At 66.9% G+C, this 115343-nt stretch carries 104 protein-coding genes, 1 tRNA gene and 2 pseudogenes (2 of these 107 only partly in view); 66 read left to right on the plus strand and 41 right to left on the minus strand.

Annotation, left to right across the window (positions count from 1 at the left end; translation table 11 throughout):
• From ACVT6V_RS12145 to ACVT6V_RS12230, 18 genes are all read left to right on the plus strand, one after another.
• A protein-coding gene (locus tag ACVT6V_RS12145) for an acetyl/propionyl/methylcrotonyl-CoA carboxylase subunit alpha (protein WP_489900003.1) crosses the window boundary here: on the plus strand, positions 1-994 show its end. The gene continues 1061 nt to the left of window position 1, outside the view; the window shows 994 of its 2055 coding nt (coding positions 1062-2055); the start codon falls outside the window, past its left edge; its stop codon occupies positions 992-994.
• Complete coding sequence (locus ACVT6V_RS12150; RefSeq protein WP_489900004.1) at positions 994-2139, plus strand: acyl-CoA dehydrogenase family protein; 1146 nt, start codon at positions 994-996, stop codon at positions 2137-2139. The genes ACVT6V_RS12145 and ACVT6V_RS12150 overlap by 1 nt, the downstream gene beginning before the upstream one ends.
• Positions 2136-2636, plus strand: coding sequence for a MaoC family dehydratase (locus tag ACVT6V_RS12155; RefSeq protein ID WP_489900005.1), 501 nt, complete (start codon positions 2136-2138; stop codon positions 2634-2636). The genes ACVT6V_RS12150 and ACVT6V_RS12155 overlap by 4 nt, the downstream gene beginning before the upstream one ends.
• 4 nt (positions 2637-2640) lie before the next feature.
• Positions 2641-3531: an HpcH/HpaI aldolase/citrate lyase family protein gene (locus ACVT6V_RS12160; protein WP_489900006.1), complete on the plus strand. Its 891-nt coding sequence runs from the start codon at positions 2641-2643 to the stop codon at positions 3529-3531.
• A 39-nt stretch (positions 3532-3570) separates the two neighbouring features.
• Positions 3571-5211, plus strand: a complete 1641-nt coding sequence (locus tag ACVT6V_RS12165) for an AMP-binding protein (RefSeq protein WP_489900007.1) — start codon at positions 3571-3573, stop codon at positions 5209-5211.
• 61 nt (positions 5212-5272) lie between these two features.
• A complete protein-coding gene (locus tag ACVT6V_RS12170; protein ID WP_489900789.1) occupies positions 5273-7264 on the plus strand; it encodes an acetoacetate--CoA ligase in 1992 nt (663 codons plus the stop codon).
• Between the two features lie 105 nt (positions 7265-7369).
• Entirely contained in the window at positions 7370-8509 is a 1140-nt protein-coding gene (locus ACVT6V_RS12175) for a hypothetical protein (protein ID WP_489900008.1), read from the plus strand.
• 156 nt (positions 8510-8665) lie between these two features.
• Entirely contained in the window at positions 8666-10180 is a 1515-nt protein-coding gene (locus tag ACVT6V_RS12180; RefSeq protein WP_489900009.1) for a cell division protein PerM, read from the plus strand.
• Between the two features lie 136 nt (positions 10181-10316).
• Positions 10317-10895 (plus strand): phosphoribosylglycinamide formyltransferase, encoded by a 579-nt coding sequence (gene purN, locus ACVT6V_RS12185; protein ID WP_489900790.1) that lies wholly within the window; start codon positions 10317-10319, stop codon positions 10893-10895.
• A complete protein-coding gene (gene purH / locus ACVT6V_RS12190; RefSeq protein WP_489900010.1) occupies positions 10892-12466 on the plus strand; it encodes a bifunctional phosphoribosylaminoimidazolecarboxamide formyltransferase/IMP cyclohydrolase in 1575 nt (524 codons plus the stop codon). Before purN ends, purH begins: the two co-directional genes overlap by 4 nt.
• A 12-nt stretch (positions 12467-12478) precedes the next feature.
• On the plus strand, positions 12479-13222 hold the full coding sequence (locus ACVT6V_RS12195; RefSeq protein WP_489900011.1) for a sulfite exporter TauE/SafE family protein: 744 nt from the start codon (positions 12479-12481) through the stop codon (positions 13220-13222).
• A 392-nt stretch (positions 13223-13614) separates the two neighbouring features.
• Positions 13615-14511, plus strand: coding sequence for a TauD/TfdA dioxygenase family protein (locus ACVT6V_RS12200; protein WP_489900012.1), 897 nt, complete (start codon positions 13615-13617; stop codon positions 14509-14511).
• A gap of 184 nt (positions 14512-14695) precedes the next feature.
• Positions 14696-15097 (plus strand): ArsR/SmtB family transcription factor, encoded by a 402-nt coding sequence (locus ACVT6V_RS12205; protein ID WP_489900013.1) that lies wholly within the window; start codon positions 14696-14698, stop codon positions 15095-15097.
• A complete protein-coding gene (locus tag ACVT6V_RS12210) occupies positions 15094-15588 on the plus strand; it encodes an SRPBCC domain-containing protein (RefSeq protein WP_489900014.1) in 495 nt (164 codons plus the stop codon). The genes ACVT6V_RS12205 and ACVT6V_RS12210 overlap by 4 nt, the downstream gene beginning before the upstream one ends.
• Positions 15589-15593: 5 nt before the next feature.
• Positions 15594-16178 carry a maleylpyruvate isomerase family mycothiol-dependent enzyme gene (locus tag ACVT6V_RS12215; RefSeq protein ID WP_489900015.1) on the plus strand — a complete coding sequence of 195 codons (585 nt, stop codon included), beginning with the start codon at positions 15594-15596 and terminating at the stop codon, positions 16176-16178.
• A gap of 22 nt (positions 16179-16200) precedes the next feature.
• Entirely contained in the window at positions 16201-17646 is a 1446-nt protein-coding gene (locus ACVT6V_RS12220; RefSeq protein WP_489900016.1) for a sigma 54-interacting transcriptional regulator, read from the plus strand.
• Positions 17647-18187: 541 nt separating this feature from the next.
• Positions 18188-20185 (plus strand): VWA domain-containing protein, encoded by a 1998-nt coding sequence (locus ACVT6V_RS12225; protein WP_489900017.1) that lies wholly within the window; start codon positions 18188-18190, stop codon positions 20183-20185.
• Positions 20186-20300: 115 nt separating this feature from the next.
• On the plus strand, positions 20301-20936 hold the full coding sequence (locus ACVT6V_RS12230) for a DUF1707 SHOCT-like domain-containing protein (RefSeq protein WP_489900791.1): 636 nt from the start codon (positions 20301-20303) through the stop codon (positions 20934-20936).
• A gap of 89 nt (positions 20937-21025) precedes the next feature.
• Here ACVT6V_RS12230 and ACVT6V_RS12235 read toward each other — a convergent pair whose 3' ends face one another.
• The 3 genes and pseudogenes from ACVT6V_RS12235 to ACVT6V_RS12245 form a co-directional block, all read right to left on the minus strand.
• Positions 21026-21631 (minus strand): IS5 family transposase, encoded by a 606-nt coding sequence (locus ACVT6V_RS12235; RefSeq protein WP_489900792.1) that lies wholly within the window; start codon positions 21629-21631, stop codon positions 21026-21028.
• Positions 21632-21893, minus strand: a pseudogene (locus ACVT6V_RS12240) (transposase); the annotation flags it as partial.
• Between the two features lie 335 nt (positions 21894-22228).
• Positions 22229-23176, minus strand: coding sequence for an AEC family transporter (locus tag ACVT6V_RS12245; protein ID WP_489900018.1), 948 nt, complete (start codon positions 23174-23176; stop codon positions 22229-22231).
• A 262-nt stretch (positions 23177-23438) separates the two neighbouring features.
• Between ACVT6V_RS12245 and ACVT6V_RS12250 the strand changes: the two genes are divergently transcribed.
• Positions 23439-23807 carry a DUF4190 domain-containing protein gene (locus ACVT6V_RS12250; protein WP_489900019.1) on the plus strand — a complete coding sequence of 123 codons (369 nt, stop codon included), beginning with the start codon at positions 23439-23441 and terminating at the stop codon, positions 23805-23807.
• A gap of 21 nt (positions 23808-23828) precedes the next feature.
• On the opposite strand, the gene ACVT6V_RS12255 is transcribed toward ACVT6V_RS12250, so the two are convergent.
• Positions 23829-24254, minus strand: a complete 426-nt coding sequence (locus tag ACVT6V_RS12255) for a pentapeptide repeat-containing protein (RefSeq protein WP_489900793.1) — start codon at positions 24252-24254, stop codon at positions 23829-23831.
• A gap of 72 nt (positions 24255-24326) precedes the next feature.
• Between ACVT6V_RS12255 and ACVT6V_RS12260 the strand changes: the two genes are divergently transcribed.
• From ACVT6V_RS12260 to ACVT6V_RS12270, 3 genes are all read left to right on the plus strand, one after another.
• Positions 24327-24557, plus strand: a complete 231-nt coding sequence (locus tag ACVT6V_RS12260) for a DUF4190 domain-containing protein (RefSeq protein WP_489900794.1) — start codon at positions 24327-24329, stop codon at positions 24555-24557.
• Positions 24558-24733: 176 nt separating this feature from the next.
• Positions 24734-24907 (plus strand): 50S ribosomal protein L32, encoded by a 174-nt coding sequence (rpmF, locus tag ACVT6V_RS12265; RefSeq protein WP_489900020.1) that lies wholly within the window; start codon positions 24734-24736, stop codon positions 24905-24907.
• A gap of 139 nt (positions 24908-25046) precedes the next feature.
• The gene (locus ACVT6V_RS12270; protein ID WP_489900021.1) at positions 25047-25685 is read left to right on the plus strand and encodes a trimeric intracellular cation channel family protein; all 639 of its coding nucleotides are present in this window, start codon (positions 25047-25049) and stop codon (positions 25683-25685) included.
• Positions 25686-25689: 4 nt separating this feature from the next.
• Here ACVT6V_RS12270 and ACVT6V_RS12275 read toward each other — a convergent pair whose 3' ends face one another.
• Positions 25690-26001, minus strand: a complete 312-nt coding sequence (locus ACVT6V_RS12275; protein WP_489900022.1) for a CDGSH iron-sulfur domain-containing protein — start codon at positions 25999-26001, stop codon at positions 25690-25692.
• A 66-nt stretch (positions 26002-26067) separates the two neighbouring features.
• Between ACVT6V_RS12275 and ACVT6V_RS12280 the strand changes: the two genes are divergently transcribed.
• Both ACVT6V_RS12280 and ACVT6V_RS12285 read left to right on the plus strand, forming a co-directional pair.
• A complete protein-coding gene (locus tag ACVT6V_RS12280; protein ID WP_489900024.1) occupies positions 26068-27084 on the plus strand; it encodes an iron-containing redox enzyme family protein in 1017 nt (338 codons plus the stop codon).
• 41 nt (positions 27085-27125) lie between these two features.
• Positions 27126-27857: a HemK2/MTQ2 family protein methyltransferase gene (locus ACVT6V_RS12285; RefSeq protein ID WP_489900025.1), complete on the plus strand. Its 732-nt coding sequence runs from the start codon at positions 27126-27128 to the stop codon at positions 27855-27857.
• A 99-nt stretch (positions 27858-27956) separates the two neighbouring features.
• Here the strand turns inward: ACVT6V_RS12285 and ACVT6V_RS12290 are convergent, their stop codons facing one another.
• Positions 27957-28727, minus strand: a complete 771-nt coding sequence (locus tag ACVT6V_RS12290; RefSeq protein ID WP_489900026.1) for an SDR family oxidoreductase — start codon at positions 28725-28727, stop codon at positions 27957-27959.
• A gap of 180 nt (positions 28728-28907) precedes the next feature.
• Here ACVT6V_RS12290 and ACVT6V_RS12295 point away from each other — a divergent pair, with 180 nt between their 5' ends.
• The 5 genes from ACVT6V_RS12295 to ACVT6V_RS12315 all read left to right on the plus strand — a co-directional run bounded on the left by ACVT6V_RS12295 (position 28908) and on the right by ACVT6V_RS12315 (position 35105).
• Positions 28908-29867, plus strand: coding sequence for an AurF N-oxygenase family protein (locus tag ACVT6V_RS12295; protein ID WP_489900027.1), 960 nt, complete (start codon positions 28908-28910; stop codon positions 29865-29867).
• Complete coding sequence (locus ACVT6V_RS12300) at positions 29867-31489, plus strand: FAD-dependent oxidoreductase (RefSeq protein WP_489900029.1); 1623 nt, start codon at positions 29867-29869, stop codon at positions 31487-31489. Before ACVT6V_RS12295 ends, ACVT6V_RS12300 begins: the two co-directional genes overlap by 1 nt.
• 441 nt (positions 31490-31930) lie before the next feature.
• Positions 31931-32278, plus strand: coding sequence for a molybdopterin oxidoreductase (locus ACVT6V_RS12305; RefSeq protein ID WP_489900030.1), 348 nt, complete (start codon positions 31931-31933; stop codon positions 32276-32278).
• Positions 32278-34791, plus strand: a complete 2514-nt coding sequence (gene nirB / locus ACVT6V_RS12310) for a nitrite reductase large subunit NirB (protein WP_489900031.1) — start codon at positions 32278-32280, stop codon at positions 34789-34791. The genes ACVT6V_RS12305 and nirB overlap by 1 nt, the downstream gene beginning before the upstream one ends.
• Entirely contained in the window at positions 34788-35105 is a 318-nt protein-coding gene (locus tag ACVT6V_RS12315; protein WP_489900032.1) for a Rieske (2Fe-2S) protein, read from the plus strand. The genes nirB and ACVT6V_RS12315 overlap by 4 nt, the downstream gene beginning before the upstream one ends.
• 86 nt (positions 35106-35191) lie before the next feature.
• Here ACVT6V_RS12315 and ACVT6V_RS12320 read toward each other — a convergent pair whose 3' ends face one another.
• Together ACVT6V_RS12320 and ACVT6V_RS12325 are read right to left on the minus strand one after the other, a co-directional pair.
• Positions 35192-35914, minus strand: a complete 723-nt coding sequence (locus ACVT6V_RS12320) for a hypothetical protein (protein WP_489900033.1) — start codon at positions 35912-35914, stop codon at positions 35192-35194.
• Positions 35915-36213: 299 nt separating this feature from the next.
• Positions 36214-40332, minus strand: coding sequence for a bifunctional nitrate reductase/sulfite reductase flavoprotein subunit alpha (locus ACVT6V_RS12325; protein WP_489900795.1), 4119 nt, complete (start codon positions 40330-40332; stop codon positions 36214-36216).
• Positions 40333-40584: 252 nt separating this feature from the next.
• Here ACVT6V_RS12325 and ACVT6V_RS12330 point away from each other — a divergent pair, with 252 nt between their 5' ends.
• The 8 genes from ACVT6V_RS12330 to ACVT6V_RS12365 all read left to right on the plus strand — a co-directional run bounded on the left by ACVT6V_RS12330 (position 40585) and on the right by ACVT6V_RS12365 (position 49048).
• Positions 40585-41271, plus strand: a complete 687-nt coding sequence (locus ACVT6V_RS12330) for a response regulator transcription factor (RefSeq protein ID WP_489900034.1) — start codon at positions 40585-40587, stop codon at positions 41269-41271.
• A 23-nt stretch (positions 41272-41294) separates the two neighbouring features.
• On the plus strand, positions 41295-42770 hold the full coding sequence (locus ACVT6V_RS12335) for a sensor histidine kinase (RefSeq protein ID WP_489900796.1): 1476 nt from the start codon (positions 41295-41297) through the stop codon (positions 42768-42770).
• Positions 42771-42908: 138 nt separating this feature from the next.
• Positions 42909-44345 (plus strand): S1C family serine protease, encoded by a 1437-nt coding sequence (locus tag ACVT6V_RS12340; RefSeq protein WP_489900035.1) that lies wholly within the window; start codon positions 42909-42911, stop codon positions 44343-44345.
• A gap of 44 nt (positions 44346-44389) precedes the next feature.
• On the plus strand, positions 44390-44983 hold the full coding sequence (locus tag ACVT6V_RS12345) for a MogA/MoaB family molybdenum cofactor biosynthesis protein (protein WP_489900036.1): 594 nt from the start codon (positions 44390-44392) through the stop codon (positions 44981-44983).
• A gap of 38 nt (positions 44984-45021) precedes the next feature.
• A complete protein-coding gene (locus tag ACVT6V_RS12350) occupies positions 45022-45246 on the plus strand; it encodes a hypothetical protein (RefSeq protein WP_489900037.1) in 225 nt (74 codons plus the stop codon).
• A 390-nt stretch (positions 45247-45636) separates the two neighbouring features.
• On the plus strand, positions 45637-46281 hold the full coding sequence (locus tag ACVT6V_RS12355; protein ID WP_489900038.1) for an MspA family porin: 645 nt from the start codon (positions 45637-45639) through the stop codon (positions 46279-46281).
• A 75-nt stretch (positions 46282-46356) separates the two neighbouring features.
• Positions 46357-47025 carry an MspA family porin gene (locus ACVT6V_RS12360; protein WP_489900039.1) on the plus strand — a complete coding sequence of 223 codons (669 nt, stop codon included), beginning with the start codon at positions 46357-46359 and terminating at the stop codon, positions 47023-47025.
• Between the two features lie 160 nt (positions 47026-47185).
• A complete protein-coding gene (locus ACVT6V_RS12365) occupies positions 47186-49048 on the plus strand; it encodes an ABC transporter ATP-binding protein (RefSeq protein WP_489900040.1) in 1863 nt (620 codons plus the stop codon).
• Positions 49049-49767: 719 nt separating this feature from the next.
• Here the strand turns inward: ACVT6V_RS12365 and mscL are convergent.
• Both mscL and ACVT6V_RS12375 read right to left on the minus strand, forming a co-directional pair.
• Positions 49768-50484: a large conductance mechanosensitive channel protein MscL gene (gene mscL / locus ACVT6V_RS12370; RefSeq protein WP_489900041.1), complete on the minus strand. Its 717-nt coding sequence runs from the start codon at positions 50482-50484 to the stop codon at positions 49768-49770.
• A gap of 253 nt (positions 50485-50737) precedes the next feature.
• Entirely contained in the window at positions 50738-51412 is a 675-nt protein-coding gene (locus ACVT6V_RS12375; RefSeq protein ID WP_489900042.1) for an SAF domain-containing protein, read from the minus strand.
• A gap of 242 nt (positions 51413-51654) precedes the next feature.
• On the opposite strand from ACVT6V_RS12375, the gene nhaA reads away from it, so the two are divergent.
• Positions 51655-52917 carry a Na+/H+ antiporter NhaA gene (gene nhaA, locus ACVT6V_RS12380; protein ID WP_489900043.1) on the plus strand — a complete coding sequence of 421 codons (1263 nt, stop codon included), beginning with the start codon at positions 51655-51657 and terminating at the stop codon, positions 52915-52917.
• 151 nt (positions 52918-53068) lie between these two features.
• On the opposite strand, the gene ACVT6V_RS12385 is transcribed toward nhaA, so the two are convergent.
• Positions 53069-54613, minus strand: coding sequence for an alanine/glycine:cation symporter family protein (locus ACVT6V_RS12385; protein ID WP_489900044.1), 1545 nt, complete (start codon positions 54611-54613; stop codon positions 53069-53071).
• Between the two features lie 186 nt (positions 54614-54799).
• Between ACVT6V_RS12385 and ACVT6V_RS12390 the strand changes: the two genes are divergently transcribed.
• On the plus strand, positions 54800-55114 hold the full coding sequence (locus ACVT6V_RS12390; protein ID WP_489900045.1) for an FmdB family zinc ribbon protein: 315 nt from the start codon (positions 54800-54802) through the stop codon (positions 55112-55114).
• A gap of 405 nt (positions 55115-55519) precedes the next feature.
• Here ACVT6V_RS12390 and ACVT6V_RS12395 read toward each other — a convergent pair whose 3' ends face one another.
• Positions 55520-56089: a 5-formyltetrahydrofolate cyclo-ligase gene (locus ACVT6V_RS12395; RefSeq protein WP_489900046.1), complete on the minus strand. Its 570-nt coding sequence runs from the start codon at positions 56087-56089 to the stop codon at positions 55520-55522.
• A 112-nt stretch (positions 56090-56201) separates the two neighbouring features.
• Here ACVT6V_RS12395 and ACVT6V_RS12400 point away from each other — a divergent pair, with 112 nt between their 5' ends.
• From ACVT6V_RS12400 to ACVT6V_RS12415, 4 genes are all read left to right on the plus strand, one after another.
• On the plus strand, positions 56202-57158 hold the full coding sequence (locus ACVT6V_RS12400; protein WP_489900047.1) for a UTP--glucose-1-phosphate uridylyltransferase: 957 nt from the start codon (positions 56202-56204) through the stop codon (positions 57156-57158).
• 364 nt (positions 57159-57522) lie between these two features.
• Entirely contained in the window at positions 57523-58827 is a 1305-nt protein-coding gene (gene glp / locus ACVT6V_RS12405; RefSeq protein WP_489900048.1) for a molybdotransferase-like divisome protein Glp, read from the plus strand.
• Between the two features lie 21 nt (positions 58828-58848).
• Positions 58849-59505: a GNAT family N-acetyltransferase gene (locus tag ACVT6V_RS12410; protein ID WP_489900050.1), complete on the plus strand. Its 657-nt coding sequence runs from the start codon at positions 58849-58851 to the stop codon at positions 59503-59505.
• Between the two features lie 198 nt (positions 59506-59703).
• Positions 59704-61068, plus strand: a complete 1365-nt coding sequence (locus ACVT6V_RS12415; protein WP_489900051.1) for a gephyrin-like molybdotransferase receptor GlpR — start codon at positions 59704-59706, stop codon at positions 61066-61068.
• 93 nt (positions 61069-61161) lie between these two features.
• Here ACVT6V_RS12415 and eutC read toward each other — a convergent pair whose 3' ends face one another.
• The 3 genes from eutC to eat are packed head-to-tail and all read right to left on the minus strand — an operon-like array spanning position 61162 to position 64762.
• Entirely contained in the window at positions 61162-61941 is a 780-nt protein-coding gene (gene eutC / locus ACVT6V_RS12420) for an ethanolamine ammonia-lyase subunit EutC (RefSeq protein ID WP_489900052.1), read from the minus strand.
• On the minus strand, positions 61938-63341 hold the full coding sequence (locus ACVT6V_RS12425) for an ethanolamine ammonia-lyase subunit EutB (RefSeq protein ID WP_489900053.1): 1404 nt from the start codon (positions 63339-63341) through the stop codon (positions 61938-61940). The genes eutC and ACVT6V_RS12425 overlap by 4 nt, the downstream gene beginning before the upstream one ends.
• On the minus strand, positions 63338-64762 hold the full coding sequence (gene eat / locus ACVT6V_RS12430) for an ethanolamine permease (protein WP_489900054.1): 1425 nt from the start codon (positions 64760-64762) through the stop codon (positions 63338-63340). The genes ACVT6V_RS12425 and eat overlap by 4 nt, the downstream gene beginning before the upstream one ends.
• A gap of 209 nt (positions 64763-64971) precedes the next feature.
• On the opposite strand from eat, the gene ACVT6V_RS12435 reads away from it, so the two are divergent.
• Positions 64972-66429 carry an APC family permease gene (locus ACVT6V_RS12435; protein WP_489900055.1) on the plus strand — a complete coding sequence of 486 codons (1458 nt, stop codon included), beginning with the start codon at positions 64972-64974 and terminating at the stop codon, positions 66427-66429.
• 4 nt (positions 66430-66433) lie between these two features.
• Positions 66434-67171 carry an IclR family transcriptional regulator gene (locus ACVT6V_RS12440; RefSeq protein ID WP_489900056.1) on the plus strand — a complete coding sequence of 246 codons (738 nt, stop codon included), beginning with the start codon at positions 66434-66436 and terminating at the stop codon, positions 67169-67171.
• A 42-nt stretch (positions 67172-67213) separates the two neighbouring features.
• Here the strand turns inward: ACVT6V_RS12440 and ACVT6V_RS12445 are convergent, their stop codons facing one another.
• Positions 67214-67981: a hypothetical protein gene (locus ACVT6V_RS12445; RefSeq protein ID WP_489900057.1), complete on the minus strand. Its 768-nt coding sequence runs from the start codon at positions 67979-67981 to the stop codon at positions 67214-67216.
• Positions 67982-68260: 279 nt separating this feature from the next.
• On the opposite strand from ACVT6V_RS12445, the gene ACVT6V_RS12450 reads away from it, so the two are divergent.
• The 3 genes from ACVT6V_RS12450 to ACVT6V_RS12460 all read left to right on the plus strand — a co-directional run bounded on the left by ACVT6V_RS12450 (position 68261) and on the right by ACVT6V_RS12460 (position 69436).
• Positions 68261-68333, plus strand: a tRNA-Ala gene (locus tag ACVT6V_RS12450).
• A gap of 448 nt (positions 68334-68781) precedes the next feature.
• Positions 68782-69087: a nucleotidyltransferase family protein gene (locus ACVT6V_RS12455; RefSeq protein ID WP_489900058.1), complete on the plus strand. Its 306-nt coding sequence runs from the start codon at positions 68782-68784 to the stop codon at positions 69085-69087.
• Positions 69071-69436, plus strand: a complete 366-nt coding sequence (locus tag ACVT6V_RS12460; RefSeq protein WP_489900059.1) for a HepT-like ribonuclease domain-containing protein — start codon at positions 69071-69073, stop codon at positions 69434-69436. The genes ACVT6V_RS12455 and ACVT6V_RS12460 overlap by 17 nt, the downstream gene beginning before the upstream one ends.
• Positions 69437-70081: 645 nt before the next feature.
• On the opposite strand, the pseudogene ACVT6V_RS12465 reads toward ACVT6V_RS12460, so the two are convergent.
• The 4 genes and pseudogenes from ACVT6V_RS12465 to ACVT6V_RS12480 all read right to left on the minus strand — a co-directional run.
• Positions 70082-70174, minus strand: a pseudogene (locus ACVT6V_RS12465) (acyl-CoA thioesterase); the annotation flags it as partial.
• 23 nt (positions 70175-70197) lie between these two features.
• Positions 70198-71022, minus strand: a complete 825-nt coding sequence (locus ACVT6V_RS12470) for a formate/nitrite transporter family protein (RefSeq protein WP_489900061.1) — start codon at positions 71020-71022, stop codon at positions 70198-70200.
• A gap of 191 nt (positions 71023-71213) precedes the next feature.
• Complete coding sequence (locus ACVT6V_RS12475) at positions 71214-72419, minus strand: arylsulfotransferase family protein (RefSeq protein WP_489900062.1); 1206 nt, start codon at positions 72417-72419, stop codon at positions 71214-71216.
• Positions 72420-72563: 144 nt separating this feature from the next.
• Positions 72564-72770, minus strand: a complete 207-nt coding sequence (locus tag ACVT6V_RS12480) for a hypothetical protein (RefSeq protein ID WP_489900063.1) — start codon at positions 72768-72770, stop codon at positions 72564-72566.
• A 99-nt stretch (positions 72771-72869) separates the two neighbouring features.
• Here ACVT6V_RS12480 and ACVT6V_RS12485 point away from each other — a divergent pair, with 99 nt between their 5' ends.
• Positions 72870-73775: a LysR family transcriptional regulator gene (locus tag ACVT6V_RS12485; RefSeq protein ID WP_489900064.1), complete on the plus strand. Its 906-nt coding sequence runs from the start codon at positions 72870-72872 to the stop codon at positions 73773-73775.
• 10 nt (positions 73776-73785) lie between these two features.
• Here the strand turns inward: ACVT6V_RS12485 and ACVT6V_RS12490 are convergent, their stop codons facing one another.
• Together ACVT6V_RS12490 and ACVT6V_RS12495 are read right to left on the minus strand one after the other, a co-directional pair.
• Positions 73786-74649 (minus strand): metallophosphoesterase, encoded by an 864-nt coding sequence (locus tag ACVT6V_RS12490; RefSeq protein WP_489900065.1) that lies wholly within the window; start codon positions 74647-74649, stop codon positions 73786-73788.
• 84 nt (positions 74650-74733) lie between these two features.
• Positions 74734-75231 carry an FBP domain-containing protein gene (locus tag ACVT6V_RS12495; RefSeq protein ID WP_489900066.1) on the minus strand — a complete coding sequence of 166 codons (498 nt, stop codon included), beginning with the start codon at positions 75229-75231 and terminating at the stop codon, positions 74734-74736.
• Between the two features lie 462 nt (positions 75232-75693).
• On the opposite strand from ACVT6V_RS12495, the gene ACVT6V_RS12500 reads away from it, so the two are divergent.
• Entirely contained in the window at positions 75694-77085 is a 1392-nt protein-coding gene (locus ACVT6V_RS12500; RefSeq protein ID WP_489900067.1) for a DEAD/DEAH box helicase, read from the plus strand.
• Positions 77086-77115: 30 nt separating this feature from the next.
• Here the strand turns inward: ACVT6V_RS12500 and ACVT6V_RS12505 are convergent, their stop codons facing one another.
• Positions 77116-77436, minus strand: coding sequence for an AzlD domain-containing protein (locus ACVT6V_RS12505; protein WP_489900068.1), 321 nt, complete (start codon positions 77434-77436; stop codon positions 77116-77118).
• A complete protein-coding gene (locus tag ACVT6V_RS12510; RefSeq protein ID WP_489900069.1) occupies positions 77433-78164 on the minus strand; it encodes an AzlC family ABC transporter permease in 732 nt (243 codons plus the stop codon). Before ACVT6V_RS12510 ends, ACVT6V_RS12505 begins: the two co-directional genes overlap by 4 nt.
• A 19-nt stretch (positions 78165-78183) precedes the next feature.
• Between ACVT6V_RS12510 and ACVT6V_RS12515 the strand changes: the two genes are divergently transcribed.
• Positions 78184-78792, plus strand: a complete 609-nt coding sequence (locus tag ACVT6V_RS12515; RefSeq protein WP_489900070.1) for a helix-turn-helix domain-containing protein — start codon at positions 78184-78186, stop codon at positions 78790-78792.
• Here the strand turns inward: ACVT6V_RS12515 and ACVT6V_RS12520 are convergent, their stop codons facing one another.
• From ACVT6V_RS12520 to ACVT6V_RS12540, 5 genes are all read right to left on the minus strand, one after another.
• The gene (locus ACVT6V_RS12520) at positions 78793-79590 is read right to left on the minus strand and encodes a maleylpyruvate isomerase family mycothiol-dependent enzyme (RefSeq protein WP_489900797.1); all 798 of its coding nucleotides are present in this window, start codon (positions 79588-79590) and stop codon (positions 78793-78795) included.
• 193 nt (positions 79591-79783) lie between these two features.
• Positions 79784-80722: an EamA family transporter gene (locus tag ACVT6V_RS12525; protein WP_489900071.1), complete on the minus strand. Its 939-nt coding sequence runs from the start codon at positions 80720-80722 to the stop codon at positions 79784-79786.
• Position 80723: 1 nt separating this feature from the next.
• Positions 80724-81218, minus strand: coding sequence for a hypothetical protein (locus ACVT6V_RS12530; RefSeq protein ID WP_489900072.1), 495 nt, complete (start codon positions 81216-81218; stop codon positions 80724-80726).
• 80 nt (positions 81219-81298) lie between these two features.
• Positions 81299-82834, minus strand: a complete 1536-nt coding sequence (locus ACVT6V_RS12535) for a 4Fe-4S binding protein (RefSeq protein ID WP_489900073.1) — start codon at positions 82832-82834, stop codon at positions 81299-81301.
• A 35-nt stretch (positions 82835-82869) separates the two neighbouring features.
• Positions 82870-83886: an AurF N-oxygenase family protein gene (locus tag ACVT6V_RS12540; RefSeq protein ID WP_489900074.1), complete on the minus strand. Its 1017-nt coding sequence runs from the start codon at positions 83884-83886 to the stop codon at positions 82870-82872.
• 184 nt (positions 83887-84070) lie between these two features.
• Here ACVT6V_RS12540 and ACVT6V_RS12545 point away from each other — a divergent pair, with 184 nt between their 5' ends.
• Positions 84071-85867 carry a cation:proton antiporter gene (locus ACVT6V_RS12545; protein WP_489900075.1) on the plus strand — a complete coding sequence of 599 codons (1797 nt, stop codon included), beginning with the start codon at positions 84071-84073 and terminating at the stop codon, positions 85865-85867.
• 79 nt (positions 85868-85946) lie between these two features.
• Here the strand turns inward: ACVT6V_RS12545 and ACVT6V_RS12550 are convergent, their stop codons facing one another.
• Entirely contained in the window at positions 85947-86279 is a 333-nt protein-coding gene (locus tag ACVT6V_RS12550) for a hypothetical protein (protein ID WP_489900076.1), read from the minus strand.
• Positions 86280-86415: 136 nt separating this feature from the next.
• On the opposite strand from ACVT6V_RS12550, the gene ACVT6V_RS12555 reads away from it, so the two are divergent.
• The 6 genes from ACVT6V_RS12555 (at position 86416) to ACVT6V_RS12580 (ending at position 91695) form a co-directional block, all read left to right on the plus strand.
• Positions 86416-87273, plus strand: coding sequence for a universal stress protein (locus ACVT6V_RS12555; RefSeq protein ID WP_489900077.1), 858 nt, complete (start codon positions 86416-86418; stop codon positions 87271-87273).
• 61 nt (positions 87274-87334) lie between these two features.
• Positions 87335-87781, plus strand: coding sequence for a redox-sensitive transcriptional activator SoxR (soxR, locus tag ACVT6V_RS12560; protein ID WP_489900078.1), 447 nt, complete (start codon positions 87335-87337; stop codon positions 87779-87781).
• A 54-nt stretch (positions 87782-87835) separates the two neighbouring features.
• Positions 87836-88795, plus strand: coding sequence for a patatin-like phospholipase family protein (locus ACVT6V_RS12565; protein ID WP_489900079.1), 960 nt, complete (start codon positions 87836-87838; stop codon positions 88793-88795).
• Between the two features lie 10 nt (positions 88796-88805).
• Positions 88806-90029, plus strand: a complete 1224-nt coding sequence (locus ACVT6V_RS12570) for an MFS transporter (protein WP_489900080.1) — start codon at positions 88806-88808, stop codon at positions 90027-90029.
• A 47-nt stretch (positions 90030-90076) separates the two neighbouring features.
• A complete protein-coding gene (locus ACVT6V_RS12575; protein ID WP_489900081.1) occupies positions 90077-91303 on the plus strand; it encodes an arginine deiminase in 1227 nt (408 codons plus the stop codon).
• A 14-nt stretch (positions 91304-91317) separates the two neighbouring features.
• Positions 91318-91695, plus strand: coding sequence for a GntR family transcriptional regulator (locus ACVT6V_RS12580; protein ID WP_489900082.1), 378 nt, complete (start codon positions 91318-91320; stop codon positions 91693-91695).
• A gap of 555 nt (positions 91696-92250) precedes the next feature.
• On the opposite strand, the gene ACVT6V_RS12585 is transcribed toward ACVT6V_RS12580, so the two are convergent.
• Entirely contained in the window at positions 92251-93807 is a 1557-nt protein-coding gene (locus ACVT6V_RS12585; protein ID WP_489900798.1) for a dolichyl-phosphate-mannose--protein mannosyltransferase, read from the minus strand.
• A gap of 86 nt (positions 93808-93893) precedes the next feature.
• Between ACVT6V_RS12585 and rsmI the strand changes: the two genes are divergently transcribed.
• Positions 93894-94790, plus strand: coding sequence for a 16S rRNA (cytidine(1402)-2'-O)-methyltransferase (gene rsmI, locus ACVT6V_RS12590; RefSeq protein ID WP_489900083.1), 897 nt, complete (start codon positions 93894-93896; stop codon positions 94788-94790).
• Here the strand turns inward: rsmI and ACVT6V_RS12595 are convergent.
• The 5 genes from ACVT6V_RS12595 to ACVT6V_RS12615 form a co-directional block, all read right to left on the minus strand.
• A complete protein-coding gene (locus ACVT6V_RS12595) occupies positions 94693-95997 on the minus strand; it encodes a helix-turn-helix domain-containing protein (protein ID WP_489900084.1) in 1305 nt (434 codons plus the stop codon). The two genes, rsmI and ACVT6V_RS12595, sit on opposite strands and share 98 nt — an antisense overlap.
• Positions 95998-96061: 64 nt before the next feature.
• Complete coding sequence (locus ACVT6V_RS12600; protein WP_489900085.1) at positions 96062-97231, minus strand: aminodeoxychorismate synthase component I; 1170 nt, start codon at positions 97229-97231, stop codon at positions 96062-96064.
• On the minus strand, positions 97228-98808 hold the full coding sequence (metG, locus tag ACVT6V_RS12605) for a methionine--tRNA ligase (protein ID WP_489900086.1): 1581 nt from the start codon (positions 98806-98808) through the stop codon (positions 97228-97230). The genes ACVT6V_RS12600 and metG overlap by 4 nt, the downstream gene beginning before the upstream one ends.
• 62 nt (positions 98809-98870) lie before the next feature.
• A complete protein-coding gene (locus ACVT6V_RS12610) occupies positions 98871-101222 on the minus strand; it encodes a glycoside hydrolase family 65 protein (RefSeq protein WP_489900087.1) in 2352 nt (783 codons plus the stop codon).
• Positions 101219-101929 (minus strand): HAD family hydrolase, encoded by a 711-nt coding sequence (locus tag ACVT6V_RS12615; RefSeq protein ID WP_489900088.1) that lies wholly within the window; start codon positions 101927-101929, stop codon positions 101219-101221. Before ACVT6V_RS12615 ends, ACVT6V_RS12610 begins: the two co-directional genes overlap by 4 nt.
• A 700-nt stretch (positions 101930-102629) precedes the next feature.
• Between ACVT6V_RS12615 and ACVT6V_RS12620 the strand changes: the two genes are divergently transcribed.
• The 5 genes from ACVT6V_RS12620 to ACVT6V_RS12640 all read left to right on the plus strand — a co-directional run bounded on the left by ACVT6V_RS12620 (position 102630) and on the right by ACVT6V_RS12640 (position 107518).
• Entirely contained in the window at positions 102630-103472 is an 843-nt protein-coding gene (locus ACVT6V_RS12620; RefSeq protein WP_489900089.1) for a PhzF family phenazine biosynthesis protein, read from the plus strand.
• The gene (locus tag ACVT6V_RS12625) at positions 103469-104347 is read left to right on the plus strand and encodes a TatD family hydrolase (protein WP_489900090.1); all 879 of its coding nucleotides are present in this window, start codon (positions 103469-103471) and stop codon (positions 104345-104347) included. Before ACVT6V_RS12620 ends, ACVT6V_RS12625 begins: the two co-directional genes overlap by 4 nt.
• A 143-nt stretch (positions 104348-104490) precedes the next feature.
• Complete coding sequence (locus ACVT6V_RS12630) at positions 104491-105612, plus strand: transglycosylase family protein (RefSeq protein ID WP_489900091.1); 1122 nt, start codon at positions 104491-104493, stop codon at positions 105610-105612.
• Positions 105576-106463, plus strand: coding sequence for a 16S rRNA (adenine(1518)-N(6)/adenine(1519)-N(6))-dimethyltransferase RsmA (gene rsmA / locus ACVT6V_RS12635; RefSeq protein ID WP_489900092.1), 888 nt, complete (start codon positions 105576-105578; stop codon positions 106461-106463). Before ACVT6V_RS12630 ends, rsmA begins: the two co-directional genes overlap by 37 nt.
• A gap of 119 nt (positions 106464-106582) precedes the next feature.
• On the plus strand, positions 106583-107518 hold the full coding sequence (locus tag ACVT6V_RS12640; RefSeq protein ID WP_489900093.1) for a 4-(cytidine 5'-diphospho)-2-C-methyl-D-erythritol kinase: 936 nt from the start codon (positions 106583-106585) through the stop codon (positions 107516-107518).
• A 1-nt stretch (position 107519) separates the two neighbouring features.
• Here the strand turns inward: ACVT6V_RS12640 and ACVT6V_RS12645 are convergent, their stop codons facing one another.
• The gene (locus ACVT6V_RS12645) at positions 107520-108236 is read right to left on the minus strand and encodes a glycoside hydrolase family 25 protein (RefSeq protein ID WP_489900094.1); all 717 of its coding nucleotides are present in this window, start codon (positions 108234-108236) and stop codon (positions 107520-107522) included.
• 218 nt (positions 108237-108454) lie between these two features.
• On the opposite strand from ACVT6V_RS12645, the gene ACVT6V_RS12650 reads away from it, so the two are divergent.
• A complete protein-coding gene (locus ACVT6V_RS12650; RefSeq protein ID WP_489900095.1) occupies positions 108455-110281 on the plus strand; it encodes an ABC-F family ATP-binding cassette domain-containing protein in 1827 nt (608 codons plus the stop codon).
• A 98-nt stretch (positions 110282-110379) separates the two neighbouring features.
• Here ACVT6V_RS12650 and ACVT6V_RS12655 read toward each other — a convergent pair whose 3' ends face one another.
• The 3 genes from ACVT6V_RS12655 to ACVT6V_RS12665 form a co-directional block, all read right to left on the minus strand.
• On the minus strand, positions 110380-111213 hold the full coding sequence (locus tag ACVT6V_RS12655; protein ID WP_489900096.1) for an SGNH/GDSL hydrolase family protein: 834 nt from the start codon (positions 111211-111213) through the stop codon (positions 110380-110382).
• Positions 111214-111379: 166 nt separating this feature from the next.
• Entirely contained in the window at positions 111380-112114 is a 735-nt protein-coding gene (locus tag ACVT6V_RS12660; protein ID WP_489900097.1) for an alpha/beta fold hydrolase, read from the minus strand.
• Between the two features lie 51 nt (positions 112115-112165).
• On the minus strand, positions 112166-113710 hold the full coding sequence (locus ACVT6V_RS12665) for an ABC-F family ATP-binding cassette domain-containing protein (RefSeq protein ID WP_489900098.1): 1545 nt from the start codon (positions 113708-113710) through the stop codon (positions 112166-112168).
• Between the two features lie 250 nt (positions 113711-113960).
• Here ACVT6V_RS12665 and ACVT6V_RS12670 point away from each other — a divergent pair, with 250 nt between their 5' ends.
• A complete protein-coding gene (locus ACVT6V_RS12670) occupies positions 113961-114965 on the plus strand; it encodes an enoyl-CoA hydratase/isomerase family protein (protein WP_489900099.1) in 1005 nt (334 codons plus the stop codon).
• A 10-nt stretch (positions 114966-114975) separates the two neighbouring features.
• On the opposite strand, the gene ACVT6V_RS12675 is transcribed toward ACVT6V_RS12670, so the two are convergent.
• Positions 114976-115343, minus strand: the 3' portion of a protein-coding gene (locus tag ACVT6V_RS12675; RefSeq protein ID WP_489900100.1) for a hypothetical protein. Its footprint extends 382 nt past the window's final position; the window shows 368 of its 750 coding nt (coding positions 383-750); the start codon falls outside the window, past its right edge; the stop codon is at positions 114976-114978.

Here is a 115343-nt window from a genome sequence, read left to right on the forward strand (position 1 = left end):
GGATCCGGCGAACGGATTCCTGCCCACCGGCGGCCGGATAGCGCATCTCGAACACCCGGACACCGCACCGGGCACCGGGATTCGTGTGGATTCCGCGATGGCCGACGATCTGGTCGTCGGCAGCGACTACGACCCGATGCTGGCGAAGGTCATCGCACACGGCAGCGACCGTGAGGAGGCGCTCGAACGCCTCGACCAGGCGCTGGCGCACACCCGCGTGCTCGGGCTGGTCACCAACATCGACTTCTGCCGCTACGTCCTCGCCCAGCAATCGGTGCGCGACGCCGCACTCGACACCGAACTGCTCGATCGGCTGGTCATCGACTATGCGGCGCCCGAACCCGTACCGGAGGCCATGGTGCTGGTCGGTGTCGCCCGTATCGGGCCCCGCGACGGCGGCGACGTCTGGCAGTCGGCGGTCGGTTGGCGCATCGGCGAACCGACACCCGTGGTGACCCGCTTGGTCTCGGGGACAAGTCATTTCACCGTCTCGATCCTGGTCGAGTCCGCGACCGAGGAGAAGCTGACCGGGCGGGCGACGGTGACCTATGAGGACACCGACCGCGAGCCGTGGCAGGCCGCGGTCGAGTATCGGCTCATCGATCGCCATGACGGCAGCTCGCCCGGCTCGCAGACGCGTCGCCTGATCATCGACGGGGTCAGTCAGTCCTGGTCGAAGGCCGAGGTCGACGGCACCTGGTGGGTCGCCGGCCCGCATGGCTCCTGGCAGCTCGACCTGGCCCGACCACTGTTGGAAGAGGCTGCCGACGAGAACGCCGGCGAGATCCTCAGTCCCATGCCGGGCACCGTCGTCGCGGTCCCGGCGACGGCCGGCGACACCGTCTCCGCGGGCAGCCCGATCATCGTGGTCGAGGCGATGAAGATGGAACACACGTTGACGGCGCCGGTGGACGGCGTGGTGGCCGTCTCGGCGAAGGTCGGCGACAAGGTCGCCGCCGGACAGACAATCGCACACGTGCAGAAGGAGGACTGATGGAACTCAGTCAGGAGTACACCGACCTCATCGGAAGCGTCCGCGACTTCGCGCAGTCGGTCGTCGCCCCGGTATCGGCGAAACACGATGCGGAGCACAGCTTCCCCTATGAGGTCGTGTCGCAGATGGGCAAGATGGGGCTGTTCGGGCTGCCCTTCCCGGAGGAATACGGTGGGATGGGCGGTGACTATTTCGCACTCGCGTTGGCCCTCGAGGAACTCGGCAAGGTCGACCAGTCCGTGGCGATCACCCTGGAGGCCGGTGTCGGTCTCGGCGCCATGCCGATCTACAAGTTCGGCACCGAGGAACAGAAACAGCGATGGCTGCCGGACCTGACCACCGGTCGGGCACTCGCCGGTTTCGGTCTCACCGAACCGGGTGCCGGCTCGGATGCCGGCGCGACCGCCACCACCGCCAAAGAGGATGGCGACAGCTGGATCATCAACGGCGCCAAGCAGTTCATCACCAACTCGGGCACCGACATCACGTCGCTGGTGACGGTCACCGCGGTCACCGGCACCCGCGACGGCGGCCGCAAGGAGATCTCGACGATCATCGTGCCCTCCGACACCCCCGGCTTCACCGCCGAACCCGCGTACAACAAGGTCGGGTGGAACGCGTCGGACACTCATCCGCTGTCGTTTGCCGACGCTCGGGTGCCCGCCGAGAACCTCCTCGGTGAGCGCGGGCGGGGCTACGCCAACTTCCTGTCCATCCTCGACGAGGGCCGGATCGCGATCGCCGCGCTCGCCACCGGCGTGGCGCAGGGATGTGTCGACGAGAGCGTGAAGTACGCGAAGGAGCGCCAGTCGTTCGGCAAACCGATCGGGCAGTACCAATCGGTGTCGTTCGCGATCGCCCGGATGGAGGCCCGCGCGCATGTGGCGCGGACCGCCTACTACGATGCGGCGGCGAAGATGCTGGCGGGCAAGCCGTTCAAGAAGGAGGCCTCCATCGCCAAGATGGTCTCCAGCGAGGCGGCGATGGACAACGCCCGGATGGCCACGCAGATCCATGGCGGCTACGGCTTCATGAACGAGTACCCGGTCGCCCGACACTACCGGGACTCGAAGATCCTCGAGATCGGCGAGGGCACCACCGAGGTGCAACTGATGCTCATCGCACGGGAGCTGGGTTTCGCATGACCGAGCAGAGTGCCGCCGACCGGGTACGGGTGGTCCAACGTGGTCTGTGGTTCGACGAGTTCACCGAGGGCACCATCTACGAACACCGGCCGGGCCGGACGGTCACCGAGGCCGACAACGTCCTGTTCACCACGTTGACGATGAACACCCAGGCCCTGCACCTCGACGCCGCGTGGTCGGCCGAGCAACCGGGCTTCGGCGGCCAACGGCTGATCAACTCGATGTTCACCCTGTCCACCATCGTGGGTCTGTCGGTGTCTCAGCTGACCCAGGGCACACTCGTCGCCAACCTCGGATTCAGTGAGGTGGCCTTTCCGGCGCCGCTGTTCGCAGGTGACACCCTGTATGCGGAAACGGAGTGCACCGGCAAACGCGAATCCCGGTCCCGGCCGGGTGAGGGCGTGGTGAACTTGACCCATATCGGACGTAATCAGCACGGCGAGGTCGTTGCGCGTGCGGCGCGGGCCACGCTGGTGCGCAAGAAGACGGTGGAGTAGAGAAATGCAGCCCGGCCAGCAATTGCACAACCCCTGGACACCGCCCGGACCGGCTTTGTTGTTCTGTCCGGCCGACCGGCCCGAGCGCTACCAGAAGGCACTCGATCGTGCGGATGTGGTGATCCTCGACCTCGAGGACGCCGTCGCCGCCGAGAACCGGGTGGCCGCGCGGGAGGCCCTGGTCGCCAACCCGCTGGATCCCGATCGCACCATCGTGCGGATCAATCCGTCGGGCACCGGCGATTACCGTCGCGATCTCGCCGCCATCGGTGACACCAATTACCGGGTGGTCATGCAGGCCAAGGCCGAGGATGCGGATTCGATCATCCACACCGCGCTGCAGACGATCGCGCTGATCGAGACCCCGCTCGGCGCCACCCGCGTGAGCGAGATCGCCGAAGCCGTCAACTGCATCGGACTCATGTGGGGTGCCGAGGATCTCGTCGCCGGACTCGGCGGAAAATCCAGCCGGTTCGGACCCGACGAGGATCGCGCCGGGACCTACCGAGACGTCGCCCGTTTCGTCCGTTCGTCGGTGCGCATCGCGGCCGCGGCACACGGAAAATTCGCGGTGGACTCGGTGCATCTGGACATCCGTGACGTCGACGGCCTGGTCGCCGAGGTCCGCGACGCCGTCGCACTCGGATACACCGCCACCGCGTGTATTCATCCCTCGCAGGTCGAGCACATCCGTGCCGGCTATCGGCCGTCGGATGACGAGATCGACTGGGCCCGGCGCGTGATGGACGGCAACGAAGAGCATCGGGGTGGGGTGTTCAGCATCGAGGGCCAGATGATCGACGGTCCGGTGCTGCGGCAGGCCGAGGTGGTCCTGGCCCGGGCCGCCGCGCTCCGCGATGTCGCGACCACGGGCCCGTCCACCACCGCCGAATGATCGTCGGCCCACCAGTCCTCACGAGAACCGGAGCGAGACATGACAGAAATGGCCTACGCCGAGGGTGAGAGCACACCCGAACTCCTCACCGAGACCATCGGTGCCACGTTGGCGCGGACGGTTGCGTCGTTCGCCGGCAACCTGGCGCTCATCGACGCGGCCGCCGGGCGGCAGTGGACCTATGCCGAGTTCCACCGCGATGTGCGGGCGCTTGCTGCCGGCCTCGTCCGCCTCGGTGTCGCCCCGGGCGACCGGGTGGGGCTGTGGTCGCCGAACCGGTTCGAATGGGTGCTCACCCAGTACGCGACCGCCGAGATCGGCGCCATCCTGGTGAACCTCAACCCCGCGTATCGGCAGAACGAGATCGAGTACGCACTGGCCCAGTCGGGCAGCAGCGTCGTGCTCGCGGCGGAACGGTTCAAGGACTCCGCGTATGCGTCCATGCTGGCCGAGGCGCGGCCGAACTGTCCGGATCTGCGTGAGGTGATCCTGTTCGACACACCGGAGTGGACGGCCCTGCTGGCCGAACCCACGGCCGACGAGGCGGCAGCCGTCGCGCAGATTGCCACATCGCTGTCTCCCGACGACGCGATCAACATCCAATACACCTCCGGCACAACCGGATTCCCCAAGGGCGCCACCCTTTCGCACCGTAACATCGGGAACAATGGGTATCTCGTGGGAGAGTTGCTCGATTACACCGACGCCGACCGGATCTGTCTGCCGGTGCCGTTCTACCACTGCTTCGGCATGGTGATGGGCAATCTGGCAGCGACCAGTCACGGGGCCGCCATGGTGATCCCCGCGCCGGCCTTCGACCCGGAGGCCACGCTGGCGGCGGTGTCGGAGTACCGCTGTACCAGCCTCTACGGGGTGCCGACGATGTTCATCGCGGAACTCGCACTGATGGACGAGCGCGGTGACGCACACGGCTTCGACCTGTCGAGCCTGCGGACCGGGATCATGGCCGGCTCGCCCTGCCCGGAACACGTGATGCGGCAGGTCGTCGACCGGATGCATATGGAACAGGTGTCCATCTGCTACGGCATGACCGAGACATCGCCGGTGTCGACCCAGACCCGGGTCGACGACCCGCTCGAACTCCGCGTCGGAACGGTCGGCCGGGTCGGTCCACATCTGGAGATCAAGGTGATCGACCCGGGAACCGGGGAGACATTGCGGCGTGGCGAGACCGGGGAGTTCTGCACCAAGGGTTACTCGGTGATGAAGGGCTATTGGAACGAGCCCGCCAAGACCGCCGAGGCACTCGACGCCGATGGCTGGATGCACACCGGTGACCTCGCGGTGATGGACGACAACGGGTACGTCCGCATCACCGGCCGTATCAAGGACATGGTCATCCGCGGTGGCGAGAACATCTACCCGCGGGAGATCGAGGAGTTCCTCTACACCCATCCCGACATCCTCGACGCACAGGTCATCGGTGTGCCCGACGACAAGTACGGCGAGGAGCTGATGGCGTGGGTCCGACTGCGGGACGACGCAACCGAGTTCACCGTCGAGGACCTGCGTGTCTTCGCGAACGGGAAGATCGCGCGGCACAAGATCCCCCGCTACGTGCATGTGGTCAAAGAGTTCCCGATGACCGTGACGGGCAAGGTGCGCAAGGTCCAGATGCGCGAGGAGGCCGTCGAGATCCTGGGGTTCGGACACGGCTAGACATGCCCTAGGGTGAGATGATGTGACCGAACCTGACCGGAGTGATTCCGGCGCAACGCAGATGGCCTCGTTCACGCGCCTGGTCCGAGACCGGACCGGCCGCGACCTGGACGGATACGCAGCGTTGTGGCAATGGTCGGTCGACGAACCCGGTGACTTCTGGCGTGCCATCTGGGATTTCCACGACCTCGGTGCGATGGCGGGTCCGGGATCCCCGGCCGTGGAGTCCGCCACCGATGTGCTCGCCATCGCGGACATGCCGGGCGCGCAATGGTTTCCCGGGGTCGAGCTCAACTATGCGTCCGCGGTGCTGCGGCACGCCGACCGTACCGGCGCGGCGATCGTCGGCATCGGTGAGGATGGTGCTCGCACCGAGATCGCCTGGTCGGAGCTGCCCGAACTGGTGAACGGTTTTGCTCGGACCCTGAGCTCGCTCGGCGTCGGCCGTGGTGACGTGGTCGCTGCCTACCTGCCGGACATCCCGGAGGCCGTCATCGCTTTCCTCGGCACCGCGTATGTCGGGGCGATCTGGTCGGGCTGCGGCCAGGACTATGCACCCGAGGGCGCTGCCGGCCGATTGGCGCAGCTGCAGCCGAAGGTGTTGATCAGTGCGGGTGGCTATCGCTACAACGGCAAGGTCGTCGACAAGTCGGCCGACAGTGTGGCGCTGGCCGGGTTGCTGCCCGGACTCCTCGCGCATGTCGTCGTCGACGCCCCCGATCAGGCGACGTCGGCAGGTGAGGCGATGTCGGCAGGTGAGGCGGTGTCGGCAGGTGACGGGCCGCGTCGGATTGCTTACACCGAGGCGGTGCACCCGGCCGACACCGGCGTGATCGACCCGGTCGCGGTGCCGTTCGATCATCCGTTGTGGGTGCTGTTCAGTTCCGGTACCACCGGAAAACCCAAGGGCATCGTGCACGGCCACGGGGGAGTGGTGGTCGAACACCTCAAGGCGGGCGGATTGCACGCTGACCTGGGGCCCGAGGACGTCTTCTTCTGGCAGACGGCCCTGAGTTGGATGATGTGGAACTTCCAGGTCGCCGGACTGCTGTGTGGAGCACGGATCGTCTGTTACAGCGGCTCGCCGCTGTATCCGGACGCCGATCGGCTCTGGCAGATCGTCGAATCGGAGCGCGTCACCTATTTCGGGACGAGCCCGGGCCAGCTTCAGGCCTCCCGCAAGGCAGGCCTGGTGCCGGGCCGCGACCACGATCTGTCCGCTTTGCGCACCCTGGGCAGCACCGGGTCGACGCTGGCCGCCGATCTGTTCACCTGGGTCGACGACAACGTCAGAGGCGGCGTCCCGATCTCGTCGATCAGCGGTGGAACCGACGTGGTGACCGCGTTCGCCGGCGGCTCGACGGGAGTGCCGGTCGTGGCAGGTGAACTGTCGGTCCGCTATCTGGGCGTCGCACTCGAGAGCTGGGCTGCCGACCGGACGCCGCTCATCGACGAGGTCGGCGAGATGGTGATCACCGCGCCGATGCCGTCGATGCCGGTCTCGTTCTGGAACGACCCGGACGGATCGAGATTCCGCAGCGCCTACTTCGAACACGAGTGGGAGACCCCGTCCGACGCCGCGGTGTGGCGTCACGGGGACTGGGTGACGGTCACCGCACGTGGGTCACTGATCATCCACGGTCGCAGTGACGCCACCCTGAACCGCCACGGCATCCGGATGGGATCGGCCGACATCTACGAGGTGGTGGAGGGCATCGACGAGATCGCGGAGGGTTTCGTGCTGGGTGTCGACGGTCCCGGCGGGGCGTACTGGATGCCGTTGTTCGTCACGCTCGTCGCGGGCGCGGTGCTCGACGACGACCTGCGGGCGCGGCTGGCGTCCGAGATTCGCGCGAGATTGTCCCCGCGTCACGTGCCGGACGAGGTGATCGAGGCGCCGGGTATCCCGCACACCCGGACCGGGAAGAAGCTGGAGGTGCCGGTGACCGGTATCCTCGCCGGCCGGGCCGAGGTCAGCATCGACCCGAAGTCGGTCGACGACTACGGGCTGATCGACTGGTATGCCGCGCAAGGTCGCGCCCATCGGTGGTAGTGAGGGAATGAGCGCGGCACACGATCGCGCGTGGACCATGTACTAGCGTGGGGCGCGACACCAGCGCTCACCGCGGGGGCGAATCACGACCGAGCAGGAGAAGCGATGACCTACCAGCAGGGCGGTTACGGCCAGCATGGCCAGCAGGGGCAGGGGCAGGGCCAGGAAGACTCTGGTCAGCAGGGCTACGGCCAGCAGGGTTACGGCCAGCAGGCGCCCGGACAGCAGGGCTACGGGCAGCAGGGCTATGGCCAGCCCGGTTACGGCCAGCAGGGGTACGGCCAGCAGGGGTACGGCCAGCAGGGCTATGGCCAGCCCGGGTACGGTGCCCAGCCCGGTTACGGCCAGCAGGGCTACGGGTCCGGCGGCGCCGACGCACCCTCTGGTGCGGGACAGGCGACACCCGGTTACGGGCAGCAGGGTTACGGTCAGCAGTATCCCCAGGGGTATGGACAGCAGTACCCACAAGGGTATGGACAGCAGTACCCGCAGCAGGGCTACGGGCAGCAGCAATATCCGCAGGGTTACGGGCAGTACGGCCAACCTGCACCCAAGCCCGTCGGGCAAGGGCTGCCCGCCAACATCGGTCAGCTCCTCGCGATCGCGGTGGGTTCCATCGCGGCGGTGGAAGCGGTCGTCAGCTTCTGGAACCGCGGCGCCTATCTCCCGTATCTGGCGCTGATAGCCGTACTCGCCTTGCTGACGCTGCATCCCAAGGTGCAGACCAGGGTCACGGTTCCGGTGATCAGTGCCGTCGCGGTCGCCACCGCGATCAGCCAGCTGTATGACGTCATCTACACCGCCTCGAAGGGTTCGAACCTGATCTCCAACTCGGGTGTCGACTACTCCCAGCTGGCTCTGACCCTGATCATCGCGGCGCTCGCGGTGTTCTGGCTGCTCGTCGTCCTGGAGATGGTGAAGGTTGCATCCGACGCTGCCGGCACCTCGGAGCCCCCGGCCACCGCATCTGCGGCCCACGCACCGACTCAGGCCGTCGCCTACGGCGATACACAGTCGAGTGCCCACAGCGCCTCGAGCGCAGGCGCCACCCAGCAGGCCAATTACGATCCGTCGGCCTACAGCCAGGTGCAGTCGCAGTCGCCGACCACCTCGAGTGCGGGGTACACGCCGACCGCCGGCGCCTCGGAGTCCGGCTCGTCGACGTCCGGTTACCACCCGACCGCTGAGGCGTCCGGCGATGCCACCACGAAGATCAGCAAGCCGGAGCAGCCGAACGGTCACTGATCTCGAGAATTCCCATGATGCCCCGCCGCGATCGGCGGGGCATCGTGCTGTCGGGACCCGAGCGTCCATGCGACTGCTGCGACGCATGTCGCTTTCTGAGGTCTGCGCGGCGCGTCTGCCCGGTGAGGCGAAGCAATCGTGTCAGTCTCGTAACCGATGCCCTCGCCTACCGCTGACAGTCTCGCGTCGCGTCTCCGCCAGATGCGACAACTCAACCGCGCCCAGCGGTCGGTGACCGAGGGTTCCGCGCGCGCACTGGTCATGGTCGCGTTCGCCGTCCCGGTGGTCACGATGGTCATCATCGCCGCGGTGACCGTGACGGTCCTGCTTTTCGCCGGCAGCGGACTCGACGGGCTCGGCGTCGCCATCGGTGCGATCTGGCTGGCTGTCCATCAGGTACCGGTCACGCTCAGCGGCGTGACCATCGGGATATTGCCGATGCTGCCCACCCTGGCGATCGCGGTCGCCGCGGCCAGGATGTCCGCATCGGCGAGTGGCACCGAGCGTCCCGCCTCCGAGCTCGCGGCGGTTTTCTGTTCCGCGGTGGGCGGGCCCATGTTGATCACCGCTCTGTCGCTGGCCGTCGTGATGGACGGGACATCGGTGATGCCGGTCCAGAGTCCGTCCGCGCTGATGGCGTTCGGCTACACACTCGCCATCCATGGCTCCGCGGCTCTGCTCGGAATCGGATGGCGTCGCCGAGAAGAGCTCTGCGACCGCTTCGGTGTCCCGCCATCCGTGCGGCGCGGTGTGCGTTGTGGAGTGTTGGCAATCACCGCGCTGCTCACCTGCGCCGCCGGCCTGGTCGTCGTGCGGCTGATCATCGGCTGGCACGTGACCGGGCAGCTGCTGGCCGACGGCAACGATTTCGACGGCTACCTCGGGTTGGCGGCCTTGTCGGTGCTCTACCTGCCGAACGCTGTCGTCGGTGCCGCCTCGGTCCTGGTCGGGTCCGACTTCCACATCGGGACCGCTTCGGTCGATTTGCTCGATGTCCGCGGCGGACCGCTTCCACCGGTGCCGATCCTGGGCGCTCTCCCCGAATCCGCGGCCGGGATGCTGGGTCTGATCGGTTTCCTGATACCCGCATCGATCGCGCTGGTGGTCGCACTGCGCTGCCGCGACCTAGATCCACTCGCCAACGTGCGGTCGGTGGCGGTGGCCTCGGCGGTTGCGGCGACGACCATGGTCGTGCTCTGTGTGATGGCCGGCGGGGAACTGGGTGAGTTCGGTGACGCGGGCGTCACGCTGCCCACGGCGGGAGTGTTCACACTCGGATGGATCGCGGTGGTCGGTCTGATCGTCGCGTTGATCTACGGGGCGCTTCCGTCCACCCGGGCCGCTCGCCGCAATGGTGTCGACGCGGACTTCGACGACGACTACGACCTCGATTACGAGGACGAGTACCTGACCGATGACTACGAGGATCCCGAGGACCTCGACGACGAGTACGGCGAGTTCGACGACTACGAAGGCGAGGATTGGGCGGAGGAGGACTCGGGGTACACCGAGTCCCGGTCCACCGAATCGGATGACGTCGAGTGGGCCGACGGCGATGAGTGGGAGGTCGTCGACGGTGACGAGGGCGCAGTGCCCGGCCCGTTCGACCGCACCGACCAGACCACCGACGCTCGCACCACCGAGGTCGAATACTCGAGCGAGAATCGCTGACGTCGCAGACCGCCACCGCCCCCGGCGATCCGGGCGGGTGCACCGACCACTAGGCTTCTTCAGTGTGAACGCAGCTGCCGGGCCTGGAGTATCTGCAGTTCGTGTACCCTCCTCGGGCCGTGTGCCGATCGTGGTGATGGCATCGGGTACCGGTTCGTTGCTCGAATCGTTGCTCCGACGGGTCGCCGACGACGCGCCATTCCAGATCGTCGCGATCGTGGTCGATCGGCAATGCCGCGCCGCCGAGATAGCCGCAGACCACGGCGTCCCCCTGGTCGACTGCCGAGTGGCCGATCACGCCGACCGGGCCACCTGGGACGTAGCGGTCACCGAGGAAGTCGCGGCATTCGACCCGGCCTGGGTCGTCACCGCCGGTTTCATGAAAATCCTTGGGCCGGCCTTTCTCTCACGTTTCGGCGGCCGGATCGTCAACTCGCACCCGGCGCTGCTGCCGGCTTTTCCCGGCGCTCACGGTGTCGCCGACGCCCTTGCCCACGGGGTGAAGGTGACCGGCACCACCGTGCATCTCGTGGACGACGGGGTGGACACCGGTCCGATCCTCGCCCAGGAGCCGGTGGCGGTGCGACCGGATGACACCGTGGAGAGTCTTCATGAGCGAATCAAATCGGTCGAGCGTGAACTGCTCGCCGACGTGGTGACGGCACTCGTCACCAGAGGTGTAGTGATCGACGGACGAAAGGCCGACATCCCGTGAACACACAGAGCCCCGCCGGTGGTCGCCGGCCCATCCGCCGCGCACTCGTCAGTGTGTACGACAAGACCGGACTCGCCGATCTCGCCACCGCTCTCAACGAGGCGGGCGTGGAGATCGTCTCGACCGGATCCACGGCGAAAACCATTGCCGACGCCGGAGTTCCGGTCATCGAGGTCTCGGCACTGACGGGATTCCCGGAATGCCTCGACGGCCGGGTGAAGACCCTGCACCCCAAGGTGCATGCGGGGATCCTCGCCGACACCCGCAAGCAGAGCCACGTGGACCAGCTCGACGAACTCGGTGTCGCCGCTTTCGATCTCGTCGTCGTCAACCTCTACCCCTTCACCGAGACCGTCGCGTCGGGTGCCGCCCCGGACGAATGCGTCGAGCAGATCGACATCGGCGGGCCGTCCATGGTGCGCGGTGCCGCCAAGAATCATCCGTCGGTCGCGGTCGTGGTCAACCCGGACGACTACGAGGCGGTGCGAGGTGCGGTCGCCGACGGCGGTTTCAGCCTTGATGAGCGTAAAGCGCTGGCGGCGAAGGCGTTCCGGCACACAGCCGACTACGACGTGGCGGTCGCCTCGTGGATGTCCAGTGTGGTGGCACCGCCGGCCGATTCGTCGAACTTCCCGGACTGGGTGGGCGCCACCTGGAACCGGTCGTCGGTGCTGCGCTACGGCGAGAACCCGCACCAGGCGGCCGCCCTCTATGTCAGTGAGGCCGGCGGCGGACTGGCCTCCGCCGAGCAACTGCACGGCAAGGAGATGAGCTACAACAACTACACCGACGCCGATGCGGCGTGGCGTAGCGCGCACGACTTCGACACACCGGCCGTCGCGATCATCAAGCACGCCAATCCGTGTGGCATCGCCGTCGGCGCGGACATCGCCGAGGCCCACCGCAAGGCGCACGCGTGCGACCCGGTCAGCGCCTACGGCGGCGTGATCGCTGCCAACCGCGAGATCACCGTCGAGATGGCCGAACAGGTGGCGGAGATCTTCACCGAGGTCATCATCGCTCCCGGGTTCGCCGACGGTGCGCTCTCGGTGCTCACCCGCAAGAAGAACATCCGCGTGCTCACCGCGCCCGCTCCGGCGCGGACCGGAGTGGAGACCCGACCGATCTCCGGCGGGCTGCTCATGCAGCAGCGCGATGTGCTCGACGCCGACGGCGACGACCCGGCGAACTGGACCCTCGCGGCCGGATCCCCGGCCGATCCGGACACCCTTGCAGATCTCGAATTCGCCTGGCGGGCATGCCGTTCGGTCAAGTCCAATGCGATCCTGCTGGCCGACGGCGGTGCCTCGGTGGGCGTCGGCATGGGGCAGGTGAACCGGGTCGACTCGGCACACCTCGCCGTTCAGCGTGCCGGTGACCGTGCCGCCGGCAGTGTCGCGGCGTCGGACGCCTTCTTCCCGTTCCCGGACGGCCTGCAGGTCCTGCTGTCCGGCGGTGTGCGCGCGGTGGTGCAGCCGGGCGGTTCCATCCGTGACAACGAGGTCATCGAGGCGGCGTCCGAAGCCGGTGTCACGCTGTATCTCACCGGTGCGCGGCACTTTGCGCACTGAGTCCCCGAGTTCGTGAGTCCGGCCGAGTTCGCTTTTCTCGTCGCCGCCGGATTCGGTGCCGGACTCATCGGCTACATCACGGGATTGGCGTCGGTGGTGAGCTATCCGGCGCTGCTCGCGGTCGGGCTGCCACCGATCGCCGCCAACGTCACCAACACCGTGTCCCTGGTGGCCGTCGGTATCGGTAGTACGGCGCAGTCGGGACGTGTTCTGCTCGACGGCGACCGGCGTCGATTGATCGGCGGCATCGTCGCCTCCCTGGTCGGCGGCACGATCGGCGCCGTGACCCTGTTGCTCACCCCGCCAGGCGCCTTCGAGGCGATCGTCCCGTTCCTCGTGGCGCTCGCCGCGCTGTGTCTGCTGGGCCAGCCGATGCTGCGGCGGTGGGCCACGAGCCACGCCGACCGCCCCGGACCGTGGCTCATCGGCCTCGTCCTGATCTCCGTCTACGGCGGCTACTTCGGTGCGGGTGCGGGCATCATGGTCCTTGCATTGATGCTGGTGCTCACCAGTGAGCCGTTGTGGCGCGCCGCGCTGTCGAAGTCGGTGTTCCTGGGAATCGCGAACACCGTTGCCGCTGTCGGTTTCATGATCTTCGGTCCGGTGCACTGGGCGGCCGCATTCGCGATGGCGATCGGGTGTCTCGCCGGCGGCTGGTGCGGGCCCCCGGTGGTCCGGCGACTGCCCGCAGAACCGTTGCGGATCGTCGTCGGCATCGGCGGACTCTGCCTCGCGGCCTGGCTCGCCGTCGGCTGACCTCGCACCGTCCCGGCACCGCCGAGAGAACCCCAAATCGCGCCGAGAGAACCCCAAATCGCGCCGACGGAACCCAGGATCGCGCCGACGGAACCCGGAATCGCGCCGACGGAACCCGGGATCGCGCCGACGGAACCCGAAATAGCGTCGACGGAATCCGGGATCGCGCCGAGAGAACCCGGAATCGTGCCGAGAGAACCCGGAACTGCGCCGAGAGAACCCGAAATGGCGTCGACGGAACCCGGAATCGCGTCGACGGAATCCGGGATCGCGCCGACGGAACCCGGGATCGCGTCGACGGAATCCGGGATCGCGTCGAGAGAACCCGCGGCGTTTCGCTCGCGGCGAGGAAAAGTCTGGTCGTCCGCGCACCGGACGGCTACACATGCACCGTGAGTATCGATTCAGCCCTCGGCCAGGTGAAAAGCGCAACGATCTCGTCTGGCGTCGAGTTCGACATCCACGAATTCGGTCCGCACTTCGGTGCGGAGATCCGTGGGGTCGATGTCGCGGTGCTCACGGACAGCCAGATCATCGCGCTGCGACGCGCGCTGATCGATTACAAGGTCGTGGTCCTGCGCGATCAGCACATCGACGACGCGACCCACATCGAGTTCGGCCGTCGGATCGGGGATCTGACGTTCGGGCATCCGGTGTGGAACAGCGGTGACGTTCCGGGCGAGGTCTACGCGCTCGACAGCAGCGACGACGGATTCGCCGACGTCTGGCACACCGACGTCACCTTCATGCCCAGGCCGCCGATGGGATCGATCCTGCGTCCGGTCGTGTTGCCGCGCAATGGCGGTGACACCAATTGGGCCGACGCCGAGCTGGCCTATCAGTCGTTGTCGGAGCCGATGCGCCGTCTGGTGGATTCGCTCACTGCGGTACATGACGGCAACCGTGCCTTCGGCTATTACCTCAAACAGCGGCGTGATGGCCGCGGAAACACCTGGGACGGGGAGGAAGTCACCGAACTCGTGCCGGTCGCTCATCCAGTGGTACGAATCCATCCGGAGACGGGGCGCAGATCACTCTTCGTCAACCCGGGTTTCACCTCCCACATCGAGGGCGTCTCCGACGCCGAGAGCCGAGGCATCCTCGATCTGCTGTACGCCCACATCACCAAGCCGGAGCACATCGTCCGTCATCGGTGGCGTCTCGGTGACATCGTGATGTGGGACAACCGCAACACCCTGCACTACGCGAACCGCGACTACGGCGACACCCGGCGGGTGATGCACCGGATCACGCTGCGCGGCGATGCACCGCTCGGTCCCGCCGACTGACGGTCTCTGGAGAACACCAAACCTCATCTCTCGTCAGCAATTTTCCGCGCACGAAGGGTTTCTGACGACAGATGAGGTTTCTGCATTCCATGGCCTGGCCCGCGATCGTATTCAACCAAAGGGTTGACAACGGAGCGTCAGGAGCGCAGAGTCGTATTCAACCGAACGGTTGAGGAGGCGTCAGGTGGCAGACGAGCTGTCAAAGGTTTTCGCCGCTCTCGCGGACCCGACCCGGCGCGACATGGTTGCCCGTCTGGCGGTGTCCGACGCGACGGTCAGCCAGCTCGCCGACCCGTACGACGTCAGCATTCAGGCGGTGTCCAAGCATCTGAAGGTGCTCGAGGATGCCGGCCTGGTGACCCGCACCCGGGAGGCGCAGACCCGCCCGGTCCATCTGGAAGCGGAGGTGTTCGACCTCATGACCAAATGGATCGAGCGCTATCGCAGGCAGGCCGAGGAGCGCTATCAGCGACTCGACGCCCTGTTGGCAGAAATGAATGATGGCCCCGCCATCGCCATGAACGACGGACCCGCGGCACGACGTCGCGAGGACGAGAAACCCCGAAGGAAAGGAAAGGCGTCATGAGTGCAGTGCAGACCCGCTACGCGGAGGCCGCGATCGAGGCGGACAAAGAGGTGCCCATCATCCGGATCACGCGCGACTTCCGCGGAACGCCGGCGCAACTGATGAAGGCGCACATCGACCCGGACCTGTTCGTCCGCTGGGTCGGACCCGACTCGATCAGCAGCCGCGTCATCGAATGGGATGCCCGCGATGGCGGGAGTTGGCGATACGTGTCGACACGGGGCGACGAGGAGTTCGGTTTCCGTGGATGTTTCCACACGGTGTCCGACGACACGATCGTGCAGACCTTCACCTTCGAGGGCATGCCCGATCAAGTGGCGCTGGAGACTCTCTCGTTCGAGGACCTCGGCGACGGCACCACCCGGCTACACGCCCAATCCCTGTGCGACAGCTTCGAAGCCCGCGACGGCTGGCTGGCCTCGGGCATGGAGACCGGCGTCAACGAGGGATACGCCGCGCTCGAGAAGCTGCTGGCCTCAGGTGAGGTGTGATCACAGTGTCCGATTCGATCTCCGGTCTCTCCGTGGCCCAACGTCATCGTGCCGTGGCCGCAGATTTTGCCGATCAGATTGCCGCTGTGTCCGACTGGGATGCCCCGACACCGGTCGACGGCTGGGTGGCACGCGATGTCGTCGCCCACCTCGTCGAGTGGTTCCCCGGATTTCTCGCGGGCGGGGGAGTGTATCTTCGCCAGGGCCCGAAGGTATCCGAGGATCCGCTCTCGGCGTGGCAGGCTCACGCCGCGGCCGTCCAGGAGTTGCTCGACGGGCCCTCCGCCGACGACACCTTCCGTCACCCGATGGCAGGCGAGCACCGATTGGCGGACGCAGTCGACCGGTTCTATACGGCCGACGTGTTCATGCACACGTGGGACCTCGCCGTCGCCGCGGGTAACCCGCCCGATCTCGATCCGGACTTCGCCGAGCAGCTGCTCGCCGGGATGGTCGGTATCGAGGATCTGTTGCGGTCGTCGGGCCAGTACGGCCCGGCCGTTCCCGTCGCCGACGACGCCGATCCGGTGACCCGCCTGGCCGCATTCATCGGCCGCGATCCGGAGTGGTCCGGTTCTGTCACACGGTGACGGGCCGCACAAGCGGAGTACCGTGGACAGGGTGCCAGAGGAGAATTTCACGTCCCATACCTCTCAGACCACCGAAACCCGCCATCCGTCCGCCCGCACGCTGGGTGAACTGCGCGCCAGTGGTCACATCCAACGCAGCGTGCGTGATGAGATCCGCAACAACCTGCTGTCCGCCCTTCGCGAGGGTCGCGATCCGTGGCCGGGCATCGTCGGGTTCGAGGCGACGGTCATCCCGCAGCTCGAACGGGCGTTGCTGGCCGGCCACGACGTGGTGATGCTCGGTGAGCGCGGTCAGGGCAAGACGCGCATCCTGCGCACCCTGGTCGGGCTCCTCGACGAGTGGACTCCGGTCATCGCGGGTTCCGACCTGGGCGAACACCCCTATGAACCGATCACACCGGGGTCGATCCGCAAAGCGGCGAATCTACTCGACGACCTGCCGATCGAGTGGCGCCACCGTAGCCAGCGCTACAGCGAGAAGCTGGCCACGCCGGACACCTCGGTCGCCGACCTCGTCGGTGACATCGACCCGATGAAGGTGGCCGAGGGCCGCAGCCTGGGTGACCCCGAGACGATCCACTTCGGCCTCATCCCGCGGGCCCACCGCGGCATCGTCGCCATCAACGAGTTGCCAGACCTGGCCGAACGCATCCAGGTCTCGATGCTGAACGTGATGGAGGAGCGTGACATCCAGGTCCGCGGCTACACGCTCCGCCTCCCGCTGGATGTGTTGGTGATGGCCAGCGCGAACCCCGAGGACTATACGAATCGTGGGCGGATCATCACGCCGCTCAAGGACCGATTCGGCGCCGAGATCCGTACCCACTACCCGCTCGAACTCGACGACGAGGTCGCGGTGATCGAGCAGGAGTCGGACCTCACCGCGACCGTGCCGACGTTCATCACCGAGATCTTGGCGCGGTTCACGCGGTACGCGCGTGACCATCCGTCGATCGACCAGCGTTCCGGGGTCTCGGCGCGGTTCTCGATCGCAGGCGCGGAGACCGTCGCGGCCGCCGCCCTGCACCGCGCGACCGTGACCGGCGAGGACGTTCCGGTGGCCCGCGTCGTCGATCTGGAGTCGGTGATCGAGGTGCTGCGCGGAAAGATCGAGTTCGAATCCGGCGAGGAAGGCCGCGAACTCGAGATACTCGAGCACCTCATGCGCAAGTCGGTTGCCGATACAGTGCGCGCGCACCTCGGCGGCATCGACATGGCGCCGTTGGTCGACGCCTTGGAGAACGGCGAACCGGTCGTGACCGGGGACCGCGTCACCGCCGCGGATCTCCTCGGGTCGATCCCCGCGCCGGAGGTCACCGCTGAGGTGCTCGACGCGATCGCCGAACGTCTCGACGCCGAGGTGGACGGCGAACGCGCCAGCGCGGTCGAACTCGCGCTGGAAGGATTGTTCCTCGCACGACGTATTGGCAAAGAGGCCGACGAGTCCGGGCAGACGATCTATGGCTGAGCAGCCGCAGCGCGCGGCGGTGAGGAGTGAGTGCGCGCGCCGCGACCTCCGACCCACGTGGGTTGAGGGTGTGCGGCGCAACCCCCGATCCCTGGGTGCCGAGGGTGTGCGGCTCAGCCCCCGATCCCTGGGTGCCGAGGGTGTGCGGCTCAGCCCCCGATCCCTGGGTGCCGAGGGTGTGCGGCGCAACCCCCGATCCCTGGGTGCCGAGGGTGTGCGGCTCAGCCCCCGATCCCTGAGGAGGCCCGGAGCGCTAGCGGAGGGCCGTCACGAAGGGTCGGCCCTTTGTGACGCTCGCAAGCTCGCTCCTCAGGGGCCGGGGGGTGACGCTCGCAAGCTCGCTCCTCAGGGGCCGGGGGGTGACGCTCGCAAGCTCGCTCCTCAGGGGCCGGGGGGTGACGCTCGCAAGCTCGCTCCTCAGGGGCCGGGGGGTGACGCTCGCAAGCTCGCTCCTCAGGGGCCGGGGGGTGACGCTCGCAAGCTCTGTCTTCCACGGGGCTCAACCTCGCTCTCCACACACTTGAACTGAGGGGCACAGACCATGGCGCACAAGAGTTTTCACCGGTCCCGATATCAGCGGTACACCGGTGGTCCAGACCCGCTTGCGCCTCCGGTGGATCTGCGGGAGGCGTTGCGCGACATCGGCGACGACGTGATGGCCGGTGCGTCGCCGCAGCGGGCATTGCGTGAGTTCCTGCGTCGCGGAACCCAGGACATGCGTGGGCTCGACCGGCTTCGGGAACAGGTGAACCGGCGTCGCCAGGAGCTGTTGAAGAAGCGCAATCTCGACGGGACATTCGCCGAGATCCGGGAACTGCTCGACCGGGCGGTTCTGGAGGAGCGCAAGCAGCTCGCCCGCGACCTCGACGACGATGCACGTTTCGCGGAGATGCAGATCGGCAGCCTTCCGGCGTCGACGGCGCAGGCCGTCGAGGAACTGTCCGAATACAACTGGCGCAGCCCGCAGGCCCGGGAGGACTACGAGAAGATCAAGGACCTGCTCGGACGGGAGCTGCTCGACCAGCGCTTCGCCGGGATGAAAGAGGCCCTCGAAGGTGCCGGCGAGCAGGACCGCCAGCGCATCTCGGAGATGCTCAAAGATCTCAACCAGCTTCTCGACGCGCACAACCGTGGCGAGGACACCACCGAGCAGTTCGACGAGTTCATGGACAAGCACGGCGAGTTCTTCCCCGAGAACCCGCGCAACACCGAAGAACTCATCGACTCGCTGGCCCAGCGTGCCGCGGCGGCTCAGCAGTTCTACAACTCGCTGACCCCGGAACAGCGGGCCGAACTCGATCAGCTGGCGCAGCAGGCCTTCGGCTCGCCGGAGCTGATGAGTCAACTGTCGCAGATGGATTCGGCGCTTCGTCAGGCGCGCCCGGGTCTGGACTGGGACGACGCGCAGTCGTTCTCGGGGGACCAGCCGATGGGTCTCGGCGAAGGTGCGGCTGCACTGCGCGACATCTCCGAACTCGAGGCGCTCAGCGAGCAACTCTCCCAACAGTATGCCGGCGCACAGATGGACGACATCGACATCGACGCCCTGGAACGCCAGCTCGGGGAGCAGGCGGGCGTGGATGCGCGGACGCTGCAGGAGCTGGAGAAGGCGCTGTCCGAGGAGGGATTTTTCGACAGGACCTCCGACGGTCAGCTGCGGCTGAGTCCGAAGGCGATGCGGCAGTTGGGGCAGTCGATCTTCCGCGACATCGCCGAACAGTTGTCGGGACGTGGAGATCGGCAGACGCGTCGCAGCGGGGCACTCGGCGAACCGACCGGTGCGTCACGCGAATGGGAGTTCGGCGACACCGACCCCTGGGACGTGACGCGAACCGTGTCGAATGCGGTGCTGCGGACCGTCTCCGAGAGCGACGAACCGTCGTTGGTCTCCAATGAGATGGCCAGGTCCGGAGTGCGGATCGACGTGCGAGATGTGGAGGTCGCCGAGACCGAGGCCCGAACCCAAGCGGCGGTCGTGCTGCTCGTCGACACCTCGTTCTCCATGGAGATGGAGGGTCGGTGGACGCCGATGAAGCGCACCGCCATCGCGCTCAATCACCTCATCTCCACCCGGTTCCGCAGCGATGAACTGCACCTGATCGCGTTCGGCCGATATGCACGGTCCATCGACATCGCCGAACTGACCGGCCTGCAGCCCCGGATGGAGCAGGGCACCAACCTGCATCACGCCCTGCTGCTGGCGCAGCGTCATCTGCGACGTTTCCCGAATGCACAACCAGTGGTCCTCGTGGTCACCGACGGCGAGCCGACAGCGCATCTGGATCCGAGTGGGGAGCCATTCTTCTTCTATCCGCCGCATCCGCAGACGATCGCGTTGACGGTGCGTGAACTCGACCATGTGGCCCGATTCGGTGCGCAGGTGACGTTCTTCCGGCTCGGTGAGGACCCGGGGCTGGCGCATTTCATCGATCAGATCGCGCGGCGGATCGGTGGCCGAGTGGTAGCGCCTGACATCGACGGGCTCGGTGCCGCCGTGGTGGGCGATTACCTCAGCGCGCGTCGGGGCCGCCGCAAGTGATACGGGTGGACGACTCGGGGGAAATCTCGGGGTTTTCCTGGGGTTCTCGAGTGTTCGCGGCCATCGAAATCAGGGTGGTTCTGTGCCTGGGCGGCCACTAGGCTTGCTGATTGTGATGAACCCGGACGATCTCCCGGCCCCCGACGATCGCAGGGCGCGGTTGCGTGCCGCCGACGCGGATCGCGAACTCGTGCATCGGATCCTGTCCGCGGCGATGGCCGTTGGCAGCTTGTCGCCGGCCGAGTACGAGGAGCGGGCAGGGAAAGCCGTGGTGGCGAAGACGTTCGGGGAGCTCGATGAGCTCACCGACGATCTGCCCGTGGGCGAGCTCGGAGTGCCCATGCCCTTCGTCGGGGAGACCAGGGTGAGCCGGGTCGCCGTGCCCTCGGATCGTCGGCCCATTCAGCATCGGTTCGCGCTGATGTCCGCCACCGAGGTGCGCGGCAATGTGGCGCTCGCGGACAGTCTCTCGGCGACGGCGATCATGGGTGGCGTCGACCTCGATCTTCGCGACGCCGAGTTCACTGCGCCCACCCTCACCATCCGGTGCACCGCCATCATGGGGTCGGTGGACATCACGGTTCCGCCCGACGTGACGGTTGAGGTCGGCGGGTGGGCGATCATGGGCGGATTCGGTGGCCGTGCGTCGGGTCAGGGCGTCCCGGGTGCTCCGACGATCCGGGTCGTCGGCATCGCGTTCATGGGTGGGGTCGACGTCAAGCGGAAAGACCGCAAGCCTCCGCGGGTGTGAGCACCGGTTTGGGTGCTGAGCGTCACCCGCTCCCTGAGGAGCGAGTCTGCGAGCGTGACCGCCCGCTCCCTGAGAGCGTGTTTGAAAACTCAGGCAAGTTTGGCCAGTCGTCGTGACATGGTAGCGATGAGGGCGATGTACACCATGTTTTCGTGGTGGTCGGGTCGGGTTTCGTAGTCGCGGACGCAGCGGCGGTGTTTGACGATCCAACCGAAGGTGCGTTCGACGACCCACCTGCGCGGTAGGACGTGGAATCCAGTCATGTCGTCGGTGCGTTTGACGATCGTAACGGTTAGTGCCAGAACGTTTTTCGCCCAGATAAGCAGTCTGCCGCGGTAGCCGCCGTCAGCCCAGACCATAGTGATGGTGGAGAACTGGGCGCGCAGCGCGGCCAACACTCGGGCACCACCGTCGGCGTCCTGGATGTTGGCGACGTGGACCACGATCGCCAGCAGCAGACCGGTGGTGTCGACGGCGATGTGGCGTTTGCGTCCGTTGACCTTCTTGCCGGCGTCGTAGCTGCGACTGGCACCGGGCACGGTATCGGCGCCGGGGATCGATTGAGCGTCGATGATTGCCGCGGTCGGCAGCGGGTTGCGGCCGTCGGCCACGCGCAGCATGTCGCGGAGGCAGTTGTGGATGCGGCGCCACGCTCCACTGGTGACCCAGCGGTGGAAGATCGCGTAGACGGTCATCGCGGGTGGGAACTCCGAGGGGAGTTGTCGCCAGGCGATACCGCCGCGGACAACATAAAACGGCGTCGAGAACGGTTCGGCGACACCACTTCTCGGGTCGGCCACCGCGTCCTGCGGTGTTCCCGGCCGGTGGCAGGAGCGGTTCGAGGACCGCCCACTGGGCATCGGTGACACTGGAGGACGGATAGACCTCGCACCGATGACCAGACCCGTGGGTGGGGGTCGGGCAGGACGGGCACGCACCGATGGGTGATGATGGCATGGTGAACTCCTGGTGAGTACGTGTTGTTAGCACTCACTGACCTACCAGGAGTTCACTCAAATCCCATCCGTCACACGCCGCACATCCGAGTTTTCAAACACGCTCTGAGGAGCGAGCCTGCGAGCGTGACCGCCCGCTCCCTGAGGAGCGAGCCTGCGAGCGTCACGAAGGGTGGTTCTCCGTCGCGGCAGATTCTGGGTGCTGTCGACGAGATCATGGGTGCTGTCGGCGAGATCTGGGGTTCTCTCGGCGGGATTCTGGGTTCTGTCGGCGCGTGGGTGCGAGCACGAGGTCGGTCGGTGCGCGGGCGCTCGGGTCAGACGGCCGAGTATCGGTCAGGCCAGGAGAAGCGCGATGACGGCGATCGCCGGGATGGAACTCAGCGTGGTGATCAGGGCGGTGTCGCGCGCCATGATCTGCGCCCGACGGTAGCGCGTCGCGTACACGAGGACATTCTGGGCGGTCGGCAGCGCGGCGATGACCACCTGCGCGAACAGTGCGTGACCCGTTTCGCCGAAACCGAATCGCGCCACCACGTACACCAGCACCGGCATGGCGATGATCTTGAGCACGCTGGCCAAGGCGATGTCGCGGCGTGGGCTGTGGCCCTTCTTGAACACCGTCGCGCCGGTCAGCGACAGGCCGAAGGCGAGCAGGGCGCACGGCACCGAGGCGTTGCCGAGCATCTTCATCGGCTCGAGGATCGCCGCCGGTGGGCGCAGCCCGATCGCCGAGATCACCAGCCCGGCCACGCCGCCCAAGACGATTGGGTTGGTGAGCGGTGCGATCACCGCGTCACGCAGAGTCGTCGATCGCGACGCGTGTCCCAGCGCCGGATCGGTCACGGTCGCGTCGAGCGTGATCAGCGCCATCGGCGAATAGATCAGGATCTGGAACAACAGCAAAGGTGCGATGAACGATGCGTCGTCGAGCACGAAGATGGCGATCGGTAGTCCGAGGTTCACGCTGTTGACATACGACGACGCGAGCCCGCCGATCGCCAGTTCGGGGATCTCCCGTCGCAGCCAGAGCCGGGCGACCATCACGTACACGATGCCGATCGTGAGCGCACTGCCGCCGGCGATGATCAGGGTCTTGGAGAAGATGACCGACAGGTCCGACGTCACCAGCGAGTGGAACAGGAGTGCCGGCGTACACACGAAGAAGACGAGACGCGAGAGCACCTCGTGCGCGCTGTCGCCGAGGACCCGGGTTCGTCCGAGGAGATAGCCGATCCCCACCACGATGAAGATGACGGTGAAGCCCGAGACCACGCCTGACACCGGTCGAGTGTATTGCCCTAGTCTGGATCGGACATTCGGTGGTGGCCGGCCGCCGACCGGCACGCACGAAGGGGGCGTCGTGACCAATCCTCCCGGTTCGGGACCCGAAGGGCGGTCCGACGACGAGTGGAGTGCGGTGCCGCCGGATACCGGGTGGCCGTTCGCGGACCCGTCGACTCGGAATCCCTCCGTGCCGCCGTATCAGCCGTATCAACAGGGGCCGTACCAACAGACGCCTCATCAACCGGTTCCTCATCAACCGGTGCCTCATCAACCGGTGCCGTATCAACCGGGGCCGCATCAACCGGGTCCGGTCGGGCCGAACCAGCCAGGCCCGAACTATCCCTACCCGTACCACGACGGGGTGCGGCCGCAGACCGACGGGCGCGCGATCGCCGCACTGGTTTGCGGTCTGTTGTCCTTCCCACTCGCCGTGATGTGCAGTGGGTTGCTGCTGCCGCTGCCGGTCATCGCCGTCGTCCTCGGAATTCTGTCCCGCCGGGACATCAGGTCGTCCGGTGGTCGCAGCGCGGGGATGGGTATGGCGGTTGCCGGGATCGTCTTCGGCGCGATCGGCATCGTGCTGATGCTCGTGATGCTGGCCATACTCGGCAGAGAGATCGCGCGCTGACCTCACAGAGGTGTCGGCAAACTACGCTGGAGTCCGGGCACCGTCCCGGGGAAGGACGAATCGATGACCAACCCGACCGATCCGACACCGAACTCTCCGGATGAGGACAGGCACGCACAGCCCGCTGATCCCGCGGCCTCCACACCGCAGCCGGATGAGCCGTCGCCGCCGACTCCGGGCTACGAGGGCGCACCACAGTCGAGCCCGCCGCATCAGTACGGCGCCGCACCAGAGTATGGCCAGGCGTCGCCCTATGGCGGCACCACACCACCCCAGCCCCACGCGGCATCCCCGTACGGTTCGAACCCCGAGTACGGCTCCGGTCAGTACGGCTCTGGTCAATATGGCAGCGCTCAGTACGGCCCTGGTCAGTACGGCTCCGGTCAGTACGGCAGCGCTCAGTACGGCTCGCCGTACTACGGGGGTCAGTACGGCGCTCCGCCGCACTACGGCGGTGCCGGCGCCTACGGCGTCGGCTATCCGGTCGCCCGTCAGACCAACGGCAAGGCCATCGCATCGCTGATCTGCGGTATCGGGTCCTTCGTGGCATGTCCCGGTGTGCTCGGCGTGGTCGCGGTGATCCTGGGGAACTCGGCGCGCGACGAGATCGCGGCGTCGGGGGGAACCCAGGAGGGGGAGGGGATGGCCAAGGCGGGACTGATCCTCGGCTGGATCTCGATCGCCATCATCGTCGTGGTCTTGGTGATCATGCTCATCGCGCTGATCATCGGGGCGTTCGCGGCCGCCTGACGAAGGCTGCCGGCACGTTTTGGAGCTTCGCACCCCGGCCCGGTAGTCTGGGGAGGTTGTGTGCCGCGCCTTACCGGCTGAAGAGCTGTGACGGACCGGGCGCACCGATCGGCGGGACCTGTCGACCTAGGTCGGATGGGAACCCACAGACTTACACGTAGGAGAAGGGCTCAACCATGGCTGTACCCAAGCGCCGGATGTCGCGGGCGAACTCCCGCAGCCGTCGTGCTCAGTGGAAGGCGGACAACCCCGCTTTGCAAGAGGTGAAGGTGAACGGCGTCGCCCAGCGTATGCCGCGTCGTCTCGTGAAGGCCGCCAAGGCCGGCATCATCGACCTGGATCGCCGCTGAGCGACGTGCACTGAGCTCGACCACGGTCGGCTCATTGCCCGCACGCACAAAGACATACCGATGACCGCCCCGGGATCTCCCGGGGCGGTCGTCGGCGTGCTCTGTGCAAGCGGCACCGGGGAGCTGACACGATGTTCCCGTGTTGCAGGAGATTCTCAACGACGTCGGCATCGTCGTCTTCGCCGCATCCGGCGCGTTGCTGGGCGTGCGCAAGGACTTCGACCTCTGGGGCATCATCACCGTGGGTGCCCTCACCGGCGTCGGCGGTGGCATCCTCCGCGATGTCGTCTTGGGGATCACTCCGCCGTCCTCCATCGAGAACTGGCCGCCGATCGTCATCGGTGCGGCGACCAGTCTCGCGGTCTTCTTCTTCCACCCGGCCTTCGCCGAACTCCGCCGCACCATCCTGATCTTCGATGCCGTCGGCATGGGTGTGTTCGCGACCAGCGGCGCCGCGCTCGCACTCGATCGGCACACCAGCGCGTTCGCAGCCGCTCTGGTGGGTCTGCTCACCGCGGTGGGCGGCGGCATCCTGCGTGATGTCCTGGCCAACGAGGTGCCCCTGCTGCTGCAGCCCGCTGACCTCTATGCCGTGCCTGCGGTGATCGGCGCCGGCATCGTCGGCGTGTGCGGGACCTACGCGTGGGGGCCGGTCTGGATCTGGCTCATCGTCGGGACGGCGGTCGCGACCGGCCTGCGGCTTGCCGGACTCCTGTTCGGATGGCGGCTGCCGACAGCACCCGAGGGTGTGCTGCGACGGCGATCGAGGCCGTCCTGAGGCGTCAGCGGTCGGATCGGCCGGTGCCGCCCGTGTCATCGGCGGCATCGTCGGACTCGCTTCCGGGCCGCCGCCGGCGCAGTTTGTGTGTCCCGTCGCACATGGGTGCCGTGGATGTGCGACCGCACCGGCAGAGGGCGATGGTGGAACGTCGGACGGGGATTCGGCTACCGTCGGGTTGGTAAAGATCGATCGGTCCGCGTACCAACAGTGGGCCGTCGTCACAGACGACGATCGAGGTGTGGTGTGAGGCGGGGAGCTCACTTCCCTGGTTGCCGTCCACCTGTCCGCCCTCAATGTGATCGCCGGAGTCCATGTGCCCTCACTTTCCACGTATCCGATTCGCGACCTCGACGACGCTACCAGCGACCCTCAGCCGCGGATGCCGCTTCCTGCCGCGCGCGGGCCGCGTAGTCGGGCCCTGATCGCGGCGCTCGTCGAGCCTCCTCCGGGCGGCGCGCGCGACCTGCCCGGCCTGGTCGGAGGAGATCTGCCCACCGGGCGCGACTTCCTGCTCGACGAAGACGTCGCCATCACCCTGACGATGCTCTATGAGCTACAGCTGCGAGGCATCGAGGGCGTCTCCGACGATTGGGAGACCGATATCGACCTGCTCACCGCACGCTCGCTACTCGAAGCCGAATTCCTCGAGGCGATCGATCATCTGGTGGGCCCGGTGGACGCCACTGGCGACGTGCCGGCAGCCCTGTGGCTGATCGGGGCTCGCGACGACGGACCGCCGCTGTCGAAATTCATCGCGCGCACAGCAGACGTGACACACCTCCGCGAGCTGGTCGTCCATCGGTCGCTGCACCAGCTTCGCGAAGCCGATGTGCACACGATGGCGATACCGCGCCTGCACGGTGCCGCGAAGGCTGCCCTGATCGAGGTGCAGATGGACGAATACGGCGGTGGCGTTCTCGACCGGATGCACGCGACGCTGTACGCCCAGATGATGGGTGCGATGGGGTTGTCCCCGGGCTATGCGCACTACGTCGATTTGATTCCGGCAGCGACGCTCACCGGCGTGAACGCGCTGTCGATGTTCGGGATGCAGCGCCGGCTGCGGCACGAACTGGTCGGCCACCTCTGTGCGGTCGAGATGACGTCGGCGCTACCGAGCAAGAACTACAGTCGCGGCCTTGCGCGACTCGGCTTCGATCGCTCGGCCCGGCTCTTCTACGACGAACACATCGAGGCAGATTCGGTGCACGAACAGCTGATCGTGCGGGAGGTCGCCGGGCGCCTCGCACGCGCCGAACCGACTGCCGGGCCCGCACTCCTCCGTGGTGCGCTGACCGCGATCGCCTTGGATGCACTGGCGGCCGAGCACATCTGGCAGCGCTGGGAAGCCGGGACGAGCTCGCTATTGCACCCGCTCGAGGGCGTTACATCGTGAGTTTCAGCAGCTCTTCAGGAACTCCGGTTAGTGTGCGCGGGATGTCCACCCAGAGCGCACTCGGCGCGGCATGGGATGAGGCGACGTCGGCTCTCATCGCCAGCCTTCCCGTTCCGATACCTGTCATCACCGATCATCCCGACGTGTACCGACCGGCCGTCGACTCCGCGTTGCTGTGTCTGGCTGTCGCCGAGGAGTTTCGGCTCCGCGGGAGCGGCGGATCGGCTCTGGAGCTGTGTGCTGGTAGTGCCGTGGCCAGCCTCTATGCGGCCAGGTGGGCCACGGATGTGACTGCGGTGGACCGCAATCCGGCCGCGGTGGAGGCCATGCGGGCCAACGCACGCGCCAACGGCGTCAGGCTGGACGCCCGCTGCGCCGACATCACCGAGCTCGAATGTCGGGCCGCGGACGTGGTGTTCGCGAATCCGCCCTACGTTCCCGCCCCCACCGACACACCGCCGTCGGCACACGGCTTCGCCTGTGACGGAGGTGAACACGGCCGAGATGTGATCGACGCGATCATCGACCGTGGGCCGATGCTGGTACGGCCCGGCGGGACGATGCTGTTGGTGCACTCGGCGATCTCCGGCGTCGACCACACGGTGGCGGCGCTCGGCGCAGCGGGGTTCGACGCTGCGGTGCAGCAGCGGTGGACCATCCCGTTCGGGCCCGTGATGGATTCGCGGGCAGGCTGGTTGGCCAAGCGCGGGCTGATCACGTGGGAACAGCGGCACGAGGATCTCGTCGTGGTGCGTGCGCGTCGACCGTGGTGACGGCGGGGGTCGCAACGGGCGGTTTCGCGTGCACCTCCCCGATGCCCGGCGACGCCGGCCGGAACCGGGGAGGTGCTGCGCGACAGCAGCTCTCGTCTTCTACTGTGCGATGAACTTGTTCACGGCCCGGTTGACGAAGTTCGGAATGAACTTCGCCGCGTTGCCGAGAACCAGGGTCTGCGTCCCCACCGCGTAGCTCGTGCGGTGCAGCAGTTTGTCCTGCCGGGTCGGATGCACTGACTCCCACACCTTCTCGGCCACCTGTTCGGGCGTGATGCGAACCCCGAGCGTCTTCGTCGACTTCGCGTCGTTCATGGCCAGGGCGGTCTTGGCCCACAGCGGCCAGATGGAGACGGCACGGATGTCGTCGTGTTCCCACTCCAGTTCGAGTGCCTCGGTCAGGCCGCCCACGAAGAACTTGGTGGCGCTGTACGTGGCGATGCCGGGCTGTCCGTAGATCGCTGACGCCGACGCGATGTTGACCAGATGGGCTCCCGGTGTCTTCCGCAGGTACGGGTAGGCCGCCTGCGCGCCCAGCGCCACGCCGAGTGCGTCGATGTCGATCTGGCGACGCACGGCGTCGGGCGAGATCTCGTGCAGCGGGCCCTCGACGAGGATGCCGGCGTTGTTGTCGAGTACATCAAGGGTGCCGCCGGTGTGTGCGGTGAACTCGGCGAGGGCTGTGCCCCATTGCTCGGGGTCGCGGACGTCCAGGGTTCCGGTGATGAACCGGGGGTGATTCGCCGCGACCTTGGCGAGAGCCTCTGCATCGACGTCGTACACCCCCACGGTCCACCCTTCGCGGCCGAAACGCTCGGCGGTCGCGAGTCCGATACCCGACGCCCCGCCGGTGATGAAGATCGATGACATATGGCTCTCCCGCCTTTGACCTGCTATTTCGTCGCTCTCACGGAACTTACTCGTGAGTATATATCCGAGACTGTTTACTGCCCCATGCCCTGATGCTATCGTGACAACACGCATTGTCATAACAGTGCTCATTGTCATGAAAGAACACTTGTTCACCAAACGGCCCGGAGGTCGACACCGATGACTGCAGCGATGGAACTGACGCAGAGCGATGGCGGTCGGTCAGACACCGCTCACACAGAGAACGTGATCAGCATGCGTGATCAGGGGCCCAACGAGGTCTCCGAGCGTCTGCTGGCGTCGGCGGCGCGGCTGTCGCGCAACGCGATGACCGAGATCGATTGGTCGGAGCCGATGGACCCCACCAAGTACGGATGCAGCCCCGAGTGGTCGTCGCTGTACGGAACCGCCTACTGGGACGAACTCACCGAGGACGAGCGCATCAACGTCACCCGACACGAGTTCGCGTCGATCATGAACATCGGCATCTGGTTCGAGATGATCCTGCAGGAGATGGTCATTCGCGATCAGTACCTCGGCGCCTACCACAGTCCCGAGTTCCAGTTCGCGCTCACCGAGATCGCCGACGAATGTCGCCACTCGATCATGTTCGCCAAGGCGTCGGAGAAGATGGTCGGTACGTCGTACAAGCCGACCAAGAAGGTCGGCCGCCTGGGCAAGCTGTTCAAGCGCACCGCCAAGAACGAGGTCGCCTACGCCGGCATCCTGGTCGCCGAGGAGGTGCTCGACGTCTTCCAGCGCGGATGCATGCGCGACGACCGCGTGCTGCCGTTCATCCGGACCGTCAACGAGATCCACGTGCTCGAGGAGTCGCGACACATGAAGTTCGCGCGCGAGGAGGTGCGCGAATCGCTCAACGGGGTCGGCTGGGCCCGGCGTCAGTTCAGCGCGCTCTATGTGGCGCTCGGCGCGTACTTCATCGTCACCAGTTTGGTGCAGAAGCAGGCCTTCGCCGACGCGGGACTCGACGCCGATCGTGCGGTCGCCGAGATGCGTTCGAACTCCCACTTCCAGTCGATGATCCGCAGCAGCTGCGCACACCTGATGGAGTTCCTCGACGATGTCGGGCTGCTGACCCGCCCGGCGATGTACTACTACCGGAAAGCGAACATGCTCTGATGTTCGTCATCACTCAATCCTGCTGCAGCGACGCGGCGTGTGTGTCCGTGTGTCCGGTGAACTGCATCCACCCGACGCCCGATGAACGCGGGTTCGGTAGCTCCGACATCCTGCACATCGATCCCGAGGCCTGCATCGACTGCGGCGCATGCGCGGACGCGTGCCCGGTGGATGCGATCTATCCGGCGGACAAGTTGAGCGCCCGCGACACGGTGTTCATCGACATCAACGCGGACTTCTACAAGAACAATGCCGACATCACCTCCGGGTGGGGGCCTGCGCCGGGATCGGAGCCGACCGGCGACACACAGACGGTCGAGTACCCCGAGATCCCGAAACTTCCTGCCGGGCTGCGGGTTGCGCTGGTCGGTACCGGACCGTCGGGCGGCTATGCCCTGCGCACCATCCTGGACCGCACCGAGGCGTCGGTGACCGTCATCGACAAATTGCCGACGCCGGGCGGACTGGTCCGCGCCGGTGTGGCGCCCGACCATCCCGGCACCAAGGGAGTGCTGCGCGGATTCGACCTGCTCTACCGCGATCCGCGGGTCACCATGGCGACCAACGTCGAGGTGGGCACCGACACCGCCGCCGGCCAGATCACCCCGGCCGAGCTCGCCGAGCACTTCGACGCCGTGTTCTACGCGGTCGGTGCCATGCAGTCCCGTCGTCTGGGGATCCCCGGTGAGGATCTGCCGGGTTCGACGTCGGCGACCGACCTGGTGGCCTGGTACAACGCCGTGCCCGACAAGGCGGCGCCGCCGATCCCGGCCGATGGTTCGGGACGGGCGGTCGTGGTGGGGACCGGCAACGTCGCGCTCGACGTCGCGCGAATCCTGGTGTCTCCGCCTGCGGCGCTCGCCACCACCGACATCGCCGACCGTGCCCTGCGGATCCTCGAGGAGCAGAACATCCACGAGGTGGTGGTGCTCGGTCGTCGAGATCAGGCCAACGCCGCCTACACGTCGGCGGAATACCGTGCCCTGGCGACGACTCCGGGTGTGGAGGTCGTCGTCCACGATGACCCCTCCGCCGTGCCCGATCTCGCGGCACCGGCCGACCCGACCCGGCGTCGAATCGTCTTCCTGTTCCACACCGCACCCGAGGAGATCATCGGGGAGGATTGCGTCGAGGCCGTGGCCGTCCGGACAGGGGAGCGTCGCCACACCATTACCGCCGATCTGATGGTGCGGTCGATCGGATACCGGTGCACGCCGATCGCCGGCCTGCCCTTCGACGAGGACCGGGGCGTGTTCCCCAACACCGATGGCCGAATGGTCGACGAGGCAGGCGCGGTCATCCCCGGCGTGTACGTCCTGGGCTGGGCGAAGCGCGGTCCGAGCGGCGGGATCGGCGCCAACAAGGTGTGCGCCGAGTCGACCGTCGAGGACTTCATCCGCGACGCCGCCGACGGCACCCTGATCCGTACCGAACACCCGCCGAGGGCCTTCAGTGCACTGTTGCGCAAGCGGACCCGGCATGTCATCGGCTACCGCGGGATCCGGGCCATCGACAGCAGCGAGCGTCGTCGCGGTGTTCGCGAGGGCCGACCGAGGGTGAAGTTCACCGAGGTCGCCGATATGGTCGGCGCCGCGGGGAGGTTCAGCCGCGTGCCCCGGTGATCGGGTGCGGTGGGGTTTCGATACGGCCTCGGCTGGCGCCTCGGCCTACTCAACCGGCGGTTGGGAGGGTCTCGGGTGGTGCCTGGGCTTACTCAACCGGCGGTTGGGAGGGTCTCGGGTGGTGCCTGGGCTTACTCAACCAGCGGTTGGGAAGTCTCGGGTGGCGCCTCGGCCTACTCAACCGGCGGTTGGGAGGGTCTCGGGTGGTGCCTGGGCTTACTCAACCAGCGGCTGGGAAGTCTCGGGTGGTGCCTGGGCTTACTCAACCAGCGGCTGGTAGGTCTCGGCTGGTGCCTGGGTCGACTCGACTCGTGGGTGGTGGACTCGGCCGAGTGGTGGCGCGCACGATCACACCCGCCGACCTGCGCGGTGAGGTCCTGACAATCGCCTTGTAACACCGAGGCAAGAACCGATTCACGCGCGGTGACGATAGTGGCTGATATGTCCAGCACCCCGCGATTTCTGCAAGGCGTCTACGCGTTCTCCGGCACGGGTCTCACCAAGCCGGCACCGATCGATCCGTCGCTGAGCTATGTGGTGCCGTCGGGAATGACCGCACAGCCGCTCTACTTCCGCGGCGGCAACAGCTCCGCCGAACTCGTCTACGTGACCCTGCTGCGGGACGGCCAACCGATGCGGATCTTCCCCATGGGCGCGAAGTCGTCGGTGAATGTGCCGCTGCGCGTCGTCGAGGACGTCGATCCGGACACGACGCTCGAGCTGGTGCTCGCCGCGCCGGAGGGCACGACCGGGGAGGTCGTCATCGATTTCGGGATGGTCGTCTTCTGATGCCCGTCGATGTGACGGCTGCCGGGGAACCGACGGCGAAACGCAAGCTGGTCGTCGTCGGCAACGGTATGGCCGGGGCGCGGACCGTCGAGGAGATCCTCACTCGTGGTGGTGGCGTGCAGTTCGACGTGACGATGATCGGCGACGAACCGTACGGCAACTACAACCGGATCATGCTCAGCCATGTGCTGTCGGGTGAGACCTCGATCGACGACGACGATCTGATGCTCAACCCGATGGCGTGGTACCGGGAGAACGGTGTGACGCTGCGCGCCGGGGACAGCGCGGAAGCCATCGACCGTTTCGCCAAGACCGTCACCTGCGCCAGCGGGCGGGTCATCGACTTCGACATGCTGATCATCGCCACCGGATCGAACACGTTCTTTCCCAACATGGACGGGCTGCGCGAATCCGACGGCCGCCTGGCGCGCGGGGTTTTCGGCTTCCGGACCATCGAGGACACCAATGGCATGTTGCAGATGGCGACATCGCGGGACGGCATCCGCGCCGTCGTCATCGGCGGTGGCCTGCTCGGCTTGGAGGCCGCCTACGGACTCAAGACGCAGGGCGTCGACGTCGACGTGGTCCACTCGCCGGGACATCTGATGAATCAGCAGCTCGACGAGCGTGGCGGAAAGGTGCTGCGCAACAAGATCGAGGAGCTCGGCGTGGGCGTGTACACCGGCAAGCGCACCACCGCGGTGCTGCGTGACGACGCCGGCCGTGTCGCAGGCGTCGGATTCAACGACGGTGAATCACTGCCCGCCGACATGATCGTGGTGACGGCCGGCATCCGTCCCAACGTCGCCCTCGCGCGCAGTGCCGGACTGGTGATCGAACGCGGCATCGTGGTCGACGACCAGATGCGTTGTGAGGACGAGGGTTCCATCTTCGCCGTCGGCGAATGTGCACAGCATCGCAGTGAGGTGTACGGGCTGGTCGCGCCGCTGTGGGAACAGGCCGTGGTCCTGGCCGATGTGATCACCGGCAGCAATCCCGGTGCCGAGTATCACGGGTCGCGGCTGACCACCAAACTCAAGGTGGCCGGAGTGGATGTCGCCGCGATGGGCGTGAAGGGCCCCGAACGCGAGGACGACGAGTTCGTCCAGTTCTACGAACCACGCAGCGGCACATACAAGAGCGTGGTGGTCCGCGACAACAAGCTGATCGGCGCCATGCTTCTCGGCGACATCTCCAAGGCAAACTTCCTCACCCAGGCCTTCGACGACAAGGTGCCGCTGCCCGACGAGCGGATCTCCATGCTGTTCGACATGGGTACCCCCACCGCCGCGACCGGTGCTGCCGAACTCGCCGACGACGTGCAGGTGTGCAACTGCAACGGCGTCACCAAAGGGGACATCGTCTCGTGTGTGCAGAGCGGGTGCACGAGCGTGAGCGAGGTCTGCGCGAAGACGCGGGCGGGCAAGGGATGTGGTTCGTGCAAGCAGCTCGTCGGCGACATCGTGGAGTTCGCGGCCGGGGACACCCTCACCGTCGACAAGTCTGCGGACTGGTACGTGCCCGCGATCGGCCTGACCAAACCGGAACTCATCGACGCCATCCGGAGGCAGAACCTGCGGTCGGTGACGGAGGTCTTCGCCGCGCTGGCGCCCGACGGTGAGGACGCGGCGTCGAAAATGCCGCTGTCGTCGCTACTCCGGGTGATCTGGGGTCAGGACTGGAAGCGTGAGCCGGGTGCCCTCTTCGTGAACGACCGGGTGCACGCGAACATCCAGCGCGACGGGACGTTCTCGGTGGTGCCGCAGATGAAGGGCGGTGTCACCTCGCCGCAACAGCTACGCAAGATCGCCGACGTCGCCGAGAAGTACGACATCCCGATGATCAAGGCGACCGGTGGGCAGCGTATCGATCTCCTCGGGGTGAAGAAGGAAGACCTGCCGAAGGTATGGCAGGACCTGGACATGCCGTCGGGATACGCCTACGGCAAGTCGTTCCGGACCGTGAAAACCTGTGTGGGGACGGACTATTGCCGCTTCGGCCTCGGCGACTCGACGTCGCTGGGGATCGCGATCGAGAATCGCTATCAGGGTTTGGAGTCGCCGGCCAAACTGAAGCTGGCGGTCACCGGATGTCCGCGCAACTGCGCTGAGGCGCTGTGCAAGGACTTCGGTGTGGTGGCCGTCGGCGACGGCAAATGGGAGATCTACGTCGGCGGAGCCGCGGGCGCCCACATCCGTAAGGGCGACGTGCTCGCGACGGTCGACTCGCCGGACGAGGTGATTCGCCTGTGCGGCATCTTCATCCAGTACTACCGCGAGCAGGCCAAATGGCTTGAACGCACCTACGCCTGGGTACCGCGGGTCGGTATCGAGGAACTGCGCGCGATCCTCGTCGAGGACCGCGACGGCATCGTCTCGGGGCTGCAGGAACGCATCGACGAGGCCGTCGCCGGTTACGTCGACCCGTGGCTCGATCGGGACGAGCCCCGGTCACCGGCACAGTTCACGTCGGCGTTGCCGCTGCTCCCGCTGCCGAAGGTGCCCGTCCGATGACCAGCGTAGACACCGGTGTCCCGGTCGGCCCGACCGAGGATCTGCTGCCCGGCGAGGGGCGTGCCTACGCGGTCGACGGCCGACAGGTCGCGGTCTTTCGGATGACTGACGGCACCCTGCGGGCCACCGACGCCGTCTGCCCACACCGGGCGGGTCCCATCGCTGACGGCCAGTTCGACCTGGGTCACGTCGTGTGTCCTCTGCACCAGTATGTGTTCCGCTTCTCGGACGGGGGCTGCACGGCAGACGGGATCGGTTCGCTGAGTGTGTATCGCGTGGAGGAACGGGACGGCCGGATCGTGGTGTGGCAGTAGGGCCTGCGCCCGGCTACACCTCGGCGACCGGCCGACACCCCACCGAGGGTCGGTGGGCCGACTCTGGTGCGGTCCGTGCCGGGTCCTCAGCTGACCGCTGAGTCCGGGACGATGTAACGCTCGGGGCCGAAGGTGATGACGCTGTTGTCACCCTGCCGGGTGACGGCGAAGACGAAGCCGGCGGAGCCGTCGGCCTGGGCGCTGTCGGCACCGTACGGGGTGGTGCCATGGAAGAACAGGGCACGGGTCTTCCCGTCCGGCTTGGTGACCTCGACGAGGGTGGTGCCGTCCTCACCCCACTTGCGGGTCACCTTTGTCACGCAGTCCGATGTCGCCTCGGCCGCGACCGCGGCGCAGGCGATGCTGGTGGTCTGCACGGCCGGGGACGGCACCGCGCTCAGGCCGGGATTGGCCTCGCCGAGCGGAATCGACACGATGGTGACTCCGTCGACGACACCGACGACCGTGCCGTTGAGCGCCTTTGCCGCGTCCTCGGACGGACATCCGATCAGGATCGCGCTGTCATCGAGCCAGCGCGACGTCTGCGGGCTCTCGCCGAGCCGGCGGCACGGTGAGCCGTCGGTGGGATAGCCGGTTCCGAACGGTGCGAGGGAGGCCGGGATCGTCGGCGCTGCCGATGCACTCGAGGATGTCGAGGAAGTGGTGCTCGTCGTGGAGGTCTGGCTCGACACGACTGCACTCGACGTCGAACTCGTCGCCATCTCGCTGGACGTCGAGGTGCAGCCGGCGACTGCGGCGGCCGCGGTGGCCAGCATGGCGAGCAGCAGAGATGAACGGACTGTGTGCATTCTGATAGACCCCAATGTCTCTGGACCCCATTGTCTCGGCGGTCGTGGCGCGAGGCGGATGCTCGGACCCGGTTCGTCTGACCCTAGCCCCGTCGGGTGCCGCGGATGCGAACCTCGACTCCGCGTGTCCCGACCCCTCCTCGTCGTGCGTCTCGGAAATCTTCCCTGCCGCGTGACGGAAAACGTCCCCGTGAGCGACGTCCGAAGGAATGCTCCCTCGGACGTCGCTCACGGGGACGTTCCCGGTCAGTGCACTCGGTGCGTGCGCGCTCGACGACACCTATTTCCGTGACACACCGCTAGTACACGTCTCGCACGTACCGTTTGTCGGCCGCGAGTGCCTTGACGTAGGACTCCGCACCGGCAGGGGAACGGCGTCCATGATGCGCGACGATCTCCTTCAGGGTTGCGTCGACGTCCTTGGCCATCCGGGTGGCGTCGCCGCACACGTAGACGTGCGCCCCGTCGTGGAGCCAGCCATAGATCTCCTCACCGTGTTCTCGCATGCGATCCTGCACGTAGATCTTGCGTTCCTGATCGCGCGAGAAGGCGACGTCGAGGCGGGTCAGCAACCCGTCGGAGAGCATCGTGGTGAGCTCGTCGCGGTAGTAGAAGTCGGTGGCCGAGAACTGCTCACCAAAGAACAGCCAATTCTTGCCCTCGTGTCCCAATGACTGTCGCTCCCGCAGGAATCCGCGGAAGGGCGCGACACCGGTTCCCGGTCCGATCATGATCATCGGCGTGTCCGGATCGGCGGGGGGCCGAAAGTGCGTCGTCGATGTCACGAAGACGCCGATCTCCTGTCCGTCGCAACGGTCGGCGAGGAACGTCGAGCACACTCCGCCGCGCGGTTTGCCGTGCAGGTTGTACCGCACGGCCGACACGGTGAGTTCGACCTCCTCGGGATTGTGCAGTTGACTGGAAGAGATCGAATATGACCGTGGCTGAAGTGGCTTCAAGACAGAGATCCATTCCTCCGCGTCCGCCTTGACCGGGTACTCGGTCAGCACGTCGACCGACTGGCGGCCCCACGTCCAGGACTCCATGTCCTGCTTGTTGCCCGCCGCAGCCAGCGAATGCAGGTGCGCGGACCCGTTACGTTCGGCGACGAAACGCATGAAATCCGGTGTGACCTTGGCGAACTCAATCCGTTCACGCAGGGCGCGGTGCAGGGGCATTTTGTCGCCGCCTGGGGCGCAGACGATCTCACCACCATCGAGTCCGGTGGCGTCGAGCCATTCGTCGATGAGAGCGGCGTTGTTGAGCGGCCAAACCCCCAATGCGTCGCCGGCCTTGTAACTCAGGGTGTCGGCGGGCAGATGAAAACCGAAGTTGCGCACGTCCTTCGCAGATCCGTCGGCATTCAGCTTCACGTTGCGTGACAGATGGGTCACCAGCGGACTCTTCTTCGAGTAGGCCGGCGCGGTCCGCACCGACGGTTGCGCGGACGAGTCGGCCGGTTCGCTCACCACGGTGACTCGATCGGCCGACGAAGCCGACACAGGACTCTGACTTGAGCCGATCACTGTGTGTACCCGGTCCAGCCACTGGCCGGCCGGTTCTTCGAAGTCGGGTTCGCAGTCCACGCGCTCGAGGAGTCGCTTCGCCCCCAGTTCGCCGAGACGCTGATCGAGGTTGCGGCCGTGTCCGCAGAAGTTGTCGTAGCTGGAATCGCCGAATGCCAGTACGGCGTAACGCAATCCGGACAGGTCCGGAGCCGAGTCACCGCTCAGCACGTCCCAGAACGCCGACCCGTTGTCCGGGGGCTCGCCGTCGCCGGTCGTCGAGCTGACGAACAGGGCCGTACCCGCCAGGGAGCCCACGTCGGCGGCATCCATCTCGGTGACGTTGACGTCGAATCCCTTGGCCCGGATGTGATCGGCGGTCTCGGTGGCGAACTCCTCGGCATTGCCCATCTGTGAGGCCCACAGCACCGTGATCGAATCGCGTGCCGCCTGGGCCGCGGCGTCCCTCCCGAAGTCGGTGGGCACGTCGCCGGCACGGTGCGGTGCGCGCGCGAAGACGCCGTCGAGCAGGCCCGAGGCCCAGGCGTGGACGTTCGCGCGCAGGGGCGCTCCCGCAGGCAGATACGGCCGCTCGTCGACCGGAGGCCGTGCCCGCAGTCCGGCGATGAGCCCCGCGAGGTAGGTGCGTTCGGCATCGGACGGCCGGACATCGTCGAGCGCGGAGAGTCCCAGCGCAGACGCGAGAGCATCGACGGGACTGTGTGCGACGCGAATGTCGGTGGGTGCGGTCACACCTGCTGCGTCGGTCGAGGACTCTTCCTCTGCCGGCGGTCCGGCCACCTTTGCCAGCGTCACCGCGCACACCTTGAACTCGGGCTGCTGCGACAGCGGATCAATCGCATCCGAGGTGACGGCATTGATCGCCAGGTGCTCACCGAACATGTCGTTCCAGTGAAAGGGCACGAAGCAGTTGCCCGGCCGCACCCGATCGGAGACCGATGCCGGCAGCACCGCACGGCCGCGTCGGGAAGCCACCTCGACCTGATCCTTGGGGCCGATACCGAGACGTGCCGCGTCGTCGGGATGGATCTGCACGAACGGGCCCGGGGCCAGCTTGTTCAGCTTGGCGACGCGGCCGGTCTTGGTGAGGGTGTGCCACTGGTGGGGGAGGCGGCCGGTGTTGAGCAGGATCGGGTAGTCGTCGTCGGGCATCTCGGCCGGATCCACGTGCGGCCGGGCGAAGAACTGAGCACGTCGATTCGGGGTCGCGAAGGCCAGGGCAGGGGTGGAGCCGTCCTCGGCGCGATACAGCGTCTGACTGACACCGTCGTTGAGATAGCGGATCGGATTGCGGCCACCGGGATCCGGCGCGTCCACCAGGTCGGCGGGCGGGCACGGCCACTGTATCGGTGTGCGACGGAGCCCGTCGTAGGTGATGCCGCGCAGGTCGTATCCGGTTCGGGGATTGGCGAATCCGCGGATCTCGTCGAAGATCTCCTCGGCATTCGAGTAGGAGAAGGCGTCGGCATAGCCCATCTCGCAGGCGATGCGGGCGATGATCTGCCAGTCGGGCAATGCCTGCCCGGGCGCGCCGAGAGCGGGTTCGAAGAGCGTGACGTTGCGCTCGGAGTTCACCATCGTGCCGGTGGACTCCGACCACAACGCGGCCGGCAACGCGACGTCGGCGTAGGCGTTGGTCTCGGTGTCGGCGAAGGCGTCCTGGGTGATCACCAGCTCGGCCCGTTCGAGCCCCTCGATCACCGTGGCCCGATTGGACACCGAGGCAACCGGATTGGTGCAGATGATCCAGCAGGCCCGGATCTCGCCGTCGGCCATCCGGCGGAACATGTCGATGGTGCCACCGCCGACGTCGGTGCGCAGGGTGCCGGGCTCGACACCCCATCTGGTCTCGACGAAGGCGCGGTCGTCGTCGGAGATGACGGCGCGCTGGCCCGGCAGTCCCGGACCCATGTATCCCATCTCCCGGCCGCCCATCGCGTTGGGCTGGCCGGTCAGCGAGAACGGGCCGCTGCCGAGCCGACAGATCGCGCCGGTCGCCAGGTGCAGGTTGATCAGCGCGTTGGTGTTCCAGGTGCCGTGCGTGGACTGGTTGAGTCCCATCGTCCAGCAACTCATCCAGTTGTCGGCGGTGCCGATCATCTCGGCCGCGCGGCGCAGGTCGTCGGCGTGGATGCCGGTGATCTGGGCTACCGTCTCCGGCGGGTACTGCGCGGCGAAATCCGGCATCTGCTCGAACCCGTCGGTATAGGCCGCCACGAAATCGTCGTCGACATGCCCGCCGGTGATGAGCAGGTGCAGCAGTCCGTTGAGCAGGGCGAGGTCGGTGCCGGGCTTGACCTGGAGGAACAGATCGCATTTGTCGGCCGTCGCGGTTCTCCGGGGGTCCACGACGATCAGCTTGGCGCCCGCCTTGACGCGGTCCATCATGCGCATGTGCAGGATCGGGTGGCAGTCGGCCATATTCGATCCGATGACGAAGAAGACGTCGGCGTTGTCGAAATCCTGGTACGACCCGGGCGGACCGTCGGAGCCCAATGACTGCTTGTAGCCGGTGCCGGCGCTGGCCATGCAGAGGCGCGAGTTCGATTCGATCTGGTTGGTACCGATGAATCCCTTGGCCAACTTGTTGGACAGGTACTGCGCCTCCATCGACATCTGCCCGGAGACGTAGAGGGCGACGGCGTCGGGACCGTCCTCGTCGATGATCGCGCGCAGTCGCCTCGCGGTGTCGGTGATCACCTGATCCATGTCCGCGGGTCGTGGTTCGGTGCCGCGGTCCGTGCGGACCATCGGGGTCGTGAGCCGTCCGCCGGCGGCCAGCATGTCGGAGGTGGTCGAGCCCTTTGTGCAGAGTCGGCCGTAGTTGGTGGGGTGGTCCTTGCGGCCCACGGTCTTGGTGACCTGACCGTTCTCGCCGACGGCGAGGTCCATGCCACAACCCACCCCGCAGTAGGCACACAGCGAATGCACGACGTCGACGGACTTCACGCATCCCAGCGTCGTCGGGGCGTGTTTCTGGATGCAAAGCGTCCAGTTACGCGCCTATCAACTTGACCTCACAGGGTGAGGGCGCAGCTGTGCGGAGGCCTGCGAGCGCGTTACGTCCAAGACCTGCACGAACAGACACGACACACATGGTGGGTCCTCAGACACATCTCAGCAGTTCGCGATAAGACTGTAGGTATGCGCATCCTTGTGGTCGACGACGATCGGGCGGTTCGTGAGTCGCTGCGTCGGTCCCTGTCCTTCAACGGCTACACGGTCGACATCGCGGCCGATGGGCTCGAGGCCCTCGAGAAGATCGTCGCCGAACGTCCCGATGTCGCCATCCTCGACGTGATGATGCCACGTCTGGACGGTCTGGAGGTGTGTCGCCGGCTGCGCTCGGCGGGCGATGACCTGCCGATTCTCGTGCTGACCGCGCGTGACACCGTCTCGGAGCGGGTGTCGGGCCTCGACGCGGGCGCAGACGACTATCTGCCGAAGCCGTTCGCGCTCGAGGAGCTGCTGGCGCGGCTGAGGGCCCTCCTGCGTCGCTCGACTCCCGACGACGCGGCCGACTCCGAGGCGATGACGTTCGCCGACCTCACCCTCGATCCGGTGACCCGCGACGTCTCCCGCGGCGAGCGCGCCATCAGCCTGACCCGAACCGAATTCGCGCTGCTGGAGATGCTGATGGCGAATCCGCGGCGCGTGCTCTCCCGCAGCCGGATCCTCGAGGAGGTCTGGGGCTACGACTTCCCGACGTCCGGCAACGCCCTCGAGGTCTACGTCGGCTACCTCCGCCGCAAGACGGAGGCCGAAGGGGAGTCCCGGTTGATCCATACCGTGCGTGGCGTCGGCTACGTGTTGCGGGAGACACCGCCCTAGTGGTTGCCGACAACACCGACCCCATGCAGGTGTCGTCGGTGCGGCTCGGACTACTCCACTCCCGGCGCACCGCGAAGGAGATGCGTGCGCCGATGCCGTTGACGCGTGCGGTGTCGCTCAAGACCCGTGTGACCTTGCTGTCGGCCACCGTGGTGCTGGTCTCGGTCAGCCTGATGGCCGCGGCCGCCTATTTCGTCGTCTACCGCGCGATGTACAACGAGGTGGATGCTCAACTGGAGAGTCGCGCCGACGGATTGACGGCGATGGCCAAGACCGGACTGCTGAGCCAGCGACCGGAGTCCCTGGTGACCGGCACGGTCTTCGCGACGAACATCTCGCTGGCGCTGGTGCATCCCGACGGCAGTGCGTATCTCATCGGAGAGGTTCCGTTCGACGACGTCGAACGGGATATCGCCCGGTCCACGACGCTCCCCGGCAACAACCAGCAGAGTCTGCGGACCGTCGACAATCAGCGTGTCCTGGCGCGCAAGCTCGATGACGGCAACACACTTGTGTTGGCGCAGAGCCTGTTACACACCGACCGTGTGCTCAAACGGTTGGCCTGGGTGCTGTTGGTGGTCGGCGGCGGTGGCGTGGCGCTGGCGGCGCTCGCGGGTACCACGGTCGCGCGCGCCGGCCTCAGACCGGTGGCGCGGCTGACGCGTGCCGCCGAAAGAGTCGCCCGGACACAGGATCTGACGCCGATGCCGGTGACCGGAAACGACGAGTTGGCGCGCCTCACGGAGAGTTTCAACACGATGTTGCGGGCACTGGACGATTCCCGCGATCGACAGTCGCGGCTCGTCGCCGATGCCGGACACGAGCTGCGCACTCCGTTGACGTCGTTGCGCACGAACCTCGAGTTGCTCATCGCGTCCAGCGAACCCGGAGCGCCGGCGATGCCGCCGCAGGACATGGTCGAGCTCCGCTCCGACGTCATGGCCCAGATCGAGGAACTGTCCACGCTCGTCGGTGATCTGGTCGACCTGGCGCGGGAGGATGCGCCAGAGGTGGTGCACGAGGAGGTCGACCTGATCGAGGTGATCACCCGATCACTGGACCGGGTTCGTCGTCGGCGCAGCGATGTGGACTTCCAGACGCACCTCACCCAGTGGTACGTCTTCGGCGAGGAACACGGCCTGAACCGCGCGGTCCTCAATGTGCTGGACAACGCCGCGAAATGGAGTCCGCGGGGCCGGCCGGTGCAGGTCAGGCTCGGCCAGATCGATGCGACCACGGCGGAACTGACGGTCGCCGATGCCGGCCCGGGCATTCCGGAGGAGGACCGCGGGCTGGTCTTCGAGCGGTTCTATCGGTCGACACAATCGCGGTCGATGCCCGGGTCGGGCCTGGGACTGGCCATCGTGCGCCAGGTGGTGTCCCGTCACGGTGGCACCGTCTCCGCCGAACAGTCCGATCTCGGCGGCGCACTCATTCGAATGACCTTGCCGGGAAGTCCGACTCCTGTGGAACCTTCCCCTCAGGTGGTTCGTCAATAGTGTGACGGACCTCGACTTTGGTCATCGCCGCCTCGGCCCGATCGCCTAGGGTGAGATCAACGTCGGCGGTCGGCCGACGGCGAGTGCATCGGGGAACCATCGCCGGGTGAGGCGATCGTGGAGAACGAGGAAGACGACATGACCAGTGGCGGTTCGCAGGGCGACCCGTACGGCACCGGCAATGGACCGGGCCAGAGTCCGTATGGAACGGGCCAGTTCGGCGCACCCGGGTACGGTGCCAACTCCGGCCAGGGGGCCGGCCCGTACGCGCCTTCGGGACCGGCGGAACCCGACGCCAACACCTACGGGCACCATGCCGCTTCGACACAGCGATTCGCCGATCCCTACGGTGCACCGGCATCGGGGCAGATCCCGGCGCAACCCCACTACGCCATGGGCCCCGGTGGCCCCGGGATGCCGCCGGCCGGAGCGCCGTTCGGGCCCGGTGAACCGTCTCCGAGCCCCAAGAGATCCGGTGGTGGCCGCAAGGCGGCACTGGCCGCAGGTGCGGTCGTGCTCGCACTCGTGGCGGGCGGGGTCGGCGGTGTCGTCGGCGCGAACGTCACCGACGACAATGTCTCCTCGACGGCGCACAGAGGTCCGCTCGGCGGCGATCCGAACAGCGGCTCGGACGGGCAGCTGCAGGCGCCTGCCGGATCGGTGCAGGCGGTCGCGGCCGACGTTCTGCCGTCGGTGGTGTCGATCATCGTGCGCTCGGGTAATGCCGAGGGTGGCGGCTCCGGGGTGATCCTCTCCGACGACGGCGTGATCATGACCAACAATCACGTCGTGTCGGAGGGCGGTGAGGCCCGGGCGAGCCAGGTTCTGGTGATCTTCTCCGACGGCAGCCGCGCGCCCGCACGCGTGCTAGGCGCAGACCCGATCTCCGACATCGCGGTCATCAAGGTGGAGAAGTCCGGGCTCAAACCGATCACGGTGGGTACGTCCAACAATCTCGCCGTCGGGCAGGACGTCATCGCCATCGGCGCACCACTCGGGCTAGAGGGCACCGTGACCACCGGCATCATCAGTGCGCTCAACCGGCCGGTGTCCACGTCGCGTGAGTCGGGGACGACGTCGGTGATCGACGCGATCCAGACCGACGCGGCCATCAACCCGGGTAACTCCGGTGGTGCGCTCGTCAACGCCAAGGGTGCGCTGATCGGTGTCAACACCGCGATAGCGACCCTGGGCGCATCGGCGGAGCAGCAGAGCGGCAGTATCGGCCTGGGCTTCGCGATCCCGATCGACCAGGCGATCCGGGTCGCCGAGGAACTGCGGGACACCGGCAAGGCGACGCAGGCGGGACTCGGGGTCTCGGTACGCGCCAACACCGACGTGGACCAGCCCGGTGCCTACATCTCCGACGTCACGGCGGGTGGGCCTGCCGCGAAGGCGGGGATTCCCTCGGGTGCGGTGGTGACCAAGGTGGACGACCGCGCCATCTCCAGCGGCGACGCCCTGGTGGCTGCGGTGAGGTCTCATGCGCCGGGCGACACTGTCACGATCACCTATGTCATCAACGGCCAGACCAAGACAACGCAGGTCACCTTGGAAACCCTGCACGTCGGCTAGAACAGCACACGGGGTATCTCCTCGTGGAGCAGAAAGGCTAGAGAATGAGCGACACCGGATCCACCGCCATCGACCCCGACGACGTGGTCGCCGCCGATGCGGCCGCGCGTGAGTTCGTCGCGCGCCACAGTGATGACGACTCACGTGCCGCCAGGAGCGGCGACGAGATCGGTCGCGCACTGGTTGTGGTCGTCGACGATCGCGCCGCACACGGTGAAGATCAGAGCCTCCTGGGCCCACTCGTCGGTGAACTCCTCGCCGAGGCCGGCTTCCACGTCGACGCCACCGTCGCCGTCTCCGGTGACGAGGTGGAGATCCGTAACGCGCTGAACACCGCCGTCATCGGTGGAGTCGACCTCGTGGTCTCGGTCGGTGGAGTGGGCGTCGGAGCGCGTGACGTGGCGCCCGAGGCCACCGAACCGCTCCTGGACCGCCGACTGCGCGGCATCGAGGAAGCCGTACGCAGTTCGGGTCTGGCGGCCGGCGCCACCGACGGAGGGCTGTCGCGCGGTCTCGCCGGGATCTCCGGCCAGACCCTGGTGGTCAACATCGCCAACTCGCGGGCGGCCGTGCGTGACGGGATGGCCACCGTCGCCCCGCTGGCGCAGCACGTGATCGAGGCGATCAGCGAATTCTGATCGCGAATCATCAGAATCGCCGAAAGGCGGAACCCGCCGTGGACAGTAACCCGGATCACACCCCCAAGACGCCGCCGACCAGCGACTCCGGCACCGCCAAACGCCCTGGCAAACGCCCTGACAAGGACTGGCGCGCTCGGCGGACGTTGGACGACATCTTCGGCGTCGAGATCCCCGAGGTCACAACCGACGAGTGTGAGGAAGGTCACAAGGGGATGTCGAGCGATTGGTATGAGGTCAATCGACCGCCACATCACCACTAGGTCTGGGTGCTGCTGACATGGCTGACGCAGCGTGTTTTCCTTCCGTTAACATTCTCAAATCTACGAATCGTGAATGTGATGTTTGCAATCATGATTGTGGGTATCGAGACACGGCTGATCGCATCTGTTGCTCGTCTCGATCTCGCTCCGATAACGTTCGCAACGACAACGCATCGGTACTTGTAATGAGCACCGACGGGGAGTCCTGCGATCTGTCGCGAGGTGACAACGCAGCAGTGGCCAGGGGTATGCGGAAGGCGACTTCCAGCGAACCGAAACCGACATTGGGTTCGGTTGCGGGGCGGGGGTCCGCAGCCCACGAGGGTCGACCTGCATCACACACGGGTGTGTTGTGCAGGACAAAAAACCGAATCCTGTGAGAGGGAACGAATGAGCAAGTTCAGCAAGCTTGGGCTGCGCCGCGTGGCTGGTGCATGCGCCGTCGCCGCGGTGGCGGCCGTTGGCCTGGCCAGCATGGGGGCGGGAAACGCGGCGGCCGGCCCGCTCGCGAATGGCTACAAGAAGGCCGTGGGCGTCGAGGGCGAGTCCCTGCAGACCTGGCGAACCGGGGAGTCGGCATTCCCCGCTCCCTCCGTGGCGAACAACGGTGCAGGTCGCGCCGCCGTCGTCTCCGGCACCTACCGGGCCAAGGCCAGCGCAGGCGTTAACGGCAACATCGCGGTCAAGGTTCTGATCGGTTGCCAGGTCGACATCACCGGGCTCTCGGGTGGGCTCTCAGGCAGCATCACCCAGGCGCTGAGTCCCTCACTGTCGGGTTCGCTGACCATCCCGCTGAACCCGGGTCAGGTGGCCGTCGTTGACGTCACCGACAAGGACATCAGTGATGGTGGCGTCGCGGCGATCCAGCTCGACCAGTTCGGGATCAATGTCGAGAGCTGCGGTGGCTACGCGTCGGCACGCACCATCGTGCAGGTGGTCGGCGCCAAGGGCTACAACACCGACGACGGCTCGGTCAACGGTTCGGGCTCGTACATGCAGTCGACCCTCTACGGACAGCCCTTCAGCCTCAACTGAGCGGCAGCAGATAACTCCAGCACAACTTTCTGACTTATCTGCCCCGAGCAGATTGATATTCCACGAAGGGGAATCATGAAGAAGATCAACACTCGCGTGGCCGCCGGTGTCGGCCTCGCCGGTGCCGCTGTGATGGGCCTGACCAGCCTGGGTGCCGGTGGCGCCGCGGCCGGTCCGCTGCCCGGCGGTTATGTCGCCAAGACCCTGGTCGACGGCACCCCCGTCACCGTGCGGTTGTACGACGAGTACGTGAACGTCCAGAAGGCCGTCACCAACGTTCAGACGAGCCGTGAGGTCTGGATGTCGGGCAAGGTCAAGATCACCGTCGGCGGCAAGGCCGAGGGTGGATCGGTCAACGCCGGTTACCTGGTCGGTTGCCAGGTGAACTTCGGTGCCGGTGCCGAAGGTGGCGCAGGTGTCGAGGTGGCACCGAGTGCGGACGGTAGCGTCACCGCGACGCCGTCGGGCAACGCGGGTGCGGGCTTCACCCTCGGCCCCGGCCAGGCCAGCTACGTCCCGATCATCAACACCACCTCGGGCGATGACACGGCCTACAAGAACTACACGGTGAATGGCTACTCGTTCAAGGGCAACACCGGTGGTGTCGCCTACAGCCAGGAGAAGTTCGGCCTCGACGGCTGTGCCGGCTACGCCTCCGCCAAGGCGAAGGTCAAGGTGACCGTCAACACCGATTCGGTGAAGGGCGTCATCACCCTGTACGGCAAGCCGTTCAGCCTGGGCTGATCGACCGCAGTCCGTTCGGTGAACGGACTCCAGCACGAACCGCACGGGGCGGGATCGGTACATCCGATCCCGCCCCGTCGGTGTTCGCCCGACGATGACTAGAGTCGCTCCGGGACCGTGTCCGCCCGATCGGGAGGACGGTCTCGGGAGGAGAACACAGGTGGCGGCAACCGAACAGCGACACCCCGGGGGCGCCGAGATCGGCGCGGGCGCCGACGCTCACGGCGAGCCACCGACTCTCAACGTCCTCTCCGCGATCCGCCGTTTCTCGCCGGTCATGGCGGGACAGCGATGGAAGCTCGCGCTGGCGATCGTGTTGCTCTATCTCGAGGTCGGCACCAGCGTCGTGACCGTCGCCTTGTTCGCGCACATCACCGATTCGGTGTTGGTGACCGGCGACCTGTCCGCACTGTGGACGCCGTTGGTGTTGTGGGTGGTGGTCACCCTCATCGGCTCGGCGCTGTCGTTCGGCGCCGAGATGATCGGGGGAGTGGTCACCGAGCGCATCCTGCTCCGCCTGCGCGATCGCCTGTACGGGCACACGCAACGACTGGCGCCGCACACCCGTCGGGAGTTCGAGACAGGTGATCTCATCGCGCGGCACAGCAGCGACGTCGACGAGATCGAGTACTTGCTGTCGTCTGGAGTGATGGCCGCCGCGGTGGCGATCGGCAGTGCCCTCATCTACGCGATTGCCGCTTTCGTTACGAGTTGGCAACTGGCACTGGTCGCGTTCGTCCTCGCACCGCTACTCTGGGTCGTGTCACAGCGGTTCGGCCAGGTCGTCAAGACAGCGGCCCGCCGAGAACGAAAAGCCAATGGACGCATCACCTCCCGCATCCAGGAGGGCATCACCAACGCGATCTCGATCCAGGCCGACAATCAGGGTGCCCGCGACCGGAACGGGGTGTTGGTGCAGGCGCGGCTCTGGCGAGACGCCCGCATCGCGGAGATCCGCGCCAACGCCGCCTTCGCCCAGACGGTGGGCATCGTCGAGATGCTCTGTGTCATGGCGGTCATCGTCGTCGGCGCGTGGCAGATCTCGCGGGGGCAGGCCACCATCGGCACACTCATCGCGCTGACCGGCTACCTCGGGTACATGTATCCGCAGATCCAGGCTCTCGGAGAGCTGGCGGTGTCGGTGACCTCGGCGACGGCCAGCGCCGAACGCGTCGCCGAGATACTCGACGCCCCGATCGGCGTCTCTGACCCCGAAGATGCCGAGGAGCCAGAGAGATTCGCGCTTGCCGCCGATCACGAGCCGACCTGGATCGGTGAATCCGTCGCAGCGCCAACGGTAGTCACTTCCGCCGAACCCGGTGGTGTGACAGTCGAGTTCGACGATGTCGGCTTCACCTATCCCGACGACGACCGGCCTGTTCTCGAGGGTGCGTCGGTGTCGATCGCCGCCGGGGACTTCGTCGCGCTGCTCGGTGACAGCGGTTCCGGCAAGAGCACTCTGATGTATCTCCTGTTGCGCTTCTACGATCCGACCGCCGGTGTGATCCGCCTCGACGGCACCGACATCAGAACGTTGAAGCTGCAGAGCCTCCGGGCCGGAATGGCCATGCTCCCACAGCGTCTCGCGATCTTTCACGCGTCCGTCGCCGACAACATCCGCTACGGCCGGCCGGATGCGACCGACGCGCAGGTCATCGCTGCAGCCCGGGCCGCCGACGCCACCGGATTCATCGGGGAGCTGCCCGATGGTTTCGACACGATCCTCCGCGACGCCGGCGGGAATCTGTCCGGCGGTCAGCGACAGCGGATCGGGCTGGCACGCGCATTCCTGCGCGACGCGCCGCTGCTGATCCTCGACGAGCCGACCACCGGCCTCGATGCCGCAACCACCGGACGCGTACTCGACCCACTCCTGCGCCTGGCGCGGGCGCGGACGACCGTGCTCATCACCCACGATCCCGAGATCGCCGCCGTCGCCGACTACACGCTGACCGTATCGGCCGGCCGTCTCGTGCGTGCCGATCCGGCGTCGGCATCCCAGAATCCCACCGGCAGGGCCTGATACGCAACGATCCCGCCGCTGCGACGGACAGCGGCGGGATCGTCGACATTGTTGTTGTGCCGGTCGTGTCAGCTTCCGAAGAAGATGCCGAACATCGGCCGTCCGCGACGCGGCCCCTTGTGCCGACCGTGAGCCGGCGGAGGAGGCAGCGGCCGTCCGCGACGCGGACCGCCGTGGCGGGGTCCGGGGCCGTGGTGATGCGGCGGCTTGTGTCCTCGTGGCATGAAATCCCTCCCTGTGACGAACTGCCGGACTCGGAATGAGTCCAGCAGTCGACTATAGCCATTCATAGTTGCATGGCTCAACGAAGCCCTGATGCGCGACGACACGGGCCCGGGAGGGGGATGGGCCCGTGTCGTCACTCGTCAGTTGGAACTGCCGCTTCTCAGCTCCCGAAGAAGGGGAACGGGAAGAAGGGACGAGGCTGCGGCCGCCGGCGCTGCTGCTGCTGCGGGCGGCGCGGTGCCTGGTGTCCCGGACGATTGTTGTTGTGACCCTGCGGGCCCGGCTTCTGCGGCATTGCTGATGCAACCTCCGTGTCGATTCGAATCAGGTCTGTCGGCACAACTCACCACCGACTCGAGCGACATTAGGGTCGTAACCTTGCGGTTAGCTGCCCGCGAACCTGGCAAGGCGCTGTACGTCGGGCAACAGCGGTGTCCGGCACAACGACAATCGGGCCGCCCTCGGCGAAGAGCGCGGCCCGATTGAGTCGATGGTCAGCGGGAATGTCGTCCCGGGGCATCCGGCGGCGGATACTCGCCCGGAAATTGTCCCGGGGGATAGGTTCCCGGTGGCGGATAGTTGCCCTGTGGGTAAGTCCCGGGCGGGGGATAGGAACCCGGTGCGGGCGCGGGCGTCGGATACGGCGGACCCGACTGGGGCGGCGGACCGGTATGGGTCGGGCCGGTATGCGTGGGCGCGGCTGCCTCTGCCGGTGGCGGCGCGGTGAACCGCTGCGTGACGCCGGGGTCGTTGTAGCCTCCGGGCGCGGCGCCCGGGTCCGACAGATGGTCGGGCAGTTCGCGTTCGGCCTCTTCCTTGGCCTTCGACGTTCCCTCCGGGTCCAGCAGATCGCGGATCTCGGTGAGCAGTGAGACCTCGGAGACCTCCGACTTCTTGCCGAATCCACCGAGTTCGGAGAGTTTGTTGTACGGGACGATGATCAGGAAGTACACGACTGCCGCGACGATCAGGAAGTTGATCAGCGCGGTTATCAGGGCACCGATGTCGACGAAGGTCGAGGGATTGTCGGTGATCTGGAAACCGAGTCCCTCGGCCGCATCGGTGCCGATCGGAATCGCATTGATCAGCGGCTGAATGATCTTTTCGGTGAACGCAGTGACGATCGCGGTGAACGCCGCACCGATGATGACCGCGGTGGCCAGCTCGACGACATTGCCCTTGAGTATGAATTCCTTGAATCCCTTGAGCACGGTGTGCGGTCCTCTCGTATCGGCTTCCCGCTCTTGTTTCAGGTATTCGCATGGGCTGGTGCGACCCAAGAGAGCGGTGACATCCCTACCGCACTCGGCAACCCTATCCAGGATCGTAAACGACCATTGCAGTGTTTTGCTGAAAGCGCGCGAGCCGCACATCTCGACGAAAACGGTCGACACTCCGGGACCGACGGTCGACGGGATGCCGAAACGCGACATGGTCGGGCGATGGCGTCGCCACACACGCCGGTCAATGCAGGACGACCGCGAGCGGGGCGTCGAGGCCTGCGGTGGCCACGCGGTGCGCCTCCGTCTCGGCCATGGCGAGGAGGACCGGTCGGCCATCTGACCGTGCCGCGGCGAGGCCGCCCGTGTCCGCGGTGAACGTGGCGACGGCCACGACGGCGCCGCGCGCGAGGATGGTCGTCGAGGTGTGTCCGTCTGCGGTGGTCAGCACGTCGACCACATCGCCTTCCCGCAGCAGCGACGTCGTCGCCTCGTCGGCGAGGCGCACGGGCACCAGGCGAGCGTCTGCTCGTCCGGTGAGCTGTGTCGGCAATCGCGCTGACAGAAGTCGTGCGTCGGTGAGGATCTCGCCGGCGTGGACCCGGCCTGCCGGTCGTCGCCCGAGTCCGTCTGCGGTGAGGCGCAGTGCGCCCGCGGGGATCAGCCCGCTCGGGACCTCGCGGACCGCCAGATCATCGGCCGACACGACGTGACCAGGGAGCAGATCACGTGCGGCGACGACGGCCGACCGCGCCTGTTCGGTCCGGTGACCCGCGACGGTGACCGCGATCGCCGCGAGAATCAGCATCACCGAGGCGGCCCGGCGCACCATGATCGACCGAGCCCAACCGGGCCGCAGGACGTGGCGGACACGGTCGACGATGCGCGGTGCCAGCTCGTCGCGTGGGAACAGACGCATGAGCGGACCGTAGGCGCGCGATGATCCGGCGAACGTCGGTCCGCGGGATCTGTGGACAACCGGGCGGCGCTGTCGCCGTTGTGGAGAACCCGAGGCGCATCGACCTCTCGATTGGACCCCGTCCCGGCCTTCGGGGAGAATGTCCGAAACGGTGTGCCGGGAAGTCTGGTCGGCCGCCATCCGCACGGATGGTGTCGCTTACGCAGGTGGTTTGTGTCCACTACGAATGACCAGGAGTCTTGATGTCGAGCGCTGTTGTCCACCATCCATCGCCCCGCCAGCGGTTCCGGCGATGGGTGTCCTCCGACGTCACCAGCGGCGTGCTGCTGATGATCGCGGCCGTCGCCGCCGTCGCCTGGGCCAACTCTCCCTGGCGGGATGCCTACGACTCCTTGGTCTCCTACGAGTTCGGCCCCGAGTCGCTGCACCTGCACCTCTCGGTCGGCGAATGGGCGGCCGACGGTCTGCTGGCCATCTTCTTCTTCATCGTCGGCGTGGAACTCAAACAGGAGTTCGTCGCCGGCAGCCTGCGTGATCTGAAATTGGCGGGCGTGCCCATCGTCGCGGCCATCGGCGGCATGATCGTGCCGGCACTGTTCTACGTCGGCGTCGTGGCGGTGGGTGATCCCGAGGCGCTGCGCGGATGGGCCATCCCGACCGCCACCGACATCGCCTTCGCGCTGGCCGTGTTGGCCATCTTCGGCCGTGGATTGCCCGTCGCCCTGCGCACCTTCCTGCTGACCCTCGCGGTCGTCGACGATCTGCTCGGCATCACCGTCATCGCGACGTTCTACACCGAGACGATCAATTTCGTTCTCTTCGGCGCCGCGCTGTTGGTCATCGCGGTGTTCGGCGTGCTCGTGCGGCTCCGGCGTCCCCGAATCCGCGCGTTGATCCCCATCGTCCTCGTTCCGGTCGCGGTCGTCGCATGGGCGCTCATGCACGCGTCCGGTGTCCACGCGACAGTCGCCGGTGTGCTGCTCGGTTTCACGGTGCCCGCACTGCTGGTACACGGCGAAACGAGCTCGCGAACCCATCAATTCGACGATGCCATCCGGCCGACGTCGTCGGCCATCGCGCTACCGATCTTCGCGTTCCTGTCCGCAGGTGTGACCGTGGTGGGCGAGTCCGGCATCGTGCAGCCGGTCTCGATCGGGATCTTCCTCGGGCTCGTCGTCGGCAAGTCGATCGGTGTGCTCGGCGCGACCGCGCTCATGACCCGGTTCACGCCGTTGCGCCTACCGGACGCCATCGGTGTGCGCGACCTGCTGCCGGTCGGCATGCTCACCGGCATCGGCTTCACGGTGGCTTTGCTGATCGCCGAGTTGTCCTTCGAAGGCGGCGACGAACACCATGCCTCGGCGGCCAAGGCTGCCATTCTCGCCGGAAGTGTCGTCGCCGCAGTCCTGGCCGGCTTCCTGCTGCGCTGGGACGCGCACCAGAAGCGGGACCCGGACATGAATCGCGACAACGTGCCGGATCAGAACGTCGAGGTCATCGACTGAGGTAGGGTATTCCGGCCGCCCGACTCTGGACATCGCACCGGGAGATCGTCAACCGGAAACCACCCTCGGGCGGGGCGCCGCCGGCCTATCGCCGGCGGACGCCCGCTCGAGGGCGGTTCTCAGTGAACGCCTTTCAAGGCCCGGGACCGGGTCAGGTGATGATCTCTTCGCGGGTCTTCTGCTCGCGGGGATCGTAGGACTCCCAGAACGTGGCGCCGGCGATGTCCAGCGACTTCGGGTCGAACGTCGGGTCGATCCCTTGTTTCTGCTGTCGCTCGAAGTCGCGCAGCGCCTTGAACGCCGGTTGCTGCAGGATGATGATGCCGACGATGTTGAGCCAGGCCATCAGTCCGACGCCGATATCGCCGAGCGTCCACGCCTCCGTGGCTGTGGAGACCGCGCCGATCACCACGGAGACCAGGATCAACGCCTGCAGCGCCATGGTCAGATTCGCGCCCAGTGTGCTGCGAAGCGGACGGATGTAGATCGTCGAGGCCTTCCCCAGCAGGAACCGAAGATTGGTCTCGGCCATGTAGTAATAGGCGATGATCGTGGTCAGGCAGAAGAACGCCAGCGAGAACGCGACGAAGGTCGAGCCGGCGCCGCTCCACAGGGTGTCGAAGCCGGTCTGCACAAAGGTCGGACCGACCGTGACGTCGGACGGGAGCAACCCGCCATCGGCGAGGACCGCGCCGGATTCCGACTCGCCCTCGAAGACCCGGTAGGCGCCCGTCGAGAGGATGAGGAATCCTGTCGCCGTGCACACGAACAGGGTGTCCACGTAGACCGCGAAGGCCTGCACGAGGCCCTGCTTGGCCGGGTGTGACACCTCGGCAGCCGCGGCCGCGTGCGGACCGGTACCCTGACCGGCCTCGTTGGAGTAGATGCCGCGCTTGACGCCCCACATCACGGCGGTGCCGATGATGGCGCCGAACGTGGAGTCGATCCCGAACGCGCTCGCAAAGATCATGCGCAGCACCTCGGGCACCTCGGATGCGTTCATCAGCACGATGATGAGGGCGACGATGATGTAGACGATCGCCATGAACGGGACCACGATCGACGCGAACGCGGCGATGCGCTTGACGCCTCCGATGATGACGAAGGCCAGGATGATGACAGTGCCGACCGCCACCACCCAGGTGGAGACGCCCCAGGCCTCGTTCATCGCGACGGCCATCGAGTTCGATTGGACGCTCGGCAGGAGCAGACCACAGGCGAGCACGGTGACTGCCGCGAACACCATGCCGTAGACCTTGAACGCCGGTGCCGCCTTGGTGTGGGCCCATGCGCGACTCAGGTAGTACGCGGGCCCGCCCCGGTACTCACCGGTGAGGGCATCGCGGGTCTTGTAGATCTGACCCAGTGTGCACTCGACGTACGAGGTGGAGGCCCCGAGGAAGGCGACCATCCACATCCAGAACAACGCGCCGGGCCCACCAAAGGCGATCGCGGTCGCGACGCCGGCGATGTTGCCGGTGCCGACGCGGCCGGCGAGCGACATGGTCAGCGCCTGGAACGACGAGACACCCGAGGGCGATTTCTCGCCCTTGAACATCAGCCGGATCATCTCCGGGATCTGCCGCACCTGCACGAACCGGGTGCGAATCGAGAAGTAGACCCCGGCGAGGAGGCAGAGGTAGACGAGCGCGTTGCTCCAGATGTAACCGTTCACGTCACTGAGGAAGTCGGACATAAAGGCTGTGCTCCCGGATCGATCCTGCATGGTCAGAGGTTTGCCAAGCCATTACTTTCTCATGACTTTCACAGGTATGCAGGGTTGCCGTGAGGTGCGAGCGCGCGGTCGGCTGGCACTCGGAATGCCGGAGTGCCAAGATCGGTTACACTGTGCAACGATTCACTAGTCTTCCGGAGGTTGTCGGTGCCCACCTATTCGTATGCATGCACGGAGTGTGACAACAAGTTCGACATCGTTCAGTCGTTCTCCGACGACTCGCTGTCCGAATGCCCGGAGTGCTCCGGCCGCCTGCGCAAGCTGTTCAACTCAGTCGGCATCGTCTTCAAGGGCAGCGGTTTCTACCGCACCGATTCGCGGTCGGCGTCGTCGTCGAGCGAGAGCTCCTCGTCCTCGTCGAGCGACAGCTCATCCTCGAGCAGCTCGTCGAGTTCGTCCTCGTCGGAGTCGACCAAGTCCGAGAGCAAGCCCGCCGCACCGGCGGCCGCCGCCTCGGCCTGACACACCGACTTTCAGTTCGTCCGTCGGTTCTCCGCTCGTCCGCGTGATATTTCGCACGGACGAATGCAGATCCGGCGGACGAACTTGTCTACAACTGGCTTAGCTGTGGATAACCGCTGCTCGTGGGGTCTTTCGCGGTGGGTGGGCGGGCATCGTCGCGGCCGTGGACGACCTGCGACCTGACCCAATAGATCCCGCCGCGGACGTTGCGATCCATCGGGCCGATGCGCTGAGCGCCGGCATCACCGACCGTGACCTGGCCCACGCCGTCAAGCGCAAACAGGCGAGCCGTGTCTGGCAGGGCGTGTCTACCTGCCGTCCCGGTCCGACGATGCACATCGCGAAATTACCGACGGACGAGTAAGGAACCCGCGGACGAACCAGCATCCGCGGACCGGGCGCGGCTCAGCCGAGCTGACGGAAGCCGGCGTCGGGGGTCAGCGCCCACCCGACACGGACGTCGTGCGGTGCGGACGGGAGCGACTCCACGACCTCGTCGTCGTACACCATCGCCACGGTCTCGCCCAGGAGGCCGGTCAGCGTCCGGTCGTAATATCCGGCGCCTCGGCCGAGTCTGGTGCCCGACTTGTCGACCGCGTAGGCGGGCACGATGATCACCGATGCGGCGGCCACGGCATCGGGACCGAGGCGGTCGCCGGTCGGCTCCAGCAGTCCCCATCGGCCACGTGTCAGAGAGTCCGCGCCGTCGTAGCGCACCCAGTCCAGGGCCGTCGGTTCACCGGCGGGTACCACCGGGACGAGAACTGTGACGCCGCGATCGGCGAGGGCATCGAGCAAGGCGGGTGAACCGGGTTCCGAACCGAAGGGTACGTAGGCCGCCACCGTCACGTCGTACTCGAGACGAAAGGGTGCCGAGTACATCCATTCGGCCAGATCCGCGGCGGCCTTCTTGCGGACCGCGATCGGGCGGGAGACCCGTCGTTCTTCGAATTCCGCACGTAACCGACGTTTCATCGTCCGCACCCGACCGCCTTCGTATCGTCACCCGTGTCTGTGAGCAACCGCACGCAGGAATGTGAAGTTTCTCCAACAGGATCTTGGCAGAAATCGCCACTAGGGTGTTCCCATGAACACCAGCGACGTGGGCAAGAATACCGACGCGTTCACCGAGTACTCGTCGGTGCCCAACACCCCGCCGATCCCGCGAACCGCCGTGGTGCCCGCTGCCGGGCTGGGCACCCGTTTCCTGCCGGCGACCAAGACCGTCCCCAAGGAACTGCTGCCGGTCGTCGACACCCCTGGCATCGAACTCGTCGCGGAGGAAGCCAAGGCGGCGGGAGCCGAGCGGCTGCTGATCATCACCTCGCCGGGCAAGGACGGCGTGGTCGCGCACTTCGTCGAGGACCTCGTCCTGGAGAACACCCTCGCCAAGCGGGGCAAGGCGGCCATGCTCGCCAAGGTGCGCAAGGCGCCGTCGCTGCTCGAAGTGGCGTCGGTGGTCCAGGACAAACCGCTCGGACTCGGCCATGCGGTCGGTCGTGTCGAGGAGTACCTCGACGACGACGAGGACGCCGTCGCCGTCCTCCTGCCCGACGACCTGGTGCTGCCGGGTGGCGTGCTCGAGGTGATGGCGCGCACCAGGCAACGGCGCGGCGGCTCGGTGCTGTGCGCGATCGAGGTCCCCCCGGACCGGATCAGCGCCTACGGCGTCTTCGACGTCGAGGCACTGCCCGACGCCAACAACCCCAACGTGATGCGGCTGAAGGGGATGGTGGAGAAGCCGAAGGCCGAGGATGCGCCCTCGAACCTGGCTGCCGCCGGCCGATACATCCTGGACCGCAAGATCTTTGACGCGTTGCGACGGATCAAGCCGGGCACCGGCGGTGAGTTGCAGCTCACCGATGCGATCGCCCTGCTCATCGAGGAAGGCGAGCCCGTCCACGTCGTCGTGCACCGCGGCACCCGCCATGACCTCGGTAACCCCGGTGGTTACCTCAAGGCGGCCGTCGACTTCGCGCTCGATCGGGATGACTACGGTCCCGACTTGCGCGAATGGCTGGAGAAGCGGCTCGCCGAGGGGTGACGGGCCCTTCGTGACGCTCGCGAGCTCGCTCCTCAGGGGCCGGGGGGTGACGCCTGTTCCTACGGGCAGGGCGTGACACCCGTTCCTCCGGGGGGGTGGTGACGCCTCTTCCTCAGGGGGCAGGGCATCACACCCGTTCCTCCGGGGGGTGGTGACGCCTCTTCCCCAGGGGCAGGGCGTGACACCCGTTCCTCCGGGGGGTGACGCTTGTTCCTCAGGCAGAGTGACCCCCGGTCGGCAGAGGCCGAGGGTCCAGCCCGTTCCTCAGGGTCGGGGCCGGCGTCAGCGCGCCTCGGTCAACCTTGGACCCGCGACGGCTAACGTCTAGTCCAAGTCTGTCAGCAGAGATGGGGCGAGAGGTGAGATGCGTTCGGTCGAAGATCATCTGACCCGGGTGACCGCCGCTGCGGTCGCACCGCGGCCGGTCCGGGTGGCGATCTCAGAGGCGCAGGGCCTGATGTGTGCTGAGGAGGTCGTCACCGAGCGGCCGATGCCAGGTTTCGACCAGGCGGCGATCGATGGATACGCAGTGCGTGCCGTCGACGTCGATCTCGCCGGAACCATCGCCCCCGACGACATCGAGGACTTCGACGCCGGTGGGGCAGATCTCGCCGATCTCACCGCCGGCGAGGCGATGATCGTGCAACTGCCCGTCGTCGGCGAGGTGGAACCCGGGGCGCGGACACCCACCCGTCTGCAGCCGCGGCAGGCGGTCCGGGTCGAGACCGGTGCCCCGATGCCCACGCTCGCCGACGCCGTCGTACCGATGCGGTGGACCGACGGCGGCGAGCAGAAGGTCAAGGTCGGCCATGCCGTCGACAGCGGCGACTACGTCCGCAGGGTCGGCGACGACGTGCAACCCGGTGATGTGGCCGTCCGTGCGGGATCGATCATCGGGCCGGCACAGGTGGGCCTGCTCGCCGCGGTGGGGCAGGCCCGGGTCATGGTGCATCCACGACCACGACTGTCGGTGATCTCGATCGGCAGCGAACTCGTCGACATCGACCGATCCCCGGGCCCGGGACAGATCTACGACGTCAACAGCTATGCACTTGCCGCCGCCGCGCGGGACGCGGGTGCCGACGTCAATCGGGTGGGGATCGCCGAACGCGAGACCTCCCGGATGCGGGAAGTGGTTGAGGCGCAGCTGATCAGATCGGAGATCGTGGTGATCTGCGGTGCGGTCGGCGGCGCCGCGAGCCGCGCCGTGGTGGAAGCCCTGAGTGACCTGGGAGAACTCGAGATCGTCCGGGTCGCCATGCATCCCGGGTCGGTGCAGGGCTTCGGCAGGCTCGGCCGCGACGAGGTGCCGACGTTCCTGCTGCCGTCCAACCCGGTCAGTGCGCTGGTCACCTTCGAGGTCATGGTGCGTCCGTTGATCCGGATCGCGCTCGGCAAACGTCAGCCCATGCGACGGGTCATCACGGCGCGCACCATCGGACCGATCGCCTCGGTGCAGGGCCGCAAGGGCTACTTGCGCGGTCAGCTGATGCGCGACGAACGTTCGGGTGAGTATCTGGTCCAGGTGATCGGTGCGTCTGCGACGGGAAGCTCACACCTGCTCGCCGAGCTCGCGGAGGCGAACTGCCTGATCATCGTCGAACCCGACGTGGAGGAGCTCGGGACCGGTGACGAGGTCGAGGTGGCATTCCTGGCGCAGCGGGGTTAGTGCACACATAAACTCGGATCCGTGTTGAGGTGGTTGTCTGGGGCGCAGATCAATCCGGGTTGGCCCGCGAATCTCGGTCCGCTGCGTACGCAGGCGGGAGCGGTGGGATTGCGGCCGGTGCGCCTGCGGGATGCGAAGGTGTGGAGTGAGCTGCGGATTCGTAACCAGAACACGCTGCTGCCCTGGGAACCCACGGGCATCGGGTCATGGGCCGAACGCCACCACCCGACGGCGTGGCCACCGCTGTATTCCGTCCTGCGCTCGGAGGCCAAACGGGGGACGGTACTGCCCTTCGTGATCGAACTCGACGGCGTGTACATCGGTCAGCTCACCGTCGGCAACATCCAGCGTGGTGCGGTGCGTAGCGCGTGGATCGGATATTGGGTCGACGCCAAGCACGGTGGTCAGGGAATCGCCACCGCCGCAGTGGCTTTGGGCGTCGACCACTGCTTCGGGCCGGTCGGACTCCATCGACTTGACGCGACGGTGCAACCGGCAAACGTGGCGTCGCAGGCGGTGCTCACGAAGATCGGCTTCCGCCGCGAGGGCCTGCTCGAGCGGTACATGGACGTCAACAAGCGCTGGCGCGATCACATACTGTTCGCCATCACGGCCGAAGAAGTGGTCGGCAGCGCCGTCGAGACGCTCGTCCGCGCCGGACGCGCATCGTTCCACTGATCACGGCCGCCGCAAAGAGTGGGCTGACAACACGGCTGAGCGTCCGCATTGCGTCATGGCTCGTCGCGTGGGCCTGAGAGCGGCCTATGAATTCGCGCAATGTCGCCGACGACCGGCGCGTCTGCGCTGGCCGCGACTATCTCGGCCCTAGATTGTGAGGTGGCTTCGTGTAACCAGAGTGAAAGAAGGGAGAGTCGCATGCCGAACTCAGTCTTGTGGGTCTGCCTCGTGGCCGTATGGCTTTTCGTGCTGGTTCCGATGGTCATCAAGGGTCGACCGCAGATGCGGAAGACGACAGACGCGGTCAAGGAGACGCGTTTGTTGCACCGCGGCGGCACCCGCACCCACACCGCACGCCGACGGTCTGCGGGCGCACATCCGCACGATCCTTCGTGGAAGTCCGAGCGGGCGAAGCGTTCGACGCGGGCATCGGCGACCGCCGTCCTCGACGAGGACGATGCCACGACCTCAACGGATTCCGACGAGACCTCGACCGGCGACGACTCGACCGAGCAGACGACGGTTCGGCGGGCGACCGGCGCTGCGGTGAACGCGCCGGCCACCGATGAGGCGGACAACGTCGACTCTGCGGGCATGGTCGACGCGGACACGGTCGACACCGAGCACCCCGACTCGGAGTCGCGGGACGCTGCCGACGAGTCCGACAGCGGCACCGACATGGACGACGTCGACGACGAGATCACCGTCGACGACGAGATCACCGTTGACGGCGAATTCGTCGATCCCGAGCGTGACGATGTGGAGGATGATCTCGGCGACGTCGAGGACGCCGAGATCGCGACCGCCGAGGAACTCGAGGCCGACGATCATGGAGCCGAGCTCGCCGACGGAGCCGACGAAGATCTCGACGACGACTACGAGGATGACCTCGAGGACGAGTACGAGCTCGACGACGAGTACGACGATGACGTCGACAGCGAATATGACGCAGACGAATATGACGCAGACGAGTACGAGGCCGACGACGAGTACATCGACGACTACGACGAGTACGAGTCGGCGACCGCCCGCGATGCGGATGACGAAGTCGATGCCGAGGACGCGGAGGAGCAGGAGCCCCAGGTCGAGGAACGGGCGCCGTCGCGCCGTCGGCGGACCGCCTATTCCCCGGATGCCAAGCGCTCCGAGATGCGCTACCGCGAGCGTCAGCGGGTGCTGATCGCGCTGGTCATACTGCTGATCGGCGCCGCGGCGTCGGGAATCTTCCTCGGACTCGCCGGCTGGGTCGCCACCGGTGTCATCGGCTTTGTGTTGCTGACCTACCTCGCCTATCTGCGGCGCAGTGCTGCGACGGAGCAGCGTATCCGTGCTCAGCGCGCCGCCCGCGCGCGCCGTGCGGAGCGGGAACGCGCCGAACGGCGACGTCGTGCAGAGGCCGTCCCCGAGTTCGCTGCCGCGCCGCCACCACCTCGGCTGCGCCGCCCGGGGGGCGCGACCATCTTGGAGATCGACGACGAGGACCCGGTGTTCGACCACCTTCCGCCGTTCCAACGGCGCCGCATGATGCGCGAGGACGACGGATTGCGCCGAGTCGCCGGCTGACCGACGTCAAGCGGCCACATCCCGAGCGAGCATGGGTCCCGACACGCACGGTGTCGGGACCCATGCTGCGTCAGCGCCGGCTCCGTCGGCAGATCAGCTGATCTCCCGGTCCTGCGAGCCGGGCTCCAGCGGAGCACTCGAGGTGTCCTTGAGTGCCACCCCCGACGCCCCGAGCCGCCTGGCGCCGACGATCAATCCGCGGGTGATGCGCGCGGCGTCGGTGTAGCCCAATCCGTCCGGCGGATGGATGTTGGAGATGCAGTTGCGTTCGGAGTCGCGGCGCCCCGGACGCGGGCGGTAGGTGACGTAGATGCCGAGGCTGTCGGCCACTGACAGGCCTGGTCGCTCACCGATGATCATCACCAGTGTCTCGACGTCGAGAGCCGCGCCGATGTGATCGCCGAGGGCCACGCGGGCGCTGCTCGCGAGCACGGGTGGGGCGACAGACATCCCGTCCAGTGCATTCACGAGTGCGCCGACCAGGGCCACCGCGTGGGTGTCGACCGCCGTCGCCGACAGCCCATCCGCCACCACGACGCCGACATCGGCACCCGAGGCCGACAGCGTCGACAGATCTTTGGGGAGGCGGCCGAGATCGGGACGTCGCAGATACTCTGCTCGGGACGACGCCCTGCTGCTCACCGTCGCCGCAGGGCCCAGGCCGAGTCCGGACAGTCGCTCGACGAGGTTGTCGACGGCCATGGGTGCGTGCACCGCGTCGCGGGCCGCGGCGTGGGCGCTCTGGAACTCGAGTACCTCGGTGGTCGACACCGAGGACCCGCTGCGCCGCAATCCGATTCGGGCCTGGGTGGAGCGCCGTAGTGCGGCCCAGGGATCGGCGACGACTGCCTCCTGCTCGTGCGCGCCGCTCATGACGCCAGACTCCGAAGCGGCGATGCCGTCGGGTCCATCGGCAGTACCCGCCCCGCGCCGTCGGCCATACCGACGCGCTGCATCCAGGCCTCGAACTCCGGTGCCGCCCGCAGGCCCATCACGTCGCGCAGGTAGAGGACGTCGTGGAACGCCAGGCTCTGGTAGCCGAGCATGATGTCGTCGGCGCCCGGCACGGTGATGACGAACGCGACACCGGCGAGTCCGAGCAGACTCAGCAGTGAGTCCATGTCGTTCTGGTCGGCTTCGGCGTGGTTGGTGTAACAGACATCGACACCCATCGGCAGGCCGAGCAACTTGCCGCACAAGTGGTCTTCGAGGCCCGCCCGGATGATCTGCTTGCCGTCGTAGAGATACTCGGGCCCGATGAACCCGACGACCGTGTTGACCAGCAGCGGGTCCAGGACTCGTGCCAGACCGTACGCCCTGGTCTCCAGCGTCTGCTGATCCACCGGGTGACCACCGGTGCCGAGGTGTTCGCCGGCCGACAGCGCCGAACCCTGACCCGTCTCCAGGTACATCACGTTGTCGCCGACGGTGCCGCGGTGCAATGACCGTCCGGCCTCGTTGGCCTCACGCAGCAGCGCGACGTCCACCCCGAACCCGCGGTTGGCGCCCTCGGTGCCCGCGATCGACTGGAACACCAGATCCACCGGGACACCGCGGTCGATCAGGTCGACGGTCGTGGTGACGTGCGACAGTACGCAGGACTGCATCGGGATGTCGAAGCGCACCCGCACCTCGTCGAGCAACTCCAGCAGGGTGGCGGTCGCGTGCGGCGAGTCGGTGGCCGGGTTGATGCCGACCACCGCATCGCCTGCGCCGAGCAGCAACCCGTCCAGCAACCCGGCGGCGATCCCGCGCGGGTCGTCGGTCGGATGGTTGGGCTGCAGTCGCGTCGACAGTCGGCCGGGCAGTCCGACGGTGGTGCGGAAGCCGGCGGTGACCTCGATGCGCCGTGCGATCGCGATCAGATCCTGATTGCGCATCAGCTTGGAGACCGCCGCCACCATCTCCGGGGTGAGTCCCGGGGAGATGGCTCGGATCTGTTGACCGCCAAGCGGTTCGGTGGCCCGCTCCAGCAGCCAGTCGCGCAGGCCGCCGACGGTCAGGTGCGCGAGGGGCGCGAACGCCGCACGATCATGTCCGTCGATGATCAACCTGGTGATCTCGTCGGTCTCATACGGGACCAGCATCTCTTCGAGGAACACCGTCAACGGCAGGTCCGCGAGTACCCAGGCGGCGGCAGCGCGTTCGGCATCCGACTCGGCGGCGCAGCCGGCGAGCTCGTCGCCGGATCGTGCGGGCGTGGCCTTGGCCATCACCTCGACGAGAGTGCCGAACCGGTACGAGTGTCCACGGATGGTCTGGGTGTAGGTCACGACAGTCCCTCCTCGGCCTCGGCGATCGCGGCGAATTCCTCGTCGGCGGTGGCGAACACGAGGCGTTTGCGGCTGAAGAGGGCGAAGTAGGCCAGGAACAGGGCGAACACGATGACGCAGCCGATGGCGGCCTTGACGTCGACGAGGAAGGTCGCGACCACGGCGAGCACGGCGACCACGAGCGCGAACCCGGTGGTCACGATGCCGCCCGGAGTGCGGTACGGCCGCGGCAGGTCGGGTTGGCGCACCCGCAGCACGATGTGGCTGACCATCATCAGCACGTAGCTCAGCGCCGCACCGAACACGGCCATGTTCAGCAGCATCGCCCCCTCGCCGGTCAGCGACAGGATGAACCCGATGACGCCGGGAACGATCAGCGCCAGCGTCGGCGACTTGCGGGAGTTGGTCACCGACAACGACTTCGGCAGATAGCCTGCCCGCGACAGGGCGAACAGCTGGCGCGAGTAGGCGTAGATGATCGAGAAGAAGCTCGCGATCAGACCGGCCAGGCCGATGTAGTTGACGACGGTCGCGACGGTGCCGCTGCCCAAGGCCTCGACGAGCGGGTTACCCGACTCCTGCATCGCCGCCACACCGCCGGCGCCGGGTACGAGGAACAGCACCAGCGCACAGGTCACGACCAGAACGGTCATCGCGGCGATGATGCCGCGGGGAACGTTGCGCGACGGGTCCTTGGCCTCCTCGGCGGCCAGGGGCACACCCTCGACCGCGAGGAAGAACCAGATGGCGAAGGGGATGGCCGCCCAGATTCCCAGGTAGCCGTGCGGCAGGAACGCGCTCGCACCGGCGGCGTCGGTGGGGGTGATGTCGACGAGGTTGGACCAGGAGAAGTGGCCGATGGCACCGATCGCGAAGATCAACAGGCCGACCAGGGCGATCGCGGTGATCACGAACATCACGCGCAAGGCCTCGCCCACGCCGGCGATGTGGATGCCGATGAAGAGCGCATACACCGCCAGGTACACCCACCACCCGTCGGTGATGCCGAACAGCCCGAGCGATTCGACGTAGGCGCCGATGAACGTGGCGATCGCCGCGGGCGCGATCGAATACTCGATGAGCACCGCCGTCCCGGTCGCGAACCCGCCCCAGGGGCCGAGTGCGCGGCGCGCGAACGTGTAGCCGCCGCCCGCCGCGGGCAGCGCCGACGACATCTCGGCCATGCCGAGGACCATCGCGATGTACATGGCAGCGATGACGACGGCGGCGATCGCGAGACCACCGAAACCGCCTTGGGCGAGGCCGAAGTTCCAGCCCGAGTAGTCGCCGCTGACGACGTAGCTCACGCCGAGGCCGGCCAGCAGGACCCAGCCGGCGGTGCCCGTCTTCAGTCGTCGCTTGTCCATGTAGCCGGAATCGGGTGGGGCCGCCGCGGTGGTGGCGGGGTCGATGCGCGTCATGCTGTCTCCTTCAAGGAATCGGTGACGTGCGGCGTCGTTGCCGACGGTGTGGTGACGCAAGAAAGGCTAGGCACGCCGGATGACTGTGTGATCTCGCTCACGTTTCGCGACCCGAGAGAATCGGCGAGAGAATTTCTCAACCGCGTTAACGTGGATGTAACACAAGGATGCGGCGTGGACATCGCGGATCGTCCACTCTGAAACGCGCCATGACATCGCGCCCGCAGCTCTACGTCGAGCAGTCCTCGGTGGCCGGACTGTCGCGACGGCAACTCCCATTCATACCTGTGTTCGCACAATCCGTCGCGGCCATCGCCCCGGCCGGGACGTCGGCGGTCACCCCGTTGTTCGTCATCGCCGCGATCGGCGGACTCGGCGGCATCGTGTCGTTCACCACGGCGCTGCTGGTGGTCCTGCTGGCCGCGTCGTGTATCCGGCCGATGGCGCAACGCATCGCCGTGGTGGGCGGCCTGTACTCCTATGTCGCACTGGGACTCGGGCCGCGGGTGGCGCTACCCACCGCGTGGTCGGCGATCGTCGGGTACGGGTCGGTCAGCATGGCCGGCCTGCTCGCCGTGGGTCTTTATCTCGGGCACATCGCCGTCAGTATCGGGGTCGCGGCATCGGTGCCGTTGGTGACGATGACGATCATCATCGTCGTGAGCGCCGTTGCGACCTGCGTCCTGATGGTTCGGGGCATCAAGGTGTCGGCGGCGGCCACGCTCATGATCGAGATCGTCGCGGTGGTCATCATGGTCGGGTTGATGGTGGCCGTGGGGATCGCCCACTGGGATGCGCCGTGGTCGCAGGTGTTCGCCGCAAAGGGCGACTATCACGAGTACGGGCTGAGCACCATCGTTGCCGTCAGCGCGTTCGTGGGTTTCGAGAGCGCGACGACGTTGTCATCGGAGGCGCGCAAACCATTCCTCTCGGTCCCGCGCACCTTGCGTTGGACCCCGGTGGCAGCCGGCGTGATCTACCTCCTGGCCGTCATCTCGCAGTCGGTGGCGATGTTTGGGGCGAGTCCCGAGATACGGTCGAGCAGCACGCCGCTCGCGGCGCTGTTCCTCTCCGAGGGCTCCCGATTCGCCTCGGTGATCCTCGACATCGGGATCGCCACCTCGTTCTTCGCCTGTGCTCTCGCGTCGGTGAACGCGCTGGTCCGTGTGCTGTTCTGCCTCGGCCGCGAACGGGTCGCGCCGGCCGCGTTCGGGCGGGCCCACACGCGTTTCCACACCCCGGCGGTGGCGGCGATCGTGGCCATGACGGTCGTGGCGGTCGGGCCCCTGGTATTCCTGTGGTGCGGTGGCGATCCGGAGGCGGGTATCCGCGACTTCCTGACGCTCAGTGCCCTGGGCTATGGGGGGAGCTACCTGTCCGCCTGCCTGGCCTCACCCGCGCTACTGCGGGCGATCGGCGAGCCGAGTCGTCGCATCGCGGTATCGGCCGTGACCGCGGCGCTCATCCTGGCGGCCCTGCTGATCGGTTCGGCTTTCGCCGGTATCGGACACAGCACGGTGCTGTTCCTCGTGTACGCGTCGACCATGGTGGTCGCCATTGTCGCCGTGGTGGCGATCGCGCGGCTCGCGCCCCAGCGGCTCGAGCGCGTCGGCGTCTTCGACGAGACGCGCCGCGGGGATGTCCTCACCACGGCGACCTTGAGGTGAGTCGGTGGCGATAGGCAGGGGCGAGAAGCCCGACGCGGTCGCGCGGTCGTTGCAGATCATCGAGGCGGTGGCCGATTTCGGTCTCGGCACCACCGCGAAGGAGATCGCGGATCGCCTGCGCCTCCCACAGGCGACGACGTACCGACTGCTGAATTCGCTGGTCGCCGAAGAATTCCTGGTCCGCACCGCCGATCTGCGCGGATTCGGTCTGGGCGCGCGACTGGGTTCGATGGTCGATGCGGCCAGCACACCGATCGTCAACGCCACCGCGCGGGCACATGTCGAGGAGTTCCGTGCAACCGTTCGGTTCGGGGTGCACCTCGTGCACTTCCGGCCGGAAAGCGTTCGGCTGCTCGATGCCGACCCCGACCACCCGTTCTACGGTGAACGCGACCTGATGCGATATCCGCACGCGTCGTCCGCGGGCAAACTGCTCCTGGCCTCGATGTCGCGGTGGCGTGACGTGGTCCGGCCACCGCTGGCCGCCCTCACCGTGCACACCCTCGTCGACATGCCCGACCTCGCCCGGGAGATCGACGACGTCCGGCGTACCGATCTCGCACGCGACGTCGGCGAGCTCGTCCCGGAGCAGGCAAGCGTCGCGGTCCCCGTCTACGACATCACCGGCGAGGTGCGTGGCGCGGTGATGGTCACCGGTGTCGCGAACCGGATCGACGTCCTGGCGGGATTGGCACCCGGATGCCGTGAGCTGGCGACGACGCTGGGTTCGCTTCTGTACTGACGTTGGGTGCGCTTCTGTGCTGAGGCGGCGGCCCATCGCGATTCACCCGGCCGGTGCCGCGGTGACGGCAGCCGGATGATCGACGATCCATCGCCGTCCGAGCTTCGCCGCCCGGGACAACGCGAATCGCTCGCCGACGTAGGTGACCGGGGCGCCGAGGATCGGGATGTAAGCGAGAGCACGGAACGGGAAGATCGGCTGGGGTCGGCGCTCGAACTCGTTCGTCAGGCTGCGCAAGGTGGAGGCGGTGTCCCATATTGCGCCGATCAGGGTCCGATGATGCTCGGTGGTGTCGTCGGCGGGTGTCGTGGCGGGATCGGTCGGCGCAAGGTTGCTTGAGGCGCCGGTGACCTTCAGGTCGCGGCCGCACAGCACGGATGCCAACAATTCGACCTGACCCGACCGCTCGGTGACGCCGTATTCGCGGGCGACCGCGACCAGCACCATGGCCTGGTTGGCGAAACCGAGCACCGACGCGAGAGGTAGTCGGCGCGTCCACGCCCCGAACAATCCGGGATAGGCCACGGCGATGGTGTTCACCGTGCCGATCCGGTTGACCCACCAGTCGGCGCGGCTGTTCATCGACCGCTCCGTCCACCCCTTCGTTCCCGGCCAGTCCGCGAACTCGAGACCGTTCGCAAGCAGATGCAGGGCATGCTGCACCGGTGAGCCGTCGTGCGAATCGTCGTGAAACGTGTGCTTCTTGAGCCCGAGAGGGTCGCGCGTCGCGAGAGTGTCGAGCACCGGGGTGATGCCCGCAACCGCCCGATCGAGCACCGCCGCGACCTGCGCATCCGACATGTCAGCCATCACCCGAGGCTATGCGAAAATCACCGTCGCGACGCGCGTCGGCGACCTGGGTGGGCGGTTGGCGAGATGACCGGGCAGAACTGCTTGTGGTGTGTCACCGACATAGGTGACCCGTATCCGGTGGAGCGATCGGCGATCTGGCAAGGCGGAGGAGGGAGCAATAGCGGCGCTATCGTGACCGACGACAACGCAGCCAGGCGTCGATCGGACGCCGGAGACGAGTTGCCTATTTCCGAGACGCACCACTAAAGTGGCCAACGGTCGATCTGATGGTCGCCCGGGGCTATGGCGCAGTTGGTAGCGCGACTCGTTCGCATCGAGTAGGTCAGGGGTTCGATTCCCCTTAGCTCCACAGATCGGACAGGCAAAGGTCCTTCCTCGAATTATCTACACCGATGCTGTTCTCTGGGAAGCTGAATCTTCCTGGCCCCTGATCGCGTGCTGCTGATCTGGACGGTAGGCGTGGCTGTGGTCGCTGGGTGACGAAAAGTCCAGCGAGCCCTATCGACGTCTGGTGGCCGAGGCTGAATGAGCAATCCGATCGGTTGTCGTGAACAACCTATGATCACCCCTCGCGCCGTACACGCTTGGTGAGATTGCTCGCCTTGGTGGCCCGTCGACTGATGGCACCTCGTACTTCTTCCTCACCGATGGCGAATGGTATTTGCCGCCGGAGGCAGTGCACTGGCTGCCAAGCAGCGGCGAGTTCGGACGGCTGGCGAGACCTGTGCAGCCAGATCCGCGCGCGGCGTCCTTCCGACGCTCGTGGCCGAAGCGGTGAATCTGGAACACTGAACTCCATGACCGCCGCGATCCCTCTCGACGCTGAAGCGATCGCTGCTGTGTGCGTGCGGCATGGGGTCGAGCGGTTGCGAGTCTTCGGTTCGGTACTAACCGACCGCTTCGATCCCGGCCGGAGCGACGTCGATTTCTTGGTGGAGTTCAAGAGCGGCCGCGAGAACGTGTTTCATGACTATTTCGACCTCAAGGCTGCGCTTGAACAGATCGTTGGGTGCAATGTCGATCTCGTCGTGGCCAATGCGGTGAAAAACCCTTATGTCGCCAAGTCCATCCTCGACGGAGCCGAAGATGTCTACGCGGCCTGACAACCGATCGGCCGCCTATATCTGGGACGCGCTGACCGCCGCGCGAAACGCGCGGTTGATCCTCGCCGAGGTCTCACTCGATGGCTACGCCGGTAACCTACTTTTGGAGTCTGCGACCGAGCGTCAAATGGAGATCATCGGAGAGGCCCTTCGCAACCTTCGGAGAGTCGATGAGGATATGGCTGGTCGAATACCGCACGTGCACAAGATCATTGGCAAGCGCAATGTCCTTGTGCATGGTTATGCACAGGTAGACAGCTCGATTGTTTGGACAGCCGCGACGATGGATGTGTCGGAGCTGATACCGGTGCTGGAGGCACTGCTTGGCCAGTTCGAGAAGGAGCTGTAGCTTCACCAGCCTGGACGCGGCCGCAGTCGGATGCCGCGACGCTTGCGGACATTGCCGATTGTGGCGTGGGAGACGCCGAAGTGGACGCCGAGCCACCCAGTGACCTGCCCTCGTCGTAGAGTGGGCGGCTTCGCTGATTTGTTTATCGGTGAGGGCTTGGCGGCGGAGTGGAACACCCTGCTCGCGGAGGATGGGGGCAACGCGAGTCTTGGATAATCCGTAGCGCGTGCCGATGTTTTGGGTGGACTGGCCGGTTTCGTAGGCCTGCGCGATCTCGGCTGTGTCTTCGGCGGTCAGGGAGCGTCTGGAGCGCGGCGGAGGGGTGTCGGAGTTAGCCTTGGGCGACCTGCGTGGCGTCGATACGATCCGTTCTCGCGGGTCACGCCACTTTCTTGACATGTGCGCAAGGTTCGAGTTTCTTCGGATTGCCTCCACCAGAGAAAAGCCCAGTGCAGGGCAGTATTCGGTAGTCAGAAGGGCGAGGGCTTGTTCCCGGCGGCCCTGTCCCGCAGTAGTTCACCTCGAGGGCCCGAATCTCGTTCACGGGCACCCGCTACGAGGTCGAGATCACAGGTCGCCCCGGCGAAGCGTCGTCCTGCTCGACGGTCTCCGGAACAGGGTGGTACCTCGTGAGTACGCCGACGGGATGGGTTCGCGGAGGATCACCCGGTCCACCGAGAGTGTGACCGCGTAACGACGGAAGTACCTGCTTGCGCGGACGTGGGCGTCTTCGTCGAGCTCGTCGACGACCACGATCGTGGTCACCCCTCGCTGTAATTGCCGTCCCGGCGCTCTTCTTCGACGAGCTCCTTCGTCCGGAGGAGCCGGAGCGCCGTCACCAGCACGACTCCGCCGACGATGTTGAACAGCACCGCGTACCAGAACCATCCGAGCCAATCGAGGTAGCTGACGTCGGCACCCGTGAAGATGGCGCCGAAGATCAGCAGCGAGTCGAGAACCGAGTGGAACAGTTGGAGACCTGCAAGCAGGAACGCCGCACCGACGCACGCAATTATCCGTGCGACGGGTGAATCGGTGCCCTGTTGCATTCGGGTCAGCAGGGTCATCGTGCTCCCGCCGAGCACCGCCAGACAGATGGATTGCAGATTGAGGGGGGCATTCACAAAGTGCTCGGCCGATTCGGCCAGCGTCGAACTCCACTCGGGATACGCGCGGGTCACGATCCACATCATGATCGCGCCACCGACCAGATTGGCTGCGAGGGTGCCGCTCCACAGCTTGGCCAGGTCACGAATCCTGCCGTCCCGTGCCACGACTGCCGTGATGGGCATCAGGAAGTCTTCGGTGAACAACTCACTGTGCGCGAGGTAGATGGCGATGAGTCCGATGGAGAACGCCAGGCCGGCCAGAAGGTGATTTCCAGTCTGGTCGAGCACGGCCAGCATCGCCATGATGCCGACCGACACCTCTATCCCGCCGAAGAGGCCGGTGACGATGACGGCGCGTCCTGTGCGGTGCAGGCGTTCGGCACCTTCGGTGACCACGGCCTCGAAGCTGCGCTCGAGTTCGTCTTCGACGGGGCCGTCGTTGCGTCCGATACGCCGTCGCTGTGCGTCGTCACTCATCACTGCCTACTCATCGAAATGCGGAGTCTGTTGTGTCGCCGCCATTTTCTCGGCAACTCCTGTCGGAGGTCACAGGGTCGATCGTAGGAGACTCACCTGCTTGTATGTTCGTTCCCGACTTCTCGGTTCGTCCACCGCGAGGGGGAACGAACCGAGAAGTGGAGGATGAACGGTCGGCGACGGTGAATCCGTCAAGGCCAGTCGCCCAGGAACGCCCGGTACGTCCCGATCGGCAGCGTGGCCTCGTAGACGAGTTCGCCCGAGGGGGAGAACTCTGCGATGTGCGGCGACGACCCCCAGCTGCCGAAGACGCCGCCGTTGGCCAAGCTCTGGGCGTTGCCCATCGCCAAACTCGCGAGACCGACCGGATGTGTTGTGGCGCGGACCAGGCGCGCTGTGCGTCGTGCCGGATCGATCCTGATCCACTTGATACTCGAGTTGCCGAGCTGGGTGTTGCCGGCCTCGTTGTTGTCGAACACGCGGATCGTGTGGGCGTCGGTGAACTCGGCGTCATGCTGCCCGGCGATGGAGGTCCCGGGACCCATGGCGAGAGTTGGGTGTTTGCCGCCCAGCCGCCATTTCACCGCCCCCGTGTGGATGTCGACGTCGTAGACGGCATCGAGATTCCGGAACGAGATGAGCAGGTCTCCGGAAGGATCGAGCGAGACCGAGTTCATGTGAAACGCGTCGTAGCCGGTGCTGCCTGTCCCGAGGGGCATCGTCGATTCGGTCAGCGGGATGTGGGCGCGCGCTGACCAGTGCATCAGTGCCTTCCCGGACGCGACGTCGACCACCGAGGCGACGCAGTCGTACACCGTGCCGTTGCGTGGCCCGCCGACCGCGGTGAGGTCGGCACGGACCGGCACGTAGGAGATGATCAGGGCGCGCCCGTCGGGTGTGAGCCGGAACTCATGGAGGTCTGACGTCATTCCGGCGCCCGCCCTGACCGTCTTGATGATGCGGCCGCGGGTGTCGGCGATGTAGTGCACGCCCAAGCCGATCCCCTTGGACAATGGTCCGCCGCCCTGCCACCAGGTGAGCACCTTGCGGCCCCGGTAGGTCTGGGGGCGGAAGTCGGCGATCTGCTGACCGTCCGGCGGGGTGTAGCGCCACACTTCGCGTCCGGACTTGTCGGCGATGATGGCGGCCGGTCGGAGCTGGGGCAAGGCGGACGTGTCGATCGGGATCGGGAGCGCGACCGCCATCCCGGTGGTGTAGAAGACATAACCTGGGTGGCTGTTCGGTTTGTTGATCCAGGCGGTGTACCACGGCGTGCCATAGGGCAGGGTGGGCTCGGCGGTCGCCACCGGAGTGAAGCCGGTCGAGATCCCGACAATCCCCGCCATCAGCAGCGCGGCTCCGATGATCCGTCCACGCAGCCGAGTCTTCTTCCGCATCGTGTCCTCCCTACCGGGCACTGCAGGGACGCGTCGTCGACGTGACCGTAGTCGCCGGCAGGCCTCAACAGGGCCGAATCGGGCTGACGCGGTGTTCGGTGAAGCGTCGGTCACCGGCTCGCCGCAGGGGCCGACGGTCCGACATCACGATCCGTGGCCGATCGAGTACGTCTGCTGCAGGCGTCGGACGTGTTCGCGAACCTCGTAGAGTTCTCGCCGGGCGGTCACCAGATGGTGGTGCGTGACGCCGGGCTTCTCGAGCTGATCGACCAGATCGTCGGCGACGCGCTCGAGTTCGACGATCAAGATCATCGCCTGGGCTCGGGCGACCTCGTCGATATCACTGCCCACGGCGTACATCGTACGGACACAAAGTGTTCACCGTGAGGCAATGCCGATCAGTCGCGAGCCGTGTCATAACCGATGTGACAAGCCGTAGCAAGGGCGGACATGGAACTCCGACATCTGAGATCGTTCATCGCGCTCGCCGAGGAAAGACACTTCGGGAGGGCCGCGGCGCGTCTGCACATCACCCAACCCTCACTCAGCGCCCAACTGCAGAAGCTCGAGCGCTCGTTGGAGGTGACCTTGGTGATTCGTGACTCCCATCGGGTCGAGTTGACCGGCGCCGGCATCGAGTTCGCCGAGCGGGTGCGCACGATCCTCACCGACCTGGACACGGCGATCGAGGCCACGCGATCGACGGCGGCCGGCACGACGGGTTCGTTGAAGATCGGTTACAACCTCCCGGCCGGTCGTCATGTGTTGCCCGCGGCCCTGCGCCTGCTCGATGGGAGTCATCCCGAGATCGTGGTGTCGCTGTGGGAGAAGCGTAGCGGCCCGCAGGTCGCCGCCGTCGTCGACGGATCGCTCGACGTGGCATTCGTGTATGGGCGGCCCGTGGGACGCCACATCGGTTCGCAGCGGATCCTCTCGAAGGTGCCGATCGTGGTGGTGGTCGGCCGCTCCCATCCCTGGGCCGGGCGATGGACGGTGCGGTGCGCCGAACTCAGCTCCCAACACTGTCTGCTCTCTGCGCGCGACCAGTGCCCGGCCATGTACGACGCTCTTGTGTCGTCGGCAGCCGAGGCGGGTGTATCGCTCTCGGTTGCGCAGACTGCCGATGACCCCGGTGGGACCGGACAGTTGGTGGCGGCTAAACCGCTTGTCGCCTTTGCATCTCGGTCGCGCGCGATCGCGGAGGGCATGGGCACCGCGGGAGCCGCAACGGTGGCCATCAAGCTCATCGACCCGATCCCGACCGTTGATCTCTACATGGCCTGGTCGGTCCGGTCGACCAATCCGGCAGTCGGGAAGTTCCGTGACTGTGTGTCGACCGCCACCGACGGGAGTTGACGTGACCCCGTCACGGGCGGTTCGGGGTCAGCTCCCGGAGTCGCTCGAGCACAACGGATTGCGGCTCGTCGTATACATCGTCGACATCGACGACATCGATGGCGGTGGCCACCGCACGGTCACCGAAGAAGTCGATCCGGCTCAAGCCGAATCCGAACCTTGCGCGGTGCCGCCCGGTCGGTGGCGCCGGATCGGTGCGATACGACAGTGGCGGGCCGATCCACACCGGGATACCCGCGATCACCGAGGCCCCCGTGTAATGCGCATGACCACACACGATCATGCGCACGTCAGAGCCGGCGATCACCGACGCGAGAGCGCCGGGGTTCCTCAGCCGCAACAAGTCGACCGTCGGTATCGGTGACCGTATCGGCGGGTGGTGCATCACCAGCATCGTTCCGCTTTCTGCCGCATGCGCGAGATGCTTGTCGAGCCAGGTTAATTGGACGTCGCTGAGTGCGCCGTCGTGTCTGTCGGGCGTGGTGGTGTCGAGCACGATCACCCGTAGTCCGCCGATCTGGTGCACGGCGTCATATGGGATGGTGGGATCCACGGCACCGTTGCGGCCCAGCCCCAGCCCGGTACGAAACGCCGCGCGATCGTCATGATTGCCCATCGCGTAGCAGATCTCGGCGCCCAGTCGCTCTGCGGTCGGCTCCAGCATCACGCGGAGTTCGCGGTAGGCGCCGACCTCACCTGTGTCGGCGATATCTCCGGAGACCACGATCGCATCGACGTGGTGTCCGAAGGCGTCGAGGTGCGCCAACGTCCTCCGCAGATTGAGTGCGGGGTCGAGTCCGGGGCGAGTCCCGGGACCCGAGCCGGTCAGGTGTGTGTCGCTGAGTTGGATGACGGTGGACGTGGGGCCGGTCATGCACTCAGTCTGATCCGACCGGTCGACCGACCCGCCGGCGATAGCGATCGTCGATCGTGTGATCGCCATCGCCAGGGTGGTCGGTCAGGCCGATCGTCGGCCGAGCACGCGCGCCGCGAATCCCTGGGCGCGGTTCTGCAGCGACTCGATGCGCAGCGCACGGATCGCCTCCGGGTCGTCTCCGGCGAAGATCGCCGACGGACGTACCCGCACATTGGCGCAACACTCGAAGTTCGAGCAGACGAGGGTCCCCACGGTGTCGCCGTTGCGCCCGGCGGCCCCGGCCAGTTTGGCGCTGTAGAACGCGACCTCGTTGGGGAGTTGGACGTCCTCGCAGAACGAGCACTGCGGGCGCCTGCGCGGCTGACGCCCGCCCAGGCGGAGCATGATCCCGACGGGTGCGTCCTCGGCCGGCACGATCAGGTAGCCGACCAGCGGCAGCTTCGGATCGCGCCAGCCGAGGAAATCCAGTTCCTCCCAACGGAGTTCGTCGAATCCGGCGGGTAGTGTGAGTGAGTTGCGTTCGCGCAGCGTCGCATTGACGAACGATTTACGGATCTGTGGTTCAGACAGGGAATGCATCAGTGTTCAATGACCTTGCGTCGTCGTGATCAGGGCAGGACTAAGACCGACACGGTCGCGATTGCGACACTCGTGTCGGTCGGGGCGGGGTCGTCAGTTGTCGGCGTGCGCGACGCCGACAACCTCCCCACGCCCTGCGGGCAACGGCAAGACTGCATGCACGCATGGCATCGTGCCCAGGCGGCCCGGTGCTCGTCAACCGGATTCGCGGCGAGTCGGATATCGCATGATCTCCGTCACCCTGTTTGGCCACATCGCCGCCCATCGCGTAGCGTTGGACTCAATTGATGCACCGAAGGGTGCCGTCAACGCGTCGTAGAACGCTTCTTCGACAGGCCAGTCAGCGCCTGCTCTTTGACTTCGTACGGCGAACGAATACGCACAGATGCGTCTTCGCCATCGACACCTTGCAGGGCCGGATCGTTTCCGCTGCCGCGTGTCCACTACAGAAAGACACGGACCTTGTCCCTCACCTTTGCTTCCCTCGGCGTGCCCGCCGAACTCGTCGACGTTCTTGCCGCCGAAGGCAAGACCGAACCGTTCCGCATCCAGGCGGACACCCTCAAGGACACTCTGGCCGGCGACGATGTCATCGGCTCGGGCAAGACGGGCTCGGGTAAGACCCTTGCGTTCGCGCTTCCGCTGGTCGCGGGGCTCGCCGATCTCAAGGTGACCCGCCGGCCGGGCGCCCCCACCGGCCTCGTGCTGGCGCCGACCCGTGAACTCGCGACCCAGATCGCCGCGGTCATCGCACCGCTGGCCCGCGCGATGAACCTCACCGTCACCACCGTGTTCGGCGGCGTCAGCCAGAAGCGGCAGGAAGATGCCTTCCGCCGTGGCGTCGACATCGTCGTCGCCTGCCCCGGACGCCTCGAGGACCTGATGCAGCAACGCATCGTGCGCCTCGACGACGTCGAGATCACCGTGCTCGACGAGGCCGACCACATGGCCGATCTCGGCTTCCTCCCGGGTGTCACGCGCATTCTGGCGGCCACCCCGCGTGACGGGCAGCGGATGCTCTTCACCGCGACACTCGACAACGGCGTCGACAAGGTTGCCAAGCGCTTCCTCGACAACCCGACGGTGCACTCCACCAAGGAGACCACGGCACCCGTCGAGATGACCCACCATGTCTTCGAGGTCTCGCCCGGTGACAAGAACGCCCTCGTCCGCGAGCTGGCATCGGGCCAGGGACGCCGCATTCTCTTCATGCGCACCAAGCATCAGGCCAAGAAGTTGGCCAAGAAACTCACCGATGAGGGCATCCCCGCCGTCGACCTGCACGGCAATCTCAGCCAGGCGCAGCGGGACCGGAACCTCAAGGCGTTCGGTGGCGACGACGTGAAGGTGCTCGTCGCGACCGATGTCGCGGCCCGTGGTGTCCACGTCGATGACGTGCAGCTCGTAGTGCACGTCGACCCGCCGGCCGAACACAAGGCGTACCTGCATCGTTCGGGCCGTACCGCGCGTGCGGGCAGCAGCGGCGACGTGGTCACCGTGTGCCTTCCGGAGCAGCGCCGGGACCTCGCCGGACTTCTGCGTCGAGCCAACATCAAGGTTGCCCCGACCCGCGTGGCGTCGACCTCGCCTGAGGTCGACACGCTTGTCGGTCCGCGCGCCGAGTTCGTCGCGCCTGCGCCGAGGACCGAGCAGCCTCGCAATACGCGACCTGCTCAGCGTGGTGGCCAGGGCCGTGGGGGACAGGGCGGCCGTGGCTCGAACGGTGGCCGTGGCTCGCGTTCGCAGGGCGGACGCGGTTCCGGGCACACCTCGGCGGCCGGTCAGTCGCGAGACGGATCGTCGTCGCGCCGCCGTCCGCAGCGTCGCCGCGCCACCGCGGGTACGGGCGCCTGATTCATTCCTGACGGTCCGGTCGGCGTGCGCTCACGCCACGCCGATCGCCCGCAGGCCGGCCGCCACAGCGGCGGCCAGCAGGACCACGACGACCAGCGGCGCCTTGCACAGTGCGGCGATCACACCCGCGGCCACTCCGGCCGGGCGTGCCCAGCCCGTGAAATCGTGGCCGACGAACAACGCCCCCGTGGCCGCAACACCCACCAGCAGTACGATCGCGGCACGATCCATCAATGCCGCCATGTCCGGACCCACCTCGTGACGGCTGCGTAGGGCCGGCCCCGCCAGACGGATCAGATACGTACCGACGGCCAGCACGGCAACGCCGGTGAACAATCCGGCCCCGCTCACCGGGCCACCTCGGGCTGCCGTTCCTCGACCGCGGTCGGACGCTCCGACGCCGATGCACGGCGGCGCCGGATGACCTCGACGACGAGCACGCCGATCAGAGCGAGCATGATCGGCACTCCCGCGGGCAGGAACGGCGCGGCCGCCACCGCGATGCCACCGCCGACCAGGGCTGCGGCCAGAGTGGTCCCCTCACGCAACGCGGGCAGTGCCAGCGCGGCGAGCAGTGCCGGGAACGCCGCGTCGAGACCGAGCGACTCGGGGCTCGCGACCAGGCCGCCGATCGCCGCACCCAGCACCGAACCCAGCGGCCAGGTGATCAGTACACCGACACCGCAGAGGAAGAACACCGCCCTGGCCCGACGAGAGTCGGGTTCGGCACTCGCGATCGCGGCAGATTCGTCGTTGATCAGATGCGCGCCCAGGGCCAGTGGCAGTCCGCGCCCGAGATGCCGACCCACCGATAGTCCGTAACCGAAGTTTCGTGTGTTCACGAGCAGTCCGGCGAGCGCGGCGACGATCGGGGCGCCACCGCCCGCAATGATGCCGACGAACACGAATTCCGACGATCCGGCGAGCACGACGGTGGCGATCAGCAGGATCTGCCACCATGCGAGTCCCGCGGTGTGCGCAGCCACTCCGTAGGACATTCCGATCACCAGGATCGATGCACTCATCACCACGACGGCGCGGACCGTCGACGATTCCAGTGTTCTCCAAAACGAACGCATGGCCACTATGATGGACACTATGGGTGATGTTCGTCAAGAAGGACGATCGTTCAACGAATCGAACGCCGGCGCGGCGGCCGCGGTCAATCCGAAGGAGCTCGTAGCCGCATCGCTCAAGCGCGAACGGTTACGGGCCGGATTGTCGATCGGGGAGCTCGCCCGCCGTGCGGGTGTTGGGAAATCGACTCTCTCGCAATTGGAGTCGGGTGAGGGGAATCCGAGCGTGGAGACGCTGTGGGCATTGTCCACCGCGCTCGGCGTGCAGTTCTCGGCATTGCTCGACGCGCCTGCCCGGCCCGTGGAGGTCATCCGCTTCGGTGACGGGCCGGTGATCCCGGCTGCCGACGCCGACTATTCGGCCACCCTGTTGTCCACTGCGCGGCCCGGCACGCGACGGGATATGTACCTGATCCGGGCCGAACCCGGTCAGCCCCGCATCTCGGCCCCGCACGCGCGGGGAGTCGTCGAGCTCGTGGTCCTCAGCGCCGGGCGCGCCATGGTGGGTCCGACCGGCGCCGAGGTGGAACTCGGCCCGGGAGACTATGTGTCGTACGCGGGCGACATCGAGCATGCCTTCGCCGCGATCGAACCGGGCACCGTTGCGGTGATGATCAGCGAATCGACCTGATCAGGCCGGCACGAACCGCCGGGACAGTCCCGCAGCCAGCCACGGTTTCGGCCCCCAGGCGAATGCGCGCCCGGTCAGGGCGGCCCACGTCGGCGACATCCGGCCGTAGGCCACCAACAGAGCGACGACCGGGTCGACGCTGATGTGCACGTCGGGTGGCCGCGGGTCGGCAGGATCGATCACGAGGCATCCGTCAGTGAATTCGTACACAAACCGTTCGGTACATCCGCGCAATCGGATGTCGTAGGTCGCAGTGTGTCCGGCGCAAGCCGATCCATCGACCCAACCGGTCAGGACCTGGTGTCGTCCGCGGGCGATGAGCGGCGCCAGGTGCGGATCGATCTGCCAGGGCGTGCCGATGACACTCGCGATGTCGTGCCCGTGGACGACGAACTCCCCGAGCAGGATGCCGAGTGCCGCATCGGAGCGGATACGGGAGTCGGCGTCGAACTCCATCACCGGGACCCTGGCCCCGAAATGCGAGACGGTGTCGAGGAGGTCGTCGAGGTCGTCGAGGAGCCGGTCGGTCAGCGGAGCGACGGCGCGGGTGGTCAGATTGGCGATCTGTTTGGCGTTGAAGTCGGGGACGTCGGTCGCATGCCGGGTCACGGATCCCTCGCCGCGCGTGAGGTCGAGATAGCGCGACGGTGCGCAGGCGACGTGGCCCAGGCAGTCGGTCACCGTCCATCCGGGCGTGTGTCGCAACCGGGTCTCGGGGTCGTCGACGGTGCGCACCAACCCGGCGAACCGTGCGCCGGATTCGCGTGCGGCGTCGATGTAGTCGAACCGCGAGAACATGGTCCTCACTCGTGGCCACCCCCAGAAGACGAGGGCCTCAGGATAACCCTCGTCACACTGCCTGCGAGGGCGATCGTGACGCAACTGTTGCGAGATGTGACGTCCTGTATTCAATTGTGAATGGCGGGATTTCCGCCTTTTCTTGCTGTGGCGCAGTGGGACATCCGTCCCAGGTTCGCGACGTGCGGGATCCTCACATCACCGTCTCCTCGCGTCGTGTGGACGCCTCGCCGGCATGCACGAGGAGCACACCGAGGATGATCAGGACGCCACCGGCGAGCTGGACGGACGAGGGCAGTTCACCCAGTGCCACCCAGGCGAACAGGACCGCGAACAGCACCTCGGACAGGCCGACGAACGACATCACCCGCGAGCCCAGCCGTCGGCCGGCCGCGATGCCGAGCGAGTAGGCGAGGGCGGCGGTCACCACGCCGAGCAGGATCAGGGGCAGCCACCACGGCATGCGGATGCGCGACAGCAGCACATCGGTCGTCCCGGCCTGCATGGGCAGGACGCCGAGCACCCCCGCCGCTGCCAGACCCGCAGCCCCGATCAGCAGGCCGCCGGCGGCCAGCGTCAGTGGCGGCACGGCCACCCGGTCATCGGCAGAGATGACGAAGTACGTGGCCGCACCCACCATCGCCGTCAGTGCCCACGCCACTCCGACACCACTGATGTCGGCGCCGCCGCCGAGATCGAGAACCAGACCCAACCCGGTGATCGCCACCACCGCGCCGATCACGGTGCCCAGGCCGGGGCGTTGTCGGTGTCGGGCCCACATCCAGCCGATGACGGCGACCGGTGCGGTGTATTCGATGAGCAGGGCCACGCCGACCTGAAGATAGGTGACGGCATAGAAGTACGCGAGTTGGCACGTCGCCACCGCCAGTGCACCGTAGGCGAGCACAATCGGCCACGCCTCGCGCAGCGCCGCCCACCGACCGCGGGCGGCGAGCAGTCCGGGCACCAGCAGCACGGCCGCGCCGATCGCGATGCGGACCGTCACGGTCGCACCCGCCGACCATCCGGAGTCGATCATCGCCCGCGCCAGCACCCCCGACAATGCGAATGCGGCCGACGAGCCGAGGGCGAGGACCAGTCCGGTCGATGTCCGATCGGCGCCGCTCGCCACCTCAGGGCTGCTTTGCCGCTGCCACCGCCGCCCGCACGGACTCGTAGCACTGCCGTGCAGCGGGTTCGGGACCCAGGCCCACGTAGAAGCTGCCGGGACCACCCGCGCCGGGAAACCCGGACACCGTGAACCCCGGCTCCTCGGCGCTCGCGCCGGTGAGTGCCACGCCGGGCGAAACCGACGCCGTCGCCAGCGGCGCGGCGAGGACACTCACACCCCGCTCGGCCCCGGAGATGACCACGAGTAGGTATCGCGGGTGCACGATGACCGCGGTCTGATGCTCGGAGTCGGGATCGGTCGGATTGGCCCGACGATGAAAGAGCCTGCCCAGCAACGTTGTCGACGGCGGGTTGACGCTGCGGGTGAGCCACGCGGGCAACGCGTCGTCGAGGGCCAGCTGATGCGTGCGCGCGTGGGTGTCGAGCGATCGGCGCATGTCCGCCGGCAAGTCGTCGATGTCGGTGGACACGGTGGTGCGTTCGTACCCGGAGCCCATGCGCCAAATCTACGGCGTCCTGCCCGCCCAGGCACTCACCTGGCGAAGGTTGGTGGTCGGTCCGGCCACCCTCACGATGGTCAGCCCCGCAGGTCGAGAAGCCGACGACGAGGTGACCGGTCCGGTCGCGACAGCCGGCCGGCCTCGAAATCGGCGAGCAGTGATGCGACCGTCTCGGCCGAGTCGGTCTTGTTGGTGCCGATGAATCCCGACGGTCCGCGTTTGATCCAGCCGGTCACGTAGACACCTTGTACGGGAGCGCCGTTCTCGAGGACACGCCCGGCGTCGTGGGGGATGACCCCGCGCTGATCGTCGAACGGTAGGCCCGGCACAGCGAGGCCGCGGTATCCGATCGAGGTCAGGACCAGTGATGTCTCGATGATCTCGGTGTCGGGGGTCTGCTGCATCGCGCCGGTCGCGTCGACCTCGGTCCGGTGCACCGCGAGCCGATCGGTGTGACCGGCGTCGTCGACGCCGATCGCCGACGGCGAGCGGTGAAACGCGAGACGAATCCGCCGACCGCCCTGCGCGGGCCGAGCCGCGACCTCGGTCAGCAGGTCGAGCTTGGCGCGGACGGTGGGGTCCTCGACGTGTGCGGGGGCGTGCGCGAGGTCCTCGGGATCGACGACGACGTTCGCACCGCCGTCGACCAGACCGACCAGCTCGGGCAGGGTGAACGCGGCGTGCGCCGGTCCGCGGCGACCCGACACCATGACCTCCTCGAGCTGGGAACGTCGCAGCTCACGCAGAGCGTGGCGCGAGATCGTCGTATCCGCCAGCGAATCCGGGTCGGATGTCAGAATGCGCGCGACGTCGAGAGCCACGTTGCCGTTGCCGATCACGACGGCTCGCGAGGTCTCGAGATCGACCTCGAGATCATCGTGGTCGGGGTGGTCGTTGTACCAACCGACCAACGACGTCGCACTCAGGACGCCCGGTGCGGTGGCGTTCTCGATCGCCAGTGGTCGGTCGGTGGGCGCACCGCCGGCCCAGATCAGCGCCTGGTGACGGTCCCGCAGATCCTCGAGGGCGACGTCGCGCCCGACGGTGACACCCAACCGGATGTCGCACCTGGGATTACGGGCGATGTCGTCGAACAGCCGCATCACCGAGCGGGTGGCGAGGTGATCGGGGGCGACCCCGTAGCGGGCGAGACCGAACGGTCGGCGCAGACGTTCGTAGATGGTCACCGTCACCCGCGGGTGGCGCAGGAGTTCGTCGGCCGCGTACATCGCCGACGGTCCGGATCCGACGATGCCGACCGAGAGCGGCTCGTCCACCGCGAGGCGTCGCGGTTTGTCCAGGGGCGCCAGCGGTAGACGTCGGGCGGGATCGACCGGAAAGCGCGCCGCGGTGTCCTCGGCCGAAACGAACTGTGCGGCATTGATGTCGGTGAAGCGCGCCTGCTGATCGGTCAGTCGGTGTCCCGGGACGATGGCGCCGACGGGGCAGGCGCTGACGCACGCGCCGCAGTCGACGCACGTCGACGGGTCGATGTAGAGCATCTCCGACGTGCCGAAACCGGGCTCGTCGGGCGTGGGGTGGATGCAGTTGACCGGGCACGCGTAGACGCACGAGGCGTCGCCGCAGCACGCCTGCGTGACGACATGGGGCATGGTCGGATCCGATGTGAGAGGTGGGCGAGCGCGGATCAGGCCGCGGTGTAGGTCGGTTCGCTGCGGAAGCGTGACGGACGGCCGCCGATACCGAGAATCTTCCACAGCAGGCGTGACACCGGATTCATCAGGCCACACTGCTCACCGAGCATCCGTACGTCGCCGAACACGTTGCGCAGGAACTTCTTCGACTCCGACGACCGCCAGAAGATGTCGCGCATGACCTCGTCGGGCACATCGAACCGCTTCTGGAAGCTCTTCGGCGGCACGACGATCGCGCCACACAGGATGCGCATGGTGAGAGGGAACATGAGCGAGAGCAGGAAGCGTTGGATGCGGCCCTTGCGCGGGACGGTTTCCCGCAGAAGATGATGCGCGAAGGAGATGTGACGGGCCTCCTCGGCGACGTGCAGCTGCATCACCGCGGCCATCGTCGGGTGCAGGGTGGCGCGCGTGCGCAGGAAGTCCTTCTGGATGTGATCGATCGGTTCCTCGCCGCCGAGCACTCCGAAGAAGAAGACGGTGGGGAAGATGGTCGACGCCAGCGGCACCAGAGGCGAGATCAGCCGGTAGCCGATCTTGGCGCCCGGCACGTTCATCCCGGTGCGGTTCACGAACTCCTGAAACATCAGGGTGTGATTGCACTCCTCCTTGGATTCGTGCGTCGTGTAGCGGAACTCCTTGGCGCCGTTGGGGAGCTTGAAGCTGTACTGCATCAGTCCGCGGATCAGGATCGACTCGAACTGCAGGCCCACCTTGGCCACGTTCGCCTGACGCCACATACCGATCTCGATCTGTTTGTCCAGCGGCAACTGCTGGTACCAGGGGTGGCGGCCGACCGGATCGACCTCCTTGGACAGCACCCAGCGTGGGTCGTCGGGGACGATCGCCATAGCGGGATCATCCCAGTCGATGTCGATGTACGGATCGAAGTTGCGGTGCACCGACGCCGACGACAGGTCATCGAGGACCTGGGTGTAGTTGTCGTCGGTGTCGGGCTTGTCGCGCTCGGGGACGTAGGTCTGTCCGGCGTTGTGCAGTGTGCTGGTCATGGCGGCTGGTCCTTCTCGTAGTCCGGATCCTCCGTGCGAACCGCGGGGCGAGTCGTGCCGGCGGATCGGTCGATATGTGTGACCGTAGTTCGGGTAACCTTTATCTGTCAACACTCAATGTCACAATCCCTGATGGCGCAGCATGCCGTGACCGGCGCTGCACGGGTGCGTCAGGATGGTCCGCATGGACAAAATCCTGCTCGCGATCATCGCGGTCCTCGGGATCGCCGCAGCTCATGTCGTGGGGCCCCGAATCCGTATCGCGCCGCCGTTGCTGCTGGTGGTGACCGGCGCGATCGTCGGCGTGCTGCCCTTCGTGCCGGCTGTGGACGTCGACCCCGAATGGATTCTCGTCGGGGTGCTGCCACCGTTGCTCTACTCGGCCGCCGTCTCGATGCCCACGATGGACTTCCGCCGGGATTTCACCGCCATCAGCGCACTGTCCGTGGTGCTGGTGCTGATCAGCTCCGTCCTGCTGGGCGTCTTCTTCGCCTGGGTGCTGCCCGGCATCGACATCGCGACCGGGATCGCGTTGGGCGCGATCGTGTCACCGACCGACGCCGTCGCGACGTCGATCGCGAAGAGATTGGGCGTTCCGAGTCGGGTCACCGCGATTCTCGAGGGCGAGAGCATGCTCAACGACGCCACGGCTCTCGTGCTGCTGCGCTCCGCCGTCGCGGCGACGGCGGCCGGCTTCTCGTTCGGGCACGTCGCGCTGAGCTTCGTGTGGGCCGTCGTCGCCGCGGTCGTCATCGGCGCGGTCGTCGGGTACTGCAACCTGTGGGTCCGTCGGCGCGTGGGTGACGCCACCGTCAACACCGCGATCTCCTTCACGGTGCCCTACCTGGCGTATCTGCCCGCCGAGGAACTGGGAGCCTCCGGGCTCGTCGCCGCGGTGACCGCCGGCCTCATCACCGGGGCCGGAGCGGTGCGTTACCTGTCACCGAGGCACCGGCTGTCGGACAGTCAGAACTGGCGAACCGTCGAATTCCTCGCCGAAGGTGGCGTGTTCCTGCTGATGGGGCTCGAGCTCTGGGGGCTGCTCGTCGATGTTCGGGAGGAGCACGGCGGCATCACCACGGCGGTCTGGATCGGGCTGGCGGGACTCGGACTCACCCTGCTCGTTCGGGTGCTCTACATGACCCCACTGATCTGGTGGCTCGATCGGATCGCCCGACGGGGTACCCAACTGCGACCCTACTTCGAGAAGATCGACTCGAGGATCAGCGAGAAGGCCAGGAAGATCCCCGATCAGCCGGCGCCGCCGGTGGGCCGGCCGCCACGACGCCTACGGCTGACCCCGCGGCCCGGCGGCAAGCGCCGTCAGATGCCCGACACCGGCCAGATCTCCACGGCTGCCTTCGCTGCCAATCCTGCTGCGGTCGAACACTATCGAACCAGGATCACTCGCCGGATCGCCGACATCGACTACTTCACCTCGACGCCGATGGGACCCAAGGAAGGGACCATCATCGTCTGGGCCGGACTCCGTGGTGTCGTCACTCTCGCCGCCGCGCAGACCCTTCCGGCAGACACTCCGGCTCGCGCACTGCTCGTGCTGATCGCATTCGTCGTGGCCGCGTCATCGCTGATCCTGCAGGGCGGCACGCTCGGATGGTTGATCCGCATGCTCCGCCTGCAGGACGTCACCGATGACCGGGCCGCCGAGCATGACCGGTTGCGGTCGGAGCTGGCGCAGACAGCGCAGGAGGTGCTCGCCGAATCCGACGTCGCCAAGAGGAATCCGTGGATTCGAGATCGGATGGAACGCCTGGAGGCCGAGTCGCAGGACGACGTCGTGGGTGCCAATCTGGCATACCGCTCGGCTTTCGAGGAGACCCGTCGAGCGATGATCGCCGCGCAGCGTGAGACGTTGCTGCGAATGCGCGATGAGGGGACCTACCATTCGCATCTGCTGACCAAGGAACTCCAGCAACTCGACGCCGAGGAGCTCAGCCTCGAGATGCGGCTCGACGACTGATCGGATCAGGTCGGGCCGAGATCTGCACGCGAACAATCTGTTTCCGCCGCTCACGCGCCGACCGACACGTCGTGCGGGGTCATTCCACCAGGATCGGCCCGGTGCTGAACAGGAAGACGATGAACAGCGCGAGGAGAAACCACGACGCGCCCTGCCAGACCTGCCAGCGTCCACCCGCACGCCAGTTGCGATAGGTGCGCCAGAGGGCGGCGAGTCCGCCGGCCAACACGATGAGCGGCGCGACGATGATCAGCGCCTTGCGGACGCCGTCGTCGGAGGCCAATGCGATCAGGAGGGCGGCGAACGCGAAACCGATTGTCACGACGCCGTGTACGACCGCTTGGCGCATCTCGTCGCCCGTGGATGGTGGTTGGGCACCCGCGTTCGGGTTCTGGTCCTGGTTGATGGTCATTCACCTCGGCTCCACCTTACCCCGTGCGAAATCTGCTGTGACCGGGACCTTTTGCTCATTGCCGCCACGCAGCCCAGGGGGCAGGATGGAAGATGAAGGTCTTGACCGTGACCGAAGTGAGGAGATGAGAACTACCATGAGTGCGATTCTCGTCGGAGTTGATGGGTCTGATGCGTCGGATGCCGCCGTGCGATGGGCGGCCAACGCCGCCTCGATCGAAGGCGTCGACCTCAAACTCGTCGGTGTCTACGACATCAGTACCAGCAACTATGCGCCGGGTCTGATCATCCCGCAGGACGTGGTGGACGCGATCCGTCAGGATGCGACCGATGCGGTGCATGCTGCGGCCGAACTCGCCAAACAGACCGCGCCTGAGGTCACGGTGCACACCTCGACCGCCGAGGGCGATGCGGCGCGGGCTCTGCTCGATCTCGGCAAGGACGCCGGCACCATCGTGCTCGGCACTCGCGGTCTGGGCTCGATCAAGGGGCTTTTCCTCGGATCGGTGAGCGTCACCGTGGCGGCTCATTTCCACGGTCGCGTGGTGGTTGTCGCCGGGCCGGGTGGTGACGGCCCGGTGGTGGTCGGTGTCGACGATTCGCCGGTCAGCGATGCTGCAGTGGCCGAGGCCTTCCGACAGGCGGCGTTGCGCAACACGAAGCTCTTGGCGGTGCACACGTGGACCCCGTTGGACGTCGACGCCCTGCACGGGTATGGCATCGAACCAGAAGAGGTCACCCGAATGTCGGGGGAGGCGGTGGAGGCGGTGGCCGAACGGTTGTCGGGCTACAGCGCCGACTATCCCGACGTCGTCGTCGAACGTGTCGTGATTCCGGAGGAGCCGGCCAAGGCGGTGCTCGACGCGGCCGACGACGCCCAGGTCATCGTCGTCGGGAGCCGTGGCCGCGGCGGCTTCAAAGGCCTGCTGCTCGGTTCGACGAGCCAGAAGATCCTCCATCAGGCCGACTGTCCCGTGATGGTGATCCGGAGCTGAGGTATCGACGCCCGATGCCAGGCGACTTCAAGTTCACTTGAAGTCGCCTAGCATTGGGCGCATGTCCCTCAAGAAGCTCGAACTGTCGGTGGGCGAGTTGGCGCAACGTGCGGGCATCGCGTCGTCGGCGGTGCGATTCTACGAAGACCAGGGGCTCATTTTCAGCCGTCGCACATCCGGCAACCAACGTCGCTATCACCGGGCGATGCTGCGCCGTGTGGCATTCATCCGGGCATCGCAGGCGGCGGGCATCCCGCTCGCGGTGATCGCCGACGTCCTCTCCGAGCTCGGCGACCACGAATCCCCGCCGAAGTCGATGTGGGAGGCGGCGTCCAAGCGCTGGATCGATGACATCAACGACCGGATCGCGCTGTTGGAGAACATGCGCGACATGATCGGCTCGTGCGTCGGCTGCGGCTGCCTCTCGCTGGGCGAGTGTCATCTGTTGAACCCGGGCGACGAGATGAACAAGCTCGGTCCGGGTCCACGCAGGTTGATGCGGGACTGATCCCGGACGGGCGGTGGTGGACGCACCAGTCGGCGCAGTCGATAGGCTCGGCTCATGGCCCGAACGACCCGTGTTGCGCTCGCCCTCGGCAGCGGCGGGGCACGCGGCTACGCGCACATCGGCGTCATCGCCGAACTCGAGGGTCGAGGCTTCGAAGTCGTCACGGTCGCCGGCTCCTCGATGGGTGCGTTGGTCGGCGGCCTGCACTGCGCCGGTCGACTCGACGACTACGTCGACTGGATCACCGGGCTCTCCCAGCTCGACGTCGTGCGGTTGATGGACGTGTCCCTGTCCAAGCCGGGGGTCATCGGAGCCGAACGTGTCCTCACGCGGGTGCGCGAGATCCTCGGCGACATGCGCATCGAGGAACTGTCGACGCCGTTCACCGCGGTGGCCACCGATCTCAATGCCGGACGCGCGGTGTGGTTCCAGCGCGGCAGTGTGGTCGATGCGATACGGGCCTCGATCGCCATCCCCGGCGTGATCAGCCCCCACGAATACGAGGGACGTCTGCTCGGCGATGGGGGGATTCTCGATCCGTTGCCGGTCGCGCCGACCGCGTCGGTCAGCAGCGATGTGACGATCGGCGTGGTTCTCGGCTCCGACGGTGGGCCGGACGAGGGCGCGTCGCGCGAGCCGAAGACCAAAGGGTTGCTGCGACGCAACGTGGCGCCCTTCCTCGACTCCGATTTCGTCCGGTCGGTGCGCGACCGCTTCGGGCTCGACGCGGCCACCAATGACACCAGCGTTCCCGATGCGTCCGCCCCGGATGACTCCGACGCACGTCCGGATCCCAACCGGATGGGTCGGATCGAGGTGCTGAGCCGGTCGCTGGACATCATGCAGGAGACGCTGACCCGCTATCAGGTGGCCGGATATCCGCCCGACATCCTCATCCGCGTACCGCGGAAATCGGTGCGCACCCTGGATTTCCACAAGGCTCCCGAGATGATCGAGCTGGGCCGATCGTTGACCGCCGACGCGCTCGACCAATTGCCCGAGCTGGGCGGATGAGGGCCCGGACGTGAGACAGATTCCCCGCGGGATCTGGGTGTTGTTGGCCGCCAACGTGGTCATCGCACTCGGATACGGACTGATCGCGCCCGCGCTGCCGGCCTTCGCCCGTAGCTTCAACGTGAGCTTCACCGCGGCGTCGGCGGTGGTGTCGGCGTTCGCGGTCATGCGATTGCTGTTCGCCCCCACCACGGGACGCCTGGTCACGGTGTTCGGTGAACGTCGGATCTACCTCATCGGGTTGCTCATCGTGGCCCTGAGCACGTTCGCATGCGCGTTCGCCCAAGGGTATTGGCAGTTGTTGCTGTTCCGGGGCGCGGGCGGCGTCGGCTCCACGATGTTCAGCGTGTCGGCGATGGCGTTGCTGATCCGCATGTCTCCGGGGGAGATCCGTGGCCGGGTCTCCGGGTACTTCTCGGCCGGCTTTCTGATCGGCAACATCACCGGCCCGCTGATCGGCAGTGCACTGGTCGGTTTCGGGCTGCGGATGCCGTTCGTGGTCTATGCGATCGCATTGGTGATCGCGGCGATCGTGGTGGCCACCCAACTGCGGGATCAGGGTGGGCGGCCCGATGCCACGAGCAAACCGCAGACCGGGGTCATCGGGTTCCGGACCGCGCTGCGGGACAAGACCTACCGCGCGATCCTGTCGTCCAACTTCGTGCAGGGCTGGGCATCGATGGGTGTCCGGGTGGCGGTGGTCCCGTTGTTCATCACCGACGGACTCGACGAGGGACCCGCGATGGCCGGTGTCGCCCTGGCGGTCTTCGCCGCCGGGAATGTCACCGCGATCGTCGTCGCGGGACGGCTGTCGGACACCTTCGGCCGGCGCCCGGTGATGTTGCCCGGACTCGCGGTCGCCGCGGTGGCCACGGCAGCTCTCGGCTTCGCGCCGGCACTCTGGGTGGCGCTGCTGCTGTGCTTGGCCGCCGGCATCGGGTCGGGATTGTTCGCGCCGACTCATCAGGCCGCGCTCGCCGATGTCCTGGGCAACCGCCAACAGGGCGGTTCGGCCCTCGCTGCGTACGGTATGTCATCGGATCTCGGGGCCGTCAGTGGACCGATCGTGGTCGGCTTCGTGGCCGACCGAGCGGGATTCGGTCCGGCCTTCGTCCTGACCGGGGGCGTCACCGCCGTCGCCTTCGCGTTGTGGCTGGTCGCCGCGGAAACCGCTCCCGCCGTGGTCGGTGGCGGCCCGCACCTGACCGAGGTCGATCGCGACACGCAGGAATAGTCGCCACAACAGCGGTGCGATGGGCACCGACGAACTACCGTTGATCCATGAGCAGTGCTGCGGCGGACTACCTGCTGGGTTCGACCTCGGAGGTCGGGAGATTGCGTGCGGTGATGCTGCACCGCCCCGGCGACGAGTTGCGACGACTGACTCCGCGCAACAATGACCAGCTTCTGTTCGACGGGTTGCCGTGGGTGGCCCGGGCGCAGGAGGAGCATGACGCCTTCGCCGACGTCTTGCGTGCCAACGGCGTCGACGTCTACCTCCTCGGCGATCTCCTCGCCGAGACGATCGAACACAGTGGTGCGGCCCGCATCCAGGGCATCGCCGCCTCCGTCAGCGCCCGTCGACTCGGCGCCCATCTCGCCGACGATCTCGCCGGTCACCTGCGTGGACTGCCCGCGGCGGAACTCTCGCACGTCCTCACCGCCGGAATGACGTTCGACGAACTGCCTCTCACCCCGGCGGCGGCCACGTCATCTCTGGTCCGCCGAATGCATCACGGCCCTGAGTTCGCCATCGAGCCCTTACCGAATCTGCTGTTCACGCGGGACAGTTCGTTCTGGATCGGTCCCCGGTTCGCCATCACGTCACTCGCCTTGCCGGCCCGGGTGCGCGAGACGTCGCTGACCGACCTGATCTATGCGCACCACCCGCGCTTCACCGGCGCCCGGCGCGCCTACGAATCACAGGTGGCGCCGGTGGAGGGCGGCGACGTGCTGCTCCTGTCACCCGGTGTCGTCGCGGTCGGTGTGGGGGAGCGGACCACACCCGCCGGCGCGGAAGCTCTGGCGCGCAGCCTCTTCGATGACGGGTTGGCCCACACGGTGCTGGCGGTCCCGATCGAACAGGCCCGTGCCTTCATGCATCTCGACACCGTGTGCACGATGGTGGACGTCGACGCGGTGGTCATGTACCCGAACATCGCGGAGACCATGTCGGCCTTCACCCTTCGCTCCGTCGACGGCAACGTCACGGTGACGGGCGCGCGCCCGTTCGTGGAGGCCGCCGCGGATGCCATGGAGATCGAGAAACTGCGGGTCATCGACACCGGGCTCGATCCGATCACGGCCGAACGCGAACAGTGGGACGACGGGAACAACACGCTGGCGTTGGCGCCCGGAATCGTCGTGTCCTACAACCGGAATGTCGAGACCAACCAGCGCCTGCGGGATTCGGGCATCGAGGTGCTCGAGATCGAGGGACGCGAACTCGGGTCGGGTCGCGGCGGGCCGCGGTGTATGTCATGTCCCTTGGCGCGGGACGAGCTCTGACGCCGGCGGTTTCGATGTCTGTGGATCTGGCGGCACGGCTCACCATCGACGCCCACGGCGGTGTCGCGCCGTTCGAACAGGTACGGATCGGGATCATCGATCTGGTGGGCCGCGGTGAGCTGCTGGTGGGGCAGCGCATCCCGACCGTCCGGCAATTGGCCGCCGATCTCGATCTGGCGCCGAACACCGTGGCGCGAAGCTACCGGGAGCTGGAGGCCGCCGGAGTCATCGAGACCCGCGGGCGGCACGGATCGTTCATCAAATCCGGCCGCAACGCGACGCTCGATCAGGCGCAACAGGCCACCGTCGCCCACGTGGAATCGCTCCGCACGATGGGCATCGACGACGCCACCATCGTCCGGCTGGTCACGCAGGCCACGTCTGCGCAGTGACGGTTTGTGCCCTTCGTGACGCTCGCAAGCTCGCTCCTCAGGGATCGGGTGGTGAGCTTGCAAGCTCGCTCCTCAGGGATCGGGTGGTGAGCTTGCAAGCTCGCTCCTCAGGGATCGGGTGGTGAGGTTCCGTGGACCCGTCATCGCCTGCGGGAGGTCGGAGCGCCGGCGGACGCTGTCGTCCCCCGGTCCCTGAGGAGGCCCGGAGCGCCGGCGGAGGCCGTCGCCCTCCGGTCCCTGAGGAGGCCCGGAGCGCCAGCGGAGGGCCGTCACCCCCCGGTCCCTGAGGAGGCCCGGAGCGCCAGCGGAGGGCTGTCACGAAGGGCCGGCCCTCGTGCCCCTTCGTGACGCTCGCAAGCTCGCTCCTCAGGGATCGGGTGGTCGGCTCGCAAGCTCGCTCCTCAGGGATCGGGTGGTCGGCTCGCAAGCTCGCTCCTCAGGGATCGGGTGGTCGGCTCGCAAGCTCGCTCCTCAGGGATCGGGTGGTGAGCTTGCAAGCTCGCTCCTCAGGGATCGGGTGGTGAGGTTCCGTGGACCCGTCACCTCTGCGGCGCGTCACCCCCAGCTCGGCAGCCAGATCTGTTGATGCCACTCCGCGGGCGAGATCGGACTTCCCGTCAGGATGGGCCACAGCCAGATGAAGTTCGCCACCACGAGTCCGATGTAGATCGCCACGACGAGGATGGCCAGCGTCCGTCGCTCGGGTCGTCGGGTTGCGGTTCGGCCGGCGAAGCGGAGCAGGTCACCACAACACAGCGCCAGGCCCATCGCGAGGAACGGTGCCATCACGGTCGCGTAGAAGAAGTACATCTGGCGGTCGAGGTCGGCGAACCAGGGGAGCAGCCCGGCGAGATAGGCGGTGGTCACCGCGGCGTAGCGCCAGTCGCGCCGCACCAGCCAGGACCACAGTCCCCACGCCACCATGGGCAGCGCGAGCCACCACATCGCCGGTGATCCGATAAGCATCTGGGCGCGGACACATTCACCGGCACCACACTGATCCGGACCGTTCTCGATCGCATAGAGCATGGGCCGCAGACTCATCGGCCACGTCCACGGTTTGGATTCCCACGGATGGTGGTAGCCGGCGGAATTGGTCAGACCGGCATGGAACTGCAGGATGCCGGCCTCGTAGAACCAGAGTGAACGCCACGCGCCGGGTACCCAGGAGAAGGGTCCGCCGACACCGATCTGGTTGCCGACCTCATAGCGGTACACGGCGGTCTCGCTGTTGAACCACGGGATGAATGTGGCGAGGTAGATCGCCACCGGCATCACCGCCAGGCTCATCCCGGACGGCACGAGGTCGCGCCGCAGCACTCCCATCCACGGTCGCTGCACGTGATATGCCTTGCGGGCCGCGACATCGAAGCCCAGTGCGAGTACGACGAAGAACAACACGAAGTAGATGCCCGACCATTTGGTACCGCACGCCAGCCCGAGCATGACACCCGCGGTGAAGCGATACCACCGGAAGCCGAGTCGGGGACCGAACGGCGTGTCGCCGATCCGTCCCTCCACATAGACGCGGTGCAGACGTGCCCGGACCTGGTCCCGATCGGCGATGACGGCGGCGAACGTCGCCACCACGAAGACTGCTTGGATGATGTCGAGCATGCCCATGCGCGACTGGACGAACAGCACCCCGTCGCAGATCGCGAACACGCCGGCGATCCCACCGACGAGCGTCGACCGGGTCATCCGTCGCACCGTGCAGTAGATCATCACGACGATGGCGACGCCCGCGATCGCCGGCGTGATCCGCCAGCCGACCGGGCCGTAGCCGAACACCGCCTCGCCCGCGGCGATCACCCATTTTCCGACCGGCGGATGGACGACCAGGCCATATGCCGGGTTGTCCTCGATCCAGTTGCCACCGGTCAGGACCTGCCAGGCCTGCGGTACGTAGTGCTTCTCGTCGAACACGGGCGTGCCCTGGTCGGTGGGATGCCCCAGTCCCCAGAACCGGGTCACGGCGGCGACCACCGTGATCACCAGGCCGACCACGAATCCCCGCAGGCGATCCGGGGCCCCGAACAACGGTGCGGGGATTTCCGGTGCCGGGCTCGTGCCCAGATCTTCGGTGCGCCCGCGATCCACTGTCGCATCCAGACCACGGTCCTCGCGTATCGCTCGGTCGAGGAGGGCGGTGTCGGTCACGCGTCCGATCGTAACGGCCGCTCGTAAGCTGACTGATGATGAACTCAGCAGAACAGGATCTCGCGATGACGCCGGACCATGCGGACACCGACGCCGAGGGCCTCCTGATCCTCGCCGCCACCCCGATGGGTCAGGTCGACGACGCATCGCCGCGGCTACGCGCCGCACTGGCCTCCGCGGACATCGTCGCTGCGGAGGACACCCGGCGTGCCCGCAACCTCGCCGCGGCGCTCGAGGTGGTGATCGGCGGCAAGTTGCTCAGCTACTACGACCAGGTGGAGGCGGCGCGCACCCCGGGCCTGATCGATGCGATCGCCGGTGGCGCCACGGTGTTGCTGATCACCGACGCCGGGATGCCGTCGGTCAGCGATCCCGGCTACAAACTGGTCGCGGCGTGTGCCGAGTCCGATCTGCGGGTGACGTGTCTGCCGGGCCCGTCGGCGGTGACCACGGCACTCGCGGTGTCGGCGTTGCCCTCGGAGCGCTTTTGTTTCGACGGCTTCGCCCCGAGACGGAGCGGCGCTCGCCGAGAGTGGCTGGCCGGCCTGGTCGATCAGCCACGGACCATCGTGTTCTTCGAATCACCGCATCGGCTCGCCGACACGTTGACCGATGCGGTCGAGGTGCTCGGACCGACCCGCCGCGCCGTCGTCTGCCGCGAACTGACCAAAACCTACGAAGAGGTACGACGCGGCCCACTCGCCGAGCTCGCCGAGTGGGCCGCCGAGGGAGTCCGGGGGGAGATCACCGTGGTGCTGGCGGGTCACGTCGCGCAGCAGCGCGACGCCGCAGACCTGGTCGACGAGGTGGAGCAGCTCGTCGCCGACGGGATGCGCCTCAAAGAGGCGTGTGCACAGGTGACGCAGGACGGCGGTGCTTCCCGCCGTGATGTGTATCAAGCGGTGCTTGCGCGACGTCAGGAGCAGCAAGGCTAGCGACCGCCGCTTCGGTGCCCTCGCCGGACCCTTCGGCGGCGATGTGCAGGGTCACCCCCGGCGCCAGCCGGTAGGGCCTGCTGGTGAGCAGGGCGCCGACGCTGCGTCGGAGGCGGGACATCTCGGCCCTGACGGTCACGACATGGCCTGCGTCACCGAAGATCAGGCGGCTCAGGCGTGCGGACGTGAGACCCGATTCGGACGCCTCGGCCAGGAGCAGGAGTATCTGCGCGTGTCGTCGGGTCAGCACGGTCCGCCACTCGTCGCCGTCGCCGACGACGGTCAGCGACGGCTCCCCGCGGAGATCGAGTTCGGCGACGATGGGATGGGCTGGTCCGACGCGCCGGAGCAGCCATCCGGAACCGACCCGCTCGGTGACGCAGCTGCCGATGCCCGGCACGAACTGATGGGCGCCGTCGACAGGTGCGGCCACTGCGGCCGGTGCGGTGCATCCTCGACTGTCGGCCACCCACCCGTCACGATCCACCAGCAGTGCAGGCCCGCGTATGCCGGTGAGGCGGGCGCCGGCATTGCGTCGTAGGTCGGCGAGGGAACGCATGTGGGCCGCGGCGATCTCGTGTTCCCCCAGCCCGGCCATGCTCACCGCGAATGCTGTCGACGACGGCTGGATGGCTTCGGCAGGACCGGCGAGTCCGACGATGCCGATCATCGCGCCGGTGCGGGAATCGTGGATCGGTGCGGCCGCGCAGTACAGCGAGTGCAGGGCGTGGCTGAAGTGTTCGGACCCGACAACGCGAGCGGCCCGGTCGTCGGTCATCACCAGGCTGACCGCAGTGGTTGCCGTGGACCCTTCGTCCCAACGGCTGCCCTCGATCAGTTCGACCGAGTCGGCGGCCTCGAGCCAGCGTTGGGTCCCGCCGCGCCACAACAGGACCCCGTCGGCGTCGAAGATGCCCATCATCAGTTCGGAGTCATCGGTCGACTCGAGGAAGACCCGCTGCAACCGCTTGGCGCCATCGCCCAATGGGTTGTTGGACCGGCGGTCGGCGAACTCATCGGATGTGAGATGGATCGGCGTGTGCTTGTCCGGCCGCACCCCGGCGTCGAGCGACCGTTGCCACGACTCGACGACCTCGGCACGTGCGGCCGGTACCGCCAGCTCGGCAGTGATCTCGCATGCGTTTTCATCACCCCGACCGCGGACCGAACCCGTACCTTCCGTACTTGGAAGTATGGATCGTCGCATTCTCCGATGTTACCGCACGAGGTCTGACATGCCCGCGTGGCCGCGGCTTCCGGGCGTGATGATCCTACGAATGGGGGACGTCGGCGCCGACGATGCTGGCTGCCTTGTCGAGGCATTCCTGCCATTCACGACCCGGATCGGAATCGATGGTGATACCACCGCCGACTCCCAGGGTCGCCGTGCCGTCGGGGGTCACCGTGACCGTGCGGATCGCGACGTTGAGATCCAGACCCTGGCCCGGACCGGCCATCCCGATCGCCCCGCAGTAGACGCCGCGAGCGTGGGTCTCCCACTGCGCGAGCAATGTCATGGCGCGCAGTTTCGGTGTGCCGGTCACCGAGGCGGGCGGAAAGGTCGCGCGCAGCAACTCGTTGTTGCCCACGGCCGGGTCGACGATGGCCTCCACGCGCGACACCAGGTGCCAGACACCGGGCGCGCGGATCACCGTCAACAGATCTGCCACCCGGACCGATCCGGTGACCGCGACCCGTCCCAGGTCGTTACGGACGAGGTCGACGATCATGACGTTCTCCGCAACGTCCTTTGCCGACGCAGCCAGCGTCTCGGGGTCCTCACTTGCCGGGAGGGTCCCCTTGATCGGCGCTGACGACACCAGGTTTCCGGTCCGCCGGAGGAAAGATTCTGGTGAGAAGCTGGCTACCGACCCCCAATCTCCTTGGAGAAAGGCGGATTTCGCAGGAAGAGTGGAAGCGGTGAGGTCGCCGAAGAACTCCATCGGGTCGCCGCCGATCTCGCCGGTGAACCCGGTGCAGACGCAGGCCTGGTAGACCTCGCCCGCGCGGATGGCCTCCAGGCATTTCCCGATCGCATCCAGATGTGGCTCACGCGGTGGCGGAACCCATTTCGCGGACCACCGGGTGTCCCCGGGTGGGAGGGGATTGCTCAGCGACCGCTGAATCCATGGTGCACAGGGCGATCCGTCGACGTGCTCGTGGTGCCACTGCCCGTCCCGCAGGATCACGATCTCGTCGGTCAACCCACCGACGGCCGCGGGCAACGACGATTCGCCTGCGCGCACCGGGAAACCCAGATATCCGAACCAGAAGCGGTCCGGGGCGTCGGGCGGCGCGAAGCCCGGCCGTAGGTGGATCGACGGTGCGATCACCGCGTCGGCGTCCCACCAGTCGCCGATCAGCGCAGCGGGTGGCGGCAGTCCGGCCGCGACGGTATGTGCGTGCAGTGCACGCAAGACGTCGAGCGCCGGGGTGGTCACGCCTCGTAGCGGGGGAAGACCGGACTCGGCTTCGGGAGCTCGGTGCCGGCGACGAGTCGGTCGTCGACGGCCACGAACTGACGGCGGTCCGGATCGACGGCGAGCAGGTCGAGCATGCGGCCGGTCGACTCGGGCATCACCGGCTGTGCCAGCAGCGCCACGATGCGGACCACCTCGGCGCACACATGGAGCACCGTGGCGGTCCGGTCGAGGTCGGTCTTGGCGAGCTTCCACGGTTCCTGGGCCGAGATATAGCGGTTGGTGTCGGCGAGCACCGACCACATCGCCTCGATCCCGAGGTGGATCGCCTGGACGTCGAAATGTTCGCGGACCCGGGGCAACAGGGCATCGGCCTTGTCCAGCAGGACGGTGTCCTCGGGCGTGTGCGGTCCGGGTGTCGGCACCGCACCGCCGAAGTATTTACCGATCATCGAGAGGGTGCGTTGCGCCAGATTGCCGAACTCGTTGGCGAGGTCGGCGTTGATACGGCTGATGATCGCCTCGGTGGAGTACGACCCGTCCTGGCCGTAGGAGAACTCGCGCAGGAAGAAGAACCGCACCGGGTCGAGGCCGAACTCGTCGATCAGCGCGTTCGGGTCGACGACGTTGCCCACGGACTTGCTCATCTTCTCGCCCTTGTTGAACAAGAAGCCATGGGCGAACACACGGTCGGGGAGTTCGATGGCCGCACTCATCAGGAACGCGGGCCAGTAGACGGTGTGGAACCGGATGATGTCCTTGCCGATGATGTGCAGATCCGCCGGCCAGAACCGGTCGAATGACGCGGCGTCATCGGGGAATCCGACGCCGGTGAGATAGTTCGTGAGCGCGTCCACCCACACGTACATGACGTGCTCGGGGTGGCCCGGGACCGGGACACCCCAGTCGAAGGTGGTACGGGAGATCGACAGGTCTGTGAGACCGCCCTTGACGAAGCTGACGATCTCGTTGCGACGCACATCGGGACGCAGGAACTCCGGGCGCGTCTCGTAGAGCTCGAGCAGTTTGTCCTGATAGGCCGACAGGCGGAAGAAGTACGTCTGCTCCTCGGTCCACGTCACGATGTGCCCGTTGTCGGCGGCGACGCGGTTGCCGTCGTCGTCGACCGTGGTGTCGGCCTCGGCGTAGAAGGTCTCGTCGCGGACGTCGTACCAGCCGGAGTAGGTGTCGAGGTAGATGTCGCCGGCATCGAACATGCGCTGCCAGATCGCCTCGGATGCACGCTTGTGGTCGGCGTCGCTGGTCCGGATGAACCGGTCGAAACTGGACCCGAGGCGTCGCTGCAGCGTCTCGAAACGGTCCGAATTGCGGTTGGCCAGGTCTGCGGTATCGATGCCCTCGGCCTGCGCTGTCTGCTGCATCTTCTGCCCGTGCACGTCGGTGCCGGTCAGGAATCGCACGTCGTAGCCGTCGAGCCGCTTGAACCGGGCGAGCGCGTCCGCCGAGATGTATTCGTAGGCGTGACCGATGTGGGGTGCGCCGTTGGGGTACGCGATGGCTGTGGTGAGGTAGAACGGTTCGCCTGCGCCGTGCGAGGCGTGATCAGCGGATACGGTGCGCGTCGAGTCGTCGGGCATAGTGTCGCCAAGGATACTTGGTGGACCGCCGTGCACGGATTGCACACCCGTGTTCGGCATGCTCAGTCGAAGCGGCGATACGGCTCGCATCCCGGCGGCGCCTTCGGCGCCTCACGCTTGACCAACTCGGGGATCTCCTTGGTCACCGGGGTCGAGTCCAGGTGGAACTTCTCGCCATGGTGGGCGAGGTCGATTCCCGGGCCCGACAGCAGGCGATAGGTGGCACTCGACCGGTCGATCGCCACCACGATCTTGGCGTCGCCGACAGCCATCCGGAAGGACAGGTAGGTCAGTCGGTTCGGCAGCCGCGGCGCAAAGGTGATCTTCCCGCCGAAGTCGCGCATTCCACCGAACCCGGCCACGCAGTCGGTCCATGCGCCCGCCAGTGCGGCGATGTGCAGTCCGCTCGAGACATTGTTGTGCAGATCGTGCAGGTCGGTGAACACCGACTCACACATCAGGTCATATGACAGGTCGAGGTAGCCGACCTCGGCGGCGACGACCGCCTCGCAGCACGCCGAGAGCGACGAGTCGCGCACCGTGAGCGGGTAGTAGTAGTCGAAATTGCGCAGCTTCTGCTCGGGTGTGAATGCATCGCCGAACATGTACATCGCGAAGACGAGGTCGGCCTGCTTGACCACCTGTTTGCGGTACAGGTCGTAATACGGATAGTTCAGCAGCAGTGGGTACCGGCCCACGGAGGACTCGAAGTCCCAGGCGCCGAGCAAGGTGAACGACTCACATTGCTGATGCACCCCGAGCGCGTCGTCGTACGGGATGGACATGTCGTCGGCACAGGACTCCCAGTGCGCGGCCTCCGCATCCGTCACCCCGAGTTCACGCGCCACATCGGGACGGCGGTGTACCGCCGCCACCGCATCCCGAAGGTTCTGTTGCGCTGCGAGATTGGTGAAGACGTTGTTGTTCACCACGGCGGTGTACTCGTCGGGGCCGGTGACGCCGTCGATGCGGAACTTGCCGTTGACATCGTGGTGGCCGAGGCCGGCGAACAGCCGTGCCGTCTCGACGAGCAGCTCGAGGCCGCATTCGGTCTCGAATTGTTCGTCGTTCGTGGCCCGCAGATATCGGGCCGTGGCGTTCGCGATGTCGGCGCTCACGTGCACCCCGGCCGTGCCGGCGGGCCAGTAGCCCGAACACTCGTCGCCGTTGATGGAGCGCCACGGGAACATCGCCCCGCGCTGCCCGAGTTCGGCGGCGCGGCTCTTCGCCTTGTCCATCGTGGCGTGCCGCCACCGGAGTTCTTCACCGGCCGCCGCGGGCACGGTGTAGGTGAGCATCGGGAGGATGAAACTCTCCGTGTCCCAGAAGGTGTGGCCGTCGTATCCCGGGCCGGTCAGTCCCTTTGCCGGGATTGCCCGTGACTGCCCTCGGGCGCCGGCCTGCAGCACGTGGAACAGGGCGAAGCGCAGCGCCTGTTGCAGCTCCGGATCGCCGTCGAGTTCGACGTCGGCATCGCGCCAGAAGTCTTCCAGATAGCTGATCTGGTCGGCTTTCAGTGCCTCCCAGCCGGTTTCCATGGCCATGGCCAGGGCCGCGTCGACCTGGGCGCGTAGGGCGGGCACCGAGCGGCGTGCCGACCATCCATAGCCCATGTACTTGGTCAGCGTGAGCTTCTTGCCGACCGGCACATTCGCGGCGACGGTGAGTCGGGCCAGGTCGGCGTCGGCGCGGATGAACGCATCGGCCTTGTCGGGGAACTCGATCTCGTGGTCCATCCCGGCCGCCACGTGCAGACCCGACTGCTTGGTGTGGTGGACGAGCATGCCCCAATAGTTGCGGCACGCGGCGAGGTCGGAGACCAGCGGCTGGTCCAGGGCTGCGGCCAGACGGGGGTCGTTCCCCGGTGCGGGCACCGGTTCGTTGGCCAGCAGATCGGACTGCAGGACCAGTTTCATGTCCTCGCCGATCGGTTCGACCTCGTAGTGGATCGCCGCGATCGTGCGTTTGGTGAACGACACCAGACGCTCGGAGCGGATCCGGACGGTCCGGCCCGTCGGCGAGGTCCACAGCGTGTGACGCCGCAGTGTCCCGGTCCGGAAGTCCAGGGTTCGTTCGTGTTCCACGGTGCGGCCGTACCGCAGATCCATCGGCTCGTCCTCGACGAGCAGCCGGATGATCTTGCCGTCGGTGACGTTCACCACGGTCTGGCCGGATTCGGGGTAACCGTAGCCACTTTCGGCGTAGGGCAGACCGCGCAGTTCGTAGAAGCCGTTCAGATAGGTCCCGGGATGATCGACCGGCTCACCCTCTTCGAAGGTGCCCCGCAGCCCGATGTGCCCGTTGGAGAGGGCGAACAGCGTCTCGGTGCGCCCGAGCATGTCGACATCGAGTCCGCGCCAACGCAGCTGCCAGGGGTGGATGTCGAAACCGTGTTCCACCGCGCCCGGGCTCATGCGGACACCAGCTCGTCGAGATCGTTGACGACGCGGTCGGCGCCTGCGGCGGCCATGGCGGCAGCCTGTCCGCCGCCGACCCGATCGATGGCGACGACGTAGCCGAACTTCCCGGCGACCGCCGCCTCGACACCGGAGATGGCGTCCTCGAAGACCGCTGCCTGCGCCGGTTCCACACCCATCAGCTCGGCGCCCAACAGAAACGAGTCGGGCGCGGGCTTGCCACGCAAGCCCTTGGCGACGATGTCGAGACCATCAACCCTCACCTCCACGAATTTCGTGAGGTCGGCGGCGTCCAACACGGCTGCTCCATTCTTCGACGACGTCACGACCGCGATGCGCAGGCCGGCTTCGCGGGCGGCCTCCAGGTACCGCACCGAACCAGGGTAGGGATCCACACCCCCGGCTTCCAGGGTCGACACGAACTGTTTGTTCTTTCCGTCTCCGATGGCGGCCATCGTCTGCTCGGACACGTCATCGATCCGGCGCGAGTGGAGGAATGCGCGAACCCCGTCGTCGCGGGGACGACCGTCGACGTAGTCGAGGTAGTCCTGCTCGGTGAACGGGGTGAAGCCCTCGGGATCCCGCTGGGAGAGGAAGGAGTCGAATGCCTCTTTCCACGCATGGCGATGCAGGACCGCGGTGGACGTCAACACGCCGTCGAGATCGAAGAGTGCGACCGATATGGCATCTGGCAAACCCAACACAGGGGGAACGCTACCTGTCCGGAGGGCGGCTGGCGCGGCGTGCGCGGGATTGACAGGAGCCTGCCGCGTCGGCGCCGGTGCGGTCGATCATCGGTGACGCCGGCATCGTGCTTCCGGAACCTGATCCACTCCTGTTGTGCGAGCGGGCGATCACGTTTCTCGGTGAACCGGCGTGCACCTCATCGCGGATCGCAGCGGTGTCACCGGAGTTCAGGATTTCGATCAGGCGTGGAAGGCCGGCGACCGCCTCGGGTCCCAGCGCGGGGGTCGCGAAGGGGCGCGAGGCCGGTGGAGCACGGAGTCCTCAACCGCGCGGGGGGCGAGCCCGTCGTCCAGGTCACGCCACGATCGGGCCATGTGACGACGCCGTCGACGGCGTCGAAACAGTCTGCGTCACCGACATTTCCGCATCCGACCCTCGCCGCTGCCATGCCCCGCCGAGGCCGACCCGTCGCGGCATCGGCGGGTCGGTGCCTGATTCTTTGTGGCCCAGACAACTTCGAGATACCGCGTATGCGTTGCCGCGCCGGTCCGACATGCCGACGTCGTCGGTGCACAGTCACCCCGACCGTGACTGTGATCCCGCTGTCAACTGAGAACGCACAGTACCAGATTTCCGATGTCGCACCTGGAACAGGATTCGGTGGCGCCGTGTGGAAATTGGATTGGCCGCTCGAAGGTCTCCGGAGAAGATGGACCGATGACTCGCCGATTCGCACAAGTGGACGTCTTCTCCTCCATCCCGGTCGCCGGAAATCCGGTGGCCGTCATCATCGACTCCGAAGGCCTCGATGATGCGCAGATGGCGGCATTCGCCCGCTGGACGAACCTCTCGGAGACGACCTTCGTGCTGCCTCCGACGCATCCCGACGCCGACTACCGTCTGCGGATCTTCACCCCGTCGGCGGAATTGCCCTTCGCCGGACATCCGACCCTGGGTTCGGCACACGCGTGGCTGGCGGCCGGGGGGTCGCCCAAGGGGGAGCGGATCGTCCAGGAGTGCGGCGTCGGGCTGGTGCCGCTCCGGTCCGAGGGCGAGCGGCTGGCGTTCGCGGCCCCGCCGCGGATTCGATCCGGGGCGGTCGATGAAGCGGTCGTGCGTGAGGTCGTCGGGGCGCTCGGGCTGACGACCGACGAGGTCTCCGCGGCCGAATGGGTCGCCAACGGGCCCGACTGGATGGTGCTGAGGTTGGCATCGGGCCATCGGGTGGTGGAGGTCCAACCCGATATGGCGGCGCTCGGCACCTACGAGGTGGGACTGATCGGCGCCTACGACGGCGGCCTGCCGGGCGAGCCCGACGTCGCATTCGAGGTCCGCGCGTTCGCGCCCGGTCTCGGGGTGGCCGAGGACCCGGTCACCGGCAGCCTCAATGCGGGGATCGCCGTCTGGCTCCGCGAGGAAGGACTCGCGCCCGCGTCGTACGTCGCCGCGCAGGGCACCGCACTCGGCCGATCGGGGCGGGTTCACGTCGTCGACGACGGCACCGACATCTGGGTGGGGGGTGCGACGGTCACGGTCGTCGCTGGCACAGTGGTGCTGTGAGTCAGACAGCGGAGACCGAGAGCAACAAGGCCGCGCGCAAGCGTCGTCGTCGGGAGCCGCCGCCGGACCCGACGCCGCTGGCCGGTCTGGTCGACTCCCACACGCATCTCGCCGCCTGTGGTGGGCGGGATCCCGAATCGGTCCGCGACATCCTCGATCACGCGGCACGTGTGGGCGTCGATCAGGTCGTCACGGTCGCGGACGACATGGTCGACGCACGCTGGGCGGTCGACGCGGCGCGGTGGGATCAGCGCGCGTTTGCCGCGGTGGCGCTGCACCCCATGCATGCCGGCGACCTCGACGACGCCGCCAAGGCCGAACTCGAACAGATGGTCACCGATCCGCGCGTGGTCGCTGTGGGAGAGACCGGCCTGGACTACTACTGGCCCGGCAAGTCCGAATCCTGCGCGAGCCCCGAGGTGCAGGCCGAGGCGTTCCGCTGGCATATCGACCTGGCGAAGCGGGTCGGCAAGCCGCTGATGATCCACAATCGCGAGGCCGACCGTGATCTGCTCGACATCCTGGCTGCCCAGACGGCGCCGGAGACCGTGATCATGCACTGCTTTTCCGGTGACCAAAACGTTGCACGCGAATGTATCGAGCGGGGCTATCTGTTGAGCTTCGCGGGCACGGTCAGCTTCGCGAACGCGGCAGAATTGCGGGCGGCTGCCGAGATCGTGCCGGACGAGCAGATCCTGGTGGAGACCGACGCGCCGTTCTTGACGCCGCATCCCTATCGTGGCCAGCCAAATCAGTCATACTGCCTGCCGTACACCGCCCGGGCATTGGCGGAGGTGCGCGGTATCGACGACGTGGCGATGGCCCGCATTCTCGGGGCCAATGCGCGACGCGCGTATCAGCTGCCTTTGCAGTAATCATCCCTGTTCGTTATCGTATTGTGATCCCGCTGCCGTGGGGGCAGCGATTCCGGCCAGATTGGGCTGTGTAGTCCGGGGGGCTCAGGGGTCGCTTGTTGTCGCAGTGCGGAGGCCCGTGTCCCCGATCAGGATGTAGATCTTTGTCTGTTCTCGCTCGCATCAACCAGTCGCAGTCCACGCGCGCTCGCGTCGCCGTCGGCGCCGTGCTGGCCACCCTCACCGCGGGCGGCATCATGGGCGTCGTCGTCCACAAGGACGTCAAGGTCGACGTGGACGGCCAGGTCCACCACGTCTCCACCATGGCGTTGTCGGTCGACTCCGTGCTCCGCTCGCAGGGCTTCGACCCCGAATCCGGCGACCAGGTGTCGCCGCCGCTGCACGCGGGTGTCGGAGATGGGCAGACGATCACGTTCAACCGACTCAAAGAGGTGACTCTCGACGTCGACGGTCGACGCCAGGTGGTCAAGACCACCGCGACAGACCTCCAGCAGTTCCTCGCCGAACGCGGACTGACCGACAGTGCGAGCGACACCAACTTCCCGAAGACGAAGGCTCTGCCCGTCGACGGCGCCGTCGTGGATGTCGCGACACCCAAGCGTGTGGTCCTCACCGACGGTGTGACGACCTACCGTCCGGTGCTCGCGGCCAAGACGGTCGGTGAACTGCTCGCCGAGAGTGGCAAGCCCCTCGGCGGCGACGACAAGGTGACCCCGGCCGCCGACACCCCGGTGAGCGAGAACATGAAGATCACGGTGACCCGTATCCGCTCCATGGACAGCACCGTCACCGAAGACGTCGCGCCGCCGGAGATCGAGCAGAAGGATCCGACGCTGGTGCGCGACCGCAAGGTCGTGGTAAAGCCGGGTAAGCCGGGTGAGGCCAAGGTCACCTATTCGATCACCATGGTCAACGGCAAGGTCGTCAAGCGCGACAAGCTCGACTCCGAGGTGCTCACCGAACCGATCGCCGCCACCGTCAAGGTCGGTACCAAGGCAGGTGCGCCGTTCGTGCCGGACGGCTCCGTGTGGGACCAGCTCGCGCAGTGTGAGGCGACCGGGAACTGGGCCATCAACACCGGCAACGGCTTCTACGGCGGCGTCCAGTTCGATCAGAACACCTGGGCCCGGTGGGGCGGCCTGGAGTACGCGCCGCGTCCCGACCTGGCCAGCCGCGAGGAGCAGATCGCGATCGCCAAGAAGACCCAGGCGGCTCAGGGGTGGGGCGCATGGCCGTCCTGCTCGTCGAAGCTGGGCCTGCGCTGAGCGACGCGCCGCGGCTCCTCGGGCCCGCGCAGATCCGTCAACTCGCCGACGAACTCGGCGTACGGCCGACGAAAACGCTCGGCCAGAATTTCGTGCACGACGCCAACACCGTGCGCCGTATCGTCGCCGAGTCGGGCGTCGGGCCTGATGATGTCGTGCTCGAGGTCGGCCCAGGGCTCGGTTCGCTGACCCTGGCCCTTCTCGGCACCGCTGGACGGGTGATCGCCGTCGAGATCGATCCCGTGCTCGCCGGGCGGCTCCCACAGACCGTCGCCGACTTCGCGCCGGGCCAGGCGGCCTCCTTCGAGGTGGTCACCGCCGACGCGATGTCGGTGCGACGCGACGATCTTCCCACGGCGCCGACCGCGCTCGTCGCGAATCTGCCGTACAACGTCGCAGTGCCCGTCCTCCTTCATCTGCTCGGCGAACTCCCCAGTATCGCAACCGCTTTGGTGATGGTGCAGGCGGAGGTGGCCGACCGTCTCGCCGCCGGTCCCGGTAGCCGCGTCTACGGCGTCCCGAGCGTGAAGGCGCGCTACCACGGTGCGGTTCGGCGCGCCGGTGCGGTCGGGCGCAATGTGTTCTGGCCCGAGCCGAAAGTCGAGTCCGGACTGGTGCGGGTCGATCGCACCGACACCTACCCGAACGACCCCGTGTTGCGCGCGAAGGTCTTCGCGGTGATCGATGCGGCGTTCGCGCAGCGCCGCAAGACCATGCGGTCGGCCCTGGCCTCCTGGGCCGGAGGCGCCGCCGAGGCCGAACGCCGCCTACGCGCCGCCGGCATCGACCCCGGTGTGCGTGGTGAACGCCTCGACGTCGACGCCTTCGTCCGGCTCGCGACAGTGGAGTAGCCGAGCGCACTGGCGGGGGCCGAGACCTCTGCCGTCGGGTCCGGTCGGCGGACCACACGCCAACCTCGCCGGTCGGCACGGTCAGAGCATTCATCGTGCGTCGATTACGCTGAATTCCTGTGTCTCGAACGTCGTTGTCGGTGGTGTCCGACGCAGTCACCGTGCGGGTCCCGGCCAAGGTCAACCTGTACCTCGGTGTGGGCCCGCTCCGCGGCGACGGCTATCACGACCTGGTGACGGTCTTCCAGGCGTTGTCGTTGTGCGATGACGTGCGGCTGAGTCGTTCCACCGAACTGCACATCGCCACACAGGGCGAAGGGGCCGCCGAGGTTCCCGCCGACGACTCGAATCTCGCGGTGCGTGCGGTCAAGGAGGTGGCGCTGCGCGGCGGCCGACCGCCGAGGGTCGCCATCGATGTCACCAAGCGCATACCGGTGGCCGGAGGAATGGCGGGTGGGAGCGCGGACGCTGCCGGCGCCCTGGTCGGCGCCGTCAATCTCTGGGGCCTCGACATGGACCGCACCGAGTTGTCCGAGATCGCCGCCGGTCTGGGCAGCGACGTTCCGTTCGCCCTGCACGGAGGAACGGCATTGGGCACCGGTCGTGGTGAGAAGCTCATGCCGATCCTGGCGCGCGGCGAGTTCCACTGGGTGCTGGCGATGTCCCGGTCCGGATTGTCCACACCGGCCGTCTATCGCGAACTGGACCGGTTGCGGGAGAACCGGCCCGACACCGAGATCGTCACCGAACGACCGGACGCCCTCATGTCGGCGCTCACCTCGGGTGATCCGCGGGTCGTCGCGCCGCTGTTGCACAACGATCTTCAGCCGGCCGCACTGAGCCTGCAGCCGACGCTGCGCCGGACGCTGCGAGCGGGTATCGACGCCGGGGCACTCAACGGGATTGTGTCCGGCTCCGGGCCGACCTGCGCGTTCCTCTGTGCCGACGAGACGTCGGCGGTCAACGTCGCGGCGGAGTTGTCGGGTGCCGGCGTGGCCCGGGCGGTGCGGACGGCGAGCGGTCCGGTGCCCGGTGCCCGTGTGATGACGGAGTGAGTCAGCTGCCGAAGACGTTGATGGCGTTGCCGTAGGCGCGCAACGCCGCGATCGAGCCGTTGTACCGGCTCAGATCCACCCGCGTGGGCACGCCCGGCAACCAGCCGGAACTGGTGAACTGCCAAAACGTCCAGGTCCGCCAGCCGCCGCGCGGCATCTGCGGGGCACCGCGGCCGTTGTAGGACGCGATCCACAGCGGATGGTCGGCGAACTCACGCGTAGCGCCCATCGCGGTGTTCCAGAATTGCGGGTAGGTGTACAGGATGGTCTTGCGGCCGGTCAGCGGTTCGAGGACCGCGAAGAACTCCCGCACCCATGCCGCCAGAGCTCGTGGACCGAGACCGCCGGAATGCTCGAGATCGAGGACGGGTGGCAGGTCGAGGATGCCGTTCTGGCCGAGCACCACGGTCGCGTAGAAGATGGCCTGTTGCGCGGCCGAACGGCTCGGGTCCGCGTAGTGATAGGTGCCGCGGATGAGGCCGGCGGCCCGCATCGCGAGACTGTCCGGGACGAAGTACGGATTGACGTACCAGGTGGACTCGGTCGCCTTCACCATCGCCAGCTGTTGGCCCGCGGCACGCACGGCGAACCAGTTGATCGACGCACCGCCGGGGTGCTGATGGCTGGAGACGTCGGGTCCCACCTGCGGGGCCGCGGGGGCGGGTGCCGATGCCATCGCCGGGATGAGTCCGACGGTGGTCGCGATGGCTGTGGTCATGATCACTCGACGAAGGATCACTCGACCCACGCTAGGGGATCGGCGGTGTCCACGCAGGTCATTCGCCGAGCGAGCGATATCAGGCAGGAAGCCCAGAAATGCGCCCTCGGCAACGCGGCCGCTGACATGATGTCGACGGCGGCGCTGGCCTTTCTCTGGGGCGCTGTCCGACGTCGCCCGTTCGTGGGTGCCGATGCCGAGGCGCTAGGGTCTACCGAGTGGCACCATCGAATCCGGTCGCGCTGATCAACGCCGACCGCATCAGCAAGAGTTACGGCATCAAGCCGTTGCTGGAATCGGTGTCCCTGGGTGTTCACGAAGGTCAGCGCATCGGTGTGGTGGGCCTCAACGGCGGTGGCAAGACGACGCTGCTGGAGATTCTGGGCGGCATCACCGAGCCCGACGGTGGGCGCATATCGCATGCCGGAGACATCCGGGTCGCGACGGTCACCCAGCGCGGCGAACTCCCGGTCGGCGCGACCGTCGCCGAGGTCGTCGTCGGCGGCCCCGAGGTCGCTGCACACGAATGGGCCGGCGACCCGCGAATCCGCGGCATCCTGAACGGCATCGGCATCGACGGCCTGCTCGACGCGCGGGTCGACGAACTGTCGGGCGGGCAGCGCCGTCGGGTCGGACTGGCGACCGCGCTCGTGTCGGAGGCGGATCTGCTGATCCTCGACGAACCGACCAACCACCTCGACGTCGAGGGGGTGCAGTGGCTGGCCGAGCATCTCGTCTCCCGACGCAGCGCCCTCGTCGTGGTCACTCACGACCGATGGTTCCTCGACACCGTCGCCACCCGCACCTGGGAAGTACATTCGGGCCGCGTCGACGAATACGAGGGCGGCTACAACGACTGGATGTTTGCGCGTGCGGAGCGGTCCCGCCTGTCCGATGCCGCCGAGGAGCGCCGACGTAACCTGGCCCGCAAGGAACTCGCCTGGCTGCGCCGTGGCCCCCCGGCCCGGACGTCCAAACCGCGCTACCGGATCGAGGCGGCCGAACGCCTGATCGCCGACGTCCCGCCACCGCGGGACTCGGTCACGCTGTCGGCGTTCGCGAAACGCCGATTGGGCCGGGTCGTCATCGAACTCGAGGACGCACACATCACCACCCCGGCCGGGGACACTCTGCTCGACGACCTCACCTGGCGACTCGCACCAGGTGAACGCATCGGTCTCGTCGGCGTCAACGGTTCGGGTAAGACGACCTTGCTGCGTGCCCTCGCCGGCACCGTCGACGTCTCGCCGGGCCGTCGCAAAGAGGGCACGACCGTCTCGATCGGGTGGCTGCGCCAGGAACTCGACGACCTCGACGAAGACCAGCGGGTGCTCGACGCCGTCGAGGCTGTGGCCACACGAATCATGGTGGGGGACAAGGAGTTGTCTGCCGCTCAGCTCGCCGAGCGTCTGGGCTTCACGCCGGCCCGGCAGCGCACACCCGTCGGCGACCTCTCCGGCGGGGAGCGCCGACGACTGCAGATGACCCGGGTGTTGATGGCCGAACCCAACGTGCTGCTCCTCGACGAGCCGACCAACGACCTCGACATCGACACGTTGCAGCAGGTGGAGGATCTGCTCGACAACTGGGCCGGCACACTCGTCGTGATCAGTCACGACCGCTACCTGATCGAGCGGATCTGCGACAGCACATGGGCGCTGTTCGGCGACGGCAGGCTGACCAACCTGCCGGGCGGGATCGACCAGTACCTGCAACGCCGCCGCGAGATCCGTGGCTCGGCAAACGCTTCGGCCTCGACGGTGGGCCGTTCGACGGCCGCGCAATCGGGTGGCACCGATGCCCCCACGGATTCACGTCCGGCGGTGAGTGCGTCCGAACACCGGGAGGCGCGCAAGGTGATGAATCGGCTCGAGCGTCAGATCGCGCAGCTGAGCACCCGGGAGGAGCGCCTGCACGCCGAATTGGTCGAAGCGGCAACGGAACCCGACAAGCTGATGAAGCTTCACGCCGAGCTCAAGGAGGTCGTCGACGCCAAGGAGACGGCCGAGACGGAATGGTTGGAGGCAGCCGAGCGCGTCGAGTGATCCTTCGGCGCCCGATGCGCCCGATGCGCCCGATGCGCCCGATGCGCCGGATGCGCCGGATGCACCAGAAGCACCAGTAGCACCCGATACGCGCGTGGTCAGCGCCGGATCGCGGCGTTCACCATCGTGGCGATCGCAACGGCGCCGGCCTGATTGATGTGATACGGATAGGCGATCGTCCGCGAGAGTGCGCTTTCATACCACGGGTTGATCAGGTTGCACGGATCATGGCCTGCCGAACGGCGATTGGCGTCGATGAACGTGCCGTTCACCTTGGCCGTCGCCCGGCGCAGCGCATCACCGGCGCGGTCGAAGACGCGATTCATCCACCGGACGTCGGGGTCACTGATCGGGACCATCGGCCAGCATCCGTGGGCGCCCATGAAGCCGCCGATGCCCACCACGATGATCTGGGCGCGTGGGGCTCTGGCGCGAATCGCACGCAGCGCCGGCGTCACCCGGTTCTCCATCCGGGCGACACGCCAGCGGACCTCGGCGGCGAGGCGCCGATCGGAGCGGCAGAACCGATCGGTGAACGGTGCGGTGTTGCAGTGTGAGACGATCGCTCCCCACCGCATGTCGTTGCCGCCGATACTCACGGTGATCACCTGGGCGTCGGACGGTACGAGCCGTAGCTGGGGCGGCTTCACACCCGCCGCCGTCCGCTGTCCGGCGCGGTACAGGTTCGGTGCCTGCGCTCCGGCGCAGGAGGTGTCCACGAAGCGTCGCGGCAGCGTCATGGCCGCCACGATCGCCGGATAGTTGAAAGCGGACCTCTTGCAGCCGAGGAAGTAGTCGGGCGTCGGGGTGAAGAAACCGCCGGACGCTCGGGAATCACCCATCGCGACGTAGACCCCACCGGTGTAGCGCACCGGCGACGATGCGGGCGCAGCGTGCGCAGTTGGTGCTGTGACGGCACCCACGACGGTCATCGCGACCATCGTCACCATCAGTAGGACGGCACCCCGGCCACCCCGTACCTCTCGCGGACCCACCGCAACCCCTCACGACGCGACTACCCGCGGGTCAACCCCGCGTCCACAGGATTGTAGGGGAGAACACACCCGTGCCTCGCAGTGAGCGCCCTCGCGACGCGACTCACACCCGTCGAAGATCGTTGCATCGGACCGCGAAATCGTCGATGAGCTCGGCGGTTCGGGTGGGCTGGATCAGCGGGAACAAGTGGGTGGCGTGGGGCAGCACGCGGAGTTCGGAGTTCGGCGACAGACCGAGAAATCGCTGCTCATGGATGCGGAACTGATCCCAACCGCCGTTGAGGAACTCGACGGGTCCGGGATACCGGGCGATCTCGTCGAGCGCGTCGAACCTCGACAGTTCGCCGACCACATCGCGAATCGAGTGCAGCGCGAGCCCGCCTGCCTCCATGTCGTGCGCGACCCGCTGTCCCACGGCCAGGCGCGTCAGACCTTTGCTGATCGAGGCCGCTTGCCGGGGCAGGACACTGGTCGCGGTCCCGAACAGCCGGAACGGGGCCGCCAGTAGTCTGCTCGGCTGCGCGGTCGCACACATCACCACGAGTCCGGACACCGCCTCGGGATGGCGACCGGCCAGGGCCATCGCGACGTAACCACCGAGGGACATGCCCGCGACCACCGCCGGTTCGCCGACCTCACGCACGGCGTCGAGGGTTGCCTGGACCGCGCCGTCCATCGTGAAGGTCTCGTCCGCGCGGGTGCCGTGGCCGGGAAGGTCGGGGGTCCGTACCTCTCGGCCCGGGATTCCGGCGGCGATGCGGTGTAGGGAAGCTCCACTGACCCGGAGTCCATGGACGAGGACGACAGGGACCGGCAACACTTCGCGCGCTGTGCTCATCGGGCGCCAGTATCCCACCCGAGGTGACCGAATCGCCGAACTCCCGGTGAACTATCCCGACATGTCGACGGTCCGGTCGATCCCGATGCGGTCGAGGAAGCCGCGATCGTGCGACACCACGAGGAGCGCGCCGGTCCACTCGGACAGCGCGGCGACGAGTTCCTCGGTGGTGACGATGTCGAGATTGTTCGTCGGCTCGTCGAGGATGAGGAGCTTCGGGGCCGGGTCGGCGATCAGTGCGATGGCCATCGCGGTCCGAAGTCGTTCACCACCCGACAGCTCGCGCAGGACCCGATCGGCGCGAGCTCCGCGGAACAGGAAGCGCGCCAGGTGCGCTCGCACATCCTGGACCGGAACCTCGGGATGGGCGTGGATCACCGCCTCCGCGATCGACATCTGATCGTCGTGGAACGTGATCCGCTGGGGAACATACGCATACGGCACCACCACCCGGCCCGCGGACATGAGGGTCGTGAGCAGCGTGGTCTTGCCGGATCCGTTGCCGCCGATCAATGCGACGCGTTCCGGGCCGTCGATTCGCAACCTGTCGTCGTCGATCACCTGTGCGCGGGTGGCGAGTTCGACCGCCGGCATCGAGATGCGGGCGGTTCGGTCGTCGCGGACGTCCTCGCGGGCCGCGTCGAGTCGCGCGGATGCCGTTGTCACATCGTCGCGGTGTGCGGTGCGCAGTTTGCCGGCCGACACCTGTGCGGCATTGCGGCGTGCGTGGGCGAGAATTTTCGGAACCCGCTTCTCGCGCTCCGCGGTCGCCGCCGTCCGCGCGCGACGATCGAGTTTGATCTGTGCCTCCACCATCTCGCGCCGCTGCTTGCGGAGATCGTTGGCGGCGGCCGCGACCGAGGCCTCGGCGCTCTCCTGCTCGGCCTCGAGAGTCGCGCGGTAGAGCGAATACGGCCCGCCGAACAGACGGATGTCACCGCGATACAACTCGAGGGTGGCGTCGACGCGCTCGAGCAACTCGAGGTCGTGGCTCACCACCACGACGGTGCCGCCGAACCGGGCAATGACGTCGAACAACCTTGTACGCGAGCCGGTATCGAGGTTGTTGGTCGGTTCGTCGAGGAGTAGTACCGCCGGTCGCCGGAGCAGCTGGGCCACGATTGCGAGCAGTGTCGCCTCACCACCCGACAAACTGTCGATACGACGATCGAGATCCGTGGGCAGGGCGAGTGCGGACAGCTGGCCGATCGCCCGGTCCTCGATGTCCCAGTCGTCGCCGACGACCGCGAAGTCGTTCTCGTCGAGCGAACCGTTCTCGATCCGTGTGATGGCGGCGCGTATCTCGCCGATCCCGAGTGCCTCGGCCACCGTGACGTCACCATCGTCGTAGGGATGTTGCGCCACCAGGGCGACGTCGCCGCGGACACCGACGCTGCCGGATCGGGGTCTGAGGTCACCCGCGATGAGCCTCAGGAGGGTGGTCTTCCCGGCGCCATTGGCGCCGACCAGGGCGTAGATCCCGTCCGAGATGGTCTGGGAGACATGGTCGACGACCGGGGTGCCGTCGGGCCACGCGAACGTGAGGTGCGACAGCGTGATCGACGGTGCCGGACGGGCAGATGGGGACATGGACATGAACTGACTCCTGAGGGTGGGTGGCGTCGGCGCAATGGCGCACGGGACGGCTTGGGACCAACCTCAGATGTTCATGATGCGGGCATTCCCCTTTATTCGACGGAGTCGGCATCGCCGACGACCCCACCACGGTAGCGCAGTCCGTCGAATGTGCCAATCCCTTTCCGTCGATACCGGGGGCCGACGGTGCGTGGCCGAAGCTTCGCGGCCGAGGGTCCGCGGCGACCCGGCGAGGCGCTAACGTGGCCGCATGTCGTTCATTCGCACCTCGGTTGCCAACGGTGTCGGTGAGATCGTTCTCGACCGGCCGAAAGCTCTCAACGCCCTGGATCAGATCATGATCGACGACATGTATCGCGTGCTCTCGGAGTGGGGGGACGACGACACGATCGACACCGTGCTGGTGACGTCGGCGAGCGATCGCGCGTTCTGCGCCGGCGGCGACATCCGGGCCATCCGGGAGTACGCCCTGGCCGGCGATCACGCGGCGGTCAGCCGCTACTTCGCGAGTGAATACCGGCTCGATCAACTGGTTGCCGACTACCCGAAGCCGTATGTCGCCGTGATCGACGGTGCGGCCATGGGCGGCGGCTTGGGGATCAGTGTGCACGGCGAGGTCCGGATCGTCAGCGAGAAGGCCATGATCGCCATGCCGGAGACGGCGATCGGGTTCTTCCCCGACATCGGCTCCACCTACTTCCTTCCGCGGCTGCCCGACGGAGTGGGGATGTGGTTGGGCCTGACGGGTGCTCGCATCCGTGGTGCGGATGCCGTGGAGATCGGCATGGCCACGCACTTCGTCGATTCCCGGCAGATCGGCGGGGTCGCGGAGCGCCTGCGTGCCGGTGCACCGATGGTGGAGGTTCTCGGCGATCATCGGGATCGTCCAACGTCCGCGATACCGCTGCGCAAGGTCGGCGAGTACTTCGCGGACGAGAACCCCTCGGCCATCCTCGGCGGTCTGCGCGGCGCCGTCGGTGACGAGTGGGCGGCACAGATGATCGAGCTCATCGAGCAGGCGTCGCCGACCAGTCTCTGGGTCACCGCAGCCATGATCGAGGCAGGCGCGCGATCGATGCTCGACGAATGCTTTGACCGTGAACTGTATGCGGCGGAGCGGATCACGGCGACCAACGACTTCGCCGAAGGGGTGCGGGCAGTGTTGGTGGACAAGGACCGCGAGCCGCGGTTCGACCCCGTGTCCATCGACGACGTCGACCCCGAGGTGGTCGCCCGGATCGTCGGAGTCGCCTGACAACGACAGTTCAGGGGCTCAGTTCGAACCAGCCCGACAACGTCACGGCCGACGGTGCGGACGCCGTCGCCGACGGCGCGGACCCCACTGCGGGGGATGGGGATCCGCTCGACGGGGTCGACTCGTCGACGTCGTAGGAGACATCGTCGTCAGGGGCGAACGGATCGGCATCGGAGCGTGGCGCCGTCGGACAGGTGAATGTCGCGGAAGCGCGTTGCGCGGACATCGATCTGATCGACAGCGCACAGGTCGGCGAGTGGTAGTACGTGCCGGCGACAGAGATCCCGACGGCGGCGTTGATCGGCCCGGTGAGCGGCCCCACCTTCGGGCGGACATCGCCGATGGGCGGCAACACCCCGCCCGTGAGGTCGCCGACCA

This window comes from Gordonia sp. LMA167, assembly GCF_058130025.1.

Coding starts and splice junctions, on each gene's coding strand:
- ACVT6V_RS12595 (WP_489900084.1), bottom strand. CDS start 95,997: ATGCGACGATCCATACTTCCAAGTACGGAAGGTACGGGTTCGGTCCGC.
- ACVT6V_RS12375 (WP_489900042.1), bottom strand. CDS start 51,412: ATGCGTCTGTTCCCACGCGACGAGCTGGCACCGCGCATCGTCGACCGT.
- ACVT6V_RS12275 (WP_489900022.1), bottom strand. CDS start 26,001: ATGGACTCCGGCGATCACATTGAGGGCGGACAGGTGGACGGCAACCAG.
- ACVT6V_RS12620 (WP_489900089.1), top strand. CDS start 102,630: ATGACTCGCCGATTCGCACAAGTGGACGTCTTCTCCTCCATCCCGGTC.
- ACVT6V_RS12235 (WP_489900792.1), bottom strand. CDS start 21,631: ATGACCGTCTACGCGATCTTCCACCGCTGGGTCACCAGTGGAGCGTGG.
- rsmA (WP_489900092.1), top strand. CDS start 105,576: ATGGCCGTCCTGCTCGTCGAAGCTGGGCCTGCGCTGAGCGACGCGCCG.
- nirB (WP_489900031.1), top strand. CDS start 32,278: ATGCCCGTCGATGTGACGGCTGCCGGGGAACCGACGGCGAAACGCAAG.
- ACVT6V_RS12550 (WP_489900076.1), bottom strand. CDS start 86,279: ATGACCATCAACCAGGACCAGAACCCGAACGCGGGTGCCCAACCACCA.
- ACVT6V_RS12230 (WP_489900791.1), top strand. CDS start 20,301: ATGAACCCGGACGATCTCCCGGCCCCCGACGATCGCAGGGCGCGGTTG.
- ACVT6V_RS12490 (WP_489900065.1), bottom strand. CDS start 74,649: ATGACCGGCCCCACGTCCACCGTCATCCAACTCAGCGACACACACCTG.
- ACVT6V_RS12295 (WP_489900027.1), top strand. CDS start 28,908: ATGACTGCAGCGATGGAACTGACGCAGAGCGATGGCGGTCGGTCAGAC.
- ACVT6V_RS12155 (WP_489900005.1), top strand. CDS start 2,136: ATGACCGAGCAGAGTGCCGCCGACCGGGTACGGGTGGTCCAACGTGGT.
- ACVT6V_RS12280 (WP_489900024.1), top strand. CDS start 26,068: ATGCCGCTTCCTGCCGCGCGCGGGCCGCGTAGTCGGGCCCTGATCGCG.
- ACVT6V_RS12645 (WP_489900094.1), bottom strand. CDS start 108,236: ATGACCACAGCCATCGCGACCACCGTCGGACTCATCCCGGCGATGGCA.
- eat (WP_489900054.1), bottom strand. CDS start 64,762: ATGACGCGCATCGACCCCGCCACCACCGCGGCGGCCCCACCCGATTCC.
- ACVT6V_RS12545 (WP_489900075.1), top strand. CDS start 84,071: ATGGACAAAATCCTGCTCGCGATCATCGCGGTCCTCGGGATCGCCGCA.
- ACVT6V_RS12165 (WP_489900007.1), top strand. CDS start 3,571: ATGACAGAAATGGCCTACGCCGAGGGTGAGAGCACACCCGAACTCCTC.
- ACVT6V_RS12415 (WP_489900051.1), top strand. CDS start 59,704: ATGCCGAACTCAGTCTTGTGGGTCTGCCTCGTGGCCGTATGGCTTTTC.
- ACVT6V_RS12225 (WP_489900017.1), top strand. CDS start 18,188: ATGGCGCACAAGAGTTTTCACCGGTCCCGATATCAGCGGTACACCGGT.
- ACVT6V_RS12315 (WP_489900032.1), top strand. CDS start 34,788: ATGACCAGCGTAGACACCGGTGTCCCGGTCGGCCCGACCGAGGATCTG.
- ACVT6V_RS12335 (WP_489900796.1), top strand. CDS start 41,295: ATGCAGGTGTCGTCGGTGCGGCTCGGACTACTCCACTCCCGGCGCACC.
- ACVT6V_RS12485 (WP_489900064.1), top strand. CDS start 72,870: ATGGAACTCCGACATCTGAGATCGTTCATCGCGCTCGCCGAGGAAAGA.
- ACVT6V_RS12520 (WP_489900797.1), bottom strand. CDS start 79,590: ATGTTCTCGCGGTTCGACTACATCGACGCCGCACGCGAATCCGGCGCA.
- ACVT6V_RS12530 (WP_489900072.1), bottom strand. CDS start 81,218: ATGGGCTCCGGGTACGAACGCACCACCGTGTCCACCGACATCGACGAC.
- ACVT6V_RS12515 (WP_489900070.1), top strand. CDS start 78,184: ATGGGTGATGTTCGTCAAGAAGGACGATCGTTCAACGAATCGAACGCC.
- ACVT6V_RS12330 (WP_489900034.1), top strand. CDS start 40,585: ATGCGCATCCTTGTGGTCGACGACGATCGGGCGGTTCGTGAGTCGCTG.
- ACVT6V_RS12460 (WP_489900059.1), top strand. CDS start 69,071: ATGTCTACGCGGCCTGACAACCGATCGGCCGCCTATATCTGGGACGCG.
- ACVT6V_RS12300 (WP_489900029.1), top strand. CDS start 29,867: ATGTTCGTCATCACTCAATCCTGCTGCAGCGACGCGGCGTGTGTGTCC.
- ACVT6V_RS12435 (WP_489900055.1), top strand. CDS start 64,972: ATGACATCGCGCCCGCAGCTCTACGTCGAGCAGTCCTCGGTGGCCGGA.
- ACVT6V_RS12655 (WP_489900096.1), bottom strand. CDS start 111,213: ATGACCGTCGTGGGTGCCGTCACAGCACCAACTGCGCACGCTGCGCCC.
- ACVT6V_RS12320 (WP_489900033.1), bottom strand. CDS start 35,914: ATGCACACAGTCCGTTCATCTCTGCTGCTCGCCATGCTGGCCACCGCG.
- ACVT6V_RS12510 (WP_489900069.1), bottom strand. CDS start 78,164: ATGCGTTCGTTTTGGAGAACACTGGAATCGTCGACGGTCCGCGCCGTC.
- ACVT6V_RS12580 (WP_489900082.1), top strand. CDS start 91,318: ATGTCTGTGGATCTGGCGGCACGGCTCACCATCGACGCCCACGGCGGT.
- ACVT6V_RS12540 (WP_489900074.1), bottom strand. CDS start 83,886: ATGACCAGCACACTGCACAACGCCGGACAGACCTACGTCCCCGAGCGC.
- ACVT6V_RS12565 (WP_489900079.1), top strand. CDS start 87,836: ATGGCCCGAACGACCCGTGTTGCGCTCGCCCTCGGCAGCGGCGGGGCA.
- ACVT6V_RS12575 (WP_489900081.1), top strand. CDS start 90,077: ATGAGCAGTGCTGCGGCGGACTACCTGCTGGGTTCGACCTCGGAGGTC.
- ACVT6V_RS12285 (WP_489900025.1), top strand. CDS start 27,126: ATGTCCACCCAGAGCGCACTCGGCGCGGCATGGGATGAGGCGACGTCG.
- eutC (WP_489900052.1), bottom strand. CDS start 61,941: ATGAGCGGCGCGCACGAGCAGGAGGCAGTCGTCGCCGATCCCTGGGCC.
- ACVT6V_RS12400 (WP_489900047.1), top strand. CDS start 56,202: ATGAACACCAGCGACGTGGGCAAGAATACCGACGCGTTCACCGAGTAC.
- glp (WP_489900048.1), top strand. CDS start 57,523: ATGCGTTCGGTCGAAGATCATCTGACCCGGGTGACCGCCGCTGCGGTC.
- ACVT6V_RS12175 (WP_489900008.1), top strand. CDS start 7,370: ATGACCTACCAGCAGGGCGGTTACGGCCAGCATGGCCAGCAGGGGCAG.
- ACVT6V_RS12150 (WP_489900004.1), top strand. CDS start 994: ATGGAACTCAGTCAGGAGTACACCGACCTCATCGGAAGCGTCCGCGAC.
- metG (WP_489900086.1), bottom strand. CDS start 98,808: ATGCCCGACGACTCGACGCGCACCGTATCCGCTGATCACGCCTCGCAC.
- ACVT6V_RS12305 (WP_489900030.1), top strand. CDS start 31,931: ATGTCCAGCACCCCGCGATTTCTGCAAGGCGTCTACGCGTTCTCCGGC.
- ACVT6V_RS12475 (WP_489900062.1), bottom strand. CDS start 72,419: ATGCGGAAGAAGACTCGGCTGCGTGGACGGATCATCGGAGCCGCGCTG.
- ACVT6V_RS12360 (WP_489900039.1), top strand. CDS start 46,357: ATGAAGAAGATCAACACTCGCGTGGCCGCCGGTGTCGGCCTCGCCGGT.
- ACVT6V_RS12445 (WP_489900057.1), bottom strand. CDS start 67,981: ATGGCTGACATGTCGGATGCGCAGGTCGCGGCGGTGCTCGATCGGGCG.
- ACVT6V_RS12665 (WP_489900098.1), bottom strand. CDS start 113,710: ATGTCCATGTCCCCATCTGCCCGTCCGGCACCGTCGATCACGCTGTCG.
- ACVT6V_RS12325 (WP_489900795.1), bottom strand. CDS start 40,332: ATGGACCTCGCCGTCGGCGAGAACGGTCAGGTCACCAAGACCGTGGGC.
- purN (WP_489900790.1), top strand. CDS start 10,317: ATGGCATCGGGTACCGGTTCGTTGCTCGAATCGTTGCTCCGACGGGTC.
- ACVT6V_RS12535 (WP_489900073.1), bottom strand. CDS start 82,834: ATGCCCCATGTCGTCACGCAGGCGTGCTGCGGCGACGCCTCGTGCGTC.
- ACVT6V_RS12170 (WP_489900789.1), top strand. CDS start 5,273: ATGGCCTCGTTCACGCGCCTGGTCCGAGACCGGACCGGCCGCGACCTG.
- ACVT6V_RS12180 (WP_489900009.1), top strand. CDS start 8,666: ATGCCCTCGCCTACCGCTGACAGTCTCGCGTCGCGTCTCCGCCAGATG.
- ACVT6V_RS12290 (WP_489900026.1), bottom strand. CDS start 28,727: ATGTCATCGATCTTCATCACCGGCGGGGCGTCGGGTATCGGACTCGCG.
- ACVT6V_RS12355 (WP_489900038.1), top strand. CDS start 45,637: ATGAGCAAGTTCAGCAAGCTTGGGCTGCGCCGCGTGGCTGGTGCATGC.
- ACVT6V_RS12555 (WP_489900077.1), top strand. CDS start 86,416: ATGAGTGCGATTCTCGTCGGAGTTGATGGGTCTGATGCGTCGGATGCC.
- soxR (WP_489900078.1), top strand. CDS start 87,335: ATGTCCCTCAAGAAGCTCGAACTGTCGGTGGGCGAGTTGGCGCAACGT.
- ACVT6V_RS12210 (WP_489900014.1), top strand. CDS start 15,094: ATGAGTGCAGTGCAGACCCGCTACGCGGAGGCCGCGATCGAGGCGGAC.
- ACVT6V_RS12495 (WP_489900066.1), bottom strand. CDS start 75,231: ATGCATTCCCTGTCTGAACCACAGATCCGTAAATCGTTCGTCAATGCG.
- rpmF (WP_489900020.1), top strand. CDS start 24,734: ATGGCTGTACCCAAGCGCCGGATGTCGCGGGCGAACTCCCGCAGCCGT.
- ACVT6V_RS12610 (WP_489900087.1), bottom strand. CDS start 101,222: ATGAGCCCGGGCGCGGTGGAACACGGTTTCGACATCCACCCCTGGCAG.
- ACVT6V_RS12395 (WP_489900046.1), bottom strand. CDS start 56,089: ATGAAACGTCGGTTACGTGCGGAATTCGAAGAACGACGGGTCTCCCGC.
- ACVT6V_RS12470 (WP_489900061.1), bottom strand. CDS start 71,022: ATGAGTGACGACGCACAGCGACGGCGTATCGGACGCAACGACGGCCCC.
- ACVT6V_RS12385 (WP_489900044.1), bottom strand. CDS start 54,613: ATGTCCGACTTCCTCAGTGACGTGAACGGTTACATCTGGAGCAACGCG.
- ACVT6V_RS12160 (WP_489900006.1), top strand. CDS start 2,641: ATGCAGCCCGGCCAGCAATTGCACAACCCCTGGACACCGCCCGGACCG.
- ACVT6V_RS12345 (WP_489900036.1), top strand. CDS start 44,390: ATGAGCGACACCGGATCCACCGCCATCGACCCCGACGACGTGGTCGCC.
- rsmI (WP_489900083.1), top strand. CDS start 93,894: ATGAACTCAGCAGAACAGGATCTCGCGATGACGCCGGACCATGCGGAC.
- ACVT6V_RS12670 (WP_489900099.1), top strand. CDS start 113,961: ATGTCGTTCATTCGCACCTCGGTTGCCAACGGTGTCGGTGAGATCGTT.
- nhaA (WP_489900043.1), top strand. CDS start 51,655: ATGTCGAGCGCTGTTGTCCACCATCCATCGCCCCGCCAGCGGTTCCGG.
- ACVT6V_RS12660 (WP_489900097.1), bottom strand. CDS start 112,114: ATGAGCACAGCGCGCGAAGTGTTGCCGGTCCCTGTCGTCCTCGTCCAT.
- ACVT6V_RS12455 (WP_489900058.1), top strand. CDS start 68,782: ATGACCGCCGCGATCCCTCTCGACGCTGAAGCGATCGCTGCTGTGTGC.
- ACVT6V_RS12340 (WP_489900035.1), top strand. CDS start 42,909: ATGACCAGTGGCGGTTCGCAGGGCGACCCGTACGGCACCGGCAATGGA.